Here is a 115,343-nt window from a genome sequence, read left to right as displayed (position 1 = left end):
CGGACGGCAGGCACGCCTAGCAGATCGGCAATCAGGCTGCACAGCGTCGCTGATCGGCTCAACCCACCGCTTAGCACCACCCGTTTCGGAGGTGCCAACCGTTCTGACATGGCATCGGTATTAGCAGCGATAAGGAACGCGATGCTTTCAAGTAGCGCCAGCAAGCGGGCGTCGAAATCGTGTGCATCGTGCTCATCGACAAAACCGGCTTCAGGGCCGCTGCACCACCAGGGTGAGCCCAGACCGTCAATGCTGTTGATGAACAGCGGGGGTGCGTCAACGCGCTCGCGCAAGCCGTTCATGCGCTCATGTTCGATCCGGCGGCCTTGTTTCCTCTCCAGCCATGCCAGTGCCGAGGCGGCGCCATGCACGCTGCCTTCCAGCGCCCATCGGCTTCCATGATTGCGGTCAAGCAGGGTGAGCTGAAAGCGTTCGTCGTTGACTGGTTCGGACAGTGGCCGCAACAGGAAAGCTCCGGTGCCGAGATTGATGTAAAGCGTTTCAGGATCCGGCCCGCCGTCGAGAAACGGAATGCAGTTCTGATCGCCCATCAGCAGATTCAGGGGCACCGGGAGCTTTGTGCAGGCCAATGTGCCGTAATGGTCGAGACTGGGGGCAACCATGGGCAGCACACGCTCGGGAATGCCAAAGCGCTCAAGCAGCCACGGATCCCACTCATGTCGCTCACGCGACCACAGCAAGCTGCGCTGGGCCAGCGTGTCGTCGACCCGTACGGGCTTTTCCAAGAGCAGGCGGGCGAGCAGAAAGCTGCCCAGTGGTCCGCAGGTCAGGCGTTTGTGTTGCCGGGCCTGTCTGACTTCATCCAGTTGCTCCAGACACCAGGCGATCTTGGAGGCGCCGCCATAGGGCGTGAACCGCAGCCCTGTGCGCTGCTTGATCTCGCTGGCCTGATCAGCCAGCCGATCCATCCCTGGCAGTCCACGTCGGTCGCGCCAGGAAATGATCGGAGTCAGTGCCTGTCCGGTATGCCGGTCCCAGCACACGATACTGCCGCGTTGCACTGCCAATGCAGCTTGGTCGACTGGCATGTTTAGCCGCGCCATTTCATCGTGCACCGTCATGGCGACCGCCTGCAGTGCATTGATCAGTTCATCGGCGTCCTGCTCGACGCGCTCATCCTTCTCCCGCGTACTGACCTCGTGGCCGCCTTCGAAGCGGATATCTCCGTCACCATCAACGGCCAGGGCCCGGCAGCCCTGACCGCCCACATCAAGCAACAGGGTCGATTCCTTACTCATCCTCGGAGTCCGCGGCCTGCAATAGCTTTGGCAGATCATCCACCTCGATCAGGTCGGCACCACGGGCCACGAGTCGGCGCGCCGATGCCAGATCGTCGACACGATAGATGACCCATTGCCATCGGCCGGGCCAGAAAGGTGCGGCTTTACCCGGCACACGGTCGGCCCGAACAAACAGGTAGTCGGGTTGCAGCCAATGGGCCAGGCAACGCGTCAGCGGCGTCCAGGGGCGGAACACCCAGCCGATAGCGGGGGCCCCCATGGCCCGGGCCAGTCGCACGGCGCGCCACTTGAATGACAAAAATACGGTCGGACAACGCGCCCGGCCAAGGTGCTCAAGGACGATCTCAACGACCGGCCGGCGCCCATGCTTCCGGATGCTCTGACGTTTGAGTTCAACAAAAGCCGTTACCCCCGGATACTCACCGACCAGGGTCAGCATGGCTTCCAGCGTGGGAATCCGCGCGTGTTCACCGGCCCGGGTGGCAATGCTGAGCTCCTTCAACTGTGCCAGAGTCAGTTGGGTGACCCGGTCGCTGCGTCCCGTCAGTCGAGAAAGATCATCATCGTGAACGACAACTGCGTGCCGATCGGCCGTGATCTGCACGTCGAACTCGACAAAACGGGCCCCGGTCTCCAATACGGCTTTCACACCTTCCAGGCTGTTCTCCGGATAGCGGTCGGGCCAGCCACGATGAGCCACCAGCCAGTTGATGGGCGACGATGTGGTGTTCATCACTGGAACTCGCGTCCAAAGCGACGCCGGAGATAGTCCTGCAGTGCAGATGTCAGATCCAGCGGCCCGGTCAGAAAGTCACTGGCCAGGTCGAACAGCGGGTAGCGATCACGCTGTACCGTATCGTGCTCCCGGACCCGCCGCGCCGTATGCACGCCCTCGGAACGGATGAACTCTCCGCCCGCCGCGATCTTGTCGCTCTTGCCGGCGGCCAGGTCGGCGCCGATGGTACGGTGATGCGATGAATGACTCGTTGCACTGGTGATCAGGTCGCCCATCCCGGCCGGTCCGCGTGCCGTTTCGGGTCGTCCGCCCAGATCGGTCATGACCGATTCGAGCTCATGAACGGCTTCGTAGATCACGAACCCGCGAATATTGTCCCCCATCTTCAGTGCATCGATGGCACCGAGCAGGGGTACGTATACATTCTTCAGCACGACCGACCAGGCAGCACCCGTCAGGTCATCACTGGTGTCGAGAAAGAGTCCGGTGCTCGAAAACAGGCCGGCAGAGTCACGCGCATGCCGCGTGTTGCCCGCGAGCACGGCAAAGCCGCTCAGTCCTTCGCTAAGGTCGCGCGCAATCATGGGGCCGTAGACCAGGCCCCAGTGACGGCCTGTTCCCAGGGTTTCGGCAAAGATCTCGGCCGGGGTGCGAGCACGTTCGTCAACACCCTTGGCAATCGACAGACACACCGTAGATGACTCGATGTGCGGAACGATCCGTTGCGCCAGTCGTTCGTGCGGCTGGGTTGGCAGGGCGAAAATGATGACATCGCGATGCTCGGCCAGAGATTCAAGCGAGTTCGGATTGTCCCGGTCCCTTTCCCGGTGCCAGGTGTCGACATCATTGGTCGCTGCCAGCAGCTTGCAGAACATCGTCCCCATGGCGCCACGACCCAGCACGAGTACTCGATTTCGCTCAGGCATGGGTTCTCCATGTCGGTAACAACCGGCACTATACCAAGGGTCGCGATATACTGATCACATGACTTGCCGATAGCTTTGGAGTCTGTAGCACAGGAGCATGGAAGAGCACCGTTTCGAACGCAAGGGCACCTCTTTGTTCTATCGTCGCTGGCCCGGACCGGCCGAACGCACCCTGGTCATGTGCCACGGCCTGGCCAGCAACGGCACGCGCTGGCGCGAATTCGCCGACATGGCCCATGCGCAGTGCGACTGGCAGATCATCTGCCCCGATCTGCGCGGTCACGGTCAGTCGACCTACCGCGGCAAACTCACCTCCAAACACTGGATGGAGGACCTGCTTGCGCTGCTGGATCGGGAGGGCTGTCGGCAGGCGTTGTTTGGTGGTCACTGCCTGGGCGCCAATCTGGCCATGCGGCTGGCGTTGAATCATCCTGACCGAGTCGGCGGGCTGGTGCTTGTCGAACCGATGCTTCCGGCTGCGCTTCATGGCCCACTTCGCTTTGTTCGCCCCATTCGCTGGCTGTTGCCGGCACTGGCCTGGCCGCTGCGGCTGCTCAATGCCATGGGTATTCACCGCAGGCAATTGCCCGTGCTCGACCTGTCGGAACTGGATCGAAACACGCGCGCAGCGATGGCCGAGCATGGCAGTCATCAGGCAATGCTGGGACGTTACGCAAAACCAAATAAAGATATGTTTTACATGCCAGTAGCGACATATCTTCAAGCACTTTATCAAGTTCTGTGCGAGATCGGACCGATCGAGAAAATCGATCATTCAACGCTTGCGCTGCTGTCGGGAGGCGCCTTGCTGGCCGATCCCGAAAAGAGCCGGGAGCGGCTGGAGACCATGCCCCGCGTCCACATCGATCAAATTGACGCATTGCACTGGATCCCCACCGAGCAGCCCGAAGCAATGACCCGGTCGATTGTCGGCTTCCTTGGTCATCTCTAAGGAGAATCAGTCATGGCAAAGAGCGGTACGTTATCCGTAGATCTCAAGGTGTCACTCTACGGCCAGGGTCTGGTGACCGTATTGCTGGCGGTAGTAGTGGCCCTGGCTTTCTACCTGCAGCTTGGTATCTGGATATTTCTGGGGGTGCTGTTGGCCATGATCCTGATCTGGGGCTGGCTGATGCACAGCATCAACCGCTTCCGCTGGCGAAGGTTGGTGCTTTCGCACAGCGGTGAGCAGATCGTCCTGATCGGCCGGGACAAGTACCGCGAAGCCGGTCGTCTGGGCCGGTGTCTCGTAGTCTCTCCCTTCGTCACCTGTTTTCGCGTCAATGGTGAGCGCAGAAGATATTGGCTGTGCCTGTTTGCCGACAGCACAGATCGGGTTGGATGGAAACGATTGCGCGAGACGCTCAAGTCCGGTTGACGACGTTGCGGGTGCCGCTCTCCTCGCACCAGGCCAGCAATTGTTCGAGTGGGGCCGGTCGTCCGATGGCGTAGCCTTGTAGCAGATCGACACCCAGCTCGGTCAGGCGGTCCATGATGGCCGATGATTCAACGTACTCGGCAATGGTGCGCTTGCCCACGGCCTGCCCCAGTCGGTTGATCTCGGCAACCATCTGCCGCGCACTCTCATCACGATCGATATCTCGAACAAAACCGCCATCAATCTTCAGATAGTCGACCGGAAGCGCCTTCAGGTAAGCCATTGACGACAAGCCGCTGCCAAAGTCGTCGAGTGCAAAGCGGCAGCCCCGCTCATGCAGTTGCTCGAGCACCTTGCGGGCACGCGACAGATTGGCAATCAGGGCGGTCTCGGTAATCTCGAAACACATCTGGTTGATCAGTTCGTCATCGGCCGCATCCATGGTCGAGAGCAGGAACCGGAGGAAACGATCGTCACCCAGGCTGCGGCCCGACAGATTAATGTTGACGCGCTCTACGCATTGACCGACAACCGGGTGATCCGCTAGAAACTCCAGCACATGGGTCAGCATCCAGCGATCGATGTCCGGCGAGAGGCTATAGCGCTCGGCGGCCGGCATGAACTGCCCGGCGGGCAGTAGCTCACCATCCCTGGTGCGCATCCGGATCAGCACTTCGACCGCGTGCAGAGCTCCGTCATGGCTACTGGCATGGGCGATGGGCTGATAGTGCGCCTCCATGCGGCCCTCGTGAAGAGCCGACTGAATTCTGCCGACCCAACGCAACATGCCCACTCGTTCGGCCAGTCTGCGATCCTTGCTGTGCCAGCAGTGGACCCGGTGGCCACCATCTTCCTTGGCGGCCAGGCCGGCGCAGTCCACCCGTCGAAGGATTTGTGCGACATTCAGATCTTCGTCGGAAAACGAATACAGCCCGATGCTGGCGCCGACCGTGCCGCCGGGTTGGGGCTCGATTCTGCGCAACTTGTCGAGGAAGCGCTGACCCTGGACAACGGCATCCTGCTCGCCGGTCCGGTCCAGCAGCACGGCAAACTCGTCGCTGCCCAGACGTGCAGCCAGGACATCCCGGCCGAAGACCTCCTGGATCAGGCTGGCCAGGGCAACCAGAACGCGATCGCCCGTCGTGTGCCCGAGGTTGTCGTTGATCAGGCGGAACTGGTCGATATTGATACCCAACAGTACGTTCTGACCATTTTTCGGCCGCTCGATCAGAAACTGCGACAAGCGCTTTTCGAACGCCAGCCGATTGAGCAGTCCGGTCAATGCATCATGAGATTCGAGGTAGTCCAGTCGTTGCGACACTTCGCGGCGCACGCGCAGCGAACGAGCAAGCTGCCAGGCACCCAGCGCGAGCAAAATGACGATCAGGGCGGCAATGATTGCAACCAGCAGGGCAGGGGTGCCTCCTGGGCGCTCGTAGGGCTGCAGCCAGCGTTGATGAATGCGGTCGAACTCACCGCTGGCCATTACACGTTCCAGCCCCTGGTTCAGAGCCTGCAAGAGTGCATCATTGTCGCTTTGCACGGCAAAAGCGTATTCGACTGGCAGCACGGGCGGACCGGATACGGTCAGCTCCTTCAAATCATGGTGGCGAAGGGCGAACCGGCCACGATGCTCGGTCAGCAGGGCGGCATCATGTTCGTTGTCGGCCAGCAGGCGCAGCCCTTCGGTATCCGTGTCCACCAGTGTAAGCTCGATATCCAGGCCCGTCTCCTGCAGGTACTCATGGCTGAGTGCAGCTCGCTGGACAATGACACGCTTGCCGGCCAGTTCTTCAACTGATCGAAAAGATGGCGCGGATGCGGGAACAAAGATGCGGTGGTGGACAATGACATGGGGCTGGGCAAAGGCCACATCATTGGCCCGTTCGGCAGAGACAAACATGCCCAGCACATCAATCTCGCCATGAGCCAGGCCGACACGCATGGTCTCCCAGTCGCCAAGCTCGAACCGAACCTCGAAACCAGACTCGCGAGCAATGGCCCGCATCAGATCAACATGAAAGCCCTCGGGCTGTCCCTCCTGGTCGAGAGTTTCATAGGGTTTGTAGCCGTCTTCACCGCCGACAACCACTACTTCGGAATGGGCCACATGAGCAAAAAGCAACAGCAAGCCCGGAATCATCCATCGGGCCGATGCCCTCAAGCTCGTTTCCCCATTCCGGTTCACATTGACTCTGAGTGTTACCTAACTTGCCGCATGGCCCACTAGCCTACCCGGGGCGCGTGAAACCAACCACCCAACGCACGCCCCCGGGCAGCCGTATCCCGGGGGCGTATGTGGAAGAGGCTATTGCAAAGTCGCCAGTCCGATGCCGCCGATGATCGACATGACAAGGAAAAGGACGAAGAAAATCGCCATCCACAACAGGGCGGCACGCGCCCAGTTCTGCTTGCTTGGCGGCGTGCCGGCCGATACGGCCCACACGATCAGCATGATGATGTTGACGATGGGGATAAAGGTTAGAAACAGCGTCAGCATCCAGTTGCCGAGGCTGACATTCTGGTCATTTTGGGTATCCATGGACACACATCTCCCGTAATGGTGTGGCAAACCCGCAAATGCGGGACTCAGCCCATCTTACGACAAACGGAGCCGGATACTGACAGGCCATCGTTCAGTCCAGGATTTTCCAGCTGCCGTCGGCCTGTCGGCAGGCCGTACCGTAAACCTGTTCGGTCTGCCCGCCGATCTGGGCATCCAGCGTATACTCGCGACACGGGCCCTCGGGTGATTCATAGGTCCTGGTCGGCTCCATGCGATAGTAATAGCCGGTGTCCGGGTTCTCCCATTCCGATGCCACGCCGGTGCGTGTGGTTTCCAGCGTGGTTGCCATCTTCATCCGATCCACATCATCCATGGTGCGGCCGATGGCGCCACCAATCGCGCCGCCTGCCATCATCCCGGCCAGGGTCGCCACGCCGCGTCCACGGCCACTTCCGACCTGGGAGCCGAGCACACCACCGAGAATACCGCCGATGACCATGCCGGTTTCCTCGCGCGGGCCGTGGGGTGTTGCGCAAGCAGCAAGAAAGAAGACACAGGCAAGAACCAGTCCGGATACGACAATCCTGGGTTTCATGAGCGACTCTCCATTGAGTAAGTATTCACAGATTGTGACAGATTCTACGGCCAGCCTATCCGTGCAGTAACCGTTACTAATGAGGCCGTTAATCAGCAGACATTCAGCGCTTCAGAGCCGGCCACCGGCAAGGCGCGCGAGCGCCGGCATAGTGGGACTATGTCAAGTGAGCGGAACGCAGCCGGTGGCCGGCTCTGGAGCGCCCTCAGGGCTTGCCTCTCAGCGTCCGTGGGCTGCGTTCTCGGCGCCCGCTACACCTGCGCGCCGACGCCTTGCCACGAACGCTGAGAGACAAGCTGAATGTCTGCTGATTAACGACCTCATTAGTATACCAGTCGGCGAGGCACTGCCAGGTTCAGGGTGCCGCGCTCCAGGGTCCAGGAAAACGCATGAGCCGCAGCATCCGGGGGCAAGGTCATCCGCAGATCGATGGCGCCGAAGAAGCGCTCCTGGCGATGCGGCATGCCATGCTGGTGCAACAGGGGACGATGGCGGACCGTGCGCACCACGAGGGTGCGGCCGACCGCCAGAACCAGCACGTCGGCTGGGCGCACCCCTGGCATTTCAATCACCGCGTGGTAGCACGTGTCCGAGCCGGTCAGATCGACGGGCGGTTGCCAGGCCGAATCAAAGCGGTGACGTAAAGAATCTGATAACAGAGGCAGAGTGCCCATTGCCTGGAAGCCGCCAGGAATCGAGGCACCCTCCGTTCTGCTGACCCGGTGAAGTCTGACAACCAGCACGCCGGCATCCAGGCTGATCGTGGAAGCTCCCGGTCTACAGTCGGTCGGCAGCCTGAAACTTCTCAGAAAGCGGCCGGAAAAGCGTTCCTGGCGCTCACAGCGTTCGGTCCGCTCGCTGCCGGTGGTTCTTAGGCCTTGTATCATGAGCATATCGCGGTCAAGCACCACCTCGATCTGCCCCAGGGCCAGCCCGGGCAAATCGCACTCGACAATGTACTCATTGTCGTCACGGATGATATCGACGGGCGGAGACCAGGCCTGATTCAGACCGCGTACACCGCTGACGCCAGCCCGGCCTCGCTTTTCGGGGCTATGGGCTTGTGCTGATTCTGCAGGTTTATGATCTTCGGGATACATGGGGTGCCGGAGTCACTGCCGCAATTCCTTTCAAGGCTACCCATTTGCCGGATCACACCGGTTGAGTCATATCAAGGTTTGAGCTGTTAGAATCGTTGCAGAATCAAACATCCGGATCACTGATGACCCGATTGCTGCCAGTCCTGTTCTCCGCACTGTTCCTGGCCAGCGGTGTGTGTGGCGCGACGCCGGATCCAGACGAGTCGGAAGCGGCGGTCAAGCCGGTGGGCATGACCGAGCGCGATTTCACCGACCCGGAGCGAACCGAATGGGGCGGCGATGAGCAGCGCCCCTTGAGAACCACGGTCTGGTATCCGACCGATGCCACCCAGGACAGCTTCGAGGTCACCGTCGGCAACCCGGAAGACCCGCTGTTCGTCGCTGGTCGGGCACAGGGCAATCCGTCCTTGTCCGAGTCCGAGGATCGTTACCCCCTGGTGTTGCTATCACATGGCACGGGCGGGGCCGGTATTCACCTGATGTGGCTGGCCACGGTTCTGGCCGAGAATGGCTACATCGTTGCCGCCGTCAACCATCACGGCAATACCTCTGCCGGCGAGAACTACGCACCGGAAGGCTTTTTGCTCTGGTGGGAGCGAACCCGCGACCTGTCGGCGGTACTCGACCACCTGCTGGAAGACTCCGAATTTGCCGACCGCATCGACCCCATGCGCGTCGGAGCAGCCGGGTTTTCCCTGGGTGGATATACCGTCATCTCCCTGGCCGGTGGCCTGACCAGCCTGGAGGCTTTCGAGGCATTCTGTGACGGGCCCGAGCGCGACGCCACCTGCGACCCCCAGGAGGAATTCCCCGGCGCCCCCTCGGCCATGGCGGAGGTGCTGAATGAACCACACGTTCAGGAGTCGCTGGCCGAACACGACTCTTCTTTTCGCGATGATCGTTTTGCCGCCGTGTATGCCATCGCTCCGGCCTTGGGCGGCGCCTTTACCGAATTGGGCCTGATGCCGATCGTCATCCCCGTTGGCATCCTGGGCGCGGCCAATGACGACATCGCACCGGTGGAAACCAACGCCCGACACTTCGCCGACCACATCGAAGGTGCCGAACTCCATGTCCTGGAAGATGCGGGGCATTACAGCTTCCTGTCCCGCTGTACCGACAGCGGCCGCGAACGACTGGGCATGTTCTGTCGCGATGGTGGCGGCAGCCGTGACGATATCCATCAGAATGCGGCCGATAGGGTAGTGCGATTCTTTGATCAGCACATGAACTGATCGCCATCGTTCCGGCCGCATTCGTAATCATGCACAGCAAGAATTCACGGATCGCAATCTGCGCGGGCATTGGCATCGTACTTGGGATCCTGTTCGGAACCGCCATGAACAACATGGCGCTGGGCATCGCTGCCGGCCCAGCAATCGCCGTCATCCTGGCGGTGGTTTTCGGATCATTCCAGAGCGACACTCAACACCCGGACAACGAACGGGACGATACACGGCCGTGAACTGGATGTTCTTACAACCTGTGATAGGGTAGTGCTGTAGTCCGGCATGACTTGGGAAGGGGCATGCCGGGGTGAAAATCAGCCAAACTGATGGAGGATCGTGATGCCTTACGATTCCCGTGCCCCTTCCCCTGCTCCGGGCAACTGGGAGTATCCTTTTTCGCGCCATGCACTGCGGGCGTCCGTTTCCGTTTCGCCATGGCTGGCGATCGCCATCATCTTGGCCTTGCTGCTGGCCTCCTGGCTGCTGGTCTACTGGTCCGGTGGCGCGGCGCAGATGGTTCCACATTGGTATTACATTCCGATACTTTTCGCGGCCACGCGCTTCGGGCCGTTGGCAGCACTGATCGTCAGTGTTGTCTCCGCCATTCTGGCCGGGCCACTGACTTTCGAGTCGGTTGCCCTGGGGACTTTCCAGGAGACGGACAAGTGGCTCACTCGAGCCGGTTTCTTCATCGGTATCGGGCAGATCAGTGGCTGGCTGCTGGCGCCGGCTGTTCGTCCACTGTCAGAAGAGATTCATTTCAGGAACGCCGAGCTTCGCCTTCGGCATGCCCTGGCCCGAGACGAGTTCTTTCTGGTCTACCAACCAATACACTCCACCGGCAAGCAGCGCTTTGTGGGTGTCGAAGCCTTGCTGCGCTGGAGACATCCCAAACGTGGGGTGCTGTCGCCGGTGCATTTCATGGACGTAGCCGAAGACTGCAGCCTGATTCATGACCTGTCGGATTTCGTCATCGACAGCGCCTGCCGGCAAGCGGCTGCCTGGCAACAACAGGCCGAGGCAGCGGGTGCCGAGCCGTGGTTTGTGGCCATCAACCTTTCGGCGCGCGATCTAGAGCGTCCGGAACTTGCCCGTCGCATTGCCGATACCCTTGAACAGTACAAGCTGCCGGCACATCTGCTGCACATCGAGCTTACCGAGGGTGTGCTGGCCATGGAGGGAGCGGCATTTACTCTTCGCCAACTGAAGAACCTGGGGGTGGTTCTGGCCATTGATGACTTTGGAACAGGGTGGTCGTCCCTGTCTTATCTGAACCGATTCACCGTCGACACACTCAAGATCGACCGCAGTCTGATCAGCGATCTGGGCCCATCGAAAGAAAGCCAGGCGCTGGCACGTGGCGTGGTGGCGCTGGCCCGCTCACTGGGACTGCCCACCGTGGCCGAAGGCCTGGAAACCGAGGAACAACTGGCCATAGGCACTCAACTGGGGTTCGACCACCTGCAAGGCTATTTCTTTTCGCGCCCGCAACCGGCCGAGTGCATTCCCGCAATGTTCAATCTTCAAGGGGATCTGTCACCGGAGATAGAGCCCGATCCTGAGTTTCAGGAAGTCGAGCCGGGACCGGGCAGCAAGTGACAGTCCTTGCTTCAAGGGAGACAAACAATTGGCGGCCAATTGCGCGATGACAAAGTTCTGACATTGACCGGCGGGAGGTGTCCAATTATTCTGCGGCTTCCCACCGTCATCTTCGGAGATGCCATGCCCCGTTTTATTTCAGTTCTTCTTCTGCCTATTCTGTGTGTTTTTGTGCTGTCGCCGCTGGCAGCCGATGAAAGTGATGTGCTCGCCGCCGAGGCGCTGCTGCAGTACGAAACCGCGGGTGATCCCCAGGTCTCGCCCGACGGCAGCCAGATCGTCTATACCCGCCGCTGGGTCGACGATCGCAAGGATCGCTGGCAAACGGCCCTGTGGGTCATGGATGCCGATGGCGAGCGCCAGCGCTTTCTTGCCGAGGGCAGCTCTCCGCGCTGGTCACCGGACGGGACCCGTATTCTCTACCTGGCCGAAGACGATGAGGAGTCGACCCAGCTCTTCGTCCGCTGGATGGATGCAGAAGGCGCTACCAGCCAGATCACGCGGTTGGATGAACGCCCCCGCGATCCGCAATGGACCCCGGACGGCAAGCAAATCGTATTCGGCGCCCTGGTGCCCGAACCCACGACATGGGAAGTCTCCATGCCGTCGCCACCATCGGGCGCCTCCTGGACCGAAGGGCCGCGAGTCATCGATGATCTGCACTACCGCCAGGATTTCCAGGGCTTCATGGACCGTGGCTTCATGCATCTGTTCCAGGTCTCGGCCAACGGCGGCGCTGTCCGTCAGCTCACCAGTGGCGAGTGGAACGTCGGCTCTCGCTTCGATGGATTGGTCGGCTCGGTCAATTTCTCGTTTACCCCGGATGGCCAGAGCATCGTCTTCGACGGCTGGAAGGGTGACTGGGATTCCGTGTATCGCCGCTCCCACCTGTACGCGCTGGACCGGGCGTCGGGAGATATTCGGCAAATCACCGAGGAAGTCGGCTTCTGGACCAACCCGGTAGTTTCCCCGGACGGCCGCCGAGTTGCCTTCCTGGGCTATCCGGACCAGCCCGACACCTATTCGCAGCCCTACCTTCACGTGATCGACCTGGACGGCTCGAACAAGCGCAATCTGACCGAGGACCTCGATCGGCTGGTCAGCAATGTGCACTGGGCTTCCGACAGCAGGGGAGTGTACGCAGTCGTCACCCATCACGGCACTCGCAATATTCGCCATATCCCCCTGTCCGGAGCCATTCGAGACATTACCGACGGCCATCACCTGGTTTCCCTGACTTCGGTGGCCGATGTACGTCGACCCTTTGGGGTCGGTGTTCGAACCGGCCCGCAATCACCGCCGGATGTCGTGAGCTTCAGACTGCGTGAAGGTTCGCAGATCAATCAGCTTACAAACCTGAATGACGAACTGTTCAGCACCATTGAACTGGCCGAAGTGGAAGAATTCTGGACCCAGTCGGCTGACGGCACGGATATTCACGGCTGGGTGGTCAAGCCCCCCAATTTCGATCCGGAAAAGCAGTACCCGCTACTGATGGAGATACACGGCGGTCCCTTCGCCGACTACACCGCCGGCTTCAACTTCAACTACCAGGTCTGGGCCGGCATGGGATACCTGGTGCTCTACACCAACCCGCGGGGCTCAACCAGCTACGGTGAAGAGTTCGCCCGTGGAATCAACTTCCGCTACCCCGGCGTCGACCATGAAGACCTGATGGCCTTCGTCGACGAAATGGTTGATCGCGACTGGGTCGACACCAGCCGCAAGTATGTCGGTGGCTGCTCGGGCGGGGGCGTGCTGTCGAGCTGGATGATTGGCCATACCGATCGCTTCGCCGCCGCCGCGGTTCGCTGTCCGGTCACCAACTGGATGAGCATGTTCGGCACGACCGACATCCCGTTCTTTACCCAGAGTTTCTTCAAGGAACCTTTCTGGGAAGACCCAACCCGCTGGCTCGAACAATCGCCGATCATGTATGTCGGCAACGTGACCACGCCAACCCTGCTCATGACCGGCGAGCTCGACCTGCGCACACCGATGACCCAGACCGAGGAATACTTTGCCGCGCTCAAGGTCCTCGACGTGCCCGTGAGAATGCTGCGCTTCCGCGAAGAGTTTCATGGCACGGGAAGGACCCGTCCCTCCAACGCCATCCGCACGCTGCTCTACATGGACGACTGGTACAGCCAATGGCAACGCGTCGATGGCGAAGCGGTAAAGTCCGAGCAGTAACACCGCCAAAAACACCCGCCCCACAACCCACCGTCGCCCCGGAAATCGCGCCCCGCGCGATTATCCGGGGCCTCGCACGCTAAATCCAGGCACGGCTTCGATTGCCGGCGCGACTCAAACCATCGGCCGCCGGCTGCCCTCCGAATCCTGCCGCCCCCCGAAAAAGCTGGTGATGCCGGCGGAGTGAACCATCAGCCAGGTCAGGCCGATCAGCAAAAGCCCCAGAAACACCGCCAGGCCGCGGCGGTAGGTGCCGGCGGTGTAAATGCCGCCACTGCCCACCGACACCGCCTCTTCCGGCGCGATGGGCAATCCATGACGCTGGGCCATGTTGCTGATGCCGATGAAGTGAATCGCGGGCACGCCTTCGCGCAGGAAATATCCCATCACCGTTTCCACGGCATGCGCGCGGGCCGGTGCCGCGCGCGACAGCCCGGAGGAAAAATGCCGGTCGATGCCCGGCGGTCCGACAATGGTGGCGCCGCCGCCGACATTGATGAATGCCTTGATCGGCCGGCCGTCGGCCTGCTCGCGAAACAGGGCGATGCGATCGGCCACCGCCTCGGCGTAGCCGCCCGGGTCGAGCAGGGGAATGCCGGAGGCGTTGATGCGTGAGCGAATATGCTCCACGCCTTCGGGCAACAGGTCGGTGCCCCGGTCTTCCGCGCCGCCCACCGAGATGGCTACCGGGCGCAGGGAAATCACGCCTTCCTGGCGAAGCAGCTCTTCCATGTCCAGCCACAGCATGTCGGGCACGTTGGCGCCCCACTGCGAGGACGAGGCCGAGGCGATGATGATGGGCTCGGCCCCGATCGCTTCCAGCGCGGCATAGACGGCCAGGTTCAATGCCGGAAACGAACCGGAAACGGTCACCGCCACCGTGTCGCCTTCTTCCACCCCGGCCTGGCGCATCAACTTGACCGCCACCGCACCCCAGTTGGGATTGATGGTGGTCTGCTTGGCCTGCCGACCACCGCGCGTGGTGGTGACCATGCTCGAGGCCACGCCAATCAGCCCCGAGCGTTGCGGGTCGAACTCCGGGTTGATCGGCAGCACCTGCCCGCGCGCCGGGCGAATCACCTCGATGCCGTCGCGCATCGCGCGCGAGGCCGCCACCATCTCGGCATAGGCGGCTTCCACCACCGGGTCGCGCTTCTGCACGAACTCGGCAATGACCAGCGCCAGCAAGGCAGCAACCGCCAGGCACACCAGGCCCCAGGCCGGAACACGGGACGAACGCCAGTAGATTCTCGTGAACTTGCTCATCGTCTCCTCCTTACCAGCCGGGGATGGGACTGCGCTGGGCCGCCTCGAAGGCCGCCAGCGTCTCGGGCATGAATGCGATCAGGCTCAGGCGGACCAGTACGGCGGTCACCGCCAGCCCGCACAGGGTCTGCAACACGCCCTGGCGATCGAACCAGATGGCGATCAGGCCGGGAATGATGTAGCCGATGATGCGCAGCTCCATCATCGCCACGGCAAGCTGCGACTCCATTGCCGTCAGTTTGGCCTCGGCATCCCCCGGCTCACCCACCATTTCCAGGTCCGTCCAGGCCAGAAATCCGCCGATCAGCAGATCCACCGCGCCAGCCAGCAGGTAGCCGGTCAGAATCATCAGGATGGTAAGCCGCCGCCCGTAGATCACCACATAACCCGAGGCCAGTCGCACCACGGCAAACGTGGCCAGCGCGGTCAGCAGCGTGATGGCGACGTTGAACGGGTTCATCAACTGCAGGGCCATGTAGCCCGGCACCACCAGCCCGCCGGCGGCCAGCCCGAACGCCTGGCTGAGCAGCAGGGTAAAGAACAGGCCGATGCCGATGGCCACCGCCAGGAGATTGAGCGCAATCACAGGTCTTCCTCCTTCTTCGCGCGGTTGTGGAAGTAGCGCGCCACTGCCTCGCCGCCGCCGTGGATATTGCACATGCCCACCACCAGCGACTTCCTGCCGCAGTGTTCGAGTATGGTTTCGGTGATATCGAGCAGAGAGACGTTCTCGGCCACGATCATGCGATCGGGCGACATGCCGTGCTTGACCGCCATGCGCGCGAACAGCAGCGTGCCCGAACCCATCAGAATATAGCGATCGGCCGCCGCCCATTGCGGCATGGCCTGGGCCATCTGGCGCGAACGATGCGGCCGGTCGGCCCGGCAGTTGACCAGCGCCACCCGCCGTCGCCCCTCGCCATGGCGCTCCACCATCTGCTCCCAGATGCGTCCGGTCGATTCCGGGTCGTTGGCGGCAAAGGCATTGACGAACACGATGTCGCGCTCGAAGAACTGCCCGTGCAGCACCCGCATCGCGCCCGATTCCGGCGGCAACGCCACCATGCCCTCCAGCGCCGTGTCCCGGTCCACGCCCAGGCTCTCGCATACCTTCAGCGCCAGAGCCACGTTCTCGGCATGCTCGCTGTAGTGAAAACGGGCAAGCTGCGACTCATCCACCGAGGCCACATCGTCTTCGTCCACCCCGTGCAGCCGACTGCCGCGATCCGCGCAGGCGGTCTCGAACACCGACAGCAAGTCGCGCTCGGCCGTAAACAGATCACCTCCCACCGGCACCGAACCGGCCAGCGCCAGCGCAACGTCCTCTTCGGCCGGCCCCATCACTTCCAGGTGATCGGCCCGGGCATTGGTAATCACCCCGTGGGTGGCGCGCACCATTTTCAACTCGGTCAGCGACTGATACTGCGGCTGCAACGCCATGCATTCGACCACCGCCACTTCCGGGTCGAACTCCAGCATGCGCCACATGATGCGCATCTGCTCGATGATGTTGGCCCCGCTGGGCCGGTAGAGCGGGAACTCGCGCCCGTCCGGATCGACCAGCGCCGCAGAAGAACCCGTGGTCTTGGCACACACGCGCTTGCCCCCGGCGCGCAGCCCTGCGGCAATCAACCGCGTCACACTGGTCTTGCCGCGCGTGCCGTTGACATGAATGCGCACCGGAATCCGCCGCAACACCCGCCGATGCCGCGCCGCCTCCAGCAAACCCAGCCCCAGCAACACCAGCCACAGCACCAGCAGGAACAACAACATCGGTGGAATAGCCATACCACACCCGTCCAGCGCCAAAGCGCCCGACTCCCCCCACCAGCCGACCGCCGGCAAGAAATCCAACAGCCACCCGACAAACAGGGCAGCCATACCAGAATCCGAAGCCTATACGCCTTCTCCCGGTTCTGCAATCCAGCGCCTGCGCCCCTTGCACCCCGAGCATGGATTAGGCATATTGAGCCGCAGGGAGCGCATATGCATCAAAACGGCACGGTACCAACGCAGGAAGGGGCGCCAATGGGGACGTCAACACTCAGCAATCCACCGGCAAGACACGCCAGCCGCCACCGAACTCCGGCCAACTTGCCCGGCGAGGCATTGCATCATATCCGGCGTGATTGCCCTATATCGAATATACAGTCACTTTGTTCCTCTACCGAGTATTCGAACAAATTGACGCACATTTACTAGTTATGCGATTGAATGAACAAGTCGGGGAGGCGGTGTGCCACCAAAAGTCAGGGAGCTGATTAAATCTCTCAAACAGGCGGGCTTCGAAGATCGCGGCGGCAAGGGGAGCCACCGGAATTTCATCCACCCGAATGTGTCGAAGCCTGTAACGATTTCTGGCAAACTCGGAGATGATGCCAAAAAGTACCAGATTCGGGCCGTAGAAAAAGCGGTCCAGGAGGCCAAGAAATGAAGGAAAGCGCCCTTTACGCCAAGATTGTGGAATGGTCCGAAGAGGATCAGTGTTTTGTGGGTAGCGCGCCGGGCCTACTTTATGGCGGTTGCCACGGGACGGACGAAAAGGAGGTCTTTGCCGAGCTTTGCCAGATCGTAGACGAAGCCATCGAGCTGTATCAGCAGGAAGGCAAGCCCCTTCCACCCCCTACGGCTGGCCGCGATCTCGCCAATGCCTTGCAGCAAATCGCATAACAAAGGGTTCAACCGGACGCCGGTAAGCTTCCGGGCGGCAAAGCCGGGCGAGTTCGGTGGCGGCGCCGGTTAACCCAAACGTTATGCATCAGCGGAACACAAAACGGGAAAAATGTCGGAAGGCCGTCTGGCTGGCCATGTGTGAGGTTGGGGATCATTTCTCCAGGCTTGGTGGATCAAATCGACCCTCAAACATGAGGGAGTCGGAAATTCACGAGTTTATTCTTACCCAGTTATTTGAACTCTACGCTGAAAGCGTGCCGAGTGGGCTCTGTCCCTCACAAGAGTTCAATGAGGCTGTTGGGCCTGTTTTGCCCAGAGTTTTATCCTATCTGCACAATTTGGAGCTTGGGAAAGAGGAATTGGCTGAAATAGCTTATGAGTACTATGCGACTTATGATCAAAGAATTCCTCTCCATGAAAAGACTGAAAACTGGCAAACCCTTGGAGGCTCGCTGCGCGCTGGTGATGCATAACAAGTCGCTCAAGTTCGTTCCGGCCTTCGGCCTCCACCGGACGCGGCTAACGCCGCGCCGCTTAGCTTAGACGTGTGTGCCGGGCATGGCACGAGACTAGAGAGGTGTAAGTCCTCTTACCAGGTATTCGCAGAGCCGAAGGTTAGGAGAAGGGCAAGGGCGTCATCGCGAGGTGGGGTCTGGAGGAGCCGGAGCGCAGCGGAGACCACGAGCGATACGCGAGAGCGACCGAAGGGAGCGGTAACCCCAATCCAAAGCGGCGGGGCGACGAACAGGAACTGGATATGAGGTGTGACGTAGACGGGGCGAGTGGGCACATGACCACGAAGCCCTCCATCTGCAATCGGTCTGCGTTTTATAAATCCAGCGTCTACGCCGTGACAGTTTCGTGTCTTACCCCGGGAGGTCTCCCCGGTGCTTCGCTTTGCGAAGCTGAGCGCTGAGCAATTGGCGCTGACCGCCTGGGAGAAGTCAGCCGAGGGCATAGTAGGTGATTGGCGTCACTGAAGGCCCGAACGATGAACGAGGATGATCGACCGAGTATGAGTGACCGGACAGCCTCAGAGAATCGACGCGAGTCGGCCGTGCCTGGAGCACGGGAGGAATCGGTGACTGGGGAAAGGACCGATCCGGCCTCGACATCCACTGTCTTGCTGTGGGAGAAGGTGCTGGAACGCAGCAACCTGCAGCGGGCAGTCAAGCAAGTACGCCAGAACAAGGGCGCGCCGGGCATTGACGGGATGAGCGTTGATGCACTACCGGACTTCCTTCGCCAGAACTGGCCTGCGATCCGCGATCAACTGGAAGCGGGGCAGTATTGCCCGCAACCGGTCCGGCGGGTCCGTATCCCCAAGGCCGACGGACGGGAACGCCTGACCGCCCCCACCAGCCGAACGCCGGCAAGAAACCCAACAGCCGCCCGACAAACCGGGCAGCCATACCGGAATCCGAAGCCTATACGCCTTCCCCCGGTTCTGCAATCCAGCACCCACGACCCCAGCCCCATGAATCAAGATGACGATATCGAACGGAAATAGCTGATTGGAAAGGCCGCGCTGGTCTGGCGCAAGGCTCGGTTCAACTGGCATCTACCCGACAGGCTGCGCACGGCCGACAAATGCCTGCAGGTTGGGCGGCCATTGACGGGTATGTATAACATATGCATAATCGCCATATGGAGATCGAATTCGATCCCGAAAAGGCGGCCTCTAATCTGCGCAAGCACAGCGTCAGCTTTGCGCATGCCGAACAAGCGCTCCGCGATCCCCTTGGCATAACCATTGAGGATCCGGACTCCGAAGCTGAGCCCCGATTTGTCACACTGGGCGCCGATTCTCTGGGTCGCGTTCTGGTCGTGGTTCACACACCGCGGGAAGATCGAGTCCGAATCATTTCTGCGCGTAAAGCCAGCCCAAGCGAGGCGAGAAATTACCATGCGTAAAGAGTATGACTTCAGTAAAGGGAAACGTGGTCCGGCCATCCAATCCTCCGGAAAGACCCGCATCACCATCATGCTGGATGACGACATCATCGAAACCTTTCGAAAGCGTGCGGAAGCCAGGGGCATCGGATACCAGACAGCGATCAACGAGGCGCTTCGGGCTGCACTCAATGATGAGAATGTACCCCTGACTGCCGGCAAGCTGAGAGAGATCCTCCGCCAGGAACTGCATCACGCCGACTAAGCACCCAAAGAATGCTCAGCCGGACGCGGGGGTACTTTCGGAACGGCAAAACCGGTCAAGCTCGGTGGCCGCGCCGCATGGCATAAACCGCACCCGCTGAGTCTACCGCCTGCAGTCCGCAGCGATTTTGCCTGCCGGCATTACGCGGTGGCAGGCTCGGGCATCTCCTCACCAGCCACAGCACCAGCAGGACCAACAACATCGGTGGAATCGCCATACCACACTGGTCCAGCACCAATGCGCCCGACCACCCCCACCAGCCGATCGCCGGATGGGCGACTTCAGGTGAGCACGGTGTTGCTCGGCCCGAGATTGGAATTTCAGCGAATTTCGCGCTACATTGAGCATCAGGGAACCACTCGGCAGCGAAAAAATGGGGAAATCGAGGCGCAAAACCTGCTCACCGGGGCGATCGAGCGGGCAAATTCTGCCGAACCGCTGGACCCAACGAAAACAACTCCAAGTAGTCAGAACCGCGACAGTCTGATGGGCGGCTCAGTTCAACTGGCATTTATCCGCTATGCTGCGCACGGCCGATAAATGCTTATAGGTTATGTTTGCCACGAAAAATGAAGCTCCGACTCGAAAACATTAAGGGCGTAGCTCTTCTGGAGTTCTCAGTGCCCTCCCCGGGTGTGTGGGTATTAGCCGGTAGGAATGGAACAGGCAAATCGACCCTGCTGGCTGCATTGCTTCGTATCCGAAACTCTTACGCTTTTCAACGCTACTTTCAGACCAGCCCACTAGCGAACCGGGTTGATCTATACGAAAACGCGTCAGTGACTTATGAGATAAACAACCGATCTGTCACATATCGGTACGGCGGGCAGCGATGGCGAGCAACGCCCCGTGCCAATGCGGGTCTTTTTAACGACTTCCCATATCCCGCAATTGAATATCTTGAAGCCAACTCTGATCGCATCGAACCGTTCGCGGATGAGATCAGACACAACCGATTTCGGGATGCGGGGCAGAGTCTGAAGGATTTTTTGTGTGAAGTTCTCGATGACAACAAATGGTCTGATTTGAAGTACCTCAACACACGGCGAGGTACTGGAAATCTGGCATATCTAATCCCCTATCGCGCGCATGCTCGCGCGCCTTGGAATTACTATTCCGAGAAGAGCTTCAGCTTGGGTGAACTCTGCGTGCTGAGGCTCGCCCAAAGGCTGTCCAATGTACGAAACGGCAGTTTGATCCTGATAGATGAAATCGAGATGGCGTTGCATCCACAAGCCCAAATTAGGCTCATGGAAGCCCTGAATAGGGTCGCGCGAACGAAGCGATTGACGGTTGTGTTTTCGACTCACTCTGCGTCGATCATCAAATCAGCTAAGCGTTCTCAACTTATTCATCTCACCGAGGAGCAGGGAGGCCAGATTCGGGTCACCCGAAAGCCATATCCCGCGCAGGTTTTGGGCGAAATCGCCTTTGATGATGAACTGAATGTGGACTTCGTCTTCTTTGTTGAAGACAAACAGGCCAAGGTGCTCTTAGAGCAAATCGTTCAAAGATATCTGCAGGTAGCGAATCTAGATATTTGTTACCAGCCTCTCTTCAAGATTGTTCCTGTGGGAGGGTTTGTGCAGGTACTTGAATTTCTAAATGCATCCTCTCAAATATTTCCCGCTCATGTGCGCCGGCATGCGGTTTTGGACGAAGACGTTAAATCAGAGTCATTGGACGAAGCGCGTCGCACTGGCAATCAGCGGTTGCTAGAGGCGTTCAACCGAGCTCGCGGAAGCCTCAGGTACTTGCCTTGTACTCCGGAATGCGGCATAACGGACATGATTGAAGGCGGACAAATGTATGACTACCTTCGTGCTAGCTTCACTGGGCACGCCGTGAACTTTGGAAGATTGTCTCAATCGCAAGATTACCTTTCGAAAACAAGTGCAAATCCCAGAGAACAAGCCAAGCGACGTATCAATTATATGGTTGAGCAAGTCGAGGCCACGACAGGGATAGATACCGTGCAGATTAGACGGAAACTCTATAGCGCATACGTTGAACGCCGATATGCAAATGCGACGGCCGATCTCCATCAATTCCTAGGGCCGGTGTTCAATGCCCGGTGAATCTACTATCCAGTTTACGCCGGACACGGCACAAGCTCCTGGCCGGCAAAGCCGGACGAGCTCAGTGGTTAAGCTAAGTGTTAGCGATTGCATTGAGACTGGAATATTTTCATGAGTCAGCTCACCGCTGTTTATTTGAAGCTGGATTTGGAAATCCCTGTTTTTGATCAGGAGCCGAGTAGGAATTACTTGCAGGATTTGGTTGGGCAGTTTGCGTCCGCAATCTATCGGCAAGACACTGACGTTGATGTCCAATTTCGTCAAGGAAGCCTAGAGGTTATGGTGGTGATTGTGGGTTCCCTCTATGTTGCAATTGGAAATTATGGCTCTTTTCGTTCTGGTTTGAATCAGGTTATCGAGGACTCCAAAGTGCTGAAAGATCTCCTGATTTCTTCGCTCAGAAAAGATGGGATTGCAGGGTCCGCGATTCTCGAACAAAAAAGGCACAATGCAACTCCAGAACGTGTTCGAAGGTTGTTGAGGCGGATCGACCGATTTGAACGGCAGCTGCCAAAGCTTGGAGAAGACGAGGCAAAATATAGACTTGAGCGGTTGCTAAAGGCTGTTCAGCAACTCACTGCAGAAATGGAATTCTCAGAGGATATTGACTTGCTGATGACCAATTTGGATGAAAGGTTTCGGCCTCCTCCAGAGGCAATTCCGATGCCTCGTCGAAAAGTGTTGGACTCGGAGGTTCGTCCCACTTTTCTTGAGCCGAAGCGGGATGAGTATTCTTTCCCCTCCCATACCAAATTGCCACCACCAGATTAGCTCGAACAATTGAATACAGCCGACCGTTTTGTGCTGCCGCTCCGAACGGTTGGTTATTGAAGAGGTTGTGCATACTTTGAGCGGGCCGAAGAATCCGATCACGAGCAAAACTTAGGATATAGATGACCACCAGCACCACCAACCTGATCAATTTTGTCTTCGAAATTGCCAACAAGCTCCGTGGGCCCTACCGGCCGCCGCAGTATCGCAAGGTCATGCTGCCCATGACGGTGCTGCGCCGTCTGGATTGTGTACTGGCGCCTACCAAGGAACAGGTGCTGAAGGAATACGAGAAGTTGCAGGCTCGCGGTCTGGAGGGTGATGCCCTGCACAAGGTGCTGGCGCGCAAGGCCAGCCAGGGGCGGGATCATCCGCTGTATAACATCAGCTCGTATACCTTCGAGAAGCTGCTGGCCGATCCTGAGCATATCGCCAGTAATCTGAGCAATTACATCAATGGCTTCTCGGAGTCGGCGCGGGAGATTTTCTGGGCCTTCGGGTTCGATGCCGAGATCGCGAAGCTGGACAAGGCGAATCGGCTCTATCTGATCGTCAAGGAGTTCGCCGATCCCCGTATTGACCTGCACCCGGATCGGGTGAGCAACCACGACATGGGTTATGTGTTCGAGGAGCTGGTGCGCAAGTTCAATGAGCAGGCCAACGAGGAGGCGGGGGATCACTTCACGCCGCGCGAGGTCATTCGCTTGATGGCGCACCTGCTCTATACCGAGGACGAGGAAGTCTACACGCCGGGGATTGCCCGGACGATCTACGATCCGACGGCCGGGACGGGCGGCATGCTGTCGGTTTCGGAGGAGTACATCACCGAGCAGAATCCGCAGGCCCACTTGCAGTTGTTCGGGCAGGAGTACAACGAGGAGTCCTGGGCGATCTGCCGCTCGGATCTTCTGATCAAGGACGAGCCGGTGGAGAATATCGCCTTTGGCGATACCCTGGGCGACGGCGAGACCAGCGACGGTCATCCGGATCGAACCTTTCACTACATGCTGGCCAACCCGCCTTTCGGCGTGGAGTGGAAGCCGCAGGAAGACTATGTGAAGAAGGAACACAGGGAGCTGGGTTTCAACGGCCGCTTCGGGCCGGGCCTGCCGCGCATCAATGACGGCGCCACGCTGTTTCTGCTGCACATGCTGAGCAAGATGAACCCGCCGCCGGAGCAGGGCGGGGAGGGTTCGAAGATTGCCATCGTGTTCAACGGCTCGCCGCTGTTCAATGGCGAGCCGGGCCCGAGCGAGAGCAATATCCGCCGCTGGATCATCGAGAATGACTGGCTGGATGCCATCATCGCCCTGCCGGACCAGCTCTTCTACAACACCGGCATCTACACCTACATCTGGCTGGTGACCAACCGCAAGCCCGATGAGCGCAAGGGCAAGGTTCAACTCATCGATGGCACCCGCCACTACCGCAAGATGAAAAAGAGCCTGGGTAACAAGCGCAACGAGCTGGCCGACGAGCATATCGAGGAACTGACCCGACTCTATGGCGAGTTCACCGACGGCGCGACTTGCCGGGTGGGCCTGAACGGCGAGCTTGAGGAGCGGGTCTGCTCGAAGATTTTCGACAACCGCGAGTTCGGGTACCTGAAGGTCACGGTCGAGCGTCCGCTGCGCCTGAACTTCCAGGCCACGCCTGAGCGTATCGAGCGGATCTGGCAGGAAACCGCCTTCGCCAACCTGGCGAAAAGCAAGAAGCGCAAGAACCAGGCCGAACACGATGCCGAGGTGAAGGCCGGCGAGGAAACCCAGCAGCGCATCATCGGAATTCTTGAGGGGCTGGACGACCAGCGCTTCGATGACCGGGCCGAGTTCGAGCCGCTGCTCAAGGCCGCCTTCAAGGCGGCCGGCGAGAAATTGCCGGCGCCGATCAAGAAAGCCATACTCAACGCCCTGTCCGAGCGCGACCCGGAAGCGGCGATCTGCCGCGACAGCAAAGGCAACCCCGAACCTGACACCGAGCTGCGCGACAGCGAGATCGTGCCGCTACCGGCCAATATCCCGCTGCCGCTGCCAATTGGCTACGAGAAAAATGCCGACAACAGCCAGTTGCTGGAACTGGTACGCGAGCACTGCGAGGACTACCTGGCCCGCGAGGTGCTGCCCTTCGTCGATGACGCCTGGATCGACCACGGCAAGACCAGGGTAGGCTACGAAATCCCCATCAACCGGCATTTCTACGTCTACGAACCGCCCCGGCCGCTGGAAGAAATCGAGCAGGACATCCAGAGTCTGGAAGGCGAGATTCTGGAGATGTTGAAGAAGGTGACGGCATGAGCGCGGGCGAGCTGATTCTCTACCGCAGCGAGGACGGCCGGGCGGAGATCCAGCTCCGCGCCGACGGCGAAACCGTCTGGCTCACCCAGGCGGAGATGGCCGAACTGTTCGACACCACCCCCCAGGCCATCACCCAGCACATCCGGGCCATCTATGGAGAAGGCGAGCTGAGCGCGGAGGCAACTTGTAAGGATTCCTTACAAGTTCGCCAGGAGGGCCAGCGCCAGGTCCGGCGTCGCCTCAAGGCCTACAGCCTGCCCATGATCCTGGCCGTGGGCTACCGGGTACGCTCCCCTCGGGGCACCCAGTTCCGCCAGTGGGCCACCGCCCATCTGGAGGAGTACCTGGTCAAGGGCTTCGTCATGGACGATGAGCGCTTGAAAGAGCCCGGCGGCTGGGACTACTTCGACGAGCTGCTGGCCCGCATCCGCGACATCCGCGCCTCGGAGAAGCGCTTCTACCAGAAAGTGCGGGATCTGTTCGCCCTCTCCAGCGACTACCGGCCCGACGACCGGGACGCCCAGACCTTTTTCGCCGAGGTGCAGAACAAGCTGCTCTATGCCGTTACCGGCCACACCGCCGCCGAAATCGTGGTCCAGCGCGCGGACGCCGACTCCCCCAACATGGCGCTGACCAGCTGGAAGGGCGCACGGGTGCGCAAGCAGGATGTCACCATCGCCAAGAACTATCTGAGCGCCGACGAGGTGGACACCTTGAACCGTCTGGTAGTGATCTTTCTGGAGCAGGCCGAACTGCGCGCCAAAGAGCGCAAGGACCTGACCCTGGACTACTGGCGCCACAATGTGGACCGGCTGCTGGAATTCAACGAACGGCCGATTCTCGACGGAGCAGGCGCCATCAGCGCCGAGCGTGCCAGGGAAATTGCCCATGAACGATATGAACGATTCGACGCCCAGCGACGGCGGGATGAAGCGCTGGAGGCCGATGCCGAGGATTTGCGGGAGCTGGAGGCGTTGGAGAAGCGGATCAAGAAGGAGGACAAGTCATGAATGTAACCTCCTCATCCATCCGGCTGGGTGCCATGGACCTCTATCACCCGCTCCCTTGCCCCGATGGTTGGACAACTCGCCGATTGCGGTTTGTCACCCGGATCAACAAGGCACAGCCGATTGCATTGGCACCCGCGGACGAAGCCTCCTTCGTGCCCATGGCTGCGATTGGCGAACATGGTGGTATTCAGCTTGAGCAGGTCAAGGCGCTCGATGAGATTGGCGACGGCTATACCTATTTTGCGGACGGCGATGTCGTTGTTGCTAAGATTACCCCGTGTTTTGAGAACGGCAAGGGCGCGTTCGTAGAAGGCCTGAAGAATGGTATCGCCTTTGGCACAACCGAGCTGCATGTCGTTCGTCCGGCCCAAGATATCGACGGGCGCTTTTTGTTTTATTTGAGCATTTCCGAGCTGTTTCGCAAGCTGGGTGAAGGAGCCATGTATGGCGCTGGCGGGCAAAAGCGCGTGCCGGAGCTGTTCATCAAGGATTTTCAGGCGTTGCTACCACCGCTGCACCAACAACAAAAAATCGCCGCCTTCCTCGACCGCAAGACCGCCGAGATCGACACCCTGATCGGCAAGAAGCGCCGCCTGCTCGACCGGCTGGCCGAAAAGCGCACCGCCCTGATCACCCGCGCCGTCACCAAGGGCCTCAACCCCGATGCCCCCATGAAAGACAGCGGCATCGAGTGGCTGGGGGAGATTCCGGCGCATTGGGAGATCGCCTCAATCTCTTGGCTCTCTCGTGTTTTCAACGGCGCGACTCCTTCAAGGTCGCGAAACGACTATTGGGATGGTTCCTGCCCGTGGTTATCCAGCGGAAAAGTCAACGACTGGAAGATTACTGCGCCGAGTGCCTTCATATCTCAGCAGGCGGTAGCCGAGACAGGGCTTGTTCTTGCACCGAGCGGATCAGTAGTAATCGGAATGGTGGGACAAGGGCGCACCCGTGGCCTCGCAGCACGGCTAGAGATTGACGCATATATCAACCAAAATATGGCTGCAATTGTTGCCGCCTCGCCTTTGAATACTGCGTATCTACATTACGCGCTTGTCCAGTCGTATCAACCAATCCGAGAACATGGTCGTGGAGGGCAACGGGATGCCCTAAACTGCGAAATTGTCGGTTCGATCCGTATTCCGCTTCCGCCGTTGCCAGAACAGCAGAAGATTGCAGCGCAACTAGATCAACAAGCAGAGCTCGAGCGAAGCCAACGCAGACTGGTGTCGGAACAAATCGATTATCTCGAAGAATACCGCTCCGCCCTGATCACCAACGCCGTCACCGGCCAGATCAAGGTGGCCTGACAGGTGTGCTAGAAAACGAAAGGCCCCTGCGAACCCGCCGGGGCCATGACGCCGACCGGGCACTCCCAGTCCGTGAGCGTTAGTGTAAGCCAGACGAGGCCGGAACAGGAAGCAACCATGCATCAGGAAATCTACTTCGAACAGGCCATGGAGCAGTCGCTGATCGGGCAGGGCGGCTACGAGAAAGGCGATGCGGCCGGGTTCGATGCGGGGCATGGGTTGTTTCCCGATGAGGTGATTGCATTTGTTCAGGCCAGCCAGCCGCGGCGCTGGCAGTCGCTGGTGAAGTTGCAGGGCGAGCAGGCCGGCGAGGTGTTGTTGGGCGCGCTGGTCAAGGAGCTGGCTTCGAAGCATGCCTTGCATGTGCTGCGTCATGGTTTCAAGTGTTTCGGCAAGACGTTTCGGCTGGCGTTCTTTGCTCCCAACACCGGCATGAACCCCGAGGCGGCCGAGGCCTATGGTCACAACCGCCTGCGGGTGACCCGGCAGGTGCATTTCAGCGAGAAGCACCCGAAAAAGTCGCTGGATATGGTCCTGTCGGTCAACGGCCTGCCGGTGGTGACGCTGGAGCTGAAAAACCCCATGACCGGGCAGACGGTGGAAGACGCCATGCGCCAGTATCGGCGCGAGCGGGACCCGGACGAGCCGATTTTCCGATTCAAGCAGCGGGCGCTGGTGCATTTTGCCGTGGATCCGGACCAGGTGTTCATGGCCACGCGACTGGCCGGCGAGGCCGACACCCGCTTTCTGCCGTTCAACCGGGGTCATGAATTCGGCGCCGGCAACCCGCCCGCGGCCGATGACAATTACCGTACGGCCTATCTGTGGGAAGAGGTGCTGACGCGCGACAGCCTGATGGACATTCTGGCCCGCTTTCTGCACCTGGAGGTCAGCGAAAAGAAGATCGCAACCAAGCGGGGCGTGAAGCGCCACAAGAAAGAGACGATGATCTTCCCGCGCTATCACCAGCTCGATGCGGTACGCAAGCTCATTGCCAGCTCGCGCGAGAAGGGAGCAGGGCACAACTACCTGGTGCAGCACTCGGCCGGTTCGGGCAAGTCCAACTCCATTGCCTGGCTGGCGCACCGGCTCTCCAGCCTGCATGATGCAGCCGACGAGAAGGTCTTCGACAGCGTGGTGATCATCACCGACCGGCGCGTGCTCGACCAGCAGTTGCAGAACACCGTCTACCAGTTCGAGCACAAGCAGGGGGTGGTGCAGAAAATCGACGAGAATACCCAGCAACTGGCCCAGGCGCTGTCGTCGGGTGTGCCGATTATTATTTCCACCATCCAGAAGTTTCCGTTCATCACCCAGGCGATGGACATGCTGGCGAAAAAGGGCCAGGACGTCTCGCTGGCCACCGGCGGCAAGCGCTTTGCCGTGATCGTGGACGAGGCGCACAGCTCGCAGTCGGGCGAGACGGCCATGGAGCTCAGAAAGGTGCTCAACCGCGACGGCATCGAGTCGGCCATCGCCGCGGAATTTCTGGACGTGGAAGAGGAAGACCTGTCAGAGCAGGCGCGCAAGGCCCTGTTCGAAGAGATGCTCAAGCGTCCGCGCCAGCCCAATATCAGCTTTTTCGCCTTCACCGCCACGCCCAAGTTCAAGACGCTGGCCGTGTTCAACGAGCCCGGTGCCGGCGGTCAGCCGCCATTTCATCTGTATTCCATGCGCCAGGCCATCGAGGAAGGCTTCATCATGGACGTGCTGGCCCACTACACCACCTACAAGACCTACTACGGGCTGATCAAGTCCATCGAGGACGATCCCCAGGTGCCGCGGCGCAAGGCCGCACTTGCGCTGGCCCGGTTCATGTCGCTGCATCCGCACAATATCGCGCAGAAGGTGGAGGTGATTGTCGAACACTTCCGAAACCACACCCGCCACAAGATCGGCGGGCGCGCCAAGGCCATGGTGGTGACGGCCTCGCGCCTGCATGCCGTCCGTTACAAGCAGGCCTTCGACAAGTACATCGAAGACAACAACATCAGCGGCATCCGCTCGCTGGTGGCGTTTTCCGGCAGCGTCACCGATCCGGACTTTCCCGACCGCACCTATACCGAGGTCGGCATGAACGAGGGCATCAAGGAGTCGGAGCTGCCCGAGAAGTTCGACTCCGAGCACTACCAGGTGCTGCTGGTGGCCGAAAAGTACCAGACCGGCTTCGACCAGCCCTTGTTGCACACCATGTACGTCGACCGGCGTCTGGCCGGTATCCAGGCCGTGCAGACGCTGTCACGCCTCAACCGCACGGCCGAAGGCAAGAACGATACCTTCGTGCTGGATTTCGTCAACGATACCGAAGAGATCTTCGAGGCGTTCAAGCCTTATTATGAGATCACGCCGCCTGGCGAACCCAGCGATCCGCAGCAGCTCTACGACTTGCAGCATCGGCTCGAACAGGCCCAGGTGTTCTATGCCGACGAGGTCAATGCCTTTGCCGAGATCTGGTATCGCAATCGACACGAGCCGACGGCGGCCGATCATCGCAGGATCAACGCCGTGATCGATCAGGCCGTGGAGCGCTACAAGGCGCTGCCCGACGACGAGCAGGAAGGATTCAAGAGCCAGTTGGCCAGCTTCCGCAACCTCTACGCCTTTCTGGCACAGATCATTCCCTACCAGGACAGTAGCCTGGAGAAGCTCTACAGCTATGCCCGCTTCCTGCTCTCGAAGCTGCCGCGTCGCACCGACGATACGGTGTTCGAGCTCGAAGACGAGGTCTCGCTGAAGTACTACCGCCTGCAGAAGATCAGCGAAGGCGCCATCGACCTGGCGGTGGGCGAGGCCAAGGCACTGTACGGACCGACGGAAGTCGGCACGGGCCGGGCCGAGGAAGATACAGTAGAACTGTCCAGCCTGATCGACCGGCTCAACGAGCGTTTCGGCACCGAGTTCACCCCGGCCGATCAACTCTTCTTCGACCAGATCGCCGAAACTGCCGTAGAGAATGAAACCCTGCAGGCGGCGGCAAAAGCCAACAGCATGGACAACTTCGCCTACGTGTTCGAGAAAATGCTGGAAGGCCTGTTCATCGAACGCATGGACGGCAACGAAGACATCTTCGGCCGCCTGATGAACGACGACGATTTCCGACGAGTGGCCGGCGACCATTTGCTGCACGAGGTTTACCATCGGCTGCAGACGGGCGATGGTGCGGGCCGGCAAGGAGAAGCGAAATGAGTAACCTGGATCGGATTTGCGGCTTCGAACGGTCGGGGCCTGGTGAGCGCCTGGTTCCAGATCAATCCGCCGTGGTGAAAGACGGCGTGGTGAAATCTGCTGGGTTTCGTTGCCTGAGCCTGCTGGTTCCGGTCCCGCCGTCCGGTGCCCTTGTTCCGGGTCTGTGCGCGAATGAGCAACGACTGGAGGATGATGTATGCCCATGAAACCCGATGATTCCTGGGTCAACGACTGGCGCTACGGCCTGGTGCCGGAGAAGGAGCGTGAGGTTTCCGGCCATCTGCTTGGAGTCTTTCAGGACTTCTGGCGCTGGGCACAACTGGATCAGAAGTCGAAAACCACCCGGCAGAGGTATGGCGGTGCACTGCACGCGCTGGGTGGCTGGGCGGTCGAGCAAATCGCCGAAGGAAAGGCCTCGGAGGACGTATACCAGCTACTGGTCGAGGCGACATCCGGAGGAGATGGGCCTTTGATCCATCTGGATAGCGAGGAATGGCAAAGAGAACTGGACATGGTTTGCCGCAAGCTATACCAGTTTCTGGTGTCCCAGTCCTGAGGTCGCTTTCGAATCACTTCACATGGCACTGCCCGTGTTCCAGGTGTAGGCACTGGCCACCGGGCGGGCGCTTGACGAAGTATTACCCGAGTGATACTTTCAGGTCATGAAAGTAGCGATTTCCGTTCCGGATCCAGTATTCCAGGCCGCTGAGCAATTCGCAAAGGAGCGAGGGATTCCCCGTAGCCAGCTTTTTGCGGAGGCGCTGGAGGAGTACCTGGCGCAACACGGGCCCGAGGCGATTACGGCTCAACTGAATCGGGTTCATGATTCTGAAAAGTCGAAGCTCGATGAGTCATTCATTCGAGCTCAGTCAGCCGTGTTGAAAGATGAAGCGTGGTGAGATCTGGTGGGCGTCGTTGCCTGAGCCGACCGGATCCGGTCCTGGTTTCCGACGCCCTGTTCTGGTTGTCCAGTCCAATCCATTCAATTCCAGTCGAATTGCAACGGTCGTGGTCGCGGCCATTACCTCCAACCTTCGGCTTTCAGCCGCGCCGGGTAACGCGAGAATCACGAAACGGGAGTCGGGTCTCGGAAAGGCTTCCGTCGTCAATGTCAGTCAGGTTCTCACCCTGGACCGCACACGGCTGACCGAACAGGTGCGGCGGCTGTCTGAAAAGAGAATGCTCGAAATAGATCAAGGCCTTCGGGTGGTCCTCGGGCTGTGACATCGGGTGGCACGTTTGAGGTGCGACAAGAGAAGTTCCAGGTTTCTGGACCCGGTATTGACGGGAAGGTGACTGTACATTGCACACGTTTTCCGCCGGGTGTAGGCTCTGACCACCGGGTCGCTTGCCACGAACGCACCCCCTTTACGCTCATGGAGGCCCCTCATGATTCGATCCGTTTTCCTGTCGTTTCCGCTCCTGGCGCTGTCCCTTGTTGCTGTCTCTTCAGTCCATGCGTCCAGTCTTGCCACGCCGCAGTCGGAGCACGAACTGCTGAAGCGCTTTGCCGGGGACTGGCAGTTCGAGCGCTCGAGTCCGGCGCGGGACGGTGCCGAGCCCGATGTGGTCGGGCAGGGTACGATGTCGGCCGAAATGGTGGGGGAGTTCTTCGTGGACTTGCGCTGGTCGGGCGAGGTCTATGGCAGTGACTATTCGGCGGTGATGTCGCTGGGGTATGACATCGAGCAGGAGGCGTACACGGGGAGCTGGGTCGATTCGATCATCAGTTATCGCTGGGAGCTGGCCGGTGGCGTGGACGACGAGACCGATGAGCTGGTGCTGTCGACTTCCGGGCCCGGGCCGGCGGGCGGCACCGCGGATTTCCGGGAGCGTTATCGGTTCGAATCGGACGACACCATCACCATTGCCGGCGAGATGCGTCGCGATGATGAGTGGGTCAATATCGTCAGTACCCGTCTGACCCGACAGGAGGACTGAGCATGGCCAGACATCGGATTTTCGACATGACCTTCGCCCGGGTGTATCCGGCCTATGTCAACAAGGCCGAGCGCAAGAATCGCACGCGCGAGGAGGTCGACCGGATCATCTGCTGGTTGACCGGCTACGACCAGGCCGGGCTGGAACGGCAGATCGAGCAGGAGAACAGCTTCGAAACCTTTTTCGCCGAGGCGCCGGCCATGCACCCGAATACCGGGTTGATCAAGGGCGTGGTCTGCGGTGTTCGCGTCGAGGAGGTCGAGGACCCGCTGATGCAGAAGATCCGCTGGCTGGACAAGCTGATTGACGAGCTGGCCAAAGGCAAGAAGATGGAGAAAATCCTGCGCGAGTGAGTCGTTCATCGGGGATGCAACGCGGACGCGGCTTTCGAGCAGATTCCCTTCGTAGTGCCAACTGGAGGATGGAATGGATCCCGATATTCTGCAGTACAACCAGAAACAGGAGCCCGGTGACCGGCAGATCTGTCACGGTCTGGCCCGGGAGATCGACGCCAACCTTGCAGGGGGTGAGGGCAGGCTATGGCACGCGCATCCGGTGTGGTTTCTGGATGGCAATCCCATCGTGGGCTATAGCAAACAGAAGCCTGGTATTCGTTTGATGTTCTGGAGCGGGGCGGACTTCGACGAGCCCGCCCTGAATGTCCTGGGGAAAAAGTTCAAGGACGCATCGATTTTCTACAATGATGTATCTGAAATGGATAAGGAAGATATTCGTCGCTGGCTGAGCAAGGCCAGGGAGATCCAGTGGGACTACAAGAATCTGGTCAAGCGCAAGGGGCGACTGGAGAAGCTGAGTGAGACGAAGTAGAAGAACTGGTGTCGTCAGTTGATCTTCTGCTACAAACAGAAGTCAGTACCAATATGCGTGCGATCGTTAAACGGCCCGTCAGCCTGACTTCCCTCAATGGACTTCCGGACTGAGCGTGTTCACGCAATTTGATGGTGGTGTTTTCACGCTTTTTGATGGACGCAGCTTGGCCTGATTGATGCGCCCCGAAGTTGAGTCCGGGGCGGGGTGTTGTTGGGTGATCAGAACGGCAGCGGATCGTTGAACGGTGGATCGTTCGGCGGTGGTTCTGGGAAGCCGGGTAAGGATTGCTGTTGATGCTCTCGCAGGGCCTGGTAGTAGGCATTTTCCAGCTGGTCGAGGAGTGGCTGGAGTGCCTGCAGGATAGCGTCGAGTTGTTCAAGATCGAAGACTGATGGGTCGAAGGTGATGTGGATGGGTTGTGGCATGGCGTGGTCCTCGTTCAGGCGGATCGGCGTTGGCGTTTGGGTGTGTTGCTGAAGCAGTCGAAGTAGAGCTTTTCATCGAGGGTGTCGCGCTGGGTCCGGGCGGCGGTGGCGAGCAGTTCAGCGGCCAGGGTGGTCAGGACCCGGTAGTTGCCGGCGGCATGTTCGACCAGGGTGGTCATGAGTCCATCGGTCATCAGCTGCGGGTTGCCGGCGGTCTCGAGCAGGTGGCGCAGCGCGGCCATGAGCTGTTCGGTGTCGGCGTACTCGGTGTTTAGGCGGATGCGGATGCGCGAGCCTAAGGGGAGCAGTTCATCCCGACCCAGGCGCTGGGTCAGGCGACTATCGCCGGCCAGCACGACAGTCAAGAGCATCTGTGAGTCGAAGCGATGGCTGGCCATCAGGCGCAGTTCGTTAAGCACGGGGATCGGCGTTTCCTGAGCCTCGTCGATCAACAGCACCGGCCGGGTCAGGGTGGTTTCCAGGTGCTTGATCCAACGCTCGCGCAAGGCCTTGAACCCACCCCAGCGGTTGTGCGGTTTGAGGGGCACGCCGAACAACTCACCCATCTCGCGATAGAAGTCGGCCAGCTTGGAACTGGGGTGAGTGAGCACGCCGACCTCGACCTCGCGCAGGCTGGCCAGGCGATGAGCCAGGAGGCGCAAAGCCACACTCTTGCCGGTCCCGGGATCGCCACTGATCAGGGCAAAGCCGCCCTCGCCGATCAGGCCGTGCTCGATGCGCCAGCAGAACTGTTCCAGACGCGGGTGAACCTGCAAGGCCTCGACCGGGACTTCCGGGGTAAAGGGGTTGAACTTCAAGCCATAGGGAGTCAGCATTCTGCGGTCCATGTCAGTGTTCCTCCTCGCGCGGCAGGTAGGCCGGCGGCAGCCCGGTGGCGGCATGCTCGCGCATGAGTTGTTTCAGCAGCGGCGCAATACCGGCCGGGGTCGGCTCGGTAAGCGTCATGGCCGATGTCGGCACCAGCGCCCGTCGGCGTTGATCGGCATTGGCGCGCTTGTCGAGCGGATGCAACGGACACAACTCACCACCACTGCGCTCGTCAACCAGGCTGACCGTGCGCAGATCCCAGGGCGCATAGCGCAGACACAGCTGTTCGATGTGACGATAGGCGTTGGGGATCTCGAAGCGTTTTCCGGCCAGGCTGACGGTGCCGTCGGAGCGGCGCTGCTTGCGCTTGACCTGTTCGCGGAAGGCCCGGGCCAGGGCCCCTCTGTACGCTTAACCACATTGATGCAAATTTTCTAAAAATGTGATATACCGCACATAAATGGGTGCGTTATATGACTTATGTTTGTCACTATGTTGAAAATCCGCTTACCGGCTCGGCTGAGGGTCGAGGTGAGTGGAGGTCTGGTTCTGACTCAAACCCCGGGCCTGTCGCGACGGGAGATGCTGCTAGAGCGGGGACCGGCATCATGTGCTGTCACCTGAGCATCAGGCTGTGGCAGCGATCTAACGCGAAAATGCACTGGGATTGGCCACATGAATCACCTGAACAGTTCACTGACGATGTCACACGGGTCCATGCGAAGCCTGAACGTGGATAGCGATCTGGAGGGCCCTTTACGAAACCGGATACTTCGCGGCATTCGCCGGGAGGATCGCCAGCGCATCCTTTCTCATCTGACATCGGTGGAGTGGCAGAGGGGTGAGATGGTTTACGAAACCTGCGCGCCGCAACGCTACGCCTATTTCCCGGTGGATTCTCTGGTTTCGATCACTCACTTTCTCGAGGATGGTCACAGTTGCGAAATAGCTGTCATAGGCAACGATGGCATGCTGGGCATCTCAATTTTCACCCAGACCATGTCGATGCCTGAATACGCTGTGGTTCAGGCCGCTGGCAGCGCCTATCGGCTCAAGGCCTCGGTGCTCAAGGACGAAGCCAACCGCTGCGAAAGCTTTCGCCTGCTGCTGCGCTACACACAGGTGCTGCTGACTCAGATCAGTCAGTCGGCAACCTGTAATCGATACCACACCATCACCCAGCAGTTGGCGCGCTGGTTGCTGATTGCTATCGATCACCTGCCGCAACAGCAGCTACAGCTGACCCAGGAGCAGATAGCGCATAGCCTGGGAGTGCGCAGAGAGGGTGTGACCGAGGCCGCTGGGCGTTTGCAGAAAGCCGGCTTGATCGAGTACCGAAGAGGCCGGATCAATGTTATCAACAGGGCCGGTCTAGAGCGGGTTTGTTGCGAATGCTACAAGACCGTCAAGCGCGAGACCGAGCGTCTGCTTCCAGACTGACAGCAATGGCAACCGGAACCAGTGTGATCGTTCCCGGCGGGCAACCCGGCTTCACGAGCCGGGCCAACAAGCTGCTTTCGGCCCTGTCTGCAGAGGACCTGGCTCAGGTGACCTCCGCTTGCGAAACGGTATCATTCGCCAGCTACCATCGCCTGGCCAGCACTGGTGATCCGGTCAATACCGTCTATTTTCCCACGGCCGGCTATGCATCGCTTTTCATTTCAGGGCCGGACGGCAGTCGACTACAGGTTGCCCTTGTGGGCAGTGAGGGCATACTGGGATGGGAATCGCTTCTTGGCACGAGTCGAGTCTTACTGGGAATTGAAGTGCCAGAGTCCTTCCAGGCACTCAGCCTGAATGTAAAGGAATTCAATGCCAGATCCAGTGAGCTGGCATGCTGGCGCAGCAGCATGCTGCACTACATTGCTCAACTCGTGGAACTCGTTGCCAGAAACGGGCTCTGCGTGCGATTTCATCGTCTGGAGGCCAGGCTTGCCCGCTGCCTGCTGGAGCTTGGAGATCGGCATGCGGATCGGCCCATACGCCTCACCCAGCAGTCTCTTTCGGACATGCTGGGAGTGCGACGCAGTGGCGTGACCAATGCGGCCACTCATCTGCAACTGTTGGGGCTGATCCAGTATCGCCGGGGCTCAATCCGGGTGACCGATCGTGCCGGGCTCGAATCAGCCGCCTGCACCTGTTATCACCACGATGTGCTCTGATGCGATTACCAGAGTCGAGGATGTCGTCCAGGCCACCCACCTGTCGCCATCAGTTTCCAGCTCGCCACTGGTTGTCCGGGTTGTGGACAATCCGGACAGTCTGATCGCTCTCAAGAAAGACTGGAACGAACTGACACGAAATGCCGGTGCCGCGGCCCCCTTCATGCGGGCCGAGTGGATTCATGCCTGGTGGAACGCATTCGGAGAGACTAACCGACTTCATGTCGTGACTGTTTGGCAAGACAACCGCCTGGTCGGTCTTCTTCCGCTGATGTTTGGACAGACAGAGCGCTACGGCATGATTGTCCGCCGTCTCGGAGCACTGACCAATGCACATTCACCGAGATTCGAAGCGCCCCATGCATGTGATGTGGAAGGCGTCATGGAAGTCATCTGGGCCCATGTGCGCAGCCTTTCCAGGCAATGGGATATTTTTGAACTGCCGGGATTAATGTCTGCATCACCGACTCTGCAGGCATTGTGTCACAGTGCGGACAGCGATTCCGTCTCGTACGGACTATGGGAAGCCGAGCAGTCTCCATTTATCACGCTTGAATCTGACTGGGAACAATATCTGGCCACCCGCTCTCGCAACTTCCGCAAGGATCTCAAACGAAAGCTCCGAAGACTAGAGAACCTCGGGCCGGTTCGACTGAAGATCATCTCAGATCCAATCGATGTACTCAGCTCTCTGGAGGTCGCATTTGACATTGAAGCCCAGAGCTGGAAGGGACGAGAGGGTACAGCGATGCAGTCCAACGAAAGAGTCTGTCAGTTCTATCGTGATCTGGCTTCCGGCCTGGCTTCGGGTGGCGAACTGTGTCTGCACTTTCTGACCATCAATGGCATGGCGATTGCCTTTGACCTTTCGATCAGGTATGACGGCCGACTCTATTCCATCAAATCAGGCTATCAGGATACATTTGCACACGCATCACCCGGTCTAGTGCTTCTTGGAATGATGCTGAAGCATTACATCGATACAGATATTCATGAGATTGATCTCCTGGGCGAACAGGATGACTTCAAGCGCCGATGGACCGATCAGTCCAGACCTCACCTTTGGTTTATCTGTGCTGCACGCTCGCCCCGAGGTCGGCTTTTTCAGTGGCTCAAGTTCGGGATTACTCCATGGTTGCGGCGCCTGAAGAAAGATTCGCCAACTCGCCACAGGCAGTTCGGGGTGATATAGTTTCTAACAGAAGCAAGGGATCAGGTGGTGCCACTGGAACAGCCATTGGCCTATCACTGTGAATAGTCTGCTGGGGCGCCAAGAACAGCATTTGCCGTAGGCCGCACCATAGCGCAGCAGGGTCCTCAATCCAGCCTCGTAGTAACATTCCGGACTAAGGCTATTAGCGAGACAGACGTATGAACCCGAGCCACCTTGTCACCGTTTTGTTCGTTTTTTTCCTGGTCGGATGTGAGCCGCCGGTGGATGAGCCCGATCCACCGACACCGCCCGAGCCGCCGGAATCCGCTGTTGACGGGCAGGGCACTGCAGCGGACGAGGTTCCAGCCACGGAGGACACCGGGACAGGCGAAGACAAGCTGAGGCTCGATGAGCACCTCGCCCGGCTCAACGGCCTGACCGTCAAGGGCAGGGTCATGCGCGGCAGTGAGCTTGGCCACCCCGCCTACGACGATTCGCTTTCCGGCGAACCCATGGCCGAGGTCGGTCATCGCTGGCTGGCGTTGTTCGAGACCGTCCAGCGCTTCTCCGATCTGGGCGTGCTGCACCCGGAACTGGATGGCGATTCGGGCAAGGGTGTACCTCGTCTGGTCGACTATGCCGACGCGGCTTATGTCTATCACATGCATCACAGCGGCGGGCGTTTCGAAGACCATGGACTGTTCGCCGACCTGACCCACGGCCCCTCGGCATTCCTAACGCAGACCGGGCAACGCCTGCTGCAGGAGCACTTCCACGAGGGCCGCTTTCACGGTCAACACGGCTCGGCCGCCGAGATGGCTTATGGGCTCGATGCTTTCCATGGTCTGGCCTACGCCTGGGTGCGCTGGCACAAGCCCGGGGGAGAGGACGACATGGGCCAGATCGAACACGATGTCATGATCGCCTGGATGGGGCATGACTATCCCGAACTGCTTGAGGTTGCGCGGCAATCGGCGGCAACGCTCGACTCGGCCTGGGATAGCGGGGCCGGCGCCTACGACCTGGGCGACGGCCTGCACTGGCCGCTGGCCGATTTCGCCTCGCTGATTCGCGGGCACAAGGGGCTCTACGAGCTGCTCTACGTTTTCGGCACCGAGGAGGACCGGGAGCTGGCCGAAACGCTGTTCGAGCGTGCCGCGGACATGGTTGGCGCCGTGCTGGACGAGGATCTGATCCGCCCCTGGGGCCTGCCTGCCGCTGTCGAGTTCAGCGACGGTCGCGCCAGCGCGGCCTCCGTCAAGGTCGATGTCGAGGCCCAGTGGCGGCTGGTGCACCACCTCACGGGCGGTTTTGCCATGCTGCGCGAACAGGACGGCACGGCACAGTTCATCGAGCGAACCCGGCCGGAACTGGCCGAACATATCGGACAAGCCATTGACCGGCTCCTGAAGGGTGCGCTGGAACATCACATGCAGGAACAGACGACCGCAAACACCCTCGACTATGAGAGCGGCGAGGTCCGGGAAGCCGATACCCGCATTGGAGCCGCTTCGGCCTTCGTCATGGCCGCGGGCAATGGCTACCGTGCCGGAAACGCCTTCGACCGTCCCGGGAGCTGGGACGACGACGCGGACCTGGCCGAACGCAGCCGGGCGCTGTATGACGCGATTCTGTCCCACGGGCGTTTGCTGACTGACGAATCGGACTCTGCCGACTGACCCAGCCTCTCGGCCGTCAACACGGCAACGCCTTGGCCTGATGGTTCAATAGCATCCCCGGGCGCTTTGGCGCTATCATCGATGCGTGTCTCAGTGCATCAACCATCCTGACCGAAGCGCCCGTCGCCGCTGCTTTCACTGCAAGGAGCCGATCTGTCCTGCCTGCCAGGTACACCTCGACGGGCATATCTTCTGCTCCCAGAGCTGCAGAAAGCATTGCCGCCGCGCCGAACGCTGGCACCGGGCCGGAGTGGCCATCAGAAAACTGAGACGCCAGGTCGATCCGCGCATCTGGTGGCGCTACCCGCCCTTCATGCGCGAGGCCTGGGCCCGACGGGCGATGGTCCTGTTCTGGGTCGTGTTGCTCACCCAGGCCGGCATCGCCGGTGCGATCCTCATCGTCGCCCAGGAACAGCGCACGGCAGACACCAGCTCACCGACGGAGGACGCGCCAGCCCTGGCCGGGAAACCGGAACCGCCGGCACCGCCACCTTCATTGCAAGGTCCCCGCTGGATTGAAGACCCGCACGAAAACGAATATGGCATGCAGGCCGTGGCCGCTGCAGGCGACCGGGCGGCCGTGATTCTCGTTGATGGCACGGCCAAGGCGTACATTCCGGCCGGCGACACCGCGGCAATCACCCTGCCGCGGTCCATGGGCGCGCGCTCGTGGACCCTGCAGGCCGCCGAACTGCACCACCAAACCGAACGCTGGACCTGGAACGAAAACGGCTGGGCCGGACTGTCGCAGGTGCCCGATGCACGTGGCATTGCCATTACCTTTGATGGCGGCTGGCGCGCCGATCATGCCGGCGAGATTCTCAAGACCCTTCGCGCCCATGACAAGCAGGCCACCTTCTTCCTCACCGGCCAGTTTCTGAAAAACCATCCCGAAACCACCCGGCGCATCGTGGCCGCCGGTCACGAGGTGGCCAACCACACCTGGAGCCATCCACACCTGACCACTTTTGAAGACAACAGGCAGCACCGCACGCGCGACGAGTTCGATCGGCATCGGCTGCAGTGGGAGTTGCTGCGCACCGAGCAGCTCTTCCACCGCATCACCGGTCAGTCCATGGCACCGATGTGGCGCGCCCCGTATGGCGAGATCAACGAGGAGATCGAGCAGTGGGCCAGGGAACTGGGCTACACGCATGTCGGCTGGACCGCCCAGGGCAGTCGTGATCGCTCCCTCGATACCCTGGACTGGGTGTCCGACCCCGACCACGCATTGTTCGTGAGCGGCACGGACATGGCCAACCAGGTCATTCGCCTGGCCAACTCACCCGATTTCTCCGGGGGCATCGTGCTGATGCACCTGGGCGGTGAAGACCGGCCCGACCCGGTCCACCACCACCTGGGCTACATGATCCGGCAGTTGCGCAAGAAGGACATCCCCACCGTGACCGTGGGACAACTGCTGCTCAACAGCGACAGTTAATCATCCCGGCTCAGGAAAGGAGAACAGGCGATTGAAGTCGTCGGCGACGCATTGCTGACGATCATTCGGGGTTCTGGCCGCGGCCATGCATTGCCAACTGCGCCGGGCGTTCGAATCGGTCCACTCGGACTTGCATACCTCGATCTCTTCTTCCATCACCACGTTGCCCGAAAGGTCAGTGCCATCGGCGACCAACTCGCTAACGCGCTCGTCCAGAAACTGCTTACTAATGAGGTCGGACTTTGCGCATTCCAGATCGCATCCTCACTCATCAGCCGGGAATCACCCTCCAACTTTACGGTTTTACCCCGGTCGTCACACGGCTGCTGACTGAACTCAACCGTTCCATCCTCGCCTTCGCAACGATAAATATCGCCAGCCACGGCATGACCCAATGCTGTCAAAAACAGCATGCCTGCAATTATTCTGATCATGAACAGATTCCCTACTGAAGTTGCCCCTATAACTGTACCTGATTACGCATATTTCTCAGCCATGGCCACGACAGGAATTATGCAACCGCAGATGAACGCGGATAAACGCAGATTCATGGAATTACAGCAGCAATCGCAGCTTTAATCATCCCTAATCCAAGAGCACCGCACTCATGTGTCTCAGCTCGTGGACGCATGAAAGCCCGGGCCGTACAAGAATCGCTGACTTCAGCACCTATCCATGATCCATGCGTCAGATCAACAATCTGCGTTTATCGGCGTTCATCTGCGGTTCCCAAAAATTCCGACCGAAAGATAGCTGAATCATCTAAGGAAGCTCTGAACAACGCATGATTTTCAGCCAACTTCCTTCGTTTTGTCTATCGGGCATGATTTGGCCCCGTTTGATGTTCGATTTTGATCATTTGTTGACCAATTTCCACCGATCAGGCAGAAATCGGACGGAATAACCCTATGTCGGGATCAATTTCTCTGCGATCAGCAGGTTCGTCAGTCCAGCCATTACCTGGAACCGATTGCGATTCTTATCCTGACCACGGTAGCGCACCTTGTTATAGCCGAACACCTGCTTCATGTATCGAAAGGGATGTTCAACCTTGGCCCGGATCTGACTCTTGAGCTTTTCTGCCTTGGCTTCCCAACTATCCGGATCCATCATCTTTCTTTTTCCTGGACGCTCGGCGATATACCAGTCAACTTCTCTTTCCTGGTGCGCTTCGCGTTTTTCGATACCTCGATATCCGGCATCGCCGAACACCCGTGCTCCTGGCCGTGTAACAACTTCTCAGCAACTTCGAGGTCATGGGTGTTGGCCGGCGTCGTCTCCAGGCTATGGATCAGACCGATTTCATCGTCCACACCAATATGAACCTTCATCCCGAAATGCCACTGGTTGCCCTTTCTCGTCTGGTGCATTTCCGGATCGCGTTCCTTCTTTTGGTTCTTGGTCGAGCTCGGTGCCGCAACAATACTGGCATCGACAATGCTGCCCTCGCGCAGCATCAACTCATGCTCATTCAGATAGCCGTTGATTTCATCAAACAGCTTTTTGCCCAGTTTGCGCTGCTCCAGAAACCGGCGGAAATTAAGAATGGTGGTCTCGTCCGGCAGGCGATCCGAGAGCCTGAGCCCGGCAAACCGCCGCATGCTCTCGATCTCGTAGAGTGCATCCTCCATCCCAGGATCACTGAGATTATAGAAAAGCTGCATGCAGTGAATCCGCAGCATCGTTTCCAGCGGATACGGTGGACGACCTGTCCGGCCCTTGTGATAGTGCCTTTTGAGCTTCTTGACCAACCGAGGCCACGGAATCAATGAATCAACGCGTTCCAGAAACTTCTCCCGTCGGGTTTTACGCTTCTTGTTCTGGTACTCGGCTTCAGCAAAGCTCATCTGGTCCATTGATGAATTCCGTTTCTGATCAGGTGGCGCTATTATCTCAAAATTCGGGAGTTATTCAGAGTTTCCCTAAGTAATCAGGTAACTGTAAGCCCTAGTGGGCGAAGCCGCAAACCCGCACAAGCCCACGGATTGTCGACCCACTCCCGTCGTCAGTCATGAGATAAAGGTCAGTTCACCTTGTGCTAGTCTCACCTTGCCAGAATTTGCAGGTGTCCAACCCCATGTCCCGAAATCACACAAGACGCAATCTGCTCAAAACGCTGGCCCTGGCGCCACTGGCCAAGCTGGGTCTGGCCTGGAGCGCGCCGACGGCAGCACGCGGTTTGCCACAGCGCGGTGAACTGCACGCCCCGCAGCTCTCCACGCTGCACGGTCATAACGACGCCTGGATCGAGATCCGGCCCGATCACCTGCGGCACAACGCAGCGCGTATCCATCGCAAGGTCGAAGGCCGGCCGGTGCTGGCCGTGATCAAGAATGACGGCTATGGCATGGGCCTGGTCAATTCCGCCCGGGCACTGGAGGGCGTCGACGGCATCGCGGGCTTCGGGGTGGTCAAGCTCAACGAGGCCATGACCCTGCGCGATCATGGCATCAAGGGCCCCATTCTGCTGATGGGCCCGGCCGAAGAGAACGAATTGGAAGAGGCGCTGCGCAGCGATATCACGCCCATGGTGTTCAGGCCGTCGGGCCGCATGCTCGAGCGCCTGGCACGTCGCCTGGATCGGCCCGTGCGAGTGGAAGTGAAAGTCGATTCCGGACTGGGACGGTTGGGCGTGCGTGACGAGAACGGCGTGGACTTTTACCGGGACCTGGCCGAACGGGAAGGGGTGCACATACAGGGTTCGATGATCACCTTTTCCGAGGATCGCGACCATGACATGGAGCAGAAGAGACGCTTCGAGGCTCTGATGGGCAGGCTCAAGGAAGCCGGCATCGACCACGGCCGCCTGCATGCCGCCTCCACGACCCCGCTGATCCGCTACCCGGAGGCCTGGTACGACATGGTGCGCCCGGGCATGGGGTTATACGGCGTCTACCCCCAGGCTGAACAGCGCGAGGAAGCGTGGCTGGATCTCAAGCCGGCCTTTGCCGTGCGCTGTCGCGTGATCGATCTGCGCGACCTGAAGAAGGGTCAGAGCGCCGGCTACGGGCGGGCCTTCGTGGCCGAACGAGACACCCGCATTGCCACCTTGCCCATCGGCCATGCCGACGGCTGGCAACGACGCGCGGCCGGCTGTGCAACAGTTCGCATCAATGACCGTCACTATCCGGTCGTTGGCTCGGTTTCGGCCAGTCATTCCCTGGTCGAGGTCGGCCGCGACTCGGACGTAGGGGTGGGGGATGTGGTGACTCTGTTCGACTGGCAGGAAGATTCGCGGCCAGAAAAGATCGCTTATGCCTGCGACATCTCTGTATACGACCTGCTGATGCACTTCAGCCCGCGTTTGCCGCGCTACCAGGCAACGTAAGGGCTTCCACAACGCTGCGCCGCACAAGCAGCCCTTGCCAGAATTCAACCAGGCTCCGGGCCGAAGCCCGCTGGAATACCCAGTGACAGCCGCTTTGACAAGGCTCCTGGCCTGAAGATAGACTCGGAAGCCCTTGGGCAAAGGATCAGGGCAGCCATGAAACTCGTACTGACTGGATTCATCTCATTGGCAGCTTTGCTGCTTGCGGCATCGACGCTAGCCGGCGTCGATCACTATCGTGGTGAAGGCCACATGATGATCACTCCCGATGAACTCGAATGGGGCCCGGTCGGCTCGATGGGGGAGGGCGCGGAGATCGCCATCATCGAAGGTGATCTGTCGAATTCCGAACCCTTCACCTTCCGTCTGCGACTCGAAGACGGCTACCGCATTCTCCCGCACATCCACCCGGCCTATGAGCGCGTCACGGTGCTGCAGGGAACGCTGCATTTTGCCCACGGCCGCGAGTTCGACAAGGACACCACCCGAACGCTGCCCGTGGGCAGCGTGGCCATCATGCCTCCGGGAGATCCCATGTTCGGCTATGCGGAAGGGGAGACCATCATCCAGCTCCACGGCACCGGACCCTGGGGGATCGAATACATCAACCCCGAGGATGATCCACGCAACCACTGAGACGGTGCTCGCTTCGATGGTGGCTAGGGTCCCTCCAGCTCGAACCGATCGGAGAAAACCACATCGATGATCTCGGCCAGGGCGAACACGAAAAAGGGATGGTCGGGATGCGGTAGAAACTCGAGGTCTTCAACAATGACTTTGTTGTCCTCCGTATTCATCGTTTGCTCCGGCAACACGTATTCCAGCCCGGCATCTTCGTTATTGACGAGCAAGCGGATATTCTCTTCGTCCGTTAAACCGGCTCCGGAATAGTCGCCCGTGAAACGAACCTCGAATGAAGACGGAGCATCGCCTTTCTCCGCGACACGGTATCCATACCTGGAAAGCCCAGAGATTCCTTCAGGCACGCCGTTTTCCGGCACATCCGTTCGATACTCGGCTTCGATCACGCTGACACCTGAGCCACTGCCTGCCGAGAAATGGGTATATTCGAACTCAGCCGGATGAAAGTTCTCGCTGCCACGACCCACGGGAAATCCATAGGCACCCCCTGCGTCAATCTGACGGCGCATGGCCCCGTCGACAAACGACGCGGACGACCCACCTGAAAGAGTGCCTCCCACACCAAGCTCTACATGATTCCCACCAGCAACGACGAGGTGCCCGGATTGCAAGTCAAGTTCGTTCTCAACCAGCACATCGGAGTTGAGGTAGACATGTCCGACCGCTTTATTGACTGAAAGCACACCCAGTTCCGAGAGACCAGGCGGAAACAGCTCCAGATTGAATCCGGAAAATTTGATTCCCCCATTCCCAGCCGAGTAGCTGTTGAAACCAGTAATATCCTGTCCGCCGGTCAATAGCGAGCCCCCACTTTCGATGATGAGATCCGCATTGCCGCGCCCAATCAGATTTGCATCCCCCGATTCGAACTCCAGAACACCACTGGCAATCCTTAACGTGGCGCCACTTGTAAAACTGAAGCCGGCCCCATCCTCAACGAATATCAGATCGCTGTTGCCGCCACTCTTGTCGATCTCGAGTTGATTCAGGCTTATGGTACCTCCCAAAATGCTCTGAGTTTCGTTGTCCCCACTCTCATTGCCCAATCGCAGTGTAGTAGCATCATGAATGGTACCGGGTCCAGTGACCACGCTACCTGCCGACGCACCTTCCACCACAAGCATATTGGCTCCCAGATCAAGCGTTCCGGGCTGTAGAAAAGTCAGGGAATCGGCGATATATCGGTCACCATCGTCCAGGGCCACCGTCCCCCCAGTATTGATCGTCACATTCGCTGGACCATTCATGGCAGGCCACTCGTTGCCGGCGGCATACTCACGCTCATAACGAAGCTCGGCGTTCTCTGAATAGTCAAGGGAAGCACCTGAAAGCAGCACTACGGCACCACCATTGTTGACCCTGAATTGGTTGGTGACGGTCAAAGAGGTGTTGGAATCAAGGACAAAGTCCTCATTGTCACCATCGAGATGGTCGTAAATGATACTCTCAAATACAAGAGCCATCTCTGCATCAAGTTCAAAAGCACCGAGCTGCAACAACAGCTCCAGCGTGGAGCTTGAGAAATCCACGTTGGACGTTCCGCCAATGAACATCGCACCCGAAGTAACGCTGATATCATTGCCTGCTGCATTGAACGTCGAGTTGTGAACTTCAAAATTGGTAAAGTCATCACCGCTCTGGATATCGGTGGTGAATCGCAAATCTTCTGTAATTGTCACATCAGCATTGTTCCATACCACAAAGCTTGCAGGCGTGTCAGTTGGCACTGGAAACCCACCGTCCTGAACTTGTGGCAGGTTCTGCAGCGTCACCGTGACCCCGTCGAAAATCACCTCCGCACCGCCGCCGGGAACCCCAGCCGGATTCCAGTTATCGGCATCATCCCAGCTCGTGCCATCCCCATTGCCCGTCCAGGTGGACTGGGCGACAACATGAGAAGCCAGCCCAGTACCCAGCAGCAATAGACAAATGGTCACCCTCAAAAATCTCGACATGGACTTTCCCTCCGCTCGGATTGCCGAAAACTCCCGCTTCGTGCAGCCCGATTCTCTCGCAGTCTGGGATTCCGTTTCAAGCCGGATCGACTTTAGCAGCAGGTCTTGTCCTGATCACTCCTTGGGCAAGAACTCCACCGGCTCAACCAGGGTCATGGCTGCATCGGCTTTGATCAGTTCGCGCAGAATGGGTGCATGCCCGGCACCGACGATAACGATCACTCGGTCACCTGGCTGAGTTGCTGCCTGCAGATTGCCGAACATGCGGATATTGCGCTCGTACCAGGCCGACAGCAGGTCGGCGCCCACCTGGGTGGTGCCAGCGCCCACGCGCGCGATGTGCAGATAGAAGGCATGATCATCGACCAGCACATCTTCGCAATTGAGATGCACAAGAATGCGACTCAGCGACCATTCCTGTTGCTTCCGATCCATCTCCTGTGACCTACGCTCAATGCTCCCCTCGAACCAGCGCACGAACTCCGGATCATTGCTCTGCGCATACTCCATCAAGGGCTCAAACGGCAAGGTGGCGGAGTGATCAAACGGCCAGACGCGCTCATGCCCAAATCGGTCCGCCAACCGAAAACCAAGCTGCTCGGTCTCGCTGGGTCCAAGCGCTCGTTCGTCGGCCTGCCAGTTCTGATAACGCTGTATGAGCTTGTCTTCATCATCCGGAACATGCTCCACAGCGACACGCGTGGGCCTGAAATCCGCCAGCGCATCAACCACAGCAGCAATCTCGGCCTGACGCTTTTCCCCGAGCGGATCGGGCACTTCGAACTGAACCGCATCGAGGCCGGGGTTGTGGAAATGGAAAGTACCCAAAACCAGCACCTCCGCCGGCTCAGTGCCTGCCTGCACCCTGGAGGTTAACCCTGCCGTAGGAGTGACCAGCACAAGCGTGAGAATTAGCGACCAGAAAAACCTCATATCAGTCCTCGAAAAACTTGCTCCACACACGAGCAAGCGTAGTATCCATGCACCCTAAGACGAATCTGCCAAAAGTCACAGTCAGCGTCCTATTACTAATGAGGTCGTCAATCTCCGGCGCAGGACCGCTCTAATGCCCGGTATAGCAGCGCAGGCGGGAACGGAAGGGCGGTTTGCGCCAAAGGCGAAAAAAGCCCTGCAGTGGAGCCGTTGCGCGTGTTTCCGGTGCGCGTGCGATTTTTCAATCCTCACATTGTGTGAACTATGCTCCGGTTGAAGAATCTGCGCGCCACGGCCCGGAAGCATTGCTCTCCGGGCTCCTGCATCCGGGCATTGATGCAATAGCCGGGTTATTAAAGCCCCAATGAAGCGGCAATGGCACCAAACAGTGGGAAATCACCTCACTGCTTTGTGACTTCCGGCACGCGATGGAAGATTGGTCAATATGTAGAATCGGGTCACACTGATCAAGCCAGTCTGAATTGCAGGTATCTATACATGGTCATATTCAAGCATCTAGTGTTTCTTGGGCTGTTACTGACAGCAATCTCGGCTCTGTCTGAAGACTCACCCTGGTTCGTTCCCGGTTCACTCGAGGTCGACAAGCATGACATTGAGTTTGAAGCTGAAGACGGCGCAGTACTGTCAGGAACACTGCGGGTGCCGCACGGGTTAACGAACGGACCAGCAGTGGTGATCCCACAACAAACACAAACGCATTACCGAGACAATCCGCTTTATCTTCAAACAGCCGAAGTATTCAACGCAATTGGATTTTCGTCCTTCGTGTATGACCGTAGAGGCAAGGGGGAGTCCGGAGGCGACATGCCGCAGACTGACTACTTCCTCCTCGCTCGCGATGCCGTGGCCGCGAAACAGGCAATTGGGGAGACCGAGTTCGTTAACGATCAGCAAATCGGCTACTGGGGCATCAGTCAGAGCGGTTGGATATCGATGGAAGCCGCGGCAAAGAGCAATGCCGCTTTTGTCGTCGTCGTGGCCTCTCCACTGACAACCCCCGGCGAGCAGATGAAATTCTATACCCGCAACCTCGTCCTGATACACGGCCATGGCAAGGAAGCGGCAGATCAGGCGGCGGCACTGTGGCACGCCATCATGGACGAGTATATGCGTGGAGAAATCGAACATGACGTGGCCCGGCAGCTGCTCAGTGATGCCGAAGAAGAAGCCTGGTTCTCTCAGGTTGGCATGGTCACGGCCGAAAACTTGCCCGAGGATGTATCGAAATCGGGCTGGATCAACGAAATCGACTACGACCCGACCAACGCATGGGAGCGCGTCGACGCGCCCATACTTTTCCTCCACGGCGGCAAGGACTGGATCGTTCCCGTGGCGGAGACCATGACAATTCTGGAGACGCTGGAGCCGGCCGGAGAACGCGAAGTGCATGTCATCGATTCGGCTGACCATACCATGATCATTCGCGACGAGATCCGAATCCTGACCGATGAAGAAGTCGAGGAAATGAGTGTGCGCGACTTCAATCCGGACTCTGAAATCTACTTCATGCTCATGGGCCGCTGGCTAGGCCAGCTCTGGCAGGACTCTTGAGAGCGCCAACCGAACAACAAGCACCAGGGAGCCATCAATTGAAACCACAATTCCAGCCTGGCAAGAACATCGCCATGAAGATACCAGCTCATGAATATGAGCACACGGTCAACTTCTATCGGGAGATCCTCGGCCTCACCGAGATTCAACCCAATGGTCCCGATGACACACCCCGATTCGAATTTGGCGACAAGGTGCTGTGGCTGGATCGTATGCCCGGCCTGAGCCAGGCTGAAATCTGGCTGGAAGTCATCGCAAGCGACATCGACTCGGCCTCCGAGCATCTCAAGCAGCAAGGCTGCCAGCGCAGAGACGAGATAGAGCCACTGCCCAGCGGTTTCAAAGCCTTCTGGATTTCCAGCCCCTGCAACATCATCCACCTGGTGACAACGCCCGGCGAATTGATTGAGCGCTCCGCGGATACGGGCATTGAATAAAGTCTGACCGTGAGTCAGATCCGGAGTCTGTTGCAAGCGGGTTTGGATGAGGTTCGCAGTGCAGCCAAGGTGATATGCGTCCCAATGCGCCTGGACCCCGGACCCTGCGGCACGGTAGCGTCTCGCAGTGCCCTGAAGCTATTAACCCGGCACGAATGTAGATCGCATTCAGCCGCAGTGTGCGCTTCGGCAGCAAGGCAGCGAAACGCCGCTGTAGCACTCCTACAGCAAGTTTCGATAACGCAGTCTGCCGAAGCGCACACTGCGGCCTGACTTTTTAGAATCAGATAGTTAGGGGCTTCAATCAGGGCCCGACTCTGCGTTCTCGCTCTTGCCAAGGGGATCACCCTTGGCGGCGAGCGACGCCTTGATTCGGGCCCTGATTGAAGCCCTGAATGTGATCTACATTCGTGCCGGGTTAATAAAACGGGAACATGCAGTTCTACGGATCCCTGGTATAGAACACATGTTCGCTAACCGGTTGCCAGCCATACCGATCGTATAAGCGACGCGCCGGGTTGTCCCTGGCTGTTTCCAGCAATAACTGGCAAGCGCCAGTTTCCTCGCCATGCAACCGGGCTCGTTCGAGCAGGGCAGCGCCAACGCCCCGGCCACGGGCACTCGACCTCACGTACAAGTCGTTCAGCGTCCAAGCTGGTGCCATGGAAACAGACGAGAAGGTAGGGTATAGCTGCGTAAAACCAAGACCTGACTGCCCATCCAGCGCCAGAAACACAACTGACTCGCCACCATCCATGCGCCTGGCAAGGAAGTCGCGTGCCCGCGTCAGATCGGAGGCTTGCTTGTAAAATTGCCGGTAGGCATCGAACAGCTAAGTCAGCACATCGAGGTGGCTTTGATCTGCCTGGATGATATTCATGGCGCTTCATCATTGGAGAGAAACGGTAATGTACTACATCAGCTGAAGACAGTCACTCGCACCGCCGCCACAAACGCGGTCCTTGGGCCGCCCATCTTCAAAACCGATGGTGAAACCACTTTGGCAGCCAGAGTATCTGCCGTGCCCTGTTTCAAGCTATTCTGGGGGGCACACCGCGTAGTTGCCGTCATATGGACATTGCTCGGCGGTGAAATCGACGAGTCCGCCATGCCGAGTTACTGAATCGCCTGGCCGAGGCCAAGCGGCAACGGCAGGCCACATTCGGGAATTGGGCTGGAAAGCGCCAGCTACAAACTCTACCAATGAAGTAAGTCTTTAGCCGTCTCTGGAAAGCTGCCCAGCGAACTGGTATGGTAATCTCCAATTTGCGCCGACTGGCAAGGGGCAGGGCAGATTGAAGGGTGCTTCAGAAGGAAAATGTTCGTGATCAAGTGAGACCGGAACAGCATTCTGGCATCAGCGGGAGCTTCATCCAGATTCACTCAGAAGTCCGATCATGAAGAGGCCTTCTGCCATCCTGACATTTCCATCGAGTAACAGGTTAGTGCTCATGAAACAACTGCTTATTGCCTTGCTTTTTCCAGTCACCGCCTCAGCAACCGGTCTCCAGGAACTCCTTGTATCTGAACATGCATACTACCTGGATGGAACAGAGCAACAGGAACTCAATGCATTAGACTCAGATTTTGATCCAAATCGCCCATTCATTATCCTGGCTTGTGCTTGTATCGATACCAGTCGGCTTATCGAGGTCATGGATTGGCTCACAGAGAAAGGCGACGTGCAGCTAGTGGTGAAAACAGTCCCGCACAAGGAACATAAACTCTGTGGAGAATGCTAGTTCTGCTTGGGTTATGCAGAGCAGTGACCGATAGGCATCCCGCTTGATGACAGACCTTCCTATCATAACAGCCTTTGCGGATTCGCCCGATCGAGGGCAAGGTCTGGCTCGCGACATGACTGTGCGCTGGGCGCTAGAGGAAGTCGGCCAGTCCTATGATGTTCGGCTGGTCTCGTTTCAGTCCATGAAGGAGCCCGAGCATCGTGCACTTCATCCTTTTGGGCAAATCCCCACCTATGAAGAAGGTGAGCTTGTTCTGTTCGAATCTGGTGCTATCGTGCTGCATATCGCGGAGAACCATGCGGGGCTGTTGCCCGATGATGCGAATGCAAGGGCAGGTGCCATCATGTGGATGTTCGCCGCGCTCAGTACGGTGGAGCCGCCAATTGTGCAGCGTGAGTTCTCTCACTATCTGGAGCGCGACAAGCCTTGGCACAATGAGCGATTACCAATGCTCGAGAATCTCATCCGTAGCCGGCTGGAAGACCTGTCACATCGGCTCGGAGGGAGCGATTGGCTCAATGGATCATTCAGCGCCGGCGATCTTCTGATGGTCCAGGTGCTACGCAGACTGAAAGGAACTGACTTGCTCGGGGAGTTCCCGGCCCTGTCCGCTTATGTTGCCCGGGGCGAAGCACGGTCAGCCTTCAAGCGCGCATTTGATGCTCAGTTGGCAGTTTTTGCTGGAACACAGGGTCATCGGGGAGAAGAAGGGGCCTGAGCAGATGACTGGCATAAGCGGATACTGTCGTTCCCCCGACCCAGCCAGCATCATCTCATTTGCTTGGATTTGCAGTACAAGAGGCCAACATGTCAGAGATTACCAATACCCCTGAACCGCCGTACTTCGCGGTGATTTTCAGCAGCTGCAGGACAGAGGTTGACGACGGATACGATGAAATGGCTGCACGAATGGTCGAGTTGGCGTCTCAGCAACCAGGCTTTCTAGGTATTGAGTCCGCCAGGGAGGGTGTAGGCATTACCGTGTCGTACTGGGAAAGTCTTCAGGCGATCAGCAATTGGAAAAAGAACGCCGAGCACCGAGAGGCCCAGCGACTCGGTCACCGGCAGTGGTATTCCAGTTTTCGGGTTCGGATCGCCAGGGTTGAGCGTGAGTATGGAATGGGTTAAGGAGCCTCTGAATAACTCTGCACGGGCGCGACGGGTCTTTGCGGGATGACCCGGTGTGGCTTCGGCGAGCGCCGTTTCGTGCCAGGTGCGATTTGCCGAAGGCAAGAAGCGCCTGGGTAAGAAACGATTAGCGCGTGTGGTTTGGTCATTCCTAATGAGCGAGTCGAAACGCAGCGGGTCGCCCGCAAAGGCCCGTCCCATTCGGGTTTCGCCTCAAAAGCCGCATCTCGCGCGTTGCGCCCCTCGGCCGTAGCTACGGCTACTGTCACTCGGGTCGCACCACACGATCTGCGGCTTTTGAGGCAGAAACGCGCTCCGCGCAGAGTTATTCAGAGGCTCCTTAAGGCCAGCTCTTCTTGGTTTTGTGTGGATTGAAAAGAGCCTTTCCGTTAAACCCATTATATGATTTTGAGGGTTATGGCCTTGAGCACTGCCCGGGTGCGATCGCGGGTGTCGAGTTTGTCGAGGATGTCGGAGACGTAGTTCTTTACTGTGCCTTCGGCCAGGTGGATGCTGCGTGCGATCTCCTTGTTGGAATAGCCGCCAGCCAGCAATCTCAGGATCTGGATCTCGCGACCCGTGAATTGCTCTATTGTGGGTGAGTTGTCTGTATAGCGAAAGTTGCGGCGCACCGACTCGGTCGCGACCGGTTGCATCAGCCTCTTGCCCGCTGCCACATCATGAATTGCCGACTCCAGCTCCTCGGGTGAGACGTCCTTGAGCAAGAACCCGCGCGCGCCGGCTTCGGCGGCTTCCAGCATCAAGGCATCTTCATCGAAGGTGGTCAGCAACAGTACCGGCAGGTCGGGGTGCGTTTCGGCCAGTTTTCGGGTCAGTGCGATGCCGTCGATGCCGGGCATGCGGATGTCCGACAGAATCAGGTCGATGGCGGTGTCGGCCAACGCCTGCAGCACGGCCTCGCCGGATTCTGCCTCGATGACGACATCAATGCCATCCAGCTCCCGGATGAGCGCCTTCAAGCCCTCGCGTACCAGGGCCTGGTCGTCGGCCAAAGCGATGCGAATGCTCATGACGACACCGTTGCGGCAGGCAATCTTGCGGTGAGGCTCAGGCCGCCGCGCGAGGAAGGCTCGAGTTGCAGGCTGCCCCCTAGCTCCTGCAAGCGTTCGCGCATGCCGGTCAGGCCGTTGCCGGGCTGGATCGGCCAGGACAGGCTGCCGTCGTCTTCGAGTTGCAGCAGGATATCGTTGCCATTGCGTTGCAGGCCAAGCCAGGCGTTGCGGGCATGGCCGTGGCGAACGGCATTGGTGAGGCCTTCCTGCACGATTCGCAGCAGGGTTTCGGCCTGGCAGGTGCCGGGGATGCGTAGGGACGCTTCCAGCGCCAGCTTGACCCGCGGACTGGGCAGCGGCTCGATAAGTTGTCGGATGCCATGGCCCAGGTCGATTCCGTCGTGATCACGAAGCTGGCGCACCACGGCGCGCAAGTCGCCGAGCAGTTCGTCGGCCAGGCTGGCAGCCGTTTCCAGCTCCTGGCAGTCATTGAGTTCGGGTCGCCGCGAGAGCTGGCGCAGGTTGAGCTTGAGCGCAGTTAGCTTGTGACCGGCGACATCGTGCAGTTCGCGCGACAATCGCAGCCGTTCCTGGTCGCGGGCCGCTTCGCCGAGCAGAGAACGGGTGGCCAGCAGGTGAGCATTGGCCTCCTGGAGTTCCTCTGCCATGGACTCGGCCTTGATCGCGTAGTGCATCACCAGCGCGGCAAAAGCCTGGAAGGCAGCGTAGGAGGCCAGCGTCAGCACGATCCAGACCGGCGGATAGTTCCAGATCTGCCACATGATCAGGGCAAAGACCAGGTTGACGATCACCAGCGAAACGAGCAGTCCGCGGCCCTCGAATCGTCCTGCCAGTTGGGTGGCCAGCAGCACCAGCAGGATGGCGCCGGTGCTGGAATGCCCCAGGGTCAGCAAGCCCAGCGCACAGGCGGCCAGCACCACAATGCCAACATCGGCCACTTTCCGACCCTGGCCAAACTCCAGCGACAGCAACACCAGCCAGGCGGCCAGAAAGGTCCACATCAGTACCTGGCCGGCCAGGCCGGAGTCGCCGTCGGGCAGTCCGACCCATCCACTGTTGGTCAGATACACTGCCAGCCAGGCCGCGTAGGAGGCCAGGGCAAGCGGCGAGAGCAGCTCACGCCACTGGAAGACGGGGTTGCGTTGCATGATCCCTGTATACCCCCGCGAAAGTCTGCGGACAAGCCTGAACACGGAAGTCATGACTTCCGGCACCCCGTTTGAGCTGAATTCCGGTGCCATGAACACGGCGAACCTGCCGGTGCCGGTGGCCATGGGTGACCTGCGGCACATGCGTGGGGCTTGCAATAATGGTGTAATGGTTGTCACGATCGATCAACCGTTGTTCCAGGAGGTAAGCATGCAAGGCATCAAGAACATTCTCAGGGGGTCTACCGGGCTTTTGGTGGCACTTGTCGTGTCCATGAGCCTGGCGCTGCCGCTTCAGGCATCCGAGCGCATCAATATCTCCGCGGGCGCTCACCACGAGGGCACGGTGGAGACCCGAAACAGTGCGATCTCCATTGACGATGGCGCCCGCATCGATGGCGATGTGCGAAGCCGGAATGGCAGCGTCTCCCTGGGTGATCAGGTGGTTGCCAGCGATATTTCCACCCGCAACGGTGGGGTGCGCACTGGCCGTGACGGCCAATTCGGTCGGATCAGTACCCGCAACGGCTCAATTTCCATCGGCGACGGTACGCATGCCGAGCGTCTTGGCACGCGCAATGGCAGCCTTTCGATCGGTCGTGACAGCATCATCGACAACGGAGTGCGAACCCGAAATGGCAGCATTTCAGTCGATTCCAATGTGCGGGTCACCGAAGAAGTGAGGACCCGCAATGGGCGCATCCACATCAAGTCCGGGAGCGAAGTCAGTGGTCCCGTCAGCACCCGCAATGGTGATATAGAGCTACAAGGTGCTCATGTCACCAGCTTGCAAACCCTGAGTGGCGACATGATCGTGCGCGACAACAGCCGGGTGGACGGTGATGTCACTATCGAGATCACCATTGATCATAGCGGGCGCCGCGGTGGTTTTTTCGGCCTGGGCTCCGCCCGCACTTACCCGGAAGCCGGTAGTGTCCGCATTCTTGGAGGCAGCGAGGTTCGCGGTGATATCGTCATCACTCTGCCCGAGGACTACACTGAAGACTTGCCAACCGTTGAAGTCGACGCCGACTCGCATGTGCTCGGCAACCTGCGCATTGACGAGCGCGTGAACCTGGTCGTGAACGGCCGGATCGACGGTCGCATCGAGCGGACCTGACGGGTCTTTGTTCATGAATCCGGGCATAGAGGAGATCCAGGCGGCAACGGAGATCGTTTACTCCCATATGCCGCCAACACCCCAGTACTGCTGGCCACTGCTTTGCGAGCGTCTTGGAACCGAAGTGTGGGTTAAACACGAGAATCACACTCCGGTGGGCGCTTTCAAGATTCGTGGCGGGCTGGTTTACTTTGCCCACTTTGCAAAGACCGATGAACTCAGGCACGGGGTCGTCAGCGCGACTCGTGGCAACCATGGTCAATCTCTGGGGTTCGCTGCACGGCATTACGGCGTTCCAGCCACCGTGCTTGCCCCTCACGGCAACAGCGTGGAGAAGAATGCTGCCATGCGCGCCCTGGGCGTCGAGCTGATCGAGCACGGAGAAGACTTCCAGTCGGCTCGCGAGCAGGCAGCAAAGATTGCCCGCGATCGGGGCCTTCACATGATGGGTTCCTTCCACCCGCTACTGGTGGCCGGCGTGGCGACCTATGCCTACGAACTGATGCAGACGGTCCGAGACATTGATGTCATTTATGTGCCTATCGGTCTCGGATCGGGAATCTGTGCAATGGTGGCTGCACGCGATGCGCTTGGATTGCGCACGGAGATCGTCGGCGTGGTGTCCGCCCATGCCCGAGCCTATGCCGAATCGTTTGCCTCCGGCACAGCTATCGAATCAGATGCAGAAACAAGACTTGCCGACGGCATGGCCTGCCGTGTCCCCGATCCGGACGCCCTTGAAGTAATCTGGCGGGGTGTTCATCGCGTGGTCACGGTGACCGATGACGAAGTGGCAGCAGCCATGCGGCTTCTGTTCGAGTGTACACACAATGTAAGCGAAGGCGCGGGAGCTGCCGCTACTGCCGCCGCCATGCAGGAATGTGAAAGAAATGCCGGCCGAAAAGTCGCACTGGTGCTTTCCGGAGGCAATGTAGACCGTGAGGTATTCGCAGGAGTGCTAGCGCGCTCCTCCAGCACACCAATTGACTGAACATGAGTGAATACGAACTGATCCAATCGACACCGAGCACTGAGACCTATAGACATCTCCGCCAGGCCACGGGGCTGAGCCCCATGAGCGCGGAGGCAGCCGAGCGTGGACTGCCCAATACCTTGTTTGCGGTTCAGGTGCTTTTCAGGGGTGAGCCGGTTGGCATGGGCCGCGTGATCGGTGATGGTGGCACATTCTTTCAGGTCGTAGACATCGCGATACTTCCTGAACACCAGGGACATGGCCTGGGAAAGTCGATCATAGCGGCGATTGCCGACTATATCGACAGAGAGGTTCCAGAATCCGGGTTTGTCAGCTTGCTGGCTGACGGGGAAGCTCATCACTTGTATCGAAAGTACGGGTTTACCTTCACAGGCCCGGCCTGTGTTGGCATGAAGCTGATCAAATCGACCCGGCTATGAAAGCCTCACTCGGTACCAAAGTCGTCCCAGGTATTCACGCAGGGCATGTGTGGTTCCCACCATGGCCTCGGCAGTGGGTACCCAGCCAAGGATTGCCGGGTCATGTCCCTCGGTGGCAATGAAGTCTGTCGCGACCGGCACCACGTCAATATCAACACTTCGGAAAGTGAGAACCGCGCGATGCATGTGCGTGGCCGAGGTCACCAGAATGGCACGTTCCCAGCCTTGCTCGGACATTGTATTGGCACTGAACCGTGCATTCTGCAGGGTGTTGCGGCTGTCAGCCTCCACGTGGATGGCTGAGTCCGGCACGCCCCAGAGCATCAGAAGTTCCCGCGCATACCAGGATTCGGCCTCCAGCCCCGGCTGGGGAAACACATTGCCCCCGGTCAGCAGAATGTGTTCAGCCTTGCCGGCCTGGTACAGACGCAACGCATGTAGCAGGCGGTCAGATCCGGTGGAGAGGCGTGCATATTCTCTAGGTGGGTAGGGCAAGCCCAGGCCGCCACCCAGAACGATCATCACATCCGCCTTGTCAACAACCTCAACCGGCAGCGACTCGTACTCCCTCTCCAGGCTCCGCACCAGGCTGTGAGACACGCAACTGTTGCCTGCACCAAAAGCAATCACCAGCGCAACAATCACCACAGCTCGGGCAGCTCTAACCCGCCCAAGGAATAGTAGTACGGCAGCAAGAACCAGCACGCTGCTCAGTACCCCCATGGGGTAGAGAAACAGCGGAATGAACTTGGAAAGAAAGATCTCCATGCCTGATTTCCTTAGTCGAGTAGCTCATCCTTTGCTGGCTTACAGGATTATCCATGAATTAAGGCCAAAAAGCAGGCGCAGGATCCTGAATAGCCATTCAACTCTCTCCAAACTGTATTGCCGGCCCGTCGTCCCGGAATGGTCGCAGGAGGCATACGGAGCCACGAGGAGCAACTCCCCACAGGTCGTCCCGGAATCGCCGCAGGCGATATCCGGGATCTCGCACGTGGAGGTTCCACTCAAGCCCAGTCAATGCGTCATTGCTGACGATTACGATATTGCTTCGGCGTTAAACCAGTCCACCGCTTGAAAGCGTGATTGAATGCGCTTTGCTCTGAATAACCCAACAGCAGGGCAATCTCCGCCAACGGCAGAGCACCGTCGGTCATCAATTGCCTGGCCATTGTCAGCTTGACGTCGCGAATGATGTTCTGGAACGTGGTGCCTTCGGATTGCAGTCTTTGCTGAAGGGTTCTCGGGCCAATGCAAAGGCTGGCGGCAACGGCCCGGATGTCGACGGACGGTGCGCTTTGGGATACCACTGACCGGACCCGATCCCCCCACGATTCGTTTTGTCGAACGGCATCCAGCCGGCGGTCGGCATGGCCGGTCAGTGTGGACAGCAGGGAAGGGTCGGCGAATGGAATGGTGGTCTTGAGTGTGCTGGCGGAGAATGCCATCGAGCAGTCGTTTGCGGCGAATTGCGGCGTTGCCCTGAAGATAGCCTGATGGCGAGCGGTATCGTCCGGCGCGGGCCAGGAAAACCGGACCCGGGTTGGATATACCCCTTGCCTGCAGACGGTCGAAAGTGTCGTGACGATGGCCGCGAACAGAGATTCGCTCATGTGTCGATGGACATCCCTGTCGATCTCTCCGTCTGATTCCCCGCCTGGCTCTCCGGCCGGCATCTGCAGGGTGACCCGTGCGCCATCACCAAGCTTCTCGAATTCGGGGTGAGGGGGGCTGGAATACAGGGCGTGGTACCGGCACAGATTCTCCAGCGCCTCGCCCACACTCATGCTGTTAACTGCCACGGTGGCCAGGAAGTCGCTGCTGATGTGCTGCGCCAGCGCCACGCCCGCCCGAAGACCGAGGTGCTCGTCCTGGCCGATTTCAAGTGCGTGTTTCCAGATACCGGCTGCATTGATCTCCGAGTGCCCGACGTCGCGGCTCGGGTGTAGCTCTCCGGGGGGCTGTGTACCGTGTCGCACAAAGTGGTGATAGGCGCTGATGATCTGCAGGGCGGAACGGCGATAGGCTGCCTCTAAGTCGTCGGGTCGGGTGGAGATCGCCGGGTCTGTGGCCGGTTTGCCAGTCATGTGGGTTCCATCGGGTTCGGGGTATCGGGTTCGTGATGTCAGGTTCGTGAATTATCAATTTTCGGCCGCACGATATCAATCTTTACCGGTGAGGCCTCGGTAGTCTGATTCACCCATCCCGAGTGCTGATGACGCCAATCCATGACCGTGAAACGCTGGTTGCCCACCACGGCCATCTGGGCCCATGACCATCCTGTCTCCACGCTGATCCTGGTGCTGGGGCTGTCGCTTGCCATGGGCATGGGGCTGGTGCGATTGGAGATGGATTCCAGTAACGAAGCCCTGTTTCAGCGCCATGATCCGACATTGCAGGCCTACCGGGCGTTCCAGCAGCAGTTCGGTCGTAATGACCTGGTGATGGTGGCAGTGACCACCGATAAGGCCGCTTCAGCCGACTTCATGGCCACGCTGGAGCAATTGCATCGCGATCTGGAAGATCGGGTGCCCTGGCTGGATGATGTCACCAGCCTGGTCAATGCCGATTGGATGGCCTCCGGCGAGGGCGAGAGCCTGCATGTCGGCGATGTCGGTGAGCTGTGGCCGAGAGAAGGTCGGCTGGATGCCGCACGGTGGAACGAGATTGTCTCCGCTTCCCTGTATCGGGATACGCTGGTGTCGAGTGACGGCTCGATGGTGTTGCTCGTGGTGCGCGCGCTGGTCCAGCCCACCGAGGATTCTTCCCGTTCGGAGCCACGGGACTTTTTTAGTCCCGAGTCGACTGTGCTCGAGGAGGCGCCCAGTCATGGTGCCGGACAGCGGGGGCTGAACAGTGTCCAGCTCAACGAATTCGCCGGCACGATCCAGGCGATCGTGGCCGAGCACAAGGAACAGGGCCTGCAGGTGAAGGCGGCAGGCGGGCCATTGCTGGACAAATTGTATCACGACGCGATCCATCACGATGTCGGCATTCTCATGTCCGCGGCATTCCTGACCATTGCCCTGGCTCTGTACGTGCTGTTCAGGCGGGTAACCGCGGTGGCTATTCCGGTGGCCGTCATTGCTCTGGCGGTGACCAGCACGCTGGGTCTGATGGGATGGGCCGGCCTGCCGTTCACCCCGGTCACTCAGGCCCTGCCGGCACTGCTGCTCATGGCCGGCGTACTCGATGCCGTGCACCTGTTCGGGTTGTTTTATGTCGAAAGGCGAAACGGCGTCGACACGCGCGAAGCCATCATGAACTCCGTTGCCCATAGTGGCATGGCGGTGCTGTTCACCAGCCTGACCACGGCAGCCGGATTTCTCGCCTTCACCGTGGCGCGCATGAAGCCGATTGCGGATTTCGGCTGGATCGCGGCCTTCGGCATCATGCTGGTGTTCGTCTATACGCTGATGCTGATGCCCGCGCTGATCCGCCTGCTGCCCGGTCGCATCTCGGCATCGGATCAGGCCACCCGTACACTGTGGCCGGGGGCGACACGATGGATGCGGCGGTTTGCCGGCATCGGGGTGAGGCATCCCCTGAAGGTCATGGCCGTTGTCGTGGTGCTGATCGTCGGGGCACTGCCCGGGGTGATGAAAGTCGAGTTCTCCTACGACGTTCTCAACTGGTTTCCGGAAGACACACCGATCAGGGTCGACACGCTGGCCATCGACGAGCGGATCCAGGCGACCGTGCCCCTGGAAGTGATTGTCGACACGCAGCGCGAAGACGGCATTCTGACGCCTGAGTTCATGTCCGCACTCAGGCAGTTTCAGGACCAGGCCGAATCGATCGAATCGCCCGGGGTGAAGGTTGGGCGTGCCACCTCGATTGTGGATGTGCTGGAGAGAATTCACTCGCAGTTGGCCGACATGGGTTCGAATCAGACCCTTCCGACCAGCCAGAACCTGATCCATCAACAGTTTGTTCTTTATGAAAGCGCCGGCCCCAGGGAAATCACCCGGTTGGTCGACCGGGACTATTCCACTGCCAGAATCACGCTGCGGCTGGCTTATGCCGACGGGCGCGACATGGTGCCCCTGCGCGAGACGATTGAAACGATGGCCACGGAGATTTTCTCCGATTATGGGGAGGTGACCGTCACCGGCACCGTGGACCTGGTGGCGACGGGCACGATCGATCTGATAGAAAGCATGAGCGACAGCTATCTGTTTGCCGCCATCAGCATCACGCTGATGCTGATCGTGCTCTGGCGCTCCATCAGCCTCGGTGTGCTGGCCATCATTCCCAACTTCATCGTGATCTACCTGGCGCTGGCGGTCATGGGCTACACCGGCATGGACATCAATCTGATTACCGTGCTGCTGGGGGGCATCGCGCTCGGACTGGCGGTGGACGATACCGTCCATCTGATCAACGGCGTCCGCAATCGAATGGTGCAGGAAAACCTCTCGCTGGAGCGTGCCGTGAATGAAACAGTCCGGGTGATCGCGCCCTTGCTGCTGATGACCACCCTGGTTCTTGCCGGCGGCTTTTCCCTGTTTTCCCTGTCGATGATGTCGGCGCTTCAGAGTTTCGGGGTCTTGCTGGCCTTCACCATTGTGCTGGCCCTGTTGTTCGACCTCTTCGTCATTCCTGCACTGATGTCGATTCGTGCGGGTAGATCCAGATTCTGACAGTACAACTCATCGAGGAACCTCATGTTGACCGCAAGAACAATGATCCTGATGGCCCTGATGGCTCCGCTGATTGCGACGGGCCTTGTGTTCAGCTTGCCCGCTCATGCTGAAGATGACGAGGGCCGACGCATCATGACCGATGTCGATAACCGCTATCGCGGGGAGACCTGGTCCATGGAGGTCGATCTGCTGCTGACCGACGACCGGGGCAGGGAAAGGCGTCGCAGTCTGAGAATGCTGGGAAAGATGTTTGGTGATGACGAGCGCACGCTGACCTATGTCACCGCACCGTCGCGACTGCGCGGCATCGGCATTCTGACCTATGACTGGGACGACCCGGCGCGCGATAACGAGTCCTGGCTCTACCTGCCTGACCTGGGCCGGGTGACGCGACTGACCACCGCCAACCGCGCGGACTATTTTCTCGGCACGGACTTCACCTATGGCGATCTGGAAGGCCTGGAGGTCGAGGATTTCGACTACGAAGTGGACCGGGAGGCCGGCAACGATGATGAGATGGTGGTCATTGCCGTTCCCCGCGACAGAGACATAGTGGACAAGTACGGCTATCAGAGAATCCAGTACTGGGTGGATACGGAAAAAGACGTGGTGGTCCGGGCGAAGTACTGGATGAAGAACGAAGGATGGATCAAATACTACAGCCAGTTCGACTTCGAAATAATCGATGGTGTGTGGCTGTCGGCCAGAGAGCAGATGGTCATGACCCGCAACGACAGCCGGGTCCATTCCACCGTGATTCTGCGTGGTGATGCCACCATCAATCTCGATATCCCCGACAACGCGTTCACAACCCATGGGTTGGAGCGGGCGGCTGAATGAGACGCTATCGACTCGGCCTGCCCGTGCTGCTGTTGTTCTGGGCCGGTACGGTGTCAGCCCAGGACTTCTTCGAGAAAATCGAGGCCGAGCCGGCCCGATCCGACTCGGAGTCCAGCCGGATCTGGGGCTTTTCGGGCAGGCTCACACAGCGCTTTCACTATGCGCTGGCCGATCCCCCCGATGCCTTCCCGTTTCGTCGGGATGGGGCGGGAATGGCTTCACGTCGTCACGATCTGCAACTGGAGGCGAGGTATCGCCCGAGCAGCGATGTGAGCGTTCAGCTTGCCGCTCGGGCCAGTCATGATGCCGAGTTGCAGGACACCACCCGTCTGGAAGTGGATCAGAGCTATGTCGAGTGGGGCATCACGCCTTCGTTGAATATCAAGACCGGGCGGCAGCGGGTTTCCCTGGGCGAGTCTTCCTTCTTTCAGTTGGCCGATCGGATCAATCCGGTGGATGAGCGCGTGTTCGGACTGGCCGAGTTGCGCGAGACCCTGGTGCCCGTGGCGGCAACACGACTCAGCCACTACCAGGCCCGTAGCGGGCTTGATGTGGTCGTTCTGCATGAGTTCCGGTCCAATCGCTACGATGAACCGCACGGTGATTTCGATCCCTATATCGGGCAGCGTGGGCTACCCGATCCACTTCATCCCGGTCAATTTCACCCCAGTCAATTTCACCCCGATCAGATTGACAAAGAACGGCCCGATATCAGTCTCTCGAATCCCGATCTGGCCGCCCGACTGTTCTGGTCTCGCCCGTGGGGAGACATCGGGCTGTTCGCTTCCCGCCTGCACAGCCGGCTCGCCGTGCCGGCCCATCAGCCAGAAGGCCGGCTGGTACTGGACTATTCACGGGCTACCATTCTGGGCGCCAGTGTCAATCGGGTATTTGGCGACTGGCTCCTGAAATCGGAGTATGCATTCAGTGATGATGCCAGCCATCATGCCGTTCGCGACGGGCAGGCCCATGAGCTGATGGTGGGTGGACGCTATACCGGCATCTCGAACCTGACCCTGGATATTGAACTGCTGGGCTCGCGCATCAGCCCATCCGGTGCATCCGGATCAGAAGGCGCCTCAAACATCAGGGCAGCAGCAAGTATCGAGTACGAGATGCTCAATGACGATCTTGTGGCGAGTCTCGCCTACCAGTACTGGACATCGGGTTCGGGTTCAATGATCCGGATGAGACTCGATTATGCAGTACGCGATGAGCTGGGGGTCTTTGCCGGATTCATTCGGTATGGCGCCGGCTCGGAAGAGGCCATGCTATGGCCATACCGAGATAACGATCGCGTGTTTGCAGGGCTTTCGCTGAGTTTCTGACAGTGCGGCCCTCTACAACCCTCAATCTTACTATTAACCCGGCACGAATGTAGATCACATTCAGGGCTTCAATCAGGGCCCGAATCAAGGCGTCGCTCGCCGCCAAGGGTGATTCCCTTGGCAAGAGCGAGAACGCAGAGTCGGGCCCTGATTGAAGCCCCTAACTATCTGATTCTAAAAAGTCAGGCCGCAGTGTGCGCTTCGGCAGACTGCGTTATCGAAACTTGCTGTAGGAGTGCTACAGCGGCGTTTCGCTGCCTTGCTGCCGAAGCGCACACTGCGGCTGAATGCGATCTACATTCGTGCCGGGTTAATAATGCGGTCACTAATCAGCTTCTCAGCGAGACACAGGATCATCCTGGCATGGGCAAATCTGCAGGCGTCCACAACCCGGCCAGGCTCCATGAACCGTCTCGTTCTATCGGGAAAGTGAGCAGAATCAATGCATATCCTTGACCAAGGCATCTCCATTGGTCCGCTGGGTTTCAGCCTCGGCACCCTGCTGTTCCTGGTTGCGGCCAGCCTCGCGCTGGCTGCCGGAGCCTGGTTGGGTCGTCGCCGTGAGCTACCGGTCAACAACGCCTTGTTCAACCTGATGTTCGTCAGCCTGGTCGCCGCCCGAGTCGTATTCGTGCTGCGTTACTGGGGCAGCTTTGGCGGCCCGCTTGACATGATCGACATCCGCGACCGGGGCTTTGATCCCTTGGGCGGCCTCGTGGCCGCCGCCATGGTGCTGGCCTGGATGGCGTGGCGCGAGCGCAGGCAGCTTTTGCCAGTGCTGATGGCCGGCAGCACGGGGCTGCTCGCGTGGGGCTCGGCCGTGGGCATCGCGATTTTGGTAACAGGCGAAGTGGAACGGCTACCGGAAATCAATGCGATGAGCCTGGCCGGCGAACCGGTCAGCCTGGCGGCCCTGGGTCCGGAACAGGGCCGCCCGCTGGTCCTAAACGTCTGGGCTACGTGGTGCCCACCCTGTCGACGCGAAATGCCGGTCCTCGAAGAAGCGCAGCGTGCGCATTCCGACATTGCCATTGTCCTGCTCAATCAGGGCGAGGACCACGCCTCGGTGGACTATTTCCTGCACACCCAGGGACTGGAACTCGATTATGTGTTGCTCGATCGTGACAACCTCTTCTCACCGCTGGCGGGTGTGCGTGCACTGCCCACGACGCTGTTCTACGACGCCTCCGGTCGGCTCAGACGCCAGCACGTTGGCGAGCTGTCAGGCGCCACGCTCAGCCGCCACATCGAGGGGCTCGAACGCTGGCAAGTTCCCATAGAGTCTGATTCCCGTTCAGCCGGACATCAGCCTCGGTCAGTGAATTAGAGGCAGCGCACTGTGCGGGAACAGGCGAATCCGGAACAGGCATCGAATCATTCCCCAACAGTTCACGGACTCTTGAGCTTCTCCGCGAGGTACAGGATGACCCAGGCGTGGACAAGGCTGCAGGCGACCACCACGCCCGCCGCGCTCCATGACCAGTCTCGTTCCATCAGGAAAGCCAGCAGAATAAGCATCAGGCCGGTTACGGCAATGGGGAAGCTGACCGTTAGCGGGGCCGGGGTGTACTGGAGTAGGTAGTAGAGGGGCAGCAGACCAATCAGATAGATGGGCAAGCCGACCAGGGAAAGAACCAGGGAAATTCCGAAAACGCCCTCGAGATCGAGTGAGGCGTCATTGAAGTACATCTCGGACAGATGGATTCCCATAATGAGCAAGAACGGGAGGGCCAGCACTGCGACCAGAAAAGCGGTGACGACCTGCCATTCAGCCAGCCAGAAGGCCAGTGCGACGATCAGCAGCAGGAACGCCAGTGGCAGTAGTTGGTTCAGTGGGTTTGGTTCTTTCGGGGGTCTGACCGTCTTGAATTCGTGCATGGGTTCCCGGGGTCCGGATTGCTGTGGAGGTGTGTCTGGATGATCGCTCCCGGTGCCAATGACGACTTTCGCGCCGGCGTGTGGGGGCTGGATTGGCGTGGTCTGGCCGTGAACCTGGGCGCTTGCCATCAGGGTGTCTGGAAACGATGCTCCCCAGGCCAGCACAAGTGCCAGCATGGCAGGGAGGATCATCATGTGGGCTGAGCGCCAGGGCTTCACGGTCTTTTCTTCAGTCCTTTGTCGGTTTCGTATTTCTTGACGGGCACTGGAGAATACCATACCGTATGGTATTGTTTCTTGTGAACTCGAAGGATTGGATACGTGATTTCATTGGCCAAGTACAGCGGCTGGTATCTTCTGGCGACCGGCATCATTCACAACACCATTGGATTGGTGACGGGCTGGGGCATCATCGCCGGTATTCATGCCGATGGCTGGTGGAACAGCATCCAGACCGGTGGTGAAATGGATTTTGCCCGCAGTGCCATGCTGTGGTTTCTGGTTCTGGGCTTTTTCTGGATGATGCTGGGTCACCTGATGCAGCAGTGGTTGAATCACACCGGCCGTCCGCTGCCGGCCCAGATCGGCTGGGGACTGCTGGCCAATGGTGTCCTGGTGGCCATGGTGCTGCCGGCCTCCGGTGCCTGGCTGGTGATCGCACAGGGTTTGTTGATCCTGCTGGGTGGACGCAAGTCAGAGCCGGCGCGGTGACCCTGTCGCGGGACGACTGGCTGGAGCGGGGGCTGACCGTCCTGGCTCGCCTGGGGCCGGAACATCTGAAAGTGGATCGGCTCTGTGCCCACCTGAAGGTCACCAAGGGATCTTTCTATCACCATTTCGCGCACCGCGAGGCTTACGTGGAAGCGTTGATGGATTACTGGCGGCAACGCAACACGCGCAGCATTATCGAGGCAGTCGAAGCCATCGAAACTTCTCACAAGCAAAGTTTTACGCTATCGCAGTTGGTGCGCAGCGCAGATACCGGCCCGGAGAACGCCATCCGCGCCTGGGCTCGTTACGACGACGACGTGGCCGTGCGCCTGGAGGCCGTGGACCAGGAGCGGGTGGATTTTCTGACCCGACTGATTGCAGCGCAACTGCGCGATTCCGCTCAAGCGGCACTGGTCGCGAAACTGGTGTACGCCCACTTTGTCGGGGTACAGCAGTTGAACGGACTGGTCAGCGCCGAAGAGTGGCGAGCCATGGACCAGCTGTTGCAGCGCGCCCTGACCGCGCCAGGTGAATTGAAGTCCTGACGTCTTGACCGCGTGACTATTGGCGATTTAGTCTTTCCGAAAGTCTGTCGGGCTGGCATCCCGGCAGGTCCCGTTCCGAACACACGATTTCTAGCGAGGATTCGGCTGTGTCGGCAAGAGAAAAGGTGACTGCTTTACTGGAGTTCGCCGGCGTCGAGGTCGGCGGGGGACGGCCCTGGGACATCCAGGTGCATGATGAGCGTCTCTACGATCGGATCATGGCCGAGGGTTCGCTGGGCGCGGGCGAGGCTTACATGGACGGCTGGTGGGATGTCGACGAGCTCGACGAGTTCTTCTGCCGGCTTTTGAAAGCGCGGCTGGATCGGAAAGTGCGGTCGCCGGCCGTACTCGGACAGGTGCTGTTGAGCAGGCTGGGCAATCTCCAGAGCCGGCGCCGGTCGCGGAAAGTGGCCGAACAGCATTACGATCTTTCCAATCGGCTTTACGAAGCCATGCTGGGGCCGACCATGCAGTACACCTGTGCCTACTATGGCCCCGACGGCAGCAAGGCCACGCTGGACGAGGCGCAGCAGGCCAAGCTGTCGCTGATTGCGCGCAAGCTGCACCTGGAGCCGGGCATGAAGGTGCTCGAGCTGGGTGGCGGCTTCGGTGAGCTGGCGCGCTATCTTGCCGCCGAGCATGACTGCGAAGTCGTCAGTTACAACATCAGCAGGCGCCAGGTGGAGTATGCGCGCGGGCTCTGCGACGGTCTGCCGGTGCAAATCCGTGAGCAGGACTATCGCGACGCGGCCGGCGATTCCGTTCAGTACGATCGCGTGGTGAGCATTGGCCTGATGGAACATGTCGGGCCGAAGAACTACCGCGGCTTCTTCGACCTGGCCAGAGAGCGGCTCAAGCCGGGCGGGCTGGCGCTGATACACACCATTGGCGGCAATGTCAGTCGCAACGATGTGGACCCGTGGATCGGCAAGTACATTTTTCCCTACGGCGTGATTCCTTCCGTCGCACAGCTTGCCTCGGCCCTTGATGGCCGCTTCGTGCTGGAAGACTGGCACAACTTCGGACCCGACTATGACCGCACGCTCAGGGGCTGGGAGGCCAATTTTCGTGCCGCCTGGCCGGAGCTGTCTGACAGGGAAGGGCTGGACGAGCGCTTCTACCGCATGTGGCGCTATTACCTGCTGAGTTGCGCCGGCGCCTTCCGGGCCCGTGGTCTGAATCTTTGGCAGATGGTCCTGAGCCTCGGCGATGTGTCTCGCTATGAGCCGGTGCGCTGATGGCTGATCGTTCATCTCATGGCGCCACCTGGTCCGCGCATCATGCACGAGTCAGGGCCGTTGCCAACGCCCTGTCAGAATCCACCGGACCGGTCCGTTTGAGAAAGCGAACCAGCAACCTGTTTCGCCCGCGCGCGGAGTTGAAGCGCACCGAACTCGACGTGACCCATCTCAACCATGTCATTGATGTCGACAGCGGGGCAGGGGTGGCCGAAGTCGAAGGCATGACCACCTACGTCGACCTGGTCGACGCCACCTTGCCGCACGGCTTCGCGCCGGCCATCGTGCCGGAGTTGAAGAGCATCACCGTGGGCGGGGCGGTGACCGGCCTGGGCATCGAATCCAGTGCTTTTCGCTACGGGCTGGTCCATGACACCGTTCGGGAGCTGGACGTGCTGGTCGCCGATGGCCGTGTCCTCACCTGTTCACCCGACAGGGAATCGGACCTGTTCTTTGGGTTTCCGAACTCCTATGGCAGTCTGGGCTATGCCACCCGCGTTCGCGTTGATTTGATTCCGGTGCAGCCTTGGGTGCGCCTGGAACATACGCGCTACCGCGACCCCGATGCCCTGTTCGAGGCCATGGCGGCCGAATGTGGACAGCCGGGCTGTGATTATCTCGACGGCGTCTACTTCGCGCCCGATGATTGGGTGCTCACGCGTGCATACCTTGTAGAGTCGCTGCCTGCCGGCATTGAAGCCAGTGACTACACCTGGATGCGCCAGTACTGGAAGAGCCTGCGCGAACGTGGCGAAGATTATCTGAGCATTCACGACTACCTGTGGCGCTGGGACACCGACTGGTTCTGGTGCAGCAAGAACATCGGCGCCCACCTCAAGCCCGTGCGCCTGCTGCTGGGACGAAAGCGCCTGTCCAGCATCACCTACCAGAAGATCATGCGCGCCAGTCGTCGCTTTCCACTGAGCCTGCTGCAACACGTTCGTCCGCGCACCGAATCGGTCATCCAGGACGTCGACATCCCCATCGCCAACGCCGCTGCATTCCTGGCCGACTTCGAGGCCGAGATCGGCATCCGCCCGGTCTGGATCTGCCCATTCGTGGTACCCGACGGGCGTTTCTCGCTGTTCGAACTGCGTACCGACACGGCCTATATCAATTTTGGTTTCTGGGACCTGGTGCGTTCACGCCAACCGGACGGCCACTACAACGCCCGCGTCGAGGCGCTGGTGGCCAGACACGGCGGCAAGAAAAGCCTGTATTCCAGCAGCACCTACGACGAGGAAACCTTCTGGTCCGAATACAACCAGAAGGCCTACCAGGAGCTAAAACAGAAATGCGATCCCGAGGGCCGTTTTCCAGGCCTGTATGAAAAAGCCGTAGGTCAGGGTTGAAGCAAAGGCCGTTTGCAGATGACAAAAGTATGCCTGAGTTCAAGTGGGAGAGCAGTAAGCCACTGCCATTCGAAGAACACCGAAGACCCGCATCATACTCGAGGGAGATGTATTGAAGTATGGGTCAAGCATAAGAGCTGATCTTTCAAGACTCAGTGGGGTCAAAGTGACTCGTCAGTTTGGACTCGAGCGAGTGATCGTCCTTGAAGGCACGAGTCAGGTGCTGCCCCTTTATGAAATACCAGAAGATGTGCTCAATGACCTGCTTGCAGTGCTGGAGAAGCGTGTAAACGATCTCTGATTGCAGGGCGCAAAGGCGCCTGATCGCAATCTGGCGATGGTAGGCTATTGCGGTCGTTTGCCCAACGGGGCAGGACAGCCCGGAGCTTACCGGACTGCCTGCAATCTTCGTGTGGCCTAGCGTATTCTGCCCGCGACTTCGGACAGGGCTTTCACGGATTCGGCAAGAGAGGGAGTCGCCTTTCTCAGCGCCTCACTCACGCCCTGGGCCATGATTTTGTCCAGTTGACTTTCGTCCTTTTCGAGGCGCTTCGGATCAAGCTTGTCGAGCTGCTCGTGAACCGCAAGCAGGGCGCCTCCAAAGCCGATTTCCGCCATGGGCTCCAGGTTGATCCAGGGAATGGGGTCGCCGGAGGGAATCGGCCGAGGCTTGCGCCGCCATGGGTGAAGGACATCCAGCACCAGGTCCGGCACATTCGGCCTGATCAGATCCAGCATCCATTCGAAAGCCTGGCATTGACTGGCTTCCCGGCCCAGCACATCCCGGGCATGAACACCGACATCCCATATGAACGATGTCGAAAGCTGCTGCAGGCGAGGGTGAGAGCGGCTCGACACGGCTTCGACCACATGACTGCGCAACAGAATCAACAGGGTCTTGCGACGGTTCATGCAACGAATCATGTTCGAGGGCGACAGCCAGACTGCAAGGTTGCGATAGTAGTGCTGGATCTGATCGAGGGCGGCTTCACCTTCATCGTCCCCGATAAAGCCATTCAGATTGTAGTTCACAAAATGGTGCCACGTAGCATCGGTGACGACTCGACCCACTTCGGCATCATGACCGTCATAGGCGCATATGCCTCCGAACACCTGGCAGTTCGTTGGATCCTTGAACTGTCCTCCCAATCCTTCCTCCACGGTAGATTGACTGATGATTTCCGGCCAGGGGCCATCTGAATCACTTTCACCGGGAAAGTCCGAGGCATACTCATTGCCCGGCAGAACGCACTCTCCTTCATGGGGATGGTCGGGCATGGCGGTGATCCTTCCGTCCGGGCCGCATAGCAACGGGTGCGGATACGTGCGTCGCGTGATCCCGAACCCGAAGGTATACAGCTTCGGCTGAATCCGCTGCGGAATATGGTCTGTTTCCAGGGTTGTGGCCCATTCTCCGTTTTCGGGAACGACATTGGTATCGTTCCGAGTTGCCCCGGCCATGCTAACTGTGCTGTTCTCATCGCCTTCCCACAATCGCATCCCGCGGACCCGCTTGATGCCAGAGCACATTGCTCTCCCAAGAGCACCATGGTCGCCAGTGGCGAATACACCACCACCATCATCCATGAACTCATGGAGCACATCGAGCTCTGCGCTTGTCAGAGTTTCCTCGTCGTTGTCATTTCTGCTTGCGTAGCTGGTCAGAATCCCGAACAACCAGACCTGGTCATAATCGCTTTTGGAGAAGTGACTGGAATCGTCAAACCGGAAGTTGTTGATCCTGCGCTTGATCCCGTCTGCTTCCATCAGGGTGCCATTGCCCATGTGGGCAAGCGAGATCTCGAACGTGACCCATGGGCCCGGCGGTGTGTCCAGCAGGGTTCGGACCAGTGTAGACAGGCCGAAGAAACTGTCGCCGAAGTTGAGAGAACCATCGGCCACCATCAGAATCCTGACTCGGCAGGGGCGAAGCAGCCTTGGAATGAATCGCTGGGGCTCCCTGAGCTCCAGATCGCGGTGGCGCAGAAGCGGCTCCAGGAGTCGCTGTCTGGCTATATTGGTTAGTCGACGTTGTGTCATGATGAAATTCTCCTCATCAGTAATCGATTGACTGCCTCCTGAATCCTGATGATGGAACCCCGTGCACATCAGCACAATAGGCGATCCGCGCGTATCAACGTAGGAAATTGGATCGAGGAAGGGTAAGAAAGCTATGAAGATCGCCAATTTCCAGCCATGTCACGGCCAGTCCTCATCCAGCCCTGTGTGCCGCTGGAAAGCCCGGCCCCAAGGTGGTAAAGTAAGCCACAATCCACCCCGACACGGGAAGGGGCAGGGTGGATTGTTTTGGCAGATCATGGGAGCTTGATCGTGAATACGTGCGATCTACACAGTCTTTTGGCGTTGGCGGAGTCCATCGATAGATCCTTTTGCTCATGCGATGTTTCCGCATCTCAATCCCGCACCAGGCTTGGGACAGGCAAGTGAGTGTGCCTCGAGCACCCAGCCCTGAGCTTAAGCGGCGCCATTACAGACAGAGGCCCCTTCTCAAGGGCAGCTCTCATGGTCCAGTTTCAGACTGTGTCCATTGTTAGTTTTTTCATAGGGAGGTTTGAAGATCATGGACGTAGGTGGTACTGGAAGATGGGTTGCTGGCTGGGGAACGCTTTCGCTGATTAATGCCGGGCTTGCGCAGGGAAAAGGACGCTCCGGGCTGAACTGGTGGCTCCTCTCGATTCTGCTCGGACCCGTTGCAACATTTATTCTTGTCTTGCTTCCTCCGCTTATAGCAAAAGCTGAGTAAACTCTTTCTAAACTGACTTGAAGCACCATGGAAATGAGGGGTTTATGATGAAGCGAAAGAATAGATCGATACATCTCAGGACACTCAATGCAGTATGTGCACTCCTACTGCTCGCCTCAGGTCTGGCTATTCTGTTTTCCGGTTTCCAGATCATAGCTGTCGCAGGACTGCTACTGGCCGCAGCCGGTGTCGCAACTCCGATTATAGTCAACGGGGATGGAGTGCTGGAGGTTATTACAGAGATTTTCGAGGCGATTCTTGATGGCATCCTCAGCATCTTCGAGGCGATTGCGAGTATTTTCGCTAGCCTTTTCGGATAGATGCACATGTTGGATGAAAACTATTCAAGGGTTTGGTGCATGCACTGATTGGCTGGAATCTCACCTGATCATATGTCCATGAGTATCACCATTGCCATAGTCTTGCTGATCGCTCCAACTGTCTATTTCTTTGCGCGCTACCTGTGCGATTATGGTTTCAGTTTCAGAAGCGTAGACGGGTGGGGTGTCTTCCCGATAGCCGCCGTAATTCTCTTGTCTGCAAATGTGGCTGCGTTGCTGGGCACGGAGATCGGAGTGGTTCTGAAGGAACTGCACTTTTCGAGCAGGGGTTACCTGATTTTCTTTGTTTCCGGCATTGCTTACTCTGTCGCGATCTTTCCCCGGCTTACTGCAGAAGGGATGTTGCCCAATCAGGCAGCAGCGAACTCGACGCTCCAATCACTGGTTGCGATTCCGGCCTGGCTGTGGATCATGTTGATCATGATTCTGGGATTTGTTATGTACCCAAACTGATATCGGCATCCCCTTCGATGCGGACTACGCCGAAATATGGCACCAGGACCGTTGGCACCGCATCGAGAAGCGAGATAATCAACGGGGAATAGTCATCGATGAAGAATTCAGAAAGATCAAGTCGGTGGATAACCGCCTAGTGGGCCATGCGGTTAATACGGTAACGCTCAGAGCCACTGTGCTGGCGCGAATCAAGGTGCGTTTCGCAGGGAATGGCAGCGTCCTTGCCAAGAAACGCAACGCCGAGTCGCGCCAGCACAATGACTCCCGAAGGGTCGTCGCACAAGCGCCGTGGGCAGGGCAGGCGAAACCGCATGGCGACTTTCGCGTAGCGAATGAAGCCTTGCGAGTGGAGCCGCTGCACGTGTTCCGCTCGCTTGAATTGCGACGGCCAGTTCTGCGCTCGCGCGCCTTGCCCACGACGCTTGTGCGACGGCTGAGTGTTACCTTATTAACCGCATGGCCCGCTAGTGGTGCAGTGACTCCCAATCGGAAGCGGAACACTGCGGCAGGGTGCCGGCAGTAAGTGGCTCAAGGCCACTTACTGCCGGGCCAGTGAATCATCACCGCACCGGTTCGTCGTGGAACTGCCGATACGCCGACGCAACACCCACCGCGGCGCCGAAGCTGCCATAGTGCAGCCATTCTCCGACATCGTCGTGGCGCGGGGTATAGGCCTGGTCAGCGACTGCATTGATGAATCCGCCCAGGGCGTCTTTCGCGGGCTGCAGGACCAAGTTGCTTCGGAAGAATTCCGGACGTTCGGAGTCGGTGAGGGCGCGACTCCAGATCGCCTGGTCGAATGCCTCGCCCGGGCGTCCCATCGCAAGCCCGGCCTGTGTTGTGCTGTAGGCTGCCAGCAGCATTTCCTGCTCGCTGCTAGTCAACCTTGAGCGCGAAGCTTCCGTCATCAGGCGCTCTAGTCCTTGAAGTGCGCTGTCAGGCGTTTGCGTCCGCTCCAGCACATTTACCATCTGCCCGAGAAAGTCCACCGACACTCGTTGATAGTGATCCTGCTCCAGAATTCTTTCCAGTGCATTCGAAATATCCCAGGAACCTCCGTGGGGCAGGGGGCACCAGGTGGGCTGGCAACCGGGATAGTCATCGTGAACCAGATCGACGTAATCCTGGAAGGTCAGTATTTTTCTTACCAGGTCCTGCACGTCTGCCGTGCCGAACGCGCCAATCAAATCGTCAATCATCCCGCCGACAACAACTGCCCGGGGACAGGCCGGATAATCGGAACCGATGGGCAGGTCGGGACCATCGAGATTGGCCTGGCGCACGCAAGGTCGCAGCTCGACGGAGCCGGAGTCCTGCCGGCCTTCGGCAGCGTATGTCACCATGACCACGCGCGGCTGGAAGCCTCCCTGGCCATCAGACAGATAGCTGCCGGGAATCGTGGCATTCTGTCCAAGCTGGGGCGAGCCATCTGGAGCGGCAAGTGATTGACCATCGTCGGTCAGCCACTCCATGGTTTCCAGATCAAGCCGGTTGCTGTCCGGGTCATCGCAGGTGGGTAGGTCAGCTCGGGCAGCCACCGATGTGTTCGGCGCTTCAAAACCGTCGGCCGTCAGGCCGAGTTGCACGTACCTTGGGTTGTTTCCGGCCACCCGGACTTCCAGATCGGCATCCTGGTGGGGGTCGGCCACAAAGCGGACATTGTCGATCGCAATCCGGCCGTTTCCGCCTGAACCGGCCGTAAAACGTGGCACGGCATCGGCTTGCCCAACCTCGGTATCGAACGCAATGGAATGCTGCGACCAGCCGCCGCCCAGAGAAAAGTTGTCTTGCGCGATGGACCCGAGGGTGCTTCCGCTCTCCACAGTGGCTGTCACGCTTCCAACGGTGCTATCCACGGCTCGTGCATCGAAGTGCATCTTGTAGCACTCATCGGCCCGAATAGGCGCACCCGGGAGTCCCAGGCCACGATCCGAATCGTTTTCGGGATCAATGTAGGCCGCAAATCGCCGGCCACTGCCAATGGTGGCATGGGTCAGGGCGTGCTTGTCGTAGTGTCCGCCCGGCCGGCTTTCAGTCCACGGCTCGCGGGTATCCCAGCTCTCGAAGTCCCAGGTCGCTTCTTCCTGGGCAATGACAACCCGCCTGAGATCGATGGTGCCGGCCGAAGCGAGATCGATCGAAATGTCACCGCTGGCGCCCGGGCAACCGCTGGCATCCAGCATCAGGTGGACCCAGTGGTAACCGCGGTTCTGTCCCCCCTGGCCGACATCCGACGTGGAAACGGTCTCGGCAGCACATCCGTCTATCGAGAACTCGAGGTCGGGGAGATTAGCCGTGCCGCCACTCCATGCGTACTCGATCCGCACATCGTAAATCTCGCCCAGCGCCAGGTTCAGTTCTGAATGACCAAGACCTGATGCGCCGCCAGGCTGACTGGTCGACAGCCGTGCATGGGTCTGCCAGGGTTCCTCACTGCTGTAGCCGATTTCACGGTGAAAGCCGTCGAAAGCCGGCTGCCCGGTCCAGAAAAGACGCCGCCATTCACTATTGAAATCGAGGTTGTAGATCGGACGCTGGGTAATCTGGTCGTCGATCTCCTCGTGCACGTCCAGCGCCAGGCTACCGCTGGCATTCGAACGTGCCACGTTCTGCAGCAGGTCCTGATTCTCCTCGAGCATGCACCCGGTGTCTTCATTTCGATCCTCGCCTTCCGGCCGTTGGAGCGAAGTGTCTACATCCGTTTCCAGCCAGTAGACCTCACCAGGTGGAATGTAGCCTTCCACTTCGAGAATCTGACCGATGCTGGATGCAAAGCGCAGATTACCGCCATCTCCGGGCGCAGTGGATAGGGGTGCAATAACCGCTGTGTGAGTCAGAGCACTGAATTGCAGACTGCCTGAGGCACCCGATTCTCCGTACACACTGGTGCGGTGTCCGTATGGCGGTTCGGGCTTGTCGGGATACAGTGCATACCAGTGATCGGGTCGTTCGCAGTTCGGGTTGGCCCATGTCTGAGAATCATCGGCAAGGACTTCACCTTCTGAATACAGCCTTGTTGAAGAGCCTGCGCCGTCTATGTTGTCAATCGGATTGGTCCAGACCGAATAGACGGGATCGCCAGGCTGCTCATGGCCCAGAATACTGTAGTCCACCCAGCCATAGATATCGCCCGGGGCAGGGTACTGTCCTTGACCGCACTCGATGACACGAAGATCGGAGTTGGATGCCCAGAATGCCGTTGCCTTGTCGGCATTGCAGCTATAGGTTTTGCTGTACTTCTGGTCAAAATCACCATCGGGATAGACCTCCATCGTGACCGAACTCCGGCTCCCGCAATGTGCGGCTGTCAAAGCTGTGTTGGGTCCAACCCAGGTGGCGACGCAACCTTGATAATCCGCTACGGCATGGCTCCGCGCAACCATTGTCGATTGCTCCGGCACATAGTGGTTGATGATGCGTTCCCCCGTATCCGGATCTTCGGATACCAGCGCCAGGGGCGCGATGCGCAGCTCGTCATCTTCATCATAGAGCTCGAAGGGGTGCCTGACTTCCCGGGCAATCGTTCGTATGGCATCCAGCTCGAGAACGTGAGCCAACGGATAGACGGCCACCATTGTGATGATGTCGCGCTCGCTTGACTGTCGAGCGACCATCAGTTCGACAGGCACCGAGGCGCCGGTGTGCTGTACTCCCGTGCCGCGGTACAAGCGTGCTTCTATCTGTTCACCGAGGAACTCGACTTCGGTTCTGTCCGCTTCCCGCAAATCACTGACCCGCTCATAGCCTGTCTGCATCAAGGCCAGATCCTCCGGGGAGGGCGGACGCCCGGCCGGAGCATCGTTGCCTGCCAGCCGTGGGGCAGTAATCAGGCTGAATCCGGCCATCAGCGGGCCTTTTGTCTCCGGAATCGGAAACTCGTAGCTCAAACGAACGGCAGGCGGCTGATCGGGCTCCAACTGCCACTCCTCATCGATATGGATCAGGCGATAGCCGTGCTGACTGGATAAATCGACGGGCGCAACCGCAGCCTCGGCCGATACGCTCGGATCGTAATCGCGCACCTCGCAGGCCACCAACAAGGCGCCCGCCATAAGTGCCATTGCGGGCACACGTCCCGCAACCAGAATTCGTTTCATGCTTGCCTCCATTTTTGACTCCCCACCGACTTGGTGCTTTATTCAAAAAAATGTCCTGAAACGCCATTTCAGGGAAAAAGCTCGATGCACTAATGCAATGGAGCTGTACTACCTACCTACGTAAGATCTGCTGCAGCGGGACACGGAGGCCGGCAGATTTCGCCAAATTGGGAGGCGGGGGGACTTGATCCCCCCTTGCTGACCATCGAGAGATTACAGATCCTTCAGTGTGCGGAGTGCCGCATCGACCTTGTCCGGCCAGCTACCGTCGGAGACATCCTCGAACCCCTCGTCGCCGGTGTAGGCGCTGCCGAACACCAGGTCGGGATTGAGTGTGCGCAACAGCTTCAGACTTTCGGCCAGGACGGCCTTGTCCTCCTCTTCATGGACGCCGCCGATAAATCCGGCGCGCCAGTGGTTGTCCGAGCCCAGGAACAGGGTGTCACCGGTAAACAGGTAGGATTTTCCGGTAGGCGATGCAACCAGGAAGCATGTGCTGCCGGGACTGTGGCCCGGCGTTGGAATCACCTCGATATTGCCCAGGTGGATGCCGCGCTGGTCGAAGACTTCATCGGGAGCGCGTACCTTGCTCCAGGATTCTCGTTCGGCCCTATGTCCGATCAGTTTGGATCCGAATCGCTCGGCGATGGTGTTGAGAGTATCTCCGAGTTCGTCTTCATGGCTCAGGTACTGCCAGGACACACCGCCCAGCCGGGCGATATGGTCCAGTTCGTCAGCATGACCTGTATTGTAGAAAAGCACATTGCCATCCGGCCGTGTGAGCAGGTAGGCGTGGGTTTTCAGTCCTTTGAACGGGCTGAAGCTTTCGGTTTCCCAGAGGTCGGGTCTAACTTGTCTCATGGTGGTTTCCTATCGTGATTGTCGATTGCGGAAACCCAGGCTAATAGTTAAAGTACACTTTACGTCAAGCTCCAGATGAAAATTGCAGTGAGCGCGGAAGGAAAGCGAATGGGTCAATCACGGATACGTCATGGAATGCTGGGCATCGGGCAGGTGGCCAGTCGCAGCGGCATCGCTGCCTCGGCGTTACGCTACTACGAGTCAGAGGGCCTGATACACAGCGAGCGCAGCCAGGGCGGGCAGCGTCGTTTCAAACGCGATGTGCTGCGCCGACTGGCGGTCATCAGGACAGCCCAGCGACTGGGCATACCTCTGCAGGAGATCAAGGCCGCTTTCGCCACGCTTCCGGCCCATCGTAGCCCCGGCAAGCGAGACTGGCAGCAGCTTTCGCGCAGTTGGCAGAAGCAACTTAGCGTGCGCATCGAACAGCTCACCCGGTTGCGCGATCAGCTCGACGGCTGCATTGGCTGCGGCTGCCTGTCACTGCAAAGCTGCCCGCTGCGCAATCCACAAGACATCGCCGCCAAGGCAGGCCCCGGAGCGCGCCTGTTCGAGGAGGTGGAGGAGTAGCTCGGCGCGCGCGTGGGGTCAGCAGATCGATTCTGCAACACGACCAAAAGACTGCATTGGGCTCGCCGCAACTCCGTATGGTTGCCCACCTACGCATCCAATGCGTAGAATAATCACATGAAGAACACGGCTCAACTTGAAGATCTGATGCTGCGCTACGGTTTGCGTCGGCGCGATGTGGCCGAGCTGCTGGGCAAGCCACTGAATTCGGCTGGCGGATACAGCAATTCGACGGTTGATCGCTGGTTGAGTGGCAGGAATCAGATTCCGGACATGGCCCTGGAACTGCTGGAGATGAAACTTGCTGACAGGGAAGGGCGCCCTGACCCGTGGCAGCGATTGATTCGGCAAACTCTGGAATATCGTGATCAGCGCGAGCTGGAAGCAGACTTGGCATCGGTTCTGGAGAGTATCGCGGGTGGGGAGTTACCGCGCACCCCGAAATCCTCGCGGCCATTGGCGTTGCAGCGCGCAGGGTACTTGCTGGAACTGATTGCGCAACTGGGTGGGCCTCGCTTCAAACCACAGCGGGATCAGCTACTCAATGAAGCCGCACGCCTGCAGGAACGGTTGAATGAGCGCACCGAGCCCGGCCCGCTTCGCTCGGGAGACGAAGTCCGTGGAGAGACCATGGATGATCTGGCACGCAAGTGGAAACTGACCAAGGGGGCCGATATTCGCAGATTTCGCCAACTCGCACTGACCGGTCACGTTTGATGCGGGATAAGCTTGAACAGGCGTTGCACACACTGGTTGACCGGATATCGGCTCAGGTGCGTGCGGGTCAGGAGATCGACGCTTTTCTGGCCGGCGGCGTTGCAACGTACCTGCATCTTCAGAAAGCAGGTGGTCAGCCGGCTGAATCTGCCAGGTATTCCGAGGATGCCGACATTCATTTTGGGCGATCCCTGATTCTCAGCGAACCGCCGGTCGTTGCATACGCGGACTCCGAGGGCAAGGAACGGTTACTGGCGCTGGATGGTAGTTACACCATCGACATCGGTCTACGGCACCCAGATTGTTTCGATGATGCCGAACTCCTGTTTACGAGTGCCAACAGCCGCATCCGGTTGTATCTCCTGAGTCCTTTGGACCTGGCCGTAACCAAGTCCGGGCGTTTCCAGGACCATGACAGGATGGACATCGAACTGATGGCGCAGGCCGGGCTGCTAGACGCAGAATCGTTCCGCCAACGTGCCACCGAGGCACTGGACTACATGGCCACCGATCCGGCCATGGTGCGTATCAATATCGATGAAGCGACGGAGTTGATCACAGAGTCATCGTTCAAACACAACCTAAATTAACCGGCCCAGGTCAGCGCGCTGTTCACGGTCGAGCTCACGCTTGATAGTGGCCACGCCCATACCGGTTCTACGCAGGATTTCCTTGAAATAGAAACTGCGGTCCGGCTGGCCGTAAAGGAGCTCCAGACTGCGTTTCGAGCATCAACCATTCGGATAGTCGCAACAGCTTGATTGCAATTTGCGCCCGAGAGTTCTCTCCCTCTGTCACTGTCAGAGTAGTTCGCATAATGTATATTATGTAAACTTGCGTGGGTGCAGGCGCAGCCGAACAAAGGCCGTCGAATCGGTGTGATCGCCTGGATATTGGTCGTTTTGGTGCTTTTTCATCGTGTTACATACTTTTTCTTATCCTGTTTCTTGATAGATTGTGCGCATATCTCCCGATATGATCGGTATCAACTTGGGCTGCTTTCATGGATGGCATACTCTCGTATATCGCATTAACTCACCTGCAACCGTAAGGAATCAAAAACCATGAGCAAGCAGATTGTTGTTGCACTGGATGGATCGGAAGGCGCCTATGAGGCACTGACTACGGCCAAGGGTCTTGCACAGGCCATGGGACGCGACCTGGCGCTTCTGTATGTCTATCCGCACACACCGGCAGTATCGGCCACCATGTCTGGTCTGGATCAGGTCACGCGCGATAGTCTTGAAGAGTTGAAGAAGGAATCCGGCAAGGAGGTGTTTGCCGAAGCCGAAAGTCGCCTGGGCTCGGGTCAGAAGGTGTCTGAACGGCACTTGCTTTGGGGTGACCCGGCCGAGGAGATCATCGAGTTCATGGAGTCGCACCCCGACACTCACCTGGTCATGGGACGACGCGGAATGTCGAAGATGAAGCGCCTGGTCATGGGAAGTGTCAGTGACAAGGTCGTACGCCATGCGCCCGGCCTGGTGACCGTGGTGTCCTGACCGTTCCTATTCAGGCTCAGGGACAACACGCACCGTTATCTCCCGATCGCCGGCCTCGTCGGCGATCGGGATCCGGTTGCTGGCCAGTTTGCGGCCCTTTTCGTAGATCGTGAGGCCGGGCTCGGTCCCCTTGCCCGGCTTTTCCTGCTCATATTGGATGCGGTAGGCGCAGCCGCGGACCTTGATCGTGACCGAACAGCTGTCCCAGTCCGGCGGCAGACAGGGGTCGACGACCAGCGCGTGGTGCTCGACTCGCAAGCCCAGCATGGCCTCGATGCCCGCACGATAAAGCCAGGCGGCGGCGCCGGTGTACCAGGACCACCCGCCCCGGCCGCGGTTTCTTCCCTGACTGTAGACGTCCCCGGCCAGCACGTAAGGTTCAACGCGGTAATGCCGGGCGGCTTGCGGGCTGGTCACTCGCTGTATGGGGTCGAGAATCCTGAATAGGCGGGCCGCTTCGTCTCTCCAGCCCAGACGTGCAGCGGCCCAGACGGCCCAGGTGGCAGCATGGGTGTACTGCGCGCCATTTTCGCGAATTCCAGGCGGGTAGCCCTTGATGTATCCCGGGTCGCGTGGCGTCTTGTCGAATGGCGGGTCCAGCAGCAAAATCAGGCGATTCCGGCCGTCGACCAGGCGTTTAAGGGCTGAGCGCATGGCTACCTGTGCCCGTTCACCGGGCTGGTCCGGGCCTAACACCGACCAGGCCTGTGCAATCAGGTCCATGCTGCATTCTTCGTTCCGGGCGGAACCAATCGCTGTGCCGTCATCGTAGTAGGCGCGGTGATACCAGTCACCGTCCCATGCCTGGGCATCCGCGCGCTCGCCCAACTGTCGGGCCAGGGCGCGGTACTGGGACTCTATATCGGGATCGTTCTTGTGGCGGCAGCACTCGGCAAAGTCCAGAAGCACCCGCATCATGAACCAGGCCAGCCAAACGCTTTCGCCACGTCCGGTGGTACTTATGCGGTTGAAACCATCATTCCAGTCGCCATTGCCAATGATCGGCAGGCCGTGCGGCCCCACGGTACTGGCACGATCGAGGGCTCGGCAACAATGCTCGTACAGGCTGCCGGCGCGTTCGCCCTCTCCATACTCTGCATAGCGCTCGACTTCCTCGGCAGCCAGCGGTTGACCGGACAAGTAGCGAACCTGTTCATCCAGTACGCCGGTATCACCAGTAGAACGCACATACCACGCGGTGACCAATGGCAGCCATAACAGGTCATCCGAGCAGCGTGTTCTTACGCCCCGCAATGGTGATTCATGCCACCAGTGCAGCACATCGCCTTCTGCAAACTGACGCGAGGCGGCCCGAAGAATCTGCTGACGGGTCACTTGTGGATCCAGCCAGACCATGGCCATGGAATCCTGCAGTTGATCGCGAAAGCCGAAACCGCCACTGGACTGGTAGAACCCGGTACGTCCGTTCAATCGTGCGCTGATGGCCTGGTAAGGCAGCCATCGGTTGAGCAGAAGATTGAATGAACTGTCGGGCGTGGAAACCTGCACGTTGCCCAGCAACTCTTGCCAGTTCTCGTTGAGCAGGCTGAAGCTTTTCTCGGCCGCGTCCTCGTCGGCCAGTTCCGCTGCAAGTTCCAGTGCCTGGGCGCGGGAATCGGCGTGGCCAAGTATGAAGACTACCGACAGGGTTTCGCCAGGCGGAATATCGAGATGTACCTGCAGGGCCGCACACGGATCGGTGCCTGGCTGCACCTGCCCACTCAGGCCGATCCGGTGCATGGCGGCCGGATCGTCGACATCGCCGCCCTGCCCCAGAAACTCGGTGCGGTCAGTGGTGAAACCGTGCATCGGCAGGCTGCTGACCAGGAAGGCATGTTTCGAGCCCCCAAAGCGGTCAAATCGATTGCGGGCCAGCAACACCTGTCTGGCAACCGAGATGCCGCATTCAAGATGAACGGCCGGTTCGCTGCGGCGGTTGCCCATGACCCATTCCAGGTATCGCGTGACAGTCAGTCGACGGGTCCAGTTGCAGTGGTTGGTCAGCTGCAGGCGACATACCCGCGCGTTTCGATCCGGGTCGACATGAACCCGGTAGTCATGAACCAGGCCATTGCCATGATGAACAAAACGAGAGTAGCCCATGCCATGGTGCACTCGATATTCGCCCTGCCCCGGTCTGGGGCCCGGCGTGGGGCACCAGAACAGGCCCGTTTCCTCGTCTCGAACATACAGCACATCGCCGGAGTCATCCAGCACCGGATCGTTGGACCAGGGGGTCAGTCGGTACTCGCTGCTGTTGCCGGCCCAGGTGAATGAGGCGCCCCGCTCGGTGACCAGGCAGCCGAAGTCAGGATTGGCCAGCACGTTGCACCAGGGTGCCGGGGTGACGGCACCTTCGGTCCAGTGAATGATGTATTCACCGCCATCCTGACTGAATGCCCCATAGCCATTGTCGTGCTGCAATTGTTCGCATGCTTCCATGGGCGGCGTGAAAGCCTGTGCATCCGGCGCTTGGCGACTGGGTACCAGCAGGGGTAGGTGCGCTCCGTCGCGCTGCAGTACCAGCTGCTCGGCGATGGGGGGTCCGCTGGCGTCCAGAATGACCGAGGCTGTTGCAATGAGGGCCTGGTATTGCTCGGCGGACAGTTCGCGGGCAGGAATCACGCTGATCTGCCCAACCAGCACTCGCTGAATGCGAGATCGGACCGACTCGCTGATCTCGCGCAAGCGGTCACGACTGGCCTGTTCGTAGCCACCCGCGCTGAGATCCAGCAGTACTAGGTCGGTTCGCTGACGACGACCGGACAGGAAGGTGTGGGCGGTGATCAGTTCCTCGATTCGCTCCTGGCTGTCCTTGCTGGTCACTTCCATGACAATGATGGGCCAGTCGCCCGAAATGCCACGCGACCACAGCAGTGCCTGCAGGGCTTGCGCGGGACTGGATTCAGCGCGGCGCCATTGGCGCTGTGGCGCATGCACGGCCGATGCCAGTCGCATGGCACCACGTATATTCTCCGGTGGCATTTGCAGATGATGGAGCTCCAGTCCGGTCTGCATTCTTGCCTGTTCGAAGATCCAGTCGATGCGAGCAATGGCCCGATAGCTGCGCATGGCGGCGAGCAGTTCGCGACGGGACCGCCCTGCCCCGACCAGCAGTCCCATCTCCACGCGACCATAAGGCTCGATTTCGATTTCCAGGGCCGTGGCCATTACCGGGTCGACGATGGCACCGGCGTTGGCACCCATGGATGCAACACCCTTTTCCAGGCCGGCTGGCCGTTGCCTGCTTCCCGCCCGCCCAAGGAACTGCTGACGATCTGTATCCCAGCCAAAACGCACAGGCTGGCCTGTCGGCGGCACCAGGGCGTGAGCGACATAGAGTGGACGGTCATTGGAGCTGCGCGGGCGACGACGGAACAGCAGTATCTGCTCTTCGTCGAGACACTCGCTCTCGATGAACAGTCGTGCGAATGCCGGGTGTCGCTCAAACTCGTCTGGCTTGGCCATGGCCAGTTCGGCGAAACTGGCGACAAGCAGGCGGCGCGGCTGATCGGACTCATTGCTGATGAGCAGTTTGCGTGCCTCGATATCATGTTGTGCGGCTACGCCCAACCGCATGCGGCAAAGTAGATTCTGACTTCGGCAACGAAACTCGGCGAAATGCGCACCAAATTGAACCTGACGATCAGCCGAGTCATTGCCTGCGGGATCAGCACTGATCGAAAACCCCTGATCCGCATCCAGGTCGTGCACGTACACCCACTGCCCCGACCGATTGGTCGTGACATCGGGCTGCCAGCGACTGATCATGATGCCCTGCCATTGACTGCCGCCGCCACCTGCAGCGTTGATAGTGATGCTGTACTGCCCGTTCGACAGCAAGGTGAAGTTCGGCACATCGGAACGTGGTTCGACAGACCAGCTCAGCGGGTCCGGTGCGACATGCGGTGCGCGAGACTTGCTGGCGCCAGAGGGGGTCGGCAACTCGGGAACCACGCGCGGCAAACGTTCGTGCAACAGCATGCTCACGCCAGCCACGTGTGGGTCGGAGTGAAAGCGGTGGACCATGATGTCGTTGTTCAGGTAGTTGGCGATGGCAACCAGCGCCATACCCTGGTGATGACTCATCCATGCCTTGACCACCCGCAACCGACGCGGCTCCGGCCGGGTGCGTCGACCGAAATCCAGTGCTTCATAGCAGCCGTAAAGCCCGATTCCCCGCAATGCCTTGATGCGGCGCAGGTTGTCGACCACTGCAAGCGGATCGAACGGTAGGGCCATGATGGATGAGTAAGGCGCAACCACCAGGCGCTCACCCAGATCACGCTTGAAACCCAGGCCAGGTACGCCAAAGGCGCGGTAGGCGTAAACCTGCTGCTCGTCAAGCTGATAATAGGCCGACTCGGAGATCCCCCAGGGGATCTGGTGTCGATCGGCAAAGCTTCGATGCAGATCGATGGCTGCCCGGCTGGCGTTATCGAGCAGGCTGCCGCTTGGAGTTTGCGCATAAAGCCTGGGCATCATGTATTCGAACAGTGTTGCGCCCCATGACATGAGAATGCTCCGCCCGTGGCGGCGGCGAAATGGACGCCCAAGAAACAGCCAGTGACGTGGCGGCACCTGCCCGTTCGCGATAGCCCAAAGGCTGGCGAGTCGCGCCTCGGAGGCCAGCAAGTCGTAGAAGTTGGGATCGGGCGTGGCATTGCTGACGTCATACCCGATGCGAAACAGGTGTCGCTCCTTGTCATACAGGAAGCGGAAGTCCATTTCCGCGGCCCATGCACTGGCTTGCCGGGAGATCTCCTGAAAATCGGATCTCAGTTTGCTTGCGACACTCTGGGCATGGTCAAGCTGACGCGCCAGCCGTTCAATAATGGTGCTCTGTGACTGATCCTTTACAGACTTGTCCTGCAACTGAGCGATCAGTGTCAGCACTCGACGTGAACGACTGACCCAGGTTGACAGGCGCCATTGTCCTTTCAACAGACTCAACAATTGCTGCCACTGTGGAGCAACGTCCGATTCAACCGAATCGCACACCTGCTCCAGGTCGGACAGGTCGTCAACCCATGGCAGGAGACATTCGAGCATATGGGTGGCACGGTGCGCCTGACTCTGTAGTTCATCGAGCCAGATTCGCAGCTCCCTGATGGCCTCGGCACTGACCACTACCTCCCGGTCCTCAGCCAGACCAATCACTTCATCGGCCAGGCGATCGAAGTATTGTTGCTGCCATTGCTGAAGCAATCGGCGGGTATCTTCCGGCCCTGCACCCGCCAGCTCCTGGCGTTGCTGGTTGATCAGCACCAGCAAGTGACGACTGCGCTTATTGGCCGGCACCGCGCCGGGTAATGCCTCCACGGTTTCTGCAATGACACCCAGCGTGTCCGATACCCCCTTCAGCAGTCGGGGAACATCCAGTGGCGAGACGATCAGTTCATCCAGACCCTGCGCCAGAGTGCTCAAGGCGACAGCGAGATTGCCACTGTCGACCGTGGACACATAGGCCGGCTCAAGTCGATTGAGGTCGCGCAGCTCGTACCAGTTCAACCAGTGACCACGGTGACGTTCAAGCTGCGCCATGCCATCCATCAGGTTGCCAAGCCATGCGGCCAGCGTCAGGCTGTCCAGCCAGCCCATGTCATGTGCCGCCAGCGCGGAGTTCAGGGCAAGACCGATATTGGTCGGCGAGGTCCGTTCAGCCAGCATGACCCGGGGGTCTTCCTGAAAGTTATCGGGCGGCAGCCAGTGCGTGTCGGGCCCGACAAAACGTTCGAAGAAAAGCCAAGTGCGCCGGCCGATGCGCCGAAGAAGGTCCCGGTCAGATTCAGACAGTACCGGTGCGGGACGGACACGAGTCTGGTCCACAACACCGGCGATCATCGGGGCAACCATCCAGCCCAGCAGCAATGGTGCGGCGGGCAGAAGAACGGATGGATTGAATAGCAAGATCCCTGTCGTGGTCAGCACTGCCAGCAATGGAGCAGTCCACATCTCGCGCCACAGGTGCCGGCGTGCACTGCCCAGACTGCGCTGGGTATGGGCAGCGCTGGTCCACTCAAGAAGGTGTCGCCGGGTCAGGCTCATGCGCAGCAGTGCACGTGCGGCCGCATCAAGCAGCATGGCGCTCTGATATGGCAGCAAGACCAGGTTAAGCAACCAGTACTGCAACTGGAGACGGAAGGCACGGGGAAACCGCCGCAGCCTGGGCCAGGCCGAACGCGGCGAGAATGCACCACGCCCGAATGCTTCAAGCCATTCGGTCAGCAAGCCGGGCCCCATCAACAGGGCAAACAGCAGCATCCAGACCCAGTCGATGCCGGGCAGCAACCCCGAGAGGCTCAGCAGTATCAGGGCAAGTACAACCGGTGGCTGCAGACTGCGACGCAGATTATCGATGATCTTCCAGCGATGCACCGGCCTGAGTGGATTTCTGCGCCAGCTGTTGTCGGCAACTCGCACTCGCTGCCTGAGCCATGGCAGCAATTGCCAGTCGCCCCGTGTCCAGCGATGCTGCCGACGCATGAACGCCACGACACTGGCCGGAAACTGCTCCATCAGAACGATATCGGAGGCCAGACCGACACGCGCATGAACGCCTTCGAGCAGATCATGACTGAGCAGGGAGTTATCGGGGATTCTGCCGGCCAGGGTATGTTCGACTGCGCGCCAGTCGTATATGCCCTTGCCGGTGAAAATACCTTCGCCGAACAGGTCGTGGTAGACGTCCGAGCTGGCATGGGTATACAGGTCCATGGTGGTGTCACCGGAGAAGATCCGGGTGAACAGCGTTGCCATGGTGGTGTCGGGGTCGACCTCCAGCCGCGGCTGGATAATGCCGTAGCCCGCCTTGAGCATACGGCTTTCATTGTCGTAAACCGCATGGCTGAGCGGGTGGGCAAGTGTCCCAACCAACTGGCGAGCAGTACCCGGAGGCAGTCGCGTATCGGCATCCAGGGTCAGAACGTAGCGGATACCTTCCAGCAGCTGCTTTTCGCCATGGACCACGGAGTAGCTTGTGTCTCCATCACCTGCCAGTACGCGGTTGAACTCCATCAACTTGCCGCGCTTGCGTTCCCAGCCCATCCAGCAGCCTTCAGAGTCGTTCCACAGTCGCTGCCGCGACATGAACACGAAGCGATCGCCGTACTGACGATTCAGGCGACGGATACAGGCCATGCAACGCTTGAGAATGTGTGCATCCGCCGGGGTTTCGGGCTGGTCGGCATCGCGCAGATCGCCCAGCACGACATAGACCAGAGACGGGTCGTCGTTGGCCAGGTAGTTGACCTCCAGGCGCTCGAACACCGGTTCGACGTCATCCACGCCGGCAAAGATGACGGGGACCGTCACGGCCGTGCGGAATGATTCGGGAATGCCATTGGGTGCGAAATCCATGCGCGCCAGCGTGCGCGGCGGAACCAGCCAGGTGATAAGCCCGTTGGCCAACGCCACGGACAGTCCAATGACCGGCACCAGGGCCAGAAGCACCACGAGGACCAGGGCCCAGACGGGGCAGCCATACTGAAGCACGGACGCCAGGGCGGCAATGGGCACTGCCGAAAAGCCTGCAATCAGCGCGAAATAGATGCCCCCTGGGCGTCGCTCTGCCAGATCAAGCACGCGCTGACGCAAGCCGGGGCGAAACCCGGCTTCCCGACGCAGGCGTTCGAAGCCGCCGCCGATCAGCCAGTATCCAACATGTCGGTGACGCTGCATGCTGCTGCTGGCTGATTCACTGAGCGCGACCGCGCGCTCGGCTACAGCCGTTTCGGACAAGCTGCCGTAACGTGAAAGCTGCTCGACGCGGCGGCGGTATCGATCACGGGTGAGAAAATCCATGTCGGCATAAGCACCGGCCGGATCCCTTGCCAGTATGCGATCGACCCGACTGAGGCGCTCGAAAGACTCCGGCCAGTCATGCGCAGCCAGGGCCCGCAGCCCGAGTATGCCCCCGGCCACCGTGTCGATGATATCGACCCGGTCGCCCTGCACCGTGTCATCGATATCGGCCGTCAGCTCCTCGCCAACCTCGATCAGGTGATCAATGACACCCAGCGTGATGAAGGCGGGTAGCGCCCAAAGCTCTCCGATGGTCAACGCCCGGTGGTCCTGAAAGCGCTCGACGTTGCCTTCCATCCAGTCAAGCTCGACCGGCTCTCCGCCATGAGTGAGCAGAATCCGGGCCAGCGAAGCGACCAGCGGCTCAGTGCTTCCCTGTGAAACTGACACCTGCGGCAGACTGCGAACAAACCCTGCCGGCATGTCCGAACGAAGACCCGAGATGGCATCCTCGATGACATGGCGATTGTCCAGCAGCCACTCTTCGGCCCGGGTGACGGTGTGACCGGCAACCTGCAGGCGATCAATGATCGAGTAAATGCCTTGTAGACGCTGGCGGCGATCCTGCAACTGCAAGGGAACGGCGCGGGCGGTGACGACATTGCCAGCCTTCCGGGCCAGCTCTCGCAGGTCCCGCTCAAGGTCCGGCTGAACCGCGGTGGCGTTGGATTCAGGCGCCCTGTAGTCGCTCATTGCCCGCCAGCGCTGGTGACATCTCCATACTTCTCGATGGCACCCTGAATAACCAGGGTAGGCAGGCTGACCCTGGCCAGCAAGGTTTGAAGTATGGACTTGCGGCACCAGCCGTTGCGTTCACTTTCGCTCCATGCCGTAAGGACCATCAGGTCCGGGCTTTCCTGCCGGCTGACATCCCCAAGGCAGGTCACTGGATCACTGGCCACCTCGAGACGTGTTCGAACACGGTGTTGATTGCAGAAATGGTCCCTGAGCTCTTCCAGATAATTTGCCGCCACGCGCTGATTGCATTCAATCAGCCGCTGCCTGATCGACTCTTCCGTTTCGGTCAATGGTCTGCGCCTTGGCATCGATGGCTCGATGAACACGTGACACAAGAGGATCTCGGCATCCGTTCCAGCCGCCAGGGCTACGGAAATCTGTGCAGCCGCCTCCGACTTGTGGGTGCCGTCCAGTGGCACCAGGATGCGGCCGTAGGTCGATGCATCATTCCTCGCGCCCGATTCATTCACCAGCAGGTAGGAGACCGGGGTGCTCGACAGCACTTTGAACGCAGTCCCGCCATGGGGGAAGCGACTTTCGCCACCCGCCCCCCAGGAGGACATGACCACCAGGTTGATATCGTTGCGGCGGACATGGTCGGCAATGCGATCGGCCGGCTTGCCTTCCGTCAGTACTTTCCTGACTTCGACATCGTCCAGCCTCGTATCCGAGCCAAGTCCGTCAAGATAGCGCTCGGCCTCGGCCCGACGCAAACGCCAGTCGATGCTTTCGCTGCCGGTGCGCCCGTTGGCTGCGTCTCCGTCCAGCACCCTGAGCAGGGTCACGCGACTGCCGAACTGACGCGCGATGCGTCCGGCGTGCAGGATGGATTTCTCGGCATGGACCGATCCATCGAGTGGCAACAGAATCCGACTGAAAACCATAAGCCTGGCAGCCCCGGGATGTCACAGACTTCCATCCTAGGGAATCGGCCGGGTGCTGCCGTTGACTCAGATCAAGCCTGACGCACTTGGATCAGAACTCGACTATCAGCCACATTTGGAGTATCCGCAGGCCAGACAGGTCTGACAGCCGTCCAGAAGCACCATGGCGCGGGTGTTGCACTTGAAGCACAGGGTGGCCGATGCCGGGTAGGACGCCTCACTCCCCTGCCCGGCATCGGCCCGGCCGACCTCACCTATCGTTTTTTTTTCCGCCGGTCCGTCCTGTTTCTCCCGCGCCTCGGCCTCGGCGCGTTTCTGTTCCAGAATCAGCTGCTGCTGTTCGCTGAGTTCATCGGGCTCCAGCAATCCGATCCGCTTCAGGTGATGCTCAAGCACCGCGCCGATGTCGGCAACGATGGAGGGCACGAAGCGCCCGCCGGGTTTGAAGTAGCCACCCTTGGGGTCGAAGACGGCCTGCAGCTCCTCCGACAGGAACGTGACATCGCCACCCTTGCGAAACACGGCCGACATCACGCGTGTCAGCGCCACGATCCACTGGAAATGATCCATGTTCTTCGAGTTGATGAAAATCTCGAAGGGTCGACGCTGCTCATGTTCCGTGCCGGCGTTGAGCACGATATCGTTGATGGTCACGTACAGGGCGTGATCGTCCAGCGGGGTCCGGATCTTGTAGGTCGCCCCTTCGAGACACTCCATACCTTCCGGACGCTCGAGTTTTTCGTGCATGCGGATGATCTCGGCCTTCTTGGCCACGGGCTGCTCTTCGGCCGCCGTGTCCTTCTCCGCCTGCTCCTTTTCGCGAACCTTGTAGTTCACGATCTTCTTTTCGATTCGGATCGTCATGTCAATGCTCCCGCATCAGAACTTGCCGTAGTAGCCTTCTTTCAGGGCATCAAAAAGATTGGCGGCGGTATGTGTCTCGCCGTCATACTCCACTTCTTCATTGCCTCTGAGCTCCACTTTCGACCCATCTTCCAGCTCGAAGACATAGGTGGTGGATTCCAGATCCTTGTCGGTCACCAGAACACCCTGGAATGCCTCAGGGTTGAAGCGGAAGGTCGTGCACCCTTTGAGATCCTGTTCCCATGCGAACAGATAGATGTTCTTGAAGTCCTCGTAGGGATAGTCGGTCGGCACGTTGGCGGTCTTTGAAATGGAGCTGTCGATCCATTTCTGGGCCGCGGCCTGAATGCCAACATGCTCTTTTGGCGTGATGGTTTCGGCGGTCACGAAATAATCCGGAAGCTGTTCATCGGCTGCTTCGGAGTACGGCATGGCCGCCGAATTGACCAGCGTGCGATAGGCCAGGAGCTCATAGGAATAGACGCTGACCTTTTCCTTGCTCTTGCGGCCCTCACGAATCACGTTGCGATTGTAGTGATGCGCAAAGCTCGGCTCGATACCATTCGACGCGTTGTTTGCCAGCGACAGCGAAATCGTGCCGGTGGGCGCGATCGAGGTGTGATGGGTGAAACGTGCCCCGGTTTCGGCCAGGCGCTCAACCACTTCGGGCGCCACTTCGGCCACTCTCTGCATGTATCGGCTGTAGCGGGCATGCAGGATGCGACCGGGTACACGGTCGCCCGGCTTGAAGCCATCGCGCTTCATCTCCGGGCGCTTGCGCAGCATTTCGGGCGTGACCTCGAACTCGTCGAGCATGATCGGGGCCGGGCCCTTCTCCTCGGCCAGCTCGATGGCCGTCTCCCAGCCAGCCACGGCCATCTCCCGGGCTACCCGTTCGGCAAACTCCAACGATTCCGGACGGCCGTACTGCATGCGCATCATGGTCAGGGCCGAGCCGAGACCAAGAAAGCCCATGCCGTGACGCCGCTTGTACATTATCTCGCGCTTCTGCTCATCGAGCGGCAAGCCGTTGATCTCGACGACGTTGTCGAGCATGCGGGTAAAGATCTGCACCGTGCGCCGATACTCATCCCAGTTGAAACGGGCATTCTCGGTGAACGGGTCTTCGACAAAACGGGTCAGGTTGACCGAACCGAGCAGACAGGCGCCATAGGGCGGCAGCGGCTGTTCGCCACAGTTGTGCGCATGCAGACCATTGGCATCAAATGTATTGATCCCCGGTACCTGTACATCGAATACGTCTTGCGTGCCAGCCTCTTCGATAGCCGTGACGCGGGCAGTAAAGCGTTCGCGGTTGAGCCTGCGGGCATAGCCTTCAAGAAGTTGATCGAGCACCCCCTGTTTGCCCGAGTCAGCGAACCCGATAATTTCATTGAATCGCAGCAGATTTTCATTGCTGATGACCAGTTCATGCTGCGCGCGAATCGGATAACTCCGTTGGCCACCCTTGCCGTCGGGCAACAGGCTGTGGGACTTCTTGCGTCGATCCTTGTAGATCTTCGAGGCAATTCCCAGGCGCAACAGCATTCGCTGAACGGCCTGAAGACAATCAAGGTCACTTTGGCTAAGTCGTACGCTAACGCCCTTGGCCTGACTGCCCTGGACGCTGCCATCCGCATCAAAGAACCCACGCAGAAAACCGCGATACCCGGCTGCCGAAGCCATTTCGAGTTCCGGCGTGACGGTCTTGTTGCCCGGAGACATTCCCATATCATGCGCAAGATTTCTGACGGCTGCGGACTTGAGACGAAACTCGTTTCTTCCCTTAACCAAGGCCCAACCCTGGAAATCCGCCCGGTGAGGAAGTGATCGTGCCGCAGCTTCTGCCACCTGCATGATGGAACTGACACCGGAGCTGGCACATTCGCCGTTTGCGATGGCTGCTTCCTGCCAGGCCGACAAAACCGCAGTGTCCTCCTTGAGAGTGCCGTCGCCGACCAGCAGTCCGAGCAGGTAGCCCTTGTTCTCGTCAAGCGCACCGTCCCACTGCGGGGCATCACGATGATCATTGAGCAGTACGCGATCACCCGGTTGCAGATCACCTGCCTGGCACCACTCGGTGTCGGTCTGGTGACGAGTGAACTCGCTTACTCGACGCACGCGGTGATCACGGGTCAGTTTCAATTCATAGCCTTCAGCGGTGACAAGCCGCACCACCGCCTTGGTTGCAGTCTTGAAGAAGCCTTCCGGCCCACTAGCGTGACCAGCGCCGTCAACAACCGCCGAAAATGGCCGCCCGACGAGATCCCCAACCTGCCTCGGGCCGTCCGTGGTCTGCACCCAGGTATCTGCTGTCACGCACGGGTTGGTGGCACGGATGTTCTCGCACCACCAATTGTTGTTCTGTTCATTGATGCGATCGACCAGCACGAAACCCGGCTCGGCATAGTCGTAGGTCGATGTCATGATCATGTTCCACAGGCGCCGTGCCGGCACCTTGCGGTAGATCTTGCAGGCGACCAGACCTTCGTCATTGCTGACATAGCCCTGGCTGACCGGCCATTCCCGCCACAGCACCTGCTCGGGATCTTCCAGGTTCAGCTCGTCAGCCTCCGACTCAAGCACGGGAAAGACCAGCGGCCATTCGGTATCATCCACCACCGCACGCACGAAATCATCGGTGATCAGCAGCGAGCAGTTGAACTGCCTGAGCACACCATCGGAACGCTTGGCCCGAATGAAATCCATCACGTCGGGATGCGACACGTCGAAGGTCGCCATCTGCGCCCCGCGCCGCCCCCCGGCAGACGAGACGGTAAAGCACATCTTGTCGTAGATATCCATGAACGACAGCGGCCCAGAGGTATAGGCGCCGGCGCCAGACACGTAGGCACCCTTGGGCCTGAGCGTGGAAAACTCGTAACCGATACCGCACCCGGCCTTCAGGGTCAGTCCGGCTTCGTGGACCTTGCCCAGAATGTCGTTCATCGAATCCCGGATCGTGCCCGAAACCGTGCAGTTGATGGTCGATGTGGCCGGCTTGTGTTCGCGCGCACCGGCATTGGAGGTGATCCGGCCGGCCGGAATCGCGCCCCGACGCAGGGCCCACAGGAACTCCCGGTACCAGTGTTCCCGCTTGTCCCGGGTCTCCTCGACTTCGGCCAGCGCCCGCGCCACGCGCTTGTAGGTGTCATCGATGTCGCGATCGATCACCTCGCCCGACTTGGACTTGAGCCGATACTTCTTGTCCCAGATGTCCAGGGAAGCGTCCTGGAATGCAATCTCCGGGAGCGCCGCCGAAAGGTCTTCTGCCGAAACGCTCATACCCGCAACCTCTTGATTATGATCCGATAGTCTTGATTATTCACAGGTTACCCACCCCTCGATCCACAACCTATTGTGTCGAAGATGGATCGGTTGCACAAGATATTGTGCCGAGCGCCTACGATACGCCCTAAAGCCCCGCCTTTCAAGAGCACAGCCCGATCTTTCCTGTGAATGTGCTCCGACCTGGCGCGCGCACACGCCGCAGCACCAGCGCGCATGCGGCGCCGGCCATATCGTCGCTTGGACAAAAGGGAGAATGCCGGGCCGGACGGCCCGGTCGTACTACTCTGTTTCGCGCTTGAGTTCACGCTCCATCAGGACCTGAACACCCTTCTTCGCGCTCCAGCCCTTGTACAGGATGCCGTGGACCTGCTCGGATATCGGCATCTCGACGCCCGCCTTCTCGGCCAGGCGCATGACTTCTTCGGCGGTCTTGATACCTTCAACCACCTGACCGATCTCGGCCACGGCCTGGTCGCGTGACTTGCCCTGGCCCAGCGCCAGACCCAGTCGTCGGTTGCGCGACAGGTCGCCGGTGCAGGTCAGCACCAGGTCGCCGATGCCGGCCAGCCCCATGAGGGTGCGGGGGTCGGCACCCAGGGCCTGCCCCAGCCGCATCATCTCGGCCAGTCCACGTGTGATCAGGGCGGCCCGGGTATTGCTGCCCAGGCCCAGGCCATCGACCATGCCGCAGGCCACGGCCAGCACGTTCTTGATCGCACCGCCCAGTTCAGCCCCCACCAGATCGGCCGTGTAGTAGGCACGAAAGCTGACGCCATGCAGCATTTCGGCCCAACGCTGGCCGAAGTCCGGCGAGTTTGCGGCCACGGTCACGGCCGTTGGCAGACCTTCGGCCACCTCACGGGCGAACGACGGACCGGTGACCAGGGCCAGAGGAAAGTCCTTGCCCAGCCGATCAACGGCCACCTCGTGCAGCAGCCGGCCACTGCCGGGCTCGAACCCCTTGCTGGCCCAGGCCAGACCCATGCGCTCGTCCAGGTGGCTCTTCAGACGATCCAGCGTTTCGGCAAACGCATGACTGGGCGTGACCACCAGTACCCGGTCGGCGCCCGACACGGAACGGTCGAAATCAGCCGAGACACTGATGTTCCCGGCCAGCTCCAGGTCCGGCAGGTAGCGCCGATTGACCCGCGTCTGCTGCATTTCGTCGGCCTGCCGGGCGTCGCGCGCCCAAAGCCGGACCGAATGCTCCATGCGCGAAAGCTGCATGGCAAGCGCCGTTCCCCAGGAACCGGCGCCGAGTACGGCAACGGTTGTGGTCATGAATCAGTTGTCGGCGTCGCTCTGGGCTTCGTCGCCCTGCCCGCTGCCTTGCTGGGCCTGCGCGCTTTCGCTCTGATCCTGTCCGTTTGCCTGCTGATTCTGATCACCTTCCTGCTGTGCCTGCTCCAGGCGCTGCCGGAAAATGGCCTCGAAGTTGATCGGCTGCAGCGGCGGCATGTAAAAGCCACCGGCACTGACCATGCTGGAAATCTGATTCCGGCAATAAGGGAACAGCACATCCGGGCAGAGCACGTTGATGACGTATGGCAATTGCTGCTCGGTGAAACCACCGAACTGGAAAATACCGCCATAGTGCACTTCGCACAGAAAGGCGGTCTTGCCGGCCTGCTTGGAAGTCACCGTAATCGACAGCACCACTTCCCAGCGATTCTCGTCGATCTGGTTGGAGCGCTGCGATAGGTTCAGGTTGACGTCGGGCTGGCCGGAGCTCTGGTCCAGCTCGAGAACATTGGGGGCTTCAAAGGAAGCATCGCGCAGGTAGACATGCTGAACGCCCATTCTTGCGCCCTGCTGCTGATTGGCCTGGTTGGCGCCCGCGGCGCCCTGGTTTTCTTCTGCCATGACTTGAGTTCTATCCTTGAATGAAGTTGGGTTGAAAATGAAAACAGACGACGAAAGCGGTCAGTTGGCCTCGTCGCCCTGCTTGCCCTTGGCGTCCTTTTTCTTCTTGCGCTCTTTTCGATCCGGTTTCGCCGCTCCCTTGTGGCGGGTAACCGGCTGCTGGTCCGCCTGCCATTGCGTCAGACCGCCACTGAGCAGGCTGACACTGGCAAACCCGAGCCGGCTCAGCCGGGTGGCCATCTGCGGCGACACCTGGCCGTTCTTGCAATAGACGATAACCGGCCGGTCCTTGTGCTTGAGCAACTGTTGATTGCCCGCCTCGATCTTTGAAGGCGGCATATGCAGCGCGCCATGGATATGGCCTTTTGCAAAGTCGGTGCTGTTGGAGACATCGAGAATGATCGGCTCCTCGCGGTTGATCATGCGCACCGCTCCCAGCGTGTCCACTTCCTTCCAGGGCCGTGTCAGTCGGCTGACTTCGTAGATGATCCAGGCCAGCAGCACGACGCCAAAGATGCCGGTCAATACCGGGTGGTTGCCGATGAATTCGAAGATTCGCTCCATCACCTAAACTGCTCGAGTCAAAGCCGCCCATTATCCTGCAAACTGGCTCTTGTTGCCAGCACCCCGGTCCGATATTCGGACAACCGCAGTCACGGCGGTTTGCTGACTACGGCCAGGGCCCGACGGCTCGGGAGCAGGGAATTCCACCCTTGCAGCAACGGCAGCTATGGGATAATTGATGCGATAGACCTGATTCTCAAGAGGAAACAAGCCCGATGAGTCAATGTCAGCCCCTGGTTCTGCTGATTCTCGATGGCTGGGGTCATCGCGAGGCGGCCCCGGACAATGCCATCAGTACCGGATGCACCCCAAACTGGGACCGACTCTGGACATCCTGCCCGCACGCTCTGCTCGATACGGCCGGCGAGGCCGTTGGTCTTCCCGAGGGGCAGATGGGCAACTCCGAGGTCGGACATCTCAATATCGGAGCCGGCCGAATCGTCTACCAGGAGCTGACCCGGATTGGCAAGACCATTGCCGATGGCAGTCTGGCCGACAACCCGGCCCTGTCCGGCGCCGTGGCAAAGGCCCGGGAACACGGTAGCTGCGTACACATCATGGGGCTGCTTTCGCCCGGCGGCGTACACAGCCATGAAGATCACCTGCTGGCGACCCTTGCCATGAGCCTGGAACAGGGCGCTCCTGAAGTCGCCGTTCACGCCTTTCTCGATGGGCGCGACATGCCGCCACGCAGCGCCGAGGCTTCAATCCAGAGACTCGAAATGGCGGTGGCGGACCATGATCGGGCCTGCGTGGCCAGTGTCAGCGGTCGCTACTACGCAATGGACCGGGACAAGCGCTGGGAACGAACCCGCGCGGCCTGGGATGCCATCGTCGAGGCAAAGGGGGAATTCAACTGCGACACCGCCTCCGAGGCCCTGAGCCAGGCCTATGGTCGTGGCGAGGACGACGAGTTCGTCAAACCCACGGTCATCGGCAGTGGCCGGCGCGTCGAGGACCAGGATGTCGTCATTTTCATCAATTTTCGGGCCGACCGGGCCCGTCAGCTCACAAGCGCATTCGTCAGCCTCGATTTCGACGGCTTCCAGGCTCGCCGACCAGCGCTGGCCTCGATGGTTACGATGACCCGTTACCAGGAAGATTTCGATACCGAAGTGGCATTTGCTCCGTCCACGCTCGAACACCTGCTGGGCGCCGAGCTTTCGGCCGCCGGCATGCGTCAGTTACGCATTGCCGAGACCGAGAAGTACGCTCATGTCACCTACTTTTTCAACGGCGGTGAAGAAACCGTGTTTGACGGCGAGGAACGCCGCCTCATCCCGTCGCCGGACGTGGCGACCTACGACCTGCAGCCGGAAATGAGCGCCCCGCGCCTGAGCGACGAGCTGGTCGCCGCCATCGAGAGCGGGACCTTCGATGTCATCGTCTGCAATGTGGCCAACCCTGACATGGTCGGCCACAGCGGGGTGTTCGAAGCGGCAGTACAGGCGGTGGAGGCTGTCGACCAGCTCCTCGGCCGTGTCGACGAGGCCGTGCGCCGGGCGGGTGGAGAGATGCTGGTCACCGCCGACCATGGCAATGTCGAACAGATGAGCGATCCCGAGAACCACCAGCCCCATACCTCGCACACTACCAACCCCGTACCGTTCCTGTACGTGGGCCCGCGCCCGGCCCGGCTGGAAGCGCGCGGCAGCCTGCGCGACATCGCGCCAACGATGCTGTCTCTTCTGGATCTCGAAGTTCCGGAGGCAATGACCGGGCGCCCCCTGGTTGATATCAGCCAGGGAGCCGGTGACTGAACCTGCCCGAATGCAACGATGTTCGTTGAGTCACTCCTGCGGGGTGCTCGGTCTCGGACTGTTCTTTCTGGGGATGGCCCTGACCGCCACGGCCGAAACGCCCGAAGAGATCGAGGCGCGCCTGGAAGCCCTGCGCGAGGAGATTTCGGGTATCCAGCAGCGCATCGATCGCAACCTGGGCGAGCGCGACCGGCGCCTCGAAGCACTGGCCAATGCCGAGCGCCGGGTTTCCACTGCCCAGCGCGAGGTGCGTGAGACGGCCTCCGCACTGGAACAGACCCGCGACAATATCTCGTCGCTGGAAGCACAGATCGACGAACTGGAGAAAGATGCCGCGGAACACGGCCATGCGCTGGCCCGGCAACTGGCCGTTGCCTACCGCCATGGCGGCGACTCCCGCCTGAAGATGCTGCTCAACCAGGATGATCCCCGGCGACTGTCCCGACAAATGGCCTACTACGGCTACCTGGCCCGGGCGCGCCTTGATGCCATCGAGCAGCTCAACCGCACGATGGCATCACTGCAGGTCTCGCGCCTGGCCCTGGCCGATGAGGAATCCCGCCAGGCCGATCTGCTGGCCGGGCGGGAAGCTGAACTGACCGAACTGGAAGTGGCCCGCGCCGAACGTGAACAGGCTCTGGCACGGCTGGAAGAAAGGATTCGCGACGATCGTGAGCGCGTGGCCGACCTGGAAGCCAACGCCGAGGAGCTGCGCCGGCTGCTGGACGAACTGGCCACAGCCCTGGCCGATGTACCACCCGACTTTGAGGTCGCGCCTTTTCCTGAGCTGCGCGGCGAGTTGCCGACCCCGGTGGACGGCCCCGTGGTACGCAGTTTTGGCGACCGCCGGGGCGGCGACATGCAGTGGAGCGGGTGGCTGATTCAGGCCGATCACGGCGAGCCGATCCAGGCCATCGCCCACGGGCGGGTAGCCTATGCCGACTGGCTACGCGGCTACGGCCTGATGCTGATCATCGACCACGGAGACGGTTTCATGAGCCTGTATGCACACAGCGAGTCCCTGCTGCGAGACGTCGGTGACTGGGTCAACCCGGGTGAAACCATTGCCACAGTGGGCAACAGTGGCGGCAATGACCAGCCGGGTGTCTACTTCGAACTGCGCAGGGACGGCCAGCCGGTCGACCCGGTCAACTGGGTGGCGCGCTGAGCATGCCCGGCCAGACTACATCGATACTGCGGCACCTTGACGCGCAAGTGCTTGCAGTCGCACTGATCCTCTTCTGCCTGCCGGCCACGGCCGACCAGCCAGCCCGGGTGGCCGTGGTCATCGATGATCTGGGATACCTCCAGACCAATGATCGACGGGTTCTTGGGCTGGACGAGCGAGTTGCCGTGGCCATTATCCCCGACGGCCCACTGGCTCCGACGCTTTCACGCCACGCCGCCGGGCAACAACGCGAGGTGCTGATCCACATGCCCCTGCCGGGCATCCTGCATGACGACTGCAAGTATCGCGCGACCTGTATCGAACCCCAGTGGACACCGATGCGCATGGCAGCCCATCTGCAATGGGCCACGCAACGCGTCGAGCATGCCATCGGCCTGAACAATCACCAGGGCAGCCGTTTCACCACCGACGGCGATGCCGTGAACCGCCTGGTCGGCAGCATTGACTTGCTGGAAAGGTTGCACGGCACCCGGCTATTCGTGCTCGACAGCTACACGGTGCCGGGCTCGCTGCTGAAACAACAGGCCCGGAAGGCCGGACTGCCATCAGGCCGACGCCACGTGTTTCTCGATCACGACCCGCAGCCCGAGGCCATTGCCAAGGCTTGGAAAAGCCTGATTGCGGTGGCCCGCGAGCGCGGTAGCGCCATTGCCATCGGGCATCCGCACCAGACCACCGTCGAGTTTCTCGAAAACCACATTCCCCGGCTCGACGAACAAGGCGTCGAGCTGGTTCCGGTCAGCCACCTGATGGAGCCTTCGCCTAACGGCCTGCCAGTGCCGCCGGCCGATCGCGCCCCCTGAGGCAAGGCGCTCAGGGGGCGGCAGACCCTACCGGTCAGCCGGGATAGGTGTAGGGAGCCTGCAGACCCAGCGGCAGCCCGATGAACCAGTAGAGCAGCAGGAAGGCCGCCCAGCCCAGGAAAAGCACGACCGAGTACGGCAGCATCAGCGAGATCAGCGTGCCAATTCCCGATTCGGTGTAGTAGCGTTTGCAGAACACCACGATCAGCGGGAAGTACGGCAGCAGCGGCGTGATGATGTTCGATGCTGAGTCACCAATGCGATAGGCCGCCTGGGTCAGCTCCGGCGAGATACCGAGCTGCATGAGCATGGGCACGAAAATGGGTGCGATCAGCAGCCACTTGGCCGATGCCGAGCCGACGAAGATGTTCACGCCCACGGTCAGGAGCATGATGCCGATGACTGTCATCTGCGCCGGCATGTTCAAGGCTTCAAGCACACTGGCTCCCGACATGGCCAGCAGCAGTCCGATATTGGAGTTGCCGAACGCGGCGATGAACTGGGCGGCAAAAAATGCCATGACCACGTAGTAGCCCAGTGACGACATCGCCTTGGACATGCCCTCGACGATGTCGCGGTGACTCTTGATGGTCTGTGCCACATAGCCGTAGACAATGCCGGGAATGACGAACAGTAGGAAGATCAGCGGCACGATCGAGGCCATAAGGGGCGCATCAAAGGAGCCCAGATTGCCTTCGCCATCGCGCAAGGGCGATCCCTCCGGCAATGCAACTGCCACCAGGATAAGCAATCCGATGACAATCGAGATTGACGCCCAGGTCAGGCCACGCCGCTCGTGAGGCTCCAGCGCCTTCATTTCCGGCTGATCGGACATGTCGCCGTCGACCGGCGTGTCCTTGATCAGGCGCGGCTCGATGACCCGGTCGGTCAGCCACCAGCCCAGTACGACGACCAGCAGGCAGGATGAGGCCATGAAGCCCCAGTTGGCCAGCGGATTGACCACCACGTCCGAATCGATGACCCGGGCCGCTTCCTGGGTGATCCCGGCGAGCATGGGATCGAGCGCCGAGGGAATGAAGTTGGCCGAGAATCCTCCGGAAACGCCGGCGAAGGCGGCGGCAATGCCTGCCAGTGGATGGCGCCCGGCAGCATAGAACATGACCGCGCCAAGCGGAATGACCACCACGTACCCGGCATCGACGGCGGTGGAGCTCATGACCGCGACCAAAATCAGGATCGGGGTGAGCAGCTTCGCGGAGGTGACGTTGAGCGTCGCCCGCAGGCCGGCGTTGATGAAACCACTGTGTTCGGCCACGCCCACTCCGAGCATGGCCACCAACACCACGCCCAATGGTGCAAAATTGACGAATGTCGAAACCATATTGGCCAGGAAACTGGCCATTTCGTCGCCGGCGAGCTGGTTGATGACCCGGATCGGATCTCCAGTCATTGGATGTTCGATACCGAAATTGATGCCGGACAGCAGCCAGGACAGCACCCAGGTAAAAATCAGCAGAAGGAAAAACAGAACGGCCGGGTCAGGCAGCTTGTTTCCAGCCACTTCGATGCCGCCGAGGATCCGCTCGAGCCGGGTCCGCTCGCCCGGCAAAACCTTGTGCAGGTCTGGATTGGGTGAGGCGCCCTGCCCCTCGTTGGTGTTCTGACTCATGACTTGTAGATTCCCCGAATGGTTTTGTACTTGCTATTTGAGTCGTTTCTGTCGACTGCTGACCGCCTATTCGTGGCCCCACGGTGCCGGCGGCGGCTCGACTGAACGGGTCAGATCGAACTCGGCGCGGAACACCCGACCGGGGCGCACCAGCTCGTAGGCAAACTGCTCGCCCGGCCGAACCTCCATCGACCACAGGTTGTCGATCGAGGCTTCCAGTCCGTTGGCCAGAAACAGGGCCCGGGAGTAATCGTCAACCAGAAAGGTCTGGCGCCAACTGCGCCCGGGATCGGTGGTCTGCCCGCCGTACCAGGTGACCGACTCTTCCGAGCCGTCGTCGTAGCGATGATCGTGCTTGAGGCGAAAGCCGTCGTCGGTACGGCTGACGATCCAGGTGCGTGACCGGTTCTCGCCCACGTGCAGCGGAATGCGGATCTCTTCCTCACTGCATTCACGCACGTGCATGATCACTTCGCGACCCAGCCAGCCATCATCCGAGGGTCTGGCAAAACCGGTCATCTCGCCGGAAAACGCCTTGCCGCACAACTCGGTCAGCGCTTCCCAGAAACGCTCGCCCGGATTGTCGTGATCGGGACCGGCCATGGCCAGGGAGGTCAGGACCAGCGTGCTCAGGCCCAACAGCAAATGCCGAATTCTGTAGTGCATGGTTGATTCCCTTTTGCAACAGCCGGGAACCTTAGCACAGCCCCCGCAGCGCGACCAGACTCCGGCGCGCACCGCTCAGCGCTTGCGTCGGGGGCCGTCAACCGGAAGCGGCGTCACCTTCTCGCCGGTCTGGGTGTCGCGAATCACACAGGTGCCCCGTTTTTTGACCTGCTCGACCCGAATGACCGAGTGCATCGGCACATGCAGAACCTCGACATCGGCAAACTCCTCGCGCAGGCGTTCTTCCGTGGGATCGATGACCATGCCGCTGTCATCCTCGAAGACCAGCTCCGAAACCTCGATGAATCCGTAGGACAGGTCGCTGCCGCTGACCTTGCGGGCGAACAGCTCGTAGACCTTGCCCTGATTGAGAAAAGATACCTTGTACATGCTTGCCTGTTTCAGTCGTCGTAGAAAGTTTGATCGATCCGGCCGGCGAACAGCCGCATGCTCAGCGCCGCGACCAGTCCGCCCATAAATCCGGCGATATGGGCCCACCAGGCCACCGCTCCGGACATGGGGCCGAACAGGCTGTAGAGCAACTGCAGGACGAACCAGGAGCCGATAACCAGCAGAGCCGGGACCCGGGCGAATTGCAGGAAAAGCCCCAGCGGTATCCACAGCCCCATCCGACGCTGCGGGAACAGGCCCAGGTAAATGCCGATGATGGCGGAAACACCCCCGCTGGCGCCTATAACCGGCGTGCTGGCACTACCCATCTGCCAGGCCACCGCCAGGTTGGCCAGCAGGCCCAGTGCCAGGAAGAGCATGAAGAAACGCCAGTGACCCAGGGCCCGCTCGACCGGAAATCCGAAGACCCAAAGATAGGCCAGGTTGCCGGCCAGGTGCAGCCATTCGGCATGAATGAACAGGGCCGTGACCAGCCCGAGCAGATGCTGGTCCAGCCAGCCTCGCACCGGACCGGCCAGCACGGACATCACTTCGGCGGGCACGAACCCCCAGAAGTGCAGCCAGGCCTCGGCCAGGGGCGGTTCAAGCAGCGAATAGGCGACCTTCATCGACAGGCAGGTAATGCCCAGCCCCAGCAGGGTCAGGGGCCAGGTCGCCGCTTGCCGGCGCGTCGGCGACAGACGCTGGACAATCACGGTTCAAGCAGGAATCGGTGCTCGCGAAAATCGACGATGGCCCCTTCACGCCGAATATCGACCAAGCGCGCACCATCTGCCAGGCGGTCGCCGGGCACGTAGCGTTCTCCGTTGATCAGCACGAACCGGCTTCCCTCTTCCGGCGAAAAGACATGAATGCTCAGGTTGAGATCGGGAAGCTCTCGCCGCACGGACAGCGGCAACTCCCAGGCCCTGACATACTCGGCGGCAGACGGCCGCCATTCTCCGTCGGTGGTCTCGGTCAACGCCTCAACCGCCGCTTCGTCGACGTCGGGATCGGCCTCGGCGATCTCCTGCTCGGGCTCGTCGGTTGCGGGAGTGAGATCTTCCGGCCTGGTTTCTTCTGTGGTTTCTTCCGTGGCCTCGTCCCGGGCGCGCTGTTCAACCTCGCGCGCCTGGCGCTCGATCTCGGCCATGGCGTCGTCATGATCGGTGACGATACGCTCCCGCTGCACGGCCGGACGACTGACGTCGCGTTCAGATGCCCGGGGTGGCGAGCGCCGCCGGCGATCCTCGGTCACATCGGCCGTCTCGGGTTCGGCGGCCTCCTCAGGCGCCTCGTCGAGGGTGTCGATCGCATCAGCCGACCGGGCATCAGCCAGCGCTTGCTCGGGATCAGCCAGCTCCTCGTCGGCAACATCGGCCACCGGCGCGGCCGGCTCCTGCTGCGGCACGAGCGGCAGCCAGCCCGGCTGGGTCAGGTAGGCGCCAACACCGCCGATCACCAGGAACAACGGCACCACCCACAACAGATGGCGAAAAGGGCGCCGCCATCGACGACGGGAGTAGCGTCCGTCATCCTGCGACGAGTGCAGATCGGGCACCTCGCCGGCACGACGACGCGCTTCGGACTTTCTCAGGGCATCGAGAATGAAGGACACGCCGGTTTCAGCCTCCGTTGAAATCTGTCTGCAGTGCGGGTGCGTCGTCGTGAGGCGCTTTGAGGAACAAGCGCGTGGCCGGCCCGATCACGCCGTCGTCGGCCAGACCATGTCGACGCTGAAACGCCTCCACCCACTGACGGAAAGCCTCATCATACTGGTCACCGGTTCCACCCGTCCATTCCGGCTCGCCGACTTCCTCGGCCAGACGCTTCATTCGCTCCACCTCACTGCCGGAATCTCCCAGGCGCAGCAGGCCGCCGTCATCGGGCCAGACAACGTAGAAATCGCCCAGCCAGCGCCGGTCGAGCTGGCGCACGGGCACGCGGTAGTCCTGCCCGTGGTAACGCAGGACCACATGGTCACCATCCATACCCACCATCAGCACACGGGCCGAATGGGGTTGCTCCAGGCTGAGGATGACGGGCAGGCCAATACTGACCACATAATTCCAGCTACCACGCAGTGTCAGGCAGGCCAAACCGGCCTGGTTCGAGTCCCGCGCCGTGCAGGCTTCCACGATTTCGGCACGATTGACACGTGGCCAGACGGTGGCCATTTCGGCCCAGGCGGAATCCGGCCCCAGTCCGGCAAGCATGTTCTGCCAGGCGGCCATGCTCTGCCCGGCATCGGGTTCGCGCTCATGCATGATGGCCCAGCCCAGCGCACCACCCGCGGCCAGAATCAGGCCGACTGACAGTGCCGCCACGGTGCCGCGCAGCCACCCACCCGATGGCTCGGGCTCCTCGCCGGCCACCTCGCGGGCGGCAGCCCAGACCAGGCCGGCACCCACTCGCTCCTGCTCCCGGGCGTAGCCGGCCATCAGGGAACGGTCGGCGATGATGTTGACCAGGCGCGGTATGCCCTCCGAAGCCTCGAAAATGGCACGCAGTGCCTTATCGGTAAACGGGCAGTGTTCGGCACCGGCGACTTCAAGGCGATAGCGAATATAGTGTTCGGTCTCGTCGCGATTGAGCGGATCCAGATGGAATCGGGCGGTGATGCGCTGTGCCAGCTGACGCAATTCGGCCCGGGCCAGCAGCTCACGCAGTTCCGGCTGTCCGATCAGGATGATCTGCAGCAACTTGTCAGTGGCGGTTTCCAGGTTGGTGAGCAGGCGGATCTGCTCCAGCGCTTCCCGGTTCATGTTCTGCGCCTCATCGATGATGAGGACCACTTTCTGTCCGGCTGCGTGCCTGTCGAGCAGGAAACGGTTGAGATGGTCCTGAATGCTCTGCAGGCTGCCATCACTGTCTGCCAGGTCAATCTCCAGCTCGCCGCAGATGGCCCGCAACAGTTCGGCGGGGCTGAGCATGGGATTGAGAATCAGCGCAATCTGGGTGTTGTCCGGAATCTGCTCCAGCACCACGCGGCACAACGTGGTCTTGCCGGTCCCCACCTCACCGGTCAGCTGCACGAAACCGCCGCTACCGCCCTGCCCCACGCCATAGAGCAGGTGCGCCAGGGCATCGCGATGACGCTGACTGAGATAGACGAAGCGCGGGTTGGGCGTGATCGAGAACGGGCGCTCGCTGAGTCCGAAATATTGTTCGTACATGGCTACCTGGTTTCGAAATCGCCCACCCGGGCTGCCCTCGAATATGGGTCAGACCGACACTCTGCCTGAGTGCCGGCTCAATTGTCTGACAACGCGAGCAGGGATGCGTTGCCCCCGACCGCAGCCGTATTGACCGTAAGGGTGCGCTCGGTGCAGAACCGCAATACATAATGCGGACCACCAGCCTTGGGGCCGGTTCCCGACAGGCCTTCGCCGCCAAAGGGCTGCACGCCCACCACCGCGCCAGTCATGTTGCGATTGACATAGGCGTTGCCGACATGCAGCCGGTGGGCAATGTGGTGCTGGACCCGGTCGATGCGACTGTGCACCCCGGCGGTCAGGCCGTAGCCGATGGCATTGATCCGATCCAGCAGCTTGTCGAGATCGCGTGCCCGGTAGCGCAGGACATGCAGCACCGGGCCAAACACCTCGCCTTCGAGCTGGTCGATGCTTTCAATTTCGTAGGCGCAGGGCGCGAACCAGTAACCTTTGGGCAAGTCCTCCGGCAACGGCGTGCGAGCAATCAGGCGGCCCTCGCGCTCCATGCGGTCGGCATGAGCCTTCAGCATGTCGAGCTGATCCTGATCGATCACCGGGCCGACATCGGTTTCCAGCAAGCCAGGATCACCGAGCCTGACCTGGGCCATGGCACCGGCCAGCATTTCCGTCACCCGGTCAGCCACATCGGCCTGCACACACAGAATTCGCAACGCCGAGCAACGCTGTCCGGCACTGTGAAACGCCGACTGGATGACATCATCGACGACCTGCTCGGGCAATGCCGAAGAGTCCACGATCATGGCATTCTGCCCGCCGGTCTCGGCGATCAGGGTGGCCAGTGAACCGGTGCGTTCGGCCAGGGTCCGGTTGATGCGGTGCGCCGTTTCGGTCGAGCCAGTAAAGGCCACTCCGGCGATGCGCTCATCGCTGGTCAGGGCCGCACCCAGACGTCCATCGCCGGGCAGACACTGCAGGACCTGTGCCGGCACCCCGGCTTCGTGCATGAGCTCGACGGCTCGCGTGGCCACGATGGGCGTCTGTTCAGCCGGCTTGGCAATGACGCTGTTGCCCGCCACCAGCGCGGCACAGACCTGGCCTGTAAAAATGGCCAGGGGAAAGTTCCAGGGGCTGATGCAGACAAACACGCCGCGTCCGTGCAGGCGCAATTCGTTGTGCTCACCCGTCGGCCCGGGCATGACCATGGGCTCGGCCATATGCTGCCTGGCCTGCATGGCGTAGTAGCGCAGGAAATCCACCGCTTCGCGCACCTCGGCAATGCCGTCATGCAACGTCTTGCCGGCTTCTCGCGCGCACATGGCCATCAGCTCCGGGCCATGCTTCTCGTACAGATCTCCAATACGATCGAGCACGTCGGCCCGATGTTCGGCACCCTGTCGATCCCACTCAAGCTGGGCGCCCAGTGCGACATCGACGGCCTTGCCCGCATGTTCGACCGGCGTCCAGCGAACCTGGCCAACCCGCCGGCCAAGATCGGCCGGAGAATGCGCCTCGACGGTCTCGCCCGTGCTCGGCACATCGTGGCCCAGCGGACGCGCTTCCCAGTCGCGCCCGGCGGCCGTGGTCATCTCGGCAGTCAGCGCAGCCAGCACCGACTCCTGGGGGAAATTGATGCCCCGGCTGTTGGTCCGGCCCTTGCCGTAGATATCAGCCGGCAGGGGGATTTTCGGATGCGGGATCGTGGCCAGGGCCTGGACCTCGCCGATCGGGTCATCCACGACCTCCTCGGGCGGCAGCTTCTCGTCGACGATTCGATTGACAAACGAGGTGTTGGCACCGTTTTCCAGCAGCCGGCGCACCAGGTAGGGCAACAGATCCTTGTGGTTGCCGACCGGAGCGTAGACCCGACATTCGCCATTAAAGCCATCATTGTCCAGCACCTCTTCGTAGAGTTGCTGACCCATGCCATGCAGGCGCTGGTACTCGAACTCGCTGTTGTCGCCGGCCAGTTCGGTGATGATCGAAATGGTGTGGGCATTGTGCGTGGCGAACTGCGGATAGAAGGCGTCGCCCATCGACAGCAGCTTGGCGGCGCAGGCAATGTAGCTGAGGTCGGTGTTGACCTTGCGGGTAAACACCGGGTACCCATCCAGCCCCTCGATCTGGGCCAGTTTGATCTCGGTGTCCCAGTAGGCGCCCTTGACCAGGCGAATGGGAATGCGGTGGCCGGTTTCCCGCGCCCGCTCGGCCAGCCAGTCGATCGCCACCCAGGCACGCTTCTGGTAGGCCTGCAGGGCCAGGCCGAATCCGTCCCAGCCCTTCAGCTCGGGCGAACGCAGCACCTCGGCAAAGATGTCGAGCGAAATGGTCAGCCGGTCGGCTTCCTCGGCATCGACTGTCAGGGCAATATTGTGGTCACGTGCCTGGCAGGCGAGATCCCGAAGTACCGGCACCAGCTCGGTCATCAAACGATCACGTTTGGTGAACTCATATCGCGGGTGCAGGGCCGAGAGCTTGACCGAGATCGACGGTGCCGAAAAGATGTCCGGGTCGTCGGTGGAGCGTCCGATTGAATCGATCGCTTCACTATAGGAGTGACGGTAGCGCTCGGCATCCTCGGCAGTCATGGCAGCCTCACCGAGCATGTCAAAGGAGTAGCGGAAACGGCGATTGGCCTTCTTGCGCGAGCGCTCCAGGGCCTTGTCGATATTGCGCCCCATGACGTACTGGTGACCCATGATGCGCATGGCCTGGCGAATGGCCAGCCGCACCACCGGCTCGCCGGACTTGTTGGCGATCCGGGTCAAGGCCGATCCCAGATCACGCCGGGCCGAATCGCTGACGCTGACCATGCGTCCAGTCAGCATCAAGCCCCAGGTGCCAGCGTTGACAAATACTGAACTGCTCTTGCCCAGATGCGATTCCCAGTCGGCATCGGACAGCTTGTCGGAAATCAGCTTTTCGGCCGTTTCGTTGTCCGGGATGCGCAGCAGGGCCTCGGCCAGGCACATCAGAATCACGCCCTCTTCCGACGACAGGTCGTACTCGCGCATGAAGGCCTCCATGACCCCGGCGTCACGGCTGCGCTCGCGGACCTGTCGCACCAGCTCCACGGCCCGGTCGCGCACCGCGCTGCGGCGACCCGGATTGAGCTGTACCTGCTCGAGCAAAAAGCGCACGTGTTCAGTCTCGTCGACCAGCCAGGCCCGGTCCATGGCGGTGCGAAGGGAGTCCTGCTCGGGAAGGTCCGATGCGACAAATTCTGGGGTGGTCTGCGTCATGCTGAGAGGCTCTACTGAGTTGCGTGTTGAACAAACCGCCAAGTGTAACCGAAGCACCGAGGTGCGGGGCTACTGCCCAGAGGGCCAGCGCAGCACCGGATTTTGCCCAAAAGTGGAATTCGGCTTACCCGTGACTGACCGCTTGGGCTAGAATATTGACCAAAATCAAACCGGGCATGGCCCGCCATCGTGATCGAGGTGCAGCACAGCAAGGCAGGTGATGATCTGACGGTCATTGAAGCCCGCTCGAATCTGTCGATGACGCTGGACAGGCTGGCCGCGGTCTTTCTGGGTCTCAGCGCCGTGGTGCTGTTGCTGGCCCTGGCGACCACCATCATGGGCTACTGGCCCATCATGCTGGTTGCCGTTGCCCACCTGGTTCTGGTCGGGTGGTGTCTGCGACTGGCATGGCGCGGCAACTGGGCACGAGAGCGCTTCCTGGTCGGCCGGCGAGAGGTCGTGGTCGAGCATTATGACCACCGCCAGCAGAAACGAACGGTCTGGCCGGCCTCCTGGCTGAGAGTAAAGATCAAAGAGGGTGCCCTGGGTGAACGGCACGTGGTACTCAGTTGCCAGGGACGACGTCAGGTGATCGGCTCCTTTCTGCCGGTACCGGAACGGCTCGACCTGGCACGGGCGCTGAAAGAATGTCTCCGGCCGCGATCGGCATGGAGCGATGAATGAACATTGACATGGTGAATCGAGGATGAAGAGAACCAACGAACTGATCGTCGCACTGGCAGTGCTGGCCGTGGTCACCGTGATCACCTGGGGCCTGTTTGCCGTTGGCGACAACATGCCGCGTGGTGTCACGCCCTTCAGTCAGAGCGTCTACCAGCTGCACAACACCGTCATGGGCATTGTCACGGTCATCGGGATACTGGTGTTTACCGCGATGTTCACATCGGTCGTCGTTCATCGCAAGTCCAAGGGGTACGAACCGGCCAAGTTCACTCACTCCACCAAGGCCGAGATCACCTGGACGACGATTCCGGTGCTCATCCTTATCGTGATTGCCATTCCGGCCACCACCGTCCTTATCGACATGGAAGACACCGGTGGTGCGGAGATGAACGTCAAGATCACCGGCTACCAGTGGCTCTGGAAGTACGACTACATCGAAGACGGCATCAGTTTCTTCTCGGCCCTGGATCGTGAAAGCAACCGTGCTCGCCAGATCGGATCGGGCATCGACCCTCGCGATGTCGACAACTACCTGCTCGAGGTCGACAACCGGCTGGTGCTGCCCACCAACACCCGGATTCGCTTCCTGCTGACCGCCGATGACGTCATTCACTCCTGGTGGGTGCCCGATCTGGGCTGGAAGCGCGATGCCATCCCCGGCATGGTCAATGAAGCCTGGACGTACATCGAGGAAGAAGGTGTTTACCGCGGCCAGTGTGCCGAGCTGTGCGGCAAGGACCACGGCTTCATGCCCATCGTCATCGAGGCGATTTCCCCCGAGGACTATCGTCGCTGGGTTGAAGAGCAGAACGGGACCGCCGCCACCGACCCGGAAAGCCACCCGAGCTTTGTTGGCGGAAACGACAGCGCCGACAAGGATGAGGACACCACCGCTGTGGTCGATCTCGATATCGTCGCAAGCGACCAGGGATAAGCAGGAATCAGGAACGGATCATCATGAGCAACGCTACTACTGCGCATCACGACGAACATCATGAGCACCCCACCGGGCTGGCCCGGTGGCTGTTTACAACCAATCACAAGGAGATCGGCACCCTTTACCTGGTGTTTTCGCTGATCATGTTCCTGGTCGGCGGCGCCATGGCGCTGGTGATTCGCGCCGAGCTGTTCGCTCCGGGGCTGCAGCTGGTCAATCCGGAATTCTTCAACCAGATGACCACCATGCATGCGCTGGTGATGATCTTCGGTGCGGTCATGCCCGCATTCGTGGGCCTGGCCAACTGGATGATTCCGCTGATGATCGGTGGCCCCGACATGGCACTTCCACGGATGAACAACTGGTCATTCTGGATCCTGCCGTTTGCCTTCGCCATTCTGCTCTCGACTCTGTTCATGCCGTCGGGCGGCCCGTCGTCGGGGTGGACGCTCTACCCGCCGCTGTCGCTGCAGGGTGGCAATTCGCTGGCCTTTGTCGTGCTGTCGATCCACCTGCTCGGCATTTCGTCGATCATGGGCGCCATCAACGTGATCGCCACCATCCTGAACATGCGCGCACCCGGCATGACCCTGCTGCGCATGCCGCTGTTCGTCTGGACCTGGCTGATCACCGCATTCCTGATCATCGCCGTCATGCCGGTGCTGGCTGGCGCGGTCACCATGCTGCTGACCGATCGTTTCTTCGGCACCAGCTTCTTCAATGCCGCCGGCGGCGGTGATCCGGTGCTCTACCAGCACATCTTCTGGTTCTTCGGACACCCGGAAGTCTATATCCTGATTCTGCCGGCCTTCGGGATCATCTCCGAGATCATTCCGACCTTCTCGCGCAAGCGGCTGTTCGGATATACCGCCATGGTCTACGCCACCGCGACCATCGCGTTCCTGTCGTTCATCGTCTGGGCCCACCACATGTTCACGGTGGGCATGCCGCTGGGCGCGCAGCTGTTCTTCATGTACGCCACCATGGTCATTGCCGTACCCACCGGCGTGAAGATTTTCAACTGGATATCGACAATGTGGCGCGGTTCGATGACTTTCGAAACGCCCATGCTGTTTGCGCTGGGCTTCCTGGTGATGTTTACCATTGGCGGGCTGTCCGGGCTGATGCTGGCCATCGTGCCGGCCGACTACCAGTACCACGATTCCTACTTCGTGGTCGCCCACTTCCACTACGTGCTGGTCACCGGCGCCGTGTTTGCCATCATGGCCGGGGTCTACTACTGGCTGCCAAAATGGACCGGCCACATGTATGACGAGAAACTGGGCAAGATTCACTTCTGGTGGTCGACCATTTCGGTCAACGTACTGTTCTTCCCGCAGCACTACCTGGGCCTTGCCGGCATGCCGCGACGCATTCCTGACTATGCCGTCCAGTTCACCGAGTTCAACATGATCTCTTCGATCGGCGGCTTTGCCTTCGGCTTTGCCCAGCTGCTGTTCGCCTACATCGTCTGGAAGTGTGCTCGCGGCGGCGCGCCGGCCACCGCCCAGGTGTGGGAAGGTGCGCGTGGACTGGAGTGGACCGTGCCCTCCCCCGCGCCCCTGCACACCTTCGACGAGCCGCCGAAGGTCGATGACAGCGTGGCCGTCCACCAGGACAACCTGAGCTGAGTGGATAATGACCGGGAATGACGATCAAGAACCGGATGATCGACGGCGACATCGTCGCAAGTCGATCATCCGCACCGCCGTCGCGCTGTTTACGGTGGTGGTGCTGATTTATCTGTTCTTCGTCGGACAGGGCATCTGGAGCTATTACACGCAATGACTGACAAGACGATCGACAAACGCAAGCAGTCCCTGCCCCTGCTGGTCGGAAAACTGGCCGGCCTGGCTGTGGTGATGTTCGGTTTCGGCTACCTGCTGGTGCCGCTTTATGACAAGTTTTGCGAAGTCACCGGGCTGGGCGGGCGTACCGGCGATGCCGTGGTCGAGGAGACGCTGAGCAGCGAGATTGATTACTCGCGCACGGTGCTGGTGCATTTCGACTCCAACGTCAACTCGTCACTGCCTTGGGAGTTCCGACCCACCGAAGTCATGATGGAGGTCCACCCGGGCAAGCTCTACGAAACGACCTACTATGCCCGCAACCAGTCGGATCAGCCGGTCGTCGCACAGGCCGTACCGTCCGTTGCACCCGGTCAGGCATCGTTGTATTTCAACAAGACCGAGTGTTTCTGCTTTACCGAGCAATTGCTGCGAGCAGGTGAGTCTCAGGACATGCCCGTGCGTTTCATTGTCGACCCCAACCTGCCAGACCGGGTCGACATGGTCACGCTGTCGTATATCATCTATCACAATGAAGAAGCCACCGCAGTACTTGCCGCTGCGGACTGATCAGGGAGTCATCAATGGCACAAGGCGCTTACTACGTACCTCATTCCACCAAATGGCCGCTCGTCGGATCGGTCGGGATGTTCATTTTCGCCATCGGTTCGGCCAACTGGCTGAATGGTGGACCCACCGGCCCATGGCTGTTTGCGCTGGGTGGCGCAACCATCATCTACATGATGTTCGGCTGGTTTGCCGAAGTCATTCGTGAATCGGAAGGTGGCCTGTACAACGATGCCGTCAGCCGCTCTTTCCGCCAGGGCATGATCTGGTTCATTTTCTCCGAGGTCATGTTCTTTGCCGCCTTCTTCGGTGCGCTGTTCTATGCCCGGATGTTCGCCGTACCCTGGCTGGGTGGAGATGGCACCGGAGCAATGACCAACCAATTCCTGTGGCCCCAGTACGATGCAACCTGGCCAACCCATGGTCCCGCCGAGCTCGGTGGCGACTTCCAGACCATTCCCGGTTTCGGCCTGCCGCTGATCAACACGCTGATTCTGCTCACCTCGGGCGTGACGCTGACGCTGGCGCACTGGGCCCTGAAGAAGGCTCGCCGTACCGCCCTGCTGTTCTGGATGGTGGCCACGGTCGTGCTGGGTCTCATCTTCCTGACCATTCAGGGCTACGAGTACATTCATGCCTACCGCGATCTGGGCCTGACGCTGGGTTCCGGCATTTACGGCTCAACCTTCTTTATGCTGACCGGCTTCCACGGACTGCACGTCATCATCGGCGCCATCATGCTGATCGTCATCACGATTCGCTGTGCGGCAGGTCACTTTACGAAGGCGAACCACTTCGGCTTCGAAGCCGCTGCCTGGTACTGGCACTTCGTCGACGTGGTCTGGCTCGGACTGTTTATCTTTGTCTACGTGGTCTGATGAAATCCCGGGGCGGGCCGTTTACTGACGGCCCGCCACCGCTTCCCACTCGGCCGACACCAGCATCCATTCACCCCCGTCACGACGCCACCCGCTCTCCACCCGGTACCAGCGCCCGGTTTCCGGGATCAGACCACTGCCACCGGTCAACACCACCTGGAAACTGGCCACTGCCCTTCCCTCGCCACGCAGTGACACATCGACATCGAACAACCTGGCATTGAGTTGTTCCCTTGCCTGCTGCTCACGCATCAGGAGCAGGCGGGCCGAGCGCCGGTCGAAATCCCCGGAAATGCCCGTGAAGTCCTCGGCGACGGGGGCAATCACACCACGCACATCGCCGTCAGCCAGGGCCGCTGCCATCTCTTGAAGTGTGGCCGCGATCTGATCTTCATCGGCGCCGGGAGTTGAGCAGGCTGACAGCAAGGCAATGGTCGCGACCATGATCGGCCATCGCAGCGACGGGTGCAGTATCCTCACCGACCGGTTTCCAGGTAGGTTTCCAGCAACCGGCCGGCAACCACCAGCAGGTCGTACTCGGTGACCAGGCCTACCAACTTGCCGGCCTCGGCGACCGGCAGACAGCTGAGCCGCCTCTC

At 59.8% G+C, this 115,343-nt stretch carries 106 protein-coding genes (2 of these 106 cut by a window edge); 63 read left to right on the top strand and 43 right to left on the bottom strand.

Going from position 1 to position 115,343, the window contains the following annotated elements; translation table 11 throughout:
* The 3 genes in view from IC757_RS08420 to IC757_RS08410 are tightly spaced (each overlapping or abutting the next) and all read right to left on the bottom strand, a layout consistent with a single transcriptional unit that may run on beyond the window.
* A protein-coding gene (locus tag IC757_RS08420) for an FGGY family carbohydrate kinase (RefSeq protein WP_190973878.1) crosses the window boundary here: on the bottom strand, positions 1 to 1,259 show its 5' portion. Its footprint begins 169 nt before the window's first position; the window shows 1,259 of its 1,428 coding nt (coding positions 1-1,259); the start codon lies at positions 1,257 to 1,259; its stop codon lies beyond the left edge, outside the window.
* On the bottom strand, positions 1,252 to 1,995 hold the full coding sequence (locus IC757_RS08415; protein WP_190973877.1) for a glycerophosphodiester phosphodiesterase family protein: 744 nt from the start codon (positions 1,993 to 1,995) through the stop codon (positions 1,252 to 1,254). Before IC757_RS08415 ends, IC757_RS08420 begins: the two co-directional genes overlap by 8 nt.
* Entirely contained in the window at positions 1,995 to 2,924 is a 930-nt protein-coding gene (locus IC757_RS08410) for an NAD(P)H-dependent glycerol-3-phosphate dehydrogenase (protein ID WP_190973876.1), read from the bottom strand. The genes IC757_RS08415 and IC757_RS08410 overlap by 1 nt, the downstream gene beginning before the upstream one ends.
* A gap of 97 nt (positions 2,925 to 3,021) precedes the next feature.
* Between IC757_RS08410 and IC757_RS08405 the strand changes: the two genes are divergently transcribed.
* Positions 3,022 to 3,876: an alpha/beta fold hydrolase gene (locus IC757_RS08405; RefSeq protein WP_190973875.1), complete on the top strand. Its 855-nt coding sequence runs from the start codon at positions 3,022 to 3,024 to the stop codon at positions 3,874 to 3,876.
* Positions 3,877 to 3,888: 12 nt separating this feature from the next.
* Positions 3,889 to 4,302, top strand: a complete 414-nt coding sequence (locus tag IC757_RS08400) for a protein YgfX (RefSeq protein ID WP_190973874.1) — start codon at positions 3,889 to 3,891, stop codon at positions 4,300 to 4,302.
* Here IC757_RS08400 and IC757_RS08395 read toward each other — a convergent pair.
* From IC757_RS08395 to IC757_RS08380, 4 genes are all read right to left on the bottom strand, one after another.
* The gene (locus tag IC757_RS08395) at positions 4,289 to 6,466 is read right to left on the bottom strand and encodes a putative bifunctional diguanylate cyclase/phosphodiesterase (RefSeq protein ID WP_190973873.1); all 2,178 of its coding nucleotides are present in this window, start codon (positions 6,464 to 6,466) and stop codon (positions 4,289 to 4,291) included. The two genes, IC757_RS08400 and IC757_RS08395, sit on opposite strands and share 14 nt — an antisense overlap.
* 144 nt (positions 6,467 to 6,610) lie before the next feature.
* Entirely contained in the window at positions 6,611 to 6,844 is a 234-nt protein-coding gene (locus tag IC757_RS08390) for a hypothetical protein (protein WP_190976869.1), read from the bottom strand.
* A gap of 94 nt (positions 6,845 to 6,938) precedes the next feature.
* Positions 6,939 to 7,403: a glycine zipper 2TM domain-containing protein gene (locus tag IC757_RS08385; protein ID WP_190976868.1), complete on the bottom strand. Its 465-nt coding sequence runs from the start codon at positions 7,401 to 7,403 to the stop codon at positions 6,939 to 6,941.
* A 323-nt stretch (positions 7,404 to 7,726) separates the two neighbouring features.
* A complete protein-coding gene (locus tag IC757_RS08380) occupies positions 7,727 to 8,503 on the bottom strand; it encodes an Hsp20 family protein (RefSeq protein ID WP_190976867.1) in 777 nt (258 codons plus the stop codon).
* A 122-nt stretch (positions 8,504 to 8,625) separates the two neighbouring features.
* On the opposite strand from IC757_RS08380, the gene IC757_RS08375 reads away from it, so the two are divergent.
* The 4 genes from IC757_RS08375 to IC757_RS08360 all read left to right on the top strand — a co-directional run bounded on the left by IC757_RS08375 (position 8,626) and on the right by IC757_RS08360 (position 13,524).
* A complete protein-coding gene (locus IC757_RS08375; RefSeq protein WP_190976866.1) occupies positions 8,626 to 9,738 on the top strand; it encodes an alpha/beta hydrolase family protein in 1,113 nt (370 codons plus the stop codon).
* A 29-nt stretch (positions 9,739 to 9,767) separates the two neighbouring features.
* Positions 9,768 to 9,968, top strand: a complete 201-nt coding sequence (locus tag IC757_RS08370) for a hypothetical protein (protein WP_190976865.1) — start codon at positions 9,768 to 9,770, stop codon at positions 9,966 to 9,968.
* Between the two features lie 103 nt (positions 9,969 to 10,071).
* Entirely contained in the window at positions 10,072 to 11,331 is a 1,260-nt protein-coding gene (locus IC757_RS08365; RefSeq protein ID WP_190976864.1) for an EAL domain-containing protein, read from the top strand.
* 123 nt (positions 11,332 to 11,454) lie between these two features.
* Positions 11,455 to 13,524: an alpha/beta hydrolase family protein gene (locus tag IC757_RS08360; RefSeq protein WP_223846321.1), complete on the top strand. Its 2,070-nt coding sequence runs from the start codon at positions 11,455 to 11,457 to the stop codon at positions 13,522 to 13,524.
* 114 nt (positions 13,525 to 13,638) lie between these two features.
* On the opposite strand, the gene pgsW is transcribed toward IC757_RS08360, so the two are convergent.
* Genes pgsW through pgsB form a run of 3 tightly spaced genes read right to left on the bottom strand, consistent with a single transcriptional unit; the run spans position 13,639 to position 16,671 of the window.
* Positions 13,639 to 14,790 carry a poly-gamma-glutamate system protein gene (gene pgsW, locus IC757_RS08355; protein ID WP_190976863.1) on the bottom strand — a complete coding sequence of 384 codons (1,152 nt, stop codon included), beginning with the start codon at positions 14,788 to 14,790 and terminating at the stop codon, positions 13,639 to 13,641.
* A gap of 10 nt (positions 14,791 to 14,800) precedes the next feature.
* Entirely contained in the window at positions 14,801 to 15,376 is a 576-nt protein-coding gene (gene pgsC / locus IC757_RS08350) for a poly-gamma-glutamate biosynthesis protein PgsC (protein WP_190976862.1), read from the bottom strand.
* Positions 15,373 to 16,671 carry a poly-gamma-glutamate synthase PgsB gene (gene pgsB / locus IC757_RS08345; protein ID WP_223846320.1) on the bottom strand — a complete coding sequence of 433 codons (1,299 nt, stop codon included), beginning with the start codon at positions 16,669 to 16,671 and terminating at the stop codon, positions 15,373 to 15,375. The genes pgsC and pgsB overlap by 4 nt, the downstream gene beginning before the upstream one ends.
* Positions 16,672 to 17,026: 355 nt before the next feature.
* Here pgsB and IC757_RS08340 point away from each other — a divergent pair, with 355 nt between their 5' ends.
* The 19 genes from IC757_RS08340 to IC757_RS08250 all read left to right on the top strand — a co-directional run bounded on the left by IC757_RS08340 (position 17,027) and on the right by IC757_RS08250 (position 33,039).
* A complete protein-coding gene (locus IC757_RS08340) occupies positions 17,027 to 17,224 on the top strand; it encodes a type II toxin-antitoxin system HicA family toxin (protein WP_190976861.1) in 198 nt (65 codons plus the stop codon).
* Positions 17,221 to 17,460, top strand: a complete 240-nt coding sequence (locus tag IC757_RS08335) for a hypothetical protein (RefSeq protein ID WP_190976860.1) — start codon at positions 17,221 to 17,223, stop codon at positions 17,458 to 17,460. The genes IC757_RS08340 and IC757_RS08335 overlap by 4 nt, the downstream gene beginning before the upstream one ends.
* Before the next feature lie 194 nt (positions 17,461 to 17,654).
* Positions 17,655 to 17,936: a hypothetical protein gene (locus IC757_RS08330; RefSeq protein WP_190976859.1), complete on the top strand. Its 282-nt coding sequence runs from the start codon at positions 17,655 to 17,657 to the stop codon at positions 17,934 to 17,936.
* 542 nt (positions 17,937 to 18,478) lie between these two features.
* Entirely contained in the window at positions 18,479 to 18,973 is a 495-nt protein-coding gene (locus IC757_RS16715; protein ID WP_223846319.1) for a hypothetical protein, read from the top strand.
* Between the two features lie 137 nt (positions 18,974 to 19,110).
* Positions 19,111 to 19,377: a BrnT family toxin gene (locus tag IC757_RS08320; protein ID WP_223846318.1), complete on the top strand. Its 267-nt coding sequence runs from the start codon at positions 19,111 to 19,113 to the stop codon at positions 19,375 to 19,377.
* Positions 19,370 to 19,621: a BrnA antitoxin family protein gene (locus tag IC757_RS08315; RefSeq protein ID WP_190976857.1), complete on the top strand. Its 252-nt coding sequence runs from the start codon at positions 19,370 to 19,372 to the stop codon at positions 19,619 to 19,621. Before IC757_RS08320 ends, IC757_RS08315 begins: the two co-directional genes overlap by 8 nt.
* Positions 19,622 to 19,858: 237 nt before the next feature.
* Positions 19,859 to 20,161: a hypothetical protein gene (locus IC757_RS08310; protein ID WP_190976856.1), complete on the top strand. Its 303-nt coding sequence runs from the start codon at positions 19,859 to 19,861 to the stop codon at positions 20,159 to 20,161.
* Between the two features lie 239 nt (positions 20,162 to 20,400).
* Positions 20,401 to 21,699: an AAA family ATPase gene (locus tag IC757_RS08305; RefSeq protein WP_223846317.1), complete on the top strand. Its 1,299-nt coding sequence runs from the start codon at positions 20,401 to 20,403 to the stop codon at positions 21,697 to 21,699.
* A gap of 111 nt (positions 21,700 to 21,810) precedes the next feature.
* Positions 21,811 to 22,470: a hypothetical protein gene (locus IC757_RS08300; RefSeq protein WP_190976854.1), complete on the top strand. Its 660-nt coding sequence runs from the start codon at positions 21,811 to 21,813 to the stop codon at positions 22,468 to 22,470.
* A gap of 122 nt (positions 22,471 to 22,592) precedes the next feature.
* Entirely contained in the window at positions 22,593 to 24,764 is a 2,172-nt protein-coding gene (locus IC757_RS08295) for a class I SAM-dependent DNA methyltransferase (protein WP_190976853.1), read from the top strand.
* Complete coding sequence (locus tag IC757_RS08290) at positions 24,761 to 25,774, top strand: virulence RhuM family protein (protein WP_190976852.1); 1,014 nt, start codon at positions 24,761 to 24,763, stop codon at positions 25,772 to 25,774. Before IC757_RS08295 ends, IC757_RS08290 begins: the two co-directional genes overlap by 4 nt.
* On the top strand, positions 25,771 to 27,084 hold the full coding sequence (locus tag IC757_RS08285; RefSeq protein ID WP_190976851.1) for a restriction endonuclease subunit S: 1,314 nt from the start codon (positions 25,771 to 25,773) through the stop codon (positions 27,082 to 27,084). The genes IC757_RS08290 and IC757_RS08285 overlap by 4 nt, the downstream gene beginning before the upstream one ends.
* A gap of 117 nt (positions 27,085 to 27,201) precedes the next feature.
* Positions 27,202 to 30,270, top strand: a complete 3,069-nt coding sequence (locus tag IC757_RS08280) for a type I restriction endonuclease subunit R (protein WP_190976850.1) — start codon at positions 27,202 to 27,204, stop codon at positions 30,268 to 30,270.
* Between the two features lie 202 nt (positions 30,271 to 30,472).
* Positions 30,473 to 30,826, top strand: coding sequence for a hypothetical protein (locus IC757_RS08275; protein WP_190976849.1), 354 nt, complete (start codon positions 30,473 to 30,475; stop codon positions 30,824 to 30,826).
* A gap of 106 nt (positions 30,827 to 30,932) precedes the next feature.
* On the top strand, positions 30,933 to 31,169 hold the full coding sequence (locus IC757_RS08270) for a CopG family ribbon-helix-helix protein (RefSeq protein WP_190976848.1): 237 nt from the start codon (positions 30,933 to 30,935) through the stop codon (positions 31,167 to 31,169).
* Positions 31,156 to 31,494 (top strand): type II toxin-antitoxin system PemK/MazF family toxin, encoded by a 339-nt coding sequence (locus tag IC757_RS08265; RefSeq protein WP_190976847.1) that lies wholly within the window; start codon positions 31,156 to 31,158, stop codon positions 31,492 to 31,494. Before IC757_RS08270 ends, IC757_RS08265 begins: the two co-directional genes overlap by 14 nt.
* A gap of 165 nt (positions 31,495 to 31,659) precedes the next feature.
* A complete protein-coding gene (locus tag IC757_RS08260; protein WP_190976846.1) occupies positions 31,660 to 32,211 on the top strand; it encodes a DUF1579 family protein in 552 nt (183 codons plus the stop codon).
* Positions 32,212 to 32,213: 2 nt separating this feature from the next.
* A complete protein-coding gene (locus IC757_RS08255; protein WP_190976845.1) occupies positions 32,214 to 32,564 on the top strand; it encodes a DUF2200 domain-containing protein in 351 nt (116 codons plus the stop codon).
* 73 nt (positions 32,565 to 32,637) lie between these two features.
* Positions 32,638 to 33,039, top strand: coding sequence for a DUF1801 domain-containing protein (locus IC757_RS08250; RefSeq protein ID WP_190976844.1), 402 nt, complete (start codon positions 32,638 to 32,640; stop codon positions 33,037 to 33,039).
* Between the two features lie 221 nt (positions 33,040 to 33,260).
* Here the strand turns inward: IC757_RS08250 and IC757_RS08245 are convergent, their stop codons facing one another.
* From IC757_RS08245 to IC757_RS08235, 3 genes are read right to left on the bottom strand one after another with little or no spacing between them, the layout of a single operon-like run.
* On the bottom strand, positions 33,261 to 33,467 hold the full coding sequence (locus IC757_RS08245; RefSeq protein ID WP_190976843.1) for a hypothetical protein: 207 nt from the start codon (positions 33,465 to 33,467) through the stop codon (positions 33,261 to 33,263).
* A 14-nt stretch (positions 33,468 to 33,481) separates the two neighbouring features.
* Positions 33,482 to 34,315 carry an ExeA family protein gene (locus IC757_RS08240; RefSeq protein WP_190976842.1) on the bottom strand — a complete coding sequence of 278 codons (834 nt, stop codon included), beginning with the start codon at positions 34,313 to 34,315 and terminating at the stop codon, positions 33,482 to 33,484.
* Position 34,316: 1 nt separating this feature from the next.
* Positions 34,317 to 34,499 carry a hypothetical protein gene (locus tag IC757_RS08235; protein ID WP_190976841.1) on the bottom strand — a complete coding sequence of 61 codons (183 nt, stop codon included), beginning with the start codon at positions 34,497 to 34,499 and terminating at the stop codon, positions 34,317 to 34,319.
* A gap of 471 nt (positions 34,500 to 34,970) precedes the next feature.
* Here IC757_RS08235 and IC757_RS08230 point away from each other — a divergent pair, with 471 nt between their 5' ends.
* The 5 genes from IC757_RS08230 to IC757_RS08210 all read left to right on the top strand — a co-directional run bounded on the left by IC757_RS08230 (position 34,971) and on the right by IC757_RS08210 (position 40,730).
* Entirely contained in the window at positions 34,971 to 35,735 is a 765-nt protein-coding gene (locus IC757_RS08230; RefSeq protein ID WP_223846316.1) for a Crp/Fnr family transcriptional regulator, read from the top strand.
* Positions 35,736 to 35,740: 5 nt separating this feature from the next.
* The gene (locus IC757_RS08225; RefSeq protein WP_190976840.1) at positions 35,741 to 36,457 is read left to right on the top strand and encodes a Crp/Fnr family transcriptional regulator; all 717 of its coding nucleotides are present in this window, start codon (positions 35,741 to 35,743) and stop codon (positions 36,455 to 36,457) included.
* An 82-nt stretch (positions 36,458 to 36,539) separates the two neighbouring features.
* Entirely contained in the window at positions 36,540 to 37,649 is a 1,110-nt protein-coding gene (locus IC757_RS08220) for a GNAT family N-acetyltransferase (RefSeq protein WP_190976839.1), read from the top strand.
* Positions 37,650 to 37,828: 179 nt separating this feature from the next.
* Positions 37,829 to 39,289: a hypothetical protein gene (locus tag IC757_RS08215; RefSeq protein ID WP_190976838.1), complete on the top strand. Its 1,461-nt coding sequence runs from the start codon at positions 37,829 to 37,831 to the stop codon at positions 39,287 to 39,289.
* A gap of 250 nt (positions 39,290 to 39,539) precedes the next feature.
* Positions 39,540 to 40,730, top strand: a complete 1,191-nt coding sequence (locus IC757_RS08210) for a polysaccharide deacetylase family protein (RefSeq protein ID WP_190976837.1) — start codon at positions 39,540 to 39,542, stop codon at positions 40,728 to 40,730.
* Between the two features lie 155 nt (positions 40,731 to 40,885).
* On the opposite strand, the gene IC757_RS08205 is transcribed toward IC757_RS08210, so the two are convergent.
* Positions 40,886 to 41,164, bottom strand: a complete 279-nt coding sequence (locus IC757_RS08205) for a DUF4124 domain-containing protein (protein ID WP_190976836.1) — start codon at positions 41,162 to 41,164, stop codon at positions 40,886 to 40,888.
* 472 nt (positions 41,165 to 41,636) lie between these two features.
* Positions 41,637 to 42,586, bottom strand: a protein-coding gene (locus IC757_RS08200) for an IS5 family transposase (protein WP_223846315.1) whose coding sequence is annotated in 2 segments (ribosomal slippage) — positions 41,637 to 41,947 and positions 41,947 to 42,586 — 951 coding nt in all. Because the reading frame shifts where the segments join, the coding sequence is not laid out codon by codon here.
* 221 nt (positions 42,587 to 42,807) lie between these two features.
* On the opposite strand from IC757_RS08200, the gene alr reads away from it, so the two are divergent.
* Both alr and IC757_RS08190 read left to right on the top strand, forming a co-directional pair.
* On the top strand, positions 42,808 to 44,058 hold the full coding sequence (gene alr, locus IC757_RS08195; RefSeq protein WP_190976835.1) for an alanine racemase: 1,251 nt from the start codon (positions 42,808 to 42,810) through the stop codon (positions 44,056 to 44,058).
* Between the two features lie 156 nt (positions 44,059 to 44,214).
* Positions 44,215 to 44,694: a cupin domain-containing protein gene (locus IC757_RS08190; RefSeq protein ID WP_190976834.1), complete on the top strand. Its 480-nt coding sequence runs from the start codon at positions 44,215 to 44,217 to the stop codon at positions 44,692 to 44,694.
* 23 nt (positions 44,695 to 44,717) lie between these two features.
* Here the strand turns inward: IC757_RS08190 and IC757_RS08185 are convergent, their stop codons facing one another.
* Together IC757_RS08185 and IC757_RS08180 are read right to left on the bottom strand one after the other, a co-directional pair.
* Positions 44,718 to 46,655, bottom strand: coding sequence for a hypothetical protein (locus tag IC757_RS08185; RefSeq protein ID WP_190976833.1), 1,938 nt, complete (start codon positions 46,653 to 46,655; stop codon positions 44,718 to 44,720).
* A 114-nt stretch (positions 46,656 to 46,769) separates the two neighbouring features.
* Complete coding sequence (locus IC757_RS08180; protein WP_190976832.1) at positions 46,770 to 47,519, bottom strand: DUF5694 domain-containing protein; 750 nt, start codon at positions 47,517 to 47,519, stop codon at positions 46,770 to 46,772.
* A gap of 567 nt (positions 47,520 to 48,086) precedes the next feature.
* On the opposite strand from IC757_RS08180, the gene IC757_RS08175 reads away from it, so the two are divergent.
* Together IC757_RS08175 and IC757_RS08170 are read left to right on the top strand one after the other, a co-directional pair.
* Positions 48,087 to 49,160 carry an alpha/beta hydrolase gene (locus IC757_RS08175; RefSeq protein WP_190976831.1) on the top strand — a complete coding sequence of 358 codons (1,074 nt, stop codon included), beginning with the start codon at positions 48,087 to 48,089 and terminating at the stop codon, positions 49,158 to 49,160.
* A 74-nt stretch (positions 49,161 to 49,234) separates the two neighbouring features.
* Positions 49,235 to 49,597 carry a VOC family protein gene (locus IC757_RS08170; RefSeq protein WP_190976830.1) on the top strand — a complete coding sequence of 121 codons (363 nt, stop codon included), beginning with the start codon at positions 49,235 to 49,237 and terminating at the stop codon, positions 49,595 to 49,597.
* 442 nt (positions 49,598 to 50,039) lie between these two features.
* On the opposite strand, the gene IC757_RS16990 is transcribed toward IC757_RS08170, so the two are convergent.
* Positions 50,040 to 50,429 carry a GNAT family N-acetyltransferase gene (locus IC757_RS16990; protein WP_411913479.1) on the bottom strand — a complete coding sequence of 130 codons (390 nt, stop codon included), beginning with the start codon at positions 50,427 to 50,429 and terminating at the stop codon, positions 50,040 to 50,042.
* Between the two features lie 619 nt (positions 50,430 to 51,048).
* On the opposite strand from IC757_RS16990, the gene IC757_RS08160 reads away from it, so the two are divergent.
* From IC757_RS08160 to IC757_RS08150, 3 genes are all read left to right on the top strand, one after another.
* On the top strand, positions 51,049 to 51,339 hold the full coding sequence (locus IC757_RS08160; RefSeq protein ID WP_190976829.1) for a hypothetical protein: 291 nt from the start codon (positions 51,049 to 51,051) through the stop codon (positions 51,337 to 51,339).
* A 115-nt stretch (positions 51,340 to 51,454) separates the two neighbouring features.
* The gene (locus IC757_RS08155) at positions 51,455 to 52,060 is read left to right on the top strand and encodes a glutathione S-transferase family protein (protein ID WP_263405588.1); all 606 of its coding nucleotides are present in this window, start codon (positions 51,455 to 51,457) and stop codon (positions 52,058 to 52,060) included.
* A gap of 89 nt (positions 52,061 to 52,149) precedes the next feature.
* The gene (locus IC757_RS08150; RefSeq protein WP_190976827.1) at positions 52,150 to 52,470 is read left to right on the top strand and encodes an antibiotic biosynthesis monooxygenase family protein; all 321 of its coding nucleotides are present in this window, start codon (positions 52,150 to 52,152) and stop codon (positions 52,468 to 52,470) included.
* A gap of 398 nt (positions 52,471 to 52,868) precedes the next feature.
* On the opposite strand, the gene IC757_RS08145 is transcribed toward IC757_RS08150, so the two are convergent.
* Together IC757_RS08145 and IC757_RS08140 are read right to left on the bottom strand one after the other, a co-directional pair.
* Entirely contained in the window at positions 52,869 to 53,501 is a 633-nt protein-coding gene (locus tag IC757_RS08145) for a response regulator transcription factor (RefSeq protein ID WP_190976826.1), read from the bottom strand.
* On the bottom strand, positions 53,498 to 54,652 hold the full coding sequence (locus IC757_RS08140; RefSeq protein WP_190976825.1) for a sensor histidine kinase: 1,155 nt from the start codon (positions 54,650 to 54,652) through the stop codon (positions 53,498 to 53,500). The genes IC757_RS08145 and IC757_RS08140 overlap by 4 nt, the downstream gene beginning before the upstream one ends.
* A 211-nt stretch (positions 54,653 to 54,863) precedes the next feature.
* Between IC757_RS08140 and IC757_RS08135 the strand changes: the two genes are divergently transcribed.
* Genes IC757_RS08135 through IC757_RS08125 form a run of 3 tightly spaced genes read left to right on the top strand, consistent with a single transcriptional unit; the run spans position 54,864 to position 57,185 of the window.
* Positions 54,864 to 55,772: a hypothetical protein gene (locus tag IC757_RS08135; RefSeq protein ID WP_190976824.1), complete on the top strand. Its 909-nt coding sequence runs from the start codon at positions 54,864 to 54,866 to the stop codon at positions 55,770 to 55,772.
* Positions 55,773 to 55,785: 13 nt separating this feature from the next.
* On the top strand, positions 55,786 to 56,763 hold the full coding sequence (locus IC757_RS08130; protein ID WP_190976823.1) for a threonine dehydratase: 978 nt from the start codon (positions 55,786 to 55,788) through the stop codon (positions 56,761 to 56,763).
* Positions 56,764 to 56,765: 2 nt separating this feature from the next.
* The gene (locus tag IC757_RS08125; RefSeq protein ID WP_190976822.1) at positions 56,766 to 57,185 is read left to right on the top strand and encodes a GNAT family N-acetyltransferase; all 420 of its coding nucleotides are present in this window, start codon (positions 56,766 to 56,768) and stop codon (positions 57,183 to 57,185) included.
* On the opposite strand, the gene IC757_RS08120 is transcribed toward IC757_RS08125, so the two are convergent.
* Positions 57,180 to 57,953 (bottom strand): YdcF family protein, encoded by a 774-nt coding sequence (locus IC757_RS08120; protein WP_190976821.1) that lies wholly within the window; start codon positions 57,951 to 57,953, stop codon positions 57,180 to 57,182. The two genes, IC757_RS08125 and IC757_RS08120, sit on opposite strands and share 6 nt — an antisense overlap.
* 257 nt (positions 57,954 to 58,210) lie before the next feature.
* Positions 58,211 to 59,272, bottom strand: coding sequence for an AraC family transcriptional regulator (locus tag IC757_RS08115; RefSeq protein WP_190976820.1), 1,062 nt, complete (start codon positions 59,270 to 59,272; stop codon positions 58,211 to 58,213).
* A 141-nt stretch (positions 59,273 to 59,413) separates the two neighbouring features.
* On the opposite strand from IC757_RS08115, the gene IC757_RS08110 reads away from it, so the two are divergent.
* The 4 genes from IC757_RS08110 (at position 59,414) to IC757_RS08095 (ending at position 65,326) form a co-directional block, all read left to right on the top strand.
* Entirely contained in the window at positions 59,414 to 61,828 is a 2,415-nt protein-coding gene (locus IC757_RS08110) for an efflux RND transporter permease subunit (protein WP_190976819.1), read from the top strand.
* A 24-nt stretch (positions 61,829 to 61,852) separates the two neighbouring features.
* Entirely contained in the window at positions 61,853 to 62,671 is an 819-nt protein-coding gene (locus IC757_RS08105; protein ID WP_190976818.1) for an outer membrane lipoprotein-sorting protein, read from the top strand.
* Complete coding sequence (locus IC757_RS08100; RefSeq protein ID WP_190976817.1) at positions 62,668 to 63,999, top strand: DUF1302 family protein; 1,332 nt, start codon at positions 62,668 to 62,670, stop codon at positions 63,997 to 63,999. The genes IC757_RS08105 and IC757_RS08100 overlap by 4 nt, the downstream gene beginning before the upstream one ends.
* A 442-nt stretch (positions 64,000 to 64,441) precedes the next feature.
* Positions 64,442 to 65,326, top strand: coding sequence for a TlpA family protein disulfide reductase (locus IC757_RS08095; RefSeq protein WP_190976816.1), 885 nt, complete (start codon positions 64,442 to 64,444; stop codon positions 65,324 to 65,326).
* 62 nt (positions 65,327 to 65,388) lie between these two features.
* On the opposite strand, the gene IC757_RS08090 is transcribed toward IC757_RS08095, so the two are convergent.
* A complete protein-coding gene (locus IC757_RS08090) occupies positions 65,389 to 65,877 on the bottom strand; it encodes a hypothetical protein (protein ID WP_223846314.1) in 489 nt (162 codons plus the stop codon).
* A gap of 321 nt (positions 65,878 to 66,198) precedes the next feature.
* On the opposite strand from IC757_RS08090, the gene IC757_RS08085 reads away from it, so the two are divergent.
* The 4 genes from IC757_RS08085 to IC757_RS08070 all read left to right on the top strand — a co-directional run bounded on the left by IC757_RS08085 (position 66,199) and on the right by IC757_RS08070 (position 69,723).
* Positions 66,199 to 66,588: a DUF6463 family protein gene (locus tag IC757_RS08085; RefSeq protein WP_223846313.1), complete on the top strand. Its 390-nt coding sequence runs from the start codon at positions 66,199 to 66,201 to the stop codon at positions 66,586 to 66,588.
* A complete protein-coding gene (locus IC757_RS08080) occupies positions 66,585 to 67,133 on the top strand; it encodes a TetR/AcrR family transcriptional regulator (protein WP_190976814.1) in 549 nt (182 codons plus the stop codon). The genes IC757_RS08085 and IC757_RS08080 overlap by 4 nt, the downstream gene beginning before the upstream one ends.
* A 107-nt stretch (positions 67,134 to 67,240) precedes the next feature.
* Entirely contained in the window at positions 67,241 to 68,371 is a 1,131-nt protein-coding gene (gene cfa, locus IC757_RS08075; protein ID WP_190976813.1) for a cyclopropane fatty acyl phospholipid synthase, read from the top strand.
* On the top strand, positions 68,371 to 69,723 hold the full coding sequence (locus IC757_RS08070) for an FAD-binding oxidoreductase (RefSeq protein ID WP_190976812.1): 1,353 nt from the start codon (positions 68,371 to 68,373) through the stop codon (positions 69,721 to 69,723). Before cfa ends, IC757_RS08070 begins: the two co-directional genes overlap by 1 nt.
* 417 nt (positions 69,724 to 70,140) lie before the next feature.
* On the opposite strand, the gene IC757_RS08065 is transcribed toward IC757_RS08070, so the two are convergent.
* Positions 70,141 to 71,763: a hypothetical protein gene (locus IC757_RS08065; protein WP_190976811.1), complete on the bottom strand. Its 1,623-nt coding sequence runs from the start codon at positions 71,761 to 71,763 to the stop codon at positions 70,141 to 70,143.
* A 768-nt stretch (positions 71,764 to 72,531) separates the two neighbouring features.
* On the opposite strand from IC757_RS08065, the gene IC757_RS08060 reads away from it, so the two are divergent.
* Together IC757_RS08060 and IC757_RS08055 are read left to right on the top strand one after the other, a co-directional pair.
* Entirely contained in the window at positions 72,532 to 72,807 is a 276-nt protein-coding gene (locus tag IC757_RS08060; RefSeq protein ID WP_190976810.1) for a hypothetical protein, read from the top strand.
* A 78-nt stretch (positions 72,808 to 72,885) separates the two neighbouring features.
* On the top strand, positions 72,886 to 73,281 hold the full coding sequence (locus IC757_RS08055; protein WP_190976809.1) for a hypothetical protein: 396 nt from the start codon (positions 72,886 to 72,888) through the stop codon (positions 73,279 to 73,281).
* Between the two features lie 136 nt (positions 73,282 to 73,417).
* On the opposite strand, the gene IC757_RS08050 is transcribed toward IC757_RS08055, so the two are convergent.
* The 3 genes from IC757_RS08050 to IC757_RS08040 all read right to left on the bottom strand — a co-directional run bounded on the left by IC757_RS08050 (position 73,418) and on the right by IC757_RS08040 (position 78,242).
* Positions 73,418 to 73,645 (bottom strand): hypothetical protein, encoded by a 228-nt coding sequence (locus IC757_RS08050; RefSeq protein WP_190976808.1) that lies wholly within the window; start codon positions 73,643 to 73,645, stop codon positions 73,418 to 73,420.
* 199 nt (positions 73,646 to 73,844) lie between these two features.
* Entirely contained in the window at positions 73,845 to 77,381 is a 3,537-nt protein-coding gene (locus IC757_RS08045) for a DUF6517 family protein (protein ID WP_190976807.1), read from the bottom strand.
* Between the two features lie 213 nt (positions 77,382 to 77,594).
* Entirely contained in the window at positions 77,595 to 78,242 is a 648-nt protein-coding gene (locus tag IC757_RS08040; RefSeq protein WP_190976806.1) for an MBL fold metallo-hydrolase, read from the bottom strand.
* 108 nt (positions 78,243 to 78,350) lie between these two features.
* On the opposite strand from IC757_RS08040, the gene soxR reads away from it, so the two are divergent.
* From soxR to IC757_RS08020, 4 genes are all read left to right on the top strand, one after another.
* Positions 78,351 to 78,812 (top strand): redox-sensitive transcriptional activator SoxR, encoded by a 462-nt coding sequence (soxR, locus tag IC757_RS08035; RefSeq protein WP_190976805.1) that lies wholly within the window; start codon positions 78,351 to 78,353, stop codon positions 78,810 to 78,812.
* 117 nt (positions 78,813 to 78,929) lie between these two features.
* A complete protein-coding gene (locus tag IC757_RS08030) occupies positions 78,930 to 79,529 on the top strand; it encodes a hypothetical protein (protein ID WP_190976804.1) in 600 nt (199 codons plus the stop codon).
* Positions 79,529 to 80,119 carry a DUF6036 family nucleotidyltransferase gene (locus IC757_RS08025; RefSeq protein WP_190976803.1) on the top strand — a complete coding sequence of 197 codons (591 nt, stop codon included), beginning with the start codon at positions 79,529 to 79,531 and terminating at the stop codon, positions 80,117 to 80,119. Before IC757_RS08030 ends, IC757_RS08025 begins: the two co-directional genes overlap by 1 nt.
* 474 nt (positions 80,120 to 80,593) lie before the next feature.
* Positions 80,594 to 81,031 carry a universal stress protein gene (locus IC757_RS08020; RefSeq protein ID WP_190976802.1) on the top strand — a complete coding sequence of 146 codons (438 nt, stop codon included), beginning with the start codon at positions 80,594 to 80,596 and terminating at the stop codon, positions 81,029 to 81,031.
* Between the two features lie 6 nt (positions 81,032 to 81,037).
* On the opposite strand, the gene IC757_RS08015 is transcribed toward IC757_RS08020, so the two are convergent.
* From IC757_RS08015 to IC757_RS07985, 7 genes are all read right to left on the bottom strand, one after another.
* Positions 81,038 to 89,527, bottom strand: coding sequence for a GH36-type glycosyl hydrolase domain-containing protein (locus IC757_RS08015; RefSeq protein WP_190976801.1), 8,490 nt, complete (start codon positions 89,525 to 89,527; stop codon positions 81,038 to 81,040).
* On the bottom strand, positions 89,524 to 90,456 hold the full coding sequence (locus IC757_RS08010; protein WP_190976800.1) for a universal stress protein: 933 nt from the start codon (positions 90,454 to 90,456) through the stop codon (positions 89,524 to 89,526). Before IC757_RS08010 ends, IC757_RS08015 begins: the two co-directional genes overlap by 4 nt.
* A gap of 105 nt (positions 90,457 to 90,561) precedes the next feature.
* Positions 90,562 to 91,320 (bottom strand): NrdJb, encoded by a 759-nt coding sequence (locus IC757_RS08005; RefSeq protein ID WP_190976799.1) that lies wholly within the window; start codon positions 91,318 to 91,320, stop codon positions 90,562 to 90,564.
* A 15-nt stretch (positions 91,321 to 91,335) separates the two neighbouring features.
* Positions 91,336 to 94,605: an LAGLIDADG family homing endonuclease gene (locus IC757_RS08000; RefSeq protein ID WP_190976798.1), complete on the bottom strand. Its 3,270-nt coding sequence runs from the start codon at positions 94,603 to 94,605 to the stop codon at positions 91,336 to 91,338.
* 285 nt (positions 94,606 to 94,890) lie between these two features.
* Complete coding sequence (locus IC757_RS07995) at positions 94,891 to 95,892, bottom strand: NAD(P)H-dependent glycerol-3-phosphate dehydrogenase (RefSeq protein ID WP_190976797.1); 1,002 nt, start codon at positions 95,890 to 95,892, stop codon at positions 94,891 to 94,893.
* A 3-nt stretch (positions 95,893 to 95,895) separates the two neighbouring features.
* Complete coding sequence (gene secB, locus IC757_RS07990) at positions 95,896 to 96,474, bottom strand: protein-export chaperone SecB (RefSeq protein WP_190976796.1); 579 nt, start codon at positions 96,472 to 96,474, stop codon at positions 95,896 to 95,898.
* Positions 96,475 to 96,534: 60 nt separating this feature from the next.
* Positions 96,535 to 97,038 carry a rhodanese-like domain-containing protein gene (locus IC757_RS07985; protein ID WP_190976795.1) on the bottom strand — a complete coding sequence of 168 codons (504 nt, stop codon included), beginning with the start codon at positions 97,036 to 97,038 and terminating at the stop codon, positions 96,535 to 96,537.
* Between the two features lie 215 nt (positions 97,039 to 97,253).
* On the opposite strand from IC757_RS07985, the gene gpmI reads away from it, so the two are divergent.
* From gpmI to IC757_RS07970, 3 genes are read left to right on the top strand one after another with little or no spacing between them, the layout of a single operon-like run.
* A complete protein-coding gene (gpmI, locus tag IC757_RS07980; RefSeq protein WP_190976794.1) occupies positions 97,254 to 98,798 on the top strand; it encodes a 2,3-bisphosphoglycerate-independent phosphoglycerate mutase in 1,545 nt (514 codons plus the stop codon).
* A gap of 25 nt (positions 98,799 to 98,823) precedes the next feature.
* The gene (locus IC757_RS07975; protein ID WP_223846312.1) at positions 98,824 to 99,966 is read left to right on the top strand and encodes a murein hydrolase activator EnvC family protein; all 1,143 of its coding nucleotides are present in this window, start codon (positions 98,824 to 98,826) and stop codon (positions 99,964 to 99,966) included.
* 2 nt (positions 99,967 to 99,968) lie between these two features.
* Positions 99,969 to 100,790, top strand: a complete 822-nt coding sequence (locus IC757_RS07970) for a divergent polysaccharide deacetylase family protein (RefSeq protein WP_223846311.1) — start codon at positions 99,969 to 99,971, stop codon at positions 100,788 to 100,790.
* Positions 100,791 to 100,824: 34 nt separating this feature from the next.
* On the opposite strand, the gene IC757_RS07965 is transcribed toward IC757_RS07970, so the two are convergent.
* The 7 genes from IC757_RS07965 to putA form a co-directional block, all read right to left on the bottom strand.
* Positions 100,825 to 102,420 carry an AbgT family transporter gene (locus IC757_RS07965; RefSeq protein WP_190976791.1) on the bottom strand — a complete coding sequence of 532 codons (1,596 nt, stop codon included), beginning with the start codon at positions 102,418 to 102,420 and terminating at the stop codon, positions 100,825 to 100,827.
* A 66-nt stretch (positions 102,421 to 102,486) separates the two neighbouring features.
* Positions 102,487 to 103,086 carry a hypothetical protein gene (locus IC757_RS07960; protein WP_190976790.1) on the bottom strand — a complete coding sequence of 200 codons (600 nt, stop codon included), beginning with the start codon at positions 103,084 to 103,086 and terminating at the stop codon, positions 102,487 to 102,489.
* 75 nt (positions 103,087 to 103,161) lie between these two features.
* Positions 103,162 to 103,476, bottom strand: a complete 315-nt coding sequence (locus IC757_RS07955) for a DUF1820 family protein (RefSeq protein WP_190976789.1) — start codon at positions 103,474 to 103,476, stop codon at positions 103,162 to 103,164.
* 11 nt (positions 103,477 to 103,487) lie between these two features.
* Positions 103,488 to 104,192 (bottom strand): rhomboid family intramembrane serine protease, encoded by a 705-nt coding sequence (locus tag IC757_RS07950; RefSeq protein ID WP_223846310.1) that lies wholly within the window; start codon positions 104,190 to 104,192, stop codon positions 103,488 to 103,490.
* Positions 104,189 to 105,094, bottom strand: a complete 906-nt coding sequence (locus IC757_RS07945; RefSeq protein ID WP_190976788.1) for a general secretion pathway protein GspB — start codon at positions 105,092 to 105,094, stop codon at positions 104,189 to 104,191. Before IC757_RS07945 ends, IC757_RS07950 begins: the two co-directional genes overlap by 4 nt.
* 7 nt (positions 105,095 to 105,101) lie before the next feature.
* Entirely contained in the window at positions 105,102 to 106,652 is a 1,551-nt protein-coding gene (locus IC757_RS07940) for an ExeA family protein (protein ID WP_190976787.1), read from the bottom strand.
* A gap of 77 nt (positions 106,653 to 106,729) precedes the next feature.
* On the bottom strand, positions 106,730 to 109,891 hold the full coding sequence (putA, locus tag IC757_RS07935) for a bifunctional proline dehydrogenase/L-glutamate gamma-semialdehyde dehydrogenase PutA (protein WP_190976786.1): 3,162 nt from the start codon (positions 109,889 to 109,891) through the stop codon (positions 106,730 to 106,732).
* 189 nt (positions 109,892 to 110,080) lie between these two features.
* Between putA and IC757_RS07930 the strand changes: the two genes are divergently transcribed.
* From IC757_RS07930 to IC757_RS07905, 6 genes are read left to right on the top strand one after another with little or no spacing between them, the layout of a single operon-like run.
* Positions 110,081 to 110,575 (top strand): DUF2244 domain-containing protein, encoded by a 495-nt coding sequence (locus IC757_RS07930; protein WP_190976785.1) that lies wholly within the window; start codon positions 110,081 to 110,083, stop codon positions 110,573 to 110,575.
* A 22-nt stretch (positions 110,576 to 110,597) separates the two neighbouring features.
* On the top strand, positions 110,598 to 111,509 hold the full coding sequence (gene coxB / locus IC757_RS07925) for a cytochrome c oxidase subunit II (RefSeq protein ID WP_190976784.1): 912 nt from the start codon (positions 110,598 to 110,600) through the stop codon (positions 111,507 to 111,509).
* Between the two features lie 23 nt (positions 111,510 to 111,532).
* On the top strand, positions 111,533 to 113,143 hold the full coding sequence (gene ctaD, locus IC757_RS07920; protein WP_190976783.1) for a cytochrome c oxidase subunit I: 1,611 nt from the start codon (positions 111,533 to 111,535) through the stop codon (positions 113,141 to 113,143).
* 7 nt (positions 113,144 to 113,150) lie between these two features.
* Entirely contained in the window at positions 113,151 to 113,300 is a 150-nt protein-coding gene (locus tag IC757_RS07915; RefSeq protein WP_190976782.1) for a hypothetical protein, read from the top strand.
* Positions 113,297 to 113,869 carry a cytochrome c oxidase assembly protein gene (locus IC757_RS07910; RefSeq protein WP_190976781.1) on the top strand — a complete coding sequence of 191 codons (573 nt, stop codon included), beginning with the start codon at positions 113,297 to 113,299 and terminating at the stop codon, positions 113,867 to 113,869. The genes IC757_RS07915 and IC757_RS07910 overlap by 4 nt, the downstream gene beginning before the upstream one ends.
* 14 nt (positions 113,870 to 113,883) lie before the next feature.
* On the top strand, positions 113,884 to 114,744 hold the full coding sequence (locus IC757_RS07905; RefSeq protein ID WP_190976780.1) for a cytochrome c oxidase subunit 3: 861 nt from the start codon (positions 113,884 to 113,886) through the stop codon (positions 114,742 to 114,744).
* Between the two features lie 21 nt (positions 114,745 to 114,765).
* Here the strand turns inward: IC757_RS07905 and IC757_RS07900 are convergent, their stop codons facing one another.
* Both IC757_RS07900 and IC757_RS07895 read right to left on the bottom strand, forming a co-directional pair.
* Positions 114,766 to 115,224: a hypothetical protein gene (locus IC757_RS07900; RefSeq protein ID WP_190976779.1), complete on the bottom strand. Its 459-nt coding sequence runs from the start codon at positions 115,222 to 115,224 to the stop codon at positions 114,766 to 114,768.
* On the bottom strand, positions 115,221 to 115,343 hold the 3' portion of the coding sequence (locus IC757_RS07895; protein WP_190976778.1) for a CBS domain-containing protein. 1,794 nt of this gene lie beyond the right edge of the window; 123 of the gene's 1,917 nt are visible here — the last part of the coding sequence; its start codon lies off the right edge, out of view; the stop codon is at positions 115,221 to 115,223. Before IC757_RS07895 ends, IC757_RS07900 begins: the two co-directional genes overlap by 4 nt.

This window comes from Wenzhouxiangella sp. AB-CW3 (genome assembly GCF_014725735.1).
Taxonomy (GTDB): Bacteria; Pseudomonadota; Gammaproteobacteria; order Xanthomonadales; family Wenzhouxiangellaceae; genus Wenzhouxiangella.
This window is presented reverse-complemented; position numbering and strand designations above follow the sequence as displayed.

Excerpts from the sequence above, each read along its gene's own strand:
- IC757_RS08415 (WP_190973877.1), bottom strand. The coding sequence starts at position 1,995 with ATGAACACCACATCGTCGCCCATCAACTGGCTGGTGGCTCATCGTGGC.
- IC757_RS08410 (WP_190973876.1), bottom strand. The coding sequence starts at position 2,924 with ATGCCTGAGCGAAATCGAGTACTCGTGCTGGGTCGTGGCGCCATGGGG.
- IC757_RS08405 (WP_190973875.1), top strand. The coding sequence starts at position 3,022 with ATGGAAGAGCACCGTTTCGAACGCAAGGGCACCTCTTTGTTCTATCGT.
- IC757_RS08400 (WP_190973874.1), top strand. The coding sequence starts at position 3,889 with ATGGCAAAGAGCGGTACGTTATCCGTAGATCTCAAGGTGTCACTCTAC.
- IC757_RS08390 (WP_190976869.1), bottom strand. The coding sequence starts at position 6,844 with ATGGATACCCAAAATGACCAGAATGTCAGCCTCGGCAACTGGATGCTG.
- IC757_RS08385 (WP_190976868.1), bottom strand. The coding sequence starts at position 7,403 with ATGAAACCCAGGATTGTCGTATCCGGACTGGTTCTTGCCTGTGTCTTC.
- IC757_RS08380 (WP_190976867.1), bottom strand. The coding sequence starts at position 8,503 with ATGTATCCCGAAGATCATAAACCTGCAGAATCAGCACAAGCCCATAGC.
- IC757_RS08375 (WP_190976866.1), top strand. The coding sequence starts at position 8,626 with ATGACCCGATTGCTGCCAGTCCTGTTCTCCGCACTGTTCCTGGCCAGC.
- IC757_RS08370 (WP_190976865.1), top strand. The coding sequence starts at position 9,768 with ATGCACAGCAAGAATTCACGGATCGCAATCTGCGCGGGCATTGGCATC.
- IC757_RS08365 (WP_190976864.1), top strand. The coding sequence starts at position 10,072 with ATGCCTTACGATTCCCGTGCCCCTTCCCCTGCTCCGGGCAACTGGGAG.
- IC757_RS08360 (WP_223846321.1), top strand. The coding sequence starts at position 11,455 with ATGCCCCGTTTTATTTCAGTTCTTCTTCTGCCTATTCTGTGTGTTTTT.
- pgsW (WP_190976863.1), bottom strand. The coding sequence starts at position 14,790 with ATGAGCAAGTTCACGAGAATCTACTGGCGTTCGTCCCGTGTTCCGGCC.
- pgsB (WP_223846320.1), bottom strand. The coding sequence starts at position 16,671 with ATGGCTGCCCTGTTTGTCGGGTGGCTGTTGGATTTCTTGCCGGCGGTC.
- IC757_RS08335 (WP_190976860.1), top strand. The coding sequence starts at position 17,221 with ATGAAGGAAAGCGCCCTTTACGCCAAGATTGTGGAATGGTCCGAAGAG.
- IC757_RS08330 (WP_190976859.1), top strand. The coding sequence starts at position 17,655 with ATGAGGGAGTCGGAAATTCACGAGTTTATTCTTACCCAGTTATTTGAA.
- IC757_RS16715 (WP_223846319.1), top strand. The coding sequence starts at position 18,479 with ATGAGTGACCGGACAGCCTCAGAGAATCGACGCGAGTCGGCCGTGCCT.
- IC757_RS08320 (WP_223846318.1), top strand. The coding sequence starts at position 19,111 with ATGGAGATCGAATTCGATCCCGAAAAGGCGGCCTCTAATCTGCGCAAG.
- IC757_RS08315 (WP_190976857.1), top strand. The coding sequence starts at position 19,370 with ATGCGTAAAGAGTATGACTTCAGTAAAGGGAAACGTGGTCCGGCCATC.
- IC757_RS08310 (WP_190976856.1), top strand. The coding sequence starts at position 19,859 with ATGCGCCCGACCACCCCCACCAGCCGATCGCCGGATGGGCGACTTCAG.
- IC757_RS08300 (WP_190976854.1), top strand. The coding sequence starts at position 21,811 with ATGAGTCAGCTCACCGCTGTTTATTTGAAGCTGGATTTGGAAATCCCT.
- IC757_RS08295 (WP_190976853.1), top strand. The coding sequence starts at position 22,593 with ATGACCACCAGCACCACCAACCTGATCAATTTTGTCTTCGAAATTGCC.
- IC757_RS08290 (WP_190976852.1), top strand. The coding sequence starts at position 24,761 with ATGAGCGCGGGCGAGCTGATTCTCTACCGCAGCGAGGACGGCCGGGCG.
- IC757_RS08285 (WP_190976851.1), top strand. The coding sequence starts at position 25,771 with ATGAATGTAACCTCCTCATCCATCCGGCTGGGTGCCATGGACCTCTAT.
- IC757_RS08280 (WP_190976850.1), top strand. The coding sequence starts at position 27,202 with ATGCATCAGGAAATCTACTTCGAACAGGCCATGGAGCAGTCGCTGATC.
- IC757_RS08275 (WP_190976849.1), top strand. The coding sequence starts at position 30,473 with ATGAAACCCGATGATTCCTGGGTCAACGACTGGCGCTACGGCCTGGTG.
- IC757_RS08270 (WP_190976848.1), top strand. The coding sequence starts at position 30,933 with ATGAAAGTAGCGATTTCCGTTCCGGATCCAGTATTCCAGGCCGCTGAG.
- IC757_RS08265 (WP_190976847.1), top strand. The coding sequence starts at position 31,156 with ATGAAGCGTGGTGAGATCTGGTGGGCGTCGTTGCCTGAGCCGACCGGA.
- IC757_RS08260 (WP_190976846.1), top strand. The coding sequence starts at position 31,660 with ATGATTCGATCCGTTTTCCTGTCGTTTCCGCTCCTGGCGCTGTCCCTT.
- IC757_RS08255 (WP_190976845.1), top strand. The coding sequence starts at position 32,214 with ATGGCCAGACATCGGATTTTCGACATGACCTTCGCCCGGGTGTATCCG.
- IC757_RS08250 (WP_190976844.1), top strand. The coding sequence starts at position 32,638 with ATGGATCCCGATATTCTGCAGTACAACCAGAAACAGGAGCCCGGTGAC.
- IC757_RS08245 (WP_190976843.1), bottom strand. The coding sequence starts at position 33,467 with ATGCCACAACCCATCCACATCACCTTCGACCCATCAGTCTTCGATCTT.
- IC757_RS08240 (WP_190976842.1), bottom strand. The coding sequence starts at position 34,315 with ATGGACCGCAGAATGCTGACTCCCTATGGCTTGAAGTTCAACCCCTTT.
- IC757_RS08230 (WP_223846316.1), top strand. The coding sequence starts at position 34,971 with ATGAATCACCTGAACAGTTCACTGACGATGTCACACGGGTCCATGCGA.
- IC757_RS08225 (WP_190976840.1), top strand. The coding sequence starts at position 35,741 with ATGGCAACCGGAACCAGTGTGATCGTTCCCGGCGGGCAACCCGGCTTC.
- IC757_RS08215 (WP_190976838.1), top strand. The coding sequence starts at position 37,829 with ATGAACCCGAGCCACCTTGTCACCGTTTTGTTCGTTTTTTTCCTGGTC.
- IC757_RS08205 (WP_190976836.1), bottom strand. The coding sequence starts at position 41,164 with ATGATCAGAATAATTGCAGGCATGCTGTTTTTGACAGCATTGGGTCAT.
- alr (WP_190976835.1), top strand. The coding sequence starts at position 42,808 with ATGTCCCGAAATCACACAAGACGCAATCTGCTCAAAACGCTGGCCCTG.
- IC757_RS08190 (WP_190976834.1), top strand. The coding sequence starts at position 44,215 with ATGAAACTCGTACTGACTGGATTCATCTCATTGGCAGCTTTGCTGCTT.
- IC757_RS08185 (WP_190976833.1), bottom strand. The coding sequence starts at position 46,655 with ATGTCGAGATTTTTGAGGGTGACCATTTGTCTATTGCTGCTGGGTACT.
- IC757_RS08175 (WP_190976831.1), top strand. The coding sequence starts at position 48,087 with ATGGTCATATTCAAGCATCTAGTGTTTCTTGGGCTGTTACTGACAGCA.
- IC757_RS08170 (WP_190976830.1), top strand. The coding sequence starts at position 49,235 with ATGAAGATACCAGCTCATGAATATGAGCACACGGTCAACTTCTATCGG.
- IC757_RS08160 (WP_190976829.1), top strand. The coding sequence starts at position 51,049 with ATGAAACAACTGCTTATTGCCTTGCTTTTTCCAGTCACCGCCTCAGCA.
- IC757_RS08155 (WP_263405588.1), top strand. The coding sequence starts at position 51,455 with ATGACTGTGCGCTGGGCGCTAGAGGAAGTCGGCCAGTCCTATGATGTT.
- IC757_RS08150 (WP_190976827.1), top strand. The coding sequence starts at position 52,150 with ATGTCAGAGATTACCAATACCCCTGAACCGCCGTACTTCGCGGTGATT.
- IC757_RS08145 (WP_190976826.1), bottom strand. The coding sequence starts at position 53,501 with ATGAGCATTCGCATCGCTTTGGCCGACGACCAGGCCCTGGTACGCGAG.
- IC757_RS08140 (WP_190976825.1), bottom strand. The coding sequence starts at position 54,652 with ATGCAACGCAACCCCGTCTTCCAGTGGCGTGAGCTGCTCTCGCCGCTT.
- IC757_RS08135 (WP_190976824.1), top strand. The coding sequence starts at position 54,864 with ATGCAAGGCATCAAGAACATTCTCAGGGGGTCTACCGGGCTTTTGGTG.
- IC757_RS08130 (WP_190976823.1), top strand. The coding sequence starts at position 55,786 with ATGAATCCGGGCATAGAGGAGATCCAGGCGGCAACGGAGATCGTTTAC.
- IC757_RS08125 (WP_190976822.1), top strand. The coding sequence starts at position 56,766 with ATGAGTGAATACGAACTGATCCAATCGACACCGAGCACTGAGACCTAT.
- IC757_RS08120 (WP_190976821.1), bottom strand. The coding sequence starts at position 57,953 with ATGGAGATCTTTCTTTCCAAGTTCATTCCGCTGTTTCTCTACCCCATG.
- IC757_RS08115 (WP_190976820.1), bottom strand. The coding sequence starts at position 59,272 with ATGACTGGCAAACCGGCCACAGACCCGGCGATCTCCACCCGACCCGAC.
- IC757_RS08110 (WP_190976819.1), top strand. The coding sequence starts at position 59,414 with ATGACCGTGAAACGCTGGTTGCCCACCACGGCCATCTGGGCCCATGAC.
- IC757_RS08105 (WP_190976818.1), top strand. The coding sequence starts at position 61,853 with ATGTTGACCGCAAGAACAATGATCCTGATGGCCCTGATGGCTCCGCTG.
- IC757_RS08100 (WP_190976817.1), top strand. The coding sequence starts at position 62,668 with ATGAGACGCTATCGACTCGGCCTGCCCGTGCTGCTGTTGTTCTGGGCC.
- IC757_RS08095 (WP_190976816.1), top strand. The coding sequence starts at position 64,442 with ATGCATATCCTTGACCAAGGCATCTCCATTGGTCCGCTGGGTTTCAGC.
- IC757_RS08090 (WP_223846314.1), bottom strand. The coding sequence starts at position 65,877 with ATGCACGAATTCAAGACGGTCAGACCCCCGAAAGAACCAAACCCACTG.
- IC757_RS08070 (WP_190976812.1), top strand. The coding sequence starts at position 68,371 with ATGGCTGATCGTTCATCTCATGGCGCCACCTGGTCCGCGCATCATGCA.
- IC757_RS08065 (WP_190976811.1), bottom strand. The coding sequence starts at position 71,763 with ATGACACAACGTCGACTAACCAATATAGCCAGACAGCGACTCCTGGAG.
- IC757_RS08060 (WP_190976810.1), top strand. The coding sequence starts at position 72,532 with ATGATGAAGCGAAAGAATAGATCGATACATCTCAGGACACTCAATGCA.
- IC757_RS08055 (WP_190976809.1), top strand. The coding sequence starts at position 72,886 with ATGAGTATCACCATTGCCATAGTCTTGCTGATCGCTCCAACTGTCTAT.
- IC757_RS08045 (WP_190976807.1), bottom strand. The coding sequence starts at position 77,381 with ATGAAACGAATTCTGGTTGCGGGACGTGTGCCCGCAATGGCACTTATG.
- IC757_RS08040 (WP_190976806.1), bottom strand. The coding sequence starts at position 78,242 with ATGAGACAAGTTAGACCCGACCTCTGGGAAACCGAAAGCTTCAGCCCG.
- soxR (WP_190976805.1), top strand. The coding sequence starts at position 78,351 with ATGGGTCAATCACGGATACGTCATGGAATGCTGGGCATCGGGCAGGTG.
- IC757_RS08030 (WP_190976804.1), top strand. The coding sequence starts at position 78,930 with ATGAAGAACACGGCTCAACTTGAAGATCTGATGCTGCGCTACGGTTTG.
- IC757_RS08025 (WP_190976803.1), top strand. The coding sequence starts at position 79,529 with ATGCGGGATAAGCTTGAACAGGCGTTGCACACACTGGTTGACCGGATA.
- IC757_RS08020 (WP_190976802.1), top strand. The coding sequence starts at position 80,594 with ATGAGCAAGCAGATTGTTGTTGCACTGGATGGATCGGAAGGCGCCTAT.
- IC757_RS08015 (WP_190976801.1), bottom strand. The coding sequence starts at position 89,527 with ATGAGCGACTACAGGGCGCCTGAATCCAACGCCACCGCGGTTCAGCCG.
- IC757_RS08010 (WP_190976800.1), bottom strand. The coding sequence starts at position 90,456 with ATGGTTTTCAGTCGGATTCTGTTGCCACTCGATGGATCGGTCCATGCC.
- IC757_RS08005 (WP_190976799.1), bottom strand. The coding sequence starts at position 91,320 with ATGACGATCCGAATCGAAAAGAAGATCGTGAACTACAAGGTTCGCGAA.
- IC757_RS08000 (WP_190976798.1), bottom strand. The coding sequence starts at position 94,605 with ATGAGCGTTTCGGCAGAAGACCTTTCGGCGGCGCTCCCGGAGATTGCA.
- IC757_RS07995 (WP_190976797.1), bottom strand. The coding sequence starts at position 95,892 with ATGACCACAACCGTTGCCGTACTCGGCGCCGGTTCCTGGGGAACGGCG.
- secB (WP_190976796.1), bottom strand. The coding sequence starts at position 96,474 with ATGGCAGAAGAAAACCAGGGCGCCGCGGGCGCCAACCAGGCCAATCAG.
- IC757_RS07985 (WP_190976795.1), bottom strand. The coding sequence starts at position 97,038 with ATGGAGCGAATCTTCGAATTCATCGGCAACCACCCGGTATTGACCGGC.
- gpmI (WP_190976794.1), top strand. The coding sequence starts at position 97,254 with ATGAGTCAATGTCAGCCCCTGGTTCTGCTGATTCTCGATGGCTGGGGT.
- IC757_RS07970 (WP_223846311.1), top strand. The coding sequence starts at position 99,969 with ATGCCCGGCCAGACTACATCGATACTGCGGCACCTTGACGCGCAAGTG.
- IC757_RS07965 (WP_190976791.1), bottom strand. The coding sequence starts at position 102,420 with ATGAGTCAGAACACCAACGAGGGGCAGGGCGCCTCACCCAATCCAGAC.
- IC757_RS07960 (WP_190976790.1), bottom strand. The coding sequence starts at position 103,086 with ATGCACTACAGAATTCGGCATTTGCTGTTGGGCCTGAGCACGCTGGTC.
- IC757_RS07955 (WP_190976789.1), bottom strand. The coding sequence starts at position 103,476 with ATGTACAAGGTATCTTTTCTCAATCAGGGCAAGGTCTACGAGCTGTTC.
- IC757_RS07940 (WP_190976787.1), bottom strand. The coding sequence starts at position 106,652 with ATGTACGAACAATATTTCGGACTCAGCGAGCGCCCGTTCTCGATCACG.
- putA (WP_190976786.1), bottom strand. The coding sequence starts at position 109,891 with ATGACGCAGACCACCCCAGAATTTGTCGCATCGGACCTTCCCGAGCAG.
- coxB (WP_190976784.1), top strand. The coding sequence starts at position 110,598 with ATGAAGAGAACCAACGAACTGATCGTCGCACTGGCAGTGCTGGCCGTG.
- ctaD (WP_190976783.1), top strand. The coding sequence starts at position 111,533 with ATGAGCAACGCTACTACTGCGCATCACGACGAACATCATGAGCACCCC.
- IC757_RS07915 (WP_190976782.1), top strand. The coding sequence starts at position 113,151 with ATGACCGGGAATGACGATCAAGAACCGGATGATCGACGGCGACATCGT.
- IC757_RS07910 (WP_190976781.1), top strand. The coding sequence starts at position 113,297 with ATGACTGACAAGACGATCGACAAACGCAAGCAGTCCCTGCCCCTGCTG.
- IC757_RS07905 (WP_190976780.1), top strand. The coding sequence starts at position 113,884 with ATGGCACAAGGCGCTTACTACGTACCTCATTCCACCAAATGGCCGCTC.